This window comes from Streptomyces parvus, assembly GCF_014648875.1.
In the GTDB taxonomy this organism is placed as follows: Bacteria; Actinomycetota; Actinomycetes; order Streptomycetales; family Streptomycetaceae; genus Streptomyces; species Streptomyces parvus.
Genome location: NZ_BMRY01000011.1, coordinates 1 through 115343, shown reverse-complemented (window position 1 = coordinate 115343; position 115343 = coordinate 1). Strand labels below are relative to the sequence as shown.

Below are 115343 nucleotides of genomic sequence, written 5' to 3'. Positions count from 1 at the left end.
AGTCCGGCCGTCAGCTGCGGGGTGTCCATGCCGACCAGGAGGGCCGGCCCGGTACACCCGCCGAAGGCCGCCGCGAGACGTTCGTCCAGACCGCCCGCGCTCTGCGGCACCACCTCGAACCCCGGGGACGTCCAGGGGCCCGGCAGCCCGTCGAGGACCAGGACCCGCCGTCGGGCGGGAAGGGTGAGCAGGGTCTCCAGGGTGTCCGTGAGCGCCGCGGTCGCCAGTTCGGCGGCCTCGACGGGGGAGAAGGGCGGGCAGAGCCGGGTCTTGACCCGTCCGGCCACCGGCTCCTTCGCGATGACCAGCAGCTCCGTAGGCCCCGTCGGCATCGGCCCGTACGTGCTCATCGCAGGGCCCCCGCCCCCGCGTGGGCGGCCCGGCCGGGCGCGGCGTCCGCCGGTGGCTCGCGCAGGACGCCCCGCATGTCGCGCACCGCGTGCCAGGTCCCGCGCCAGGTGCCGGTCACCTTCGACTTCCCGGTCCGCGGCCGGTAGGGGACGTCGCTCTCGGCGACCCGCAGCCCGGCGTCCGAGGCCCGGACCACCATCTGGAGCGGGTAGCCGCTGCGCCGGTCGGTGAGGTCCAGGGACAGCAGATCGGTGCGGCGGGCCGCCCGCAGCGGCCCGAGGTCGTGCAGGCGCAGGCCGGTGCGGCGGCGCAGCATCCGGGCCAGCGCCAGATTGCCGGCGCGCGCGTGCGGCGGCCAGGCGCCCCGGCCCTCGGGACGGCGGCGGCCGAGCAGCAGATCGCACTCACCGTCCGCGATCCGCCGCACGAAGCCGGTCAGCAGGGCGGGATCCAGCGAGCCGTCGCAGTCGCAGAAGCAGACGTACTCGGCCCCGGCGGCCAGCAGCCCGGCGTGAGCGGCCGCGCCGAACCCCCGCCGGTCCTCCGTGACGACCTTCGCGCCGAGGGACCGGGCGAGCTCGGCCGAACCGTCGGTCGAGCCGTTGTCGACCACGATCGCCCGCCAGCCGTCGGGGATGCGATCGAGCACCCAGGGCAGGGCGGCGGCCTCGTCGAGGCACGGCAGGACGATGTCGGCCTTGGGGAGACCCGTGAGCGGGGCGGGCGGGCACGGAGGGGAGGCAGAAGAATCAGTCACCCGCCTCACCCTACGGAGACAACTCCGGCATTCAGGGCATCAGGTTCTTACGAAACATGGACATCGACCGGATGGGGGGCGGCCGGGCCCCGGTGCGCCGGGAGCGGGGTGCCACAGTGGAGCCCATGGAGAACAACCCGTCCACCCACGCTCCGGCGCCCGTCCCCCAGAGGCCGCGTGGCCGGGTTCTCGTCGTCGACGACGACCCGACCGTCGCCGAAGTCGTCGTCGGCTATCTGCACCGCGCCGGCTACGCCGTCGAGCAGGCCGATGACGGGCCCGCCGCACTGGGACGGTTCGCGGAGTGCCGGCCCGACCTCGTCGTCCTGGACCTCATGCTTCCCGCCATGGACGGGTTCGAGGTCTGCCGCCGCATGCGGGAGCACGGGCCGGTCCCCGTCATCATGCTCACCGCCCGCGGTGACGAGGAGGACCGCATCCTCGGCCTGGAGACCGGCGCCGACGACTACGTCACCAAGCCCTTCAGCCCGCGCGAACTGGTCCTGCGGGTCGACTCCGTGCTGCGCCGTGCCCGGGCCGTCGTACCGGTGGACGACGCCGGTCCGCTGTCCGGCGGCGGGCTGGACCTCGATCCCGTGGCCCGGCGGGCCCACCGTGACGGGCGTCCACTCGCCCTGACGCTGCGCGAGTTCGACCTGCTCGCCTTTCTCCTCAGACACCCCGGAAAGGTGTTCGGCAGGGAGGAGCTGATGCGGGAGGTCTGGGGCTGGGACTTCGGCGACCTCTCCACGGTCACCGTCCATATCCGCAGGCTGCGCGGCAAGGTCGAGCAGGACCCGGCCCGCCCCAGGCTGATCCGCACCGTGTGGGGCGTGGGTTACCGCCTGGACCCGGAGGCGGAGGGCCCGCGAACCGATGCGGGGGCGGGCCCGGACGAGGGCCGGGAGAGGGGCCGGGTGCTGTGACCGACGTCCTGCTCATCGCGCTCTTCGCCTTCCTGGGGGCGGCTGCCGCGGGGCTTCTCGGCGCAGGGGTCCTGCGCCTGCTGCGGCACCGTTCGCTGGTCGTCTCGCTCAGCGTCGTCGCCGGGGTGGCCGTCGCGGCGATGCTCGCCGGGACGCTGACGGTCTGCTGGGCGATGTTCCTCTCCCCCCACGACCTCTACGTCGTCACGACCGTCGTCGCGATGGCCGCTCTCATCTCCCTGGCCACCGCGATCCTGCTGGGCCGCTGGGTGGCCGCGCGGAGCCGTGAACTGACGCTCGCCGCGCGGTCGTTCGGTGACGGCGGCACCTTCGCCGTGCCCGCCGGACAGCCCACGGCGGAGCTGGCCGCGCTCGCCCGTGAACTGGCCGCCACCAGCGCGAAACTGGACAGCTCGCGGGAGCGGGAACGTGCGCTGGAGACCTCGCGGCGCGAACTCGTCGCGTGGATCTCGCATGATCTGCGTACTCCGCTCGCCGGCCTCCGGGCGATGGCCGAGGCGCTGGAGGACGGCATGGCGGCCGACTCCGGGCGCTATCTGCGGCAGATACGGACCGAGGTGGAGCGGATGAACTCCATGGTCGGCGACCTCTTCGAACTCTCCCGGATCCAGGCCGGTTCGCTCACCCTGGCGCCTGCCCGGATCTCCCTCGACGAACTGGTCGGCGATGCGCTGGCCGGAGCCGACCCGCTCGCCCGGGAGCACGGGGTGCGGCTGGTCGGCGACCGGATCGACGAGGTGCCGGTGGAGGTCGACGGCAAGGAGATGAACAGGGTCCTGGGTAACCTCCTCGTCAACGCCATCCGCCGCACCCCGCCCGACGGCACCGTGGCCGTCGCCGCGCACCGCTCGGACGGAGGAGTCGTGGTGTCGGTGACCGACGGGTGCGGCGGCATCCCGGAGGAGGACCTGCCCAGGGTCTTCGACATGGGATGGCGCGGCAGCCACGCCCGTACCCCGCCGGCCGGGGCGGGCCTCGGGCTCGCCATCGTGCGCGGCATCGTCGAGGCCCACGCCGGACGGGCCGAGGTCCGCAACGTCCGGGGCGGCTGCTGCTTCTCGGTCACGCTCCCGACAGCGTGACGGCTCCCTCCTCCCGGCGACCCCGGCTCTCCCGGCGGCCCCGCGCATCGCGCAGCGGGGCCGCCGCGAAGTCCCTCATGCCCTCCGCGAAGGAGACCCGGGGCCGCCAGCCCAGCTCCTCGCGCAGCGCCCGCGAGTCCGCCGTGACATGACGTACGTCGCCGAGGCGGTACTCCCCGGTCACCACCGGATCCGGCCCGCCGTGCGCGCCGGCCAGCACGGTGGCCATCTCGCCGATGGTGTGCGGCTCGCCGCTGCCGGTGTTGTACGCGGCGAAGGACGCGGGCCGCCGCTCCCGCACCGCCTCCAGAGCCGTCGCGTTCGCCGCCGCCACATCGTGGACGTGGACGAAGTCGCGCCGTTGGCCGCCGTCCTCGTAGACCCGGGGGGCCTCGCCGCGCGCCAGGGCGGAGCGGAAGAACGAGGCGACACCGGCGTACGGGGTGTCGCGTGGCATGCCCGGCCCGTACACGTTGTGGTAGCGCAGGGACACCGCCCGGCCGCCGGTGGCCCGCGCCCAGGCGGCGGCCAGGTGCTCCTGGGCCAGCTTGGTCGACGCGTACACGTTGCGCGGATCCGCCGGCGCGTCCTCGGCCACCAGCCCGGGCGTCAGTTCCGCCCCGCAGTCCGGGCAGCGCGGCTCGAAGCGCCCCGCCCGCAGGTCGGCCTCCGCGCGCGGACCGGGGCGGACCGTGCCGTGCCGGGGGCAGTCGTAGCGCCCTTCCCCGTAGACCACCATGGATCCGGCCAGCACCAGGTCCCGGACCCCGGCCGACGCCATCTCCGCCAGCAGCACCGCCGTACCGAGGTCGTTGCACCCCACGTACAGCGGGGCGTCCGCGAAGTCCTTGCCGAGGCCGACCATGGCGGCCTGGTGGCATACGGCGTCCACCCCGGCCAGCGCGTCCGCCACCGCCTCCCGGTCCCGGACGTCCCCGACGACCACCCGGTCGCCCGGCAGCCCCGAGGGCGCTCCCTCCGGATGGGCCGAGGGCAGCAGTGCGTCCAGCACCACGCTCTCGTACCCGGCCGCGGCGAGGGAGGCGACGACATGTGCTCCGATGAACCCGGCTCCGCCGGTGACCAGTACGCGCATGACCGCCAGGCTAGGGCCCGGCGCCCCGCCGGCCGGGGTCCGGCGCGCGTACGTCAGAGGACGGTAAGGACCTCCGGTCGGCGGTCATGGGGCTGGGCGCCGCCAAGATTCGGCCGTACTCCGGCCCTGGCCGGTCCCGGGTGCGCGGGCCGCTGCGGGGCGGGGGCCGTGAGGTGTCGCGCATGGCTCGGTAACACCACTTATTTTGAGCCAATATTGACGGAACGTCAGTCAGTTGTCGCCCCATGTGCCCTATCGACAAGGCTGGTTGCGAAGCTTAGGCTCCCCTAAGTTCCAGTGGGCGGCCCCGTCGGCGTGCCCACTTCCCGAACCCTTCCCCTCACGCCTGACAGGCGACTTCCCGGACGATGGGAGTGACATGTCTCAGGGTCTTCCTGGCGACACACCACTGGTCCACGACCTCATCGGCATCGGCTTCGGCCCGTCCAATGTGGCCATGGCGATCGCGCTCAGCGAGCACAACCACAAAGTCGGCAGGCAGGATTCGGTCACCGCCCACTTTTTCGAGCGGCAGGCGAGCTTCGGCTGGCACCGCGGCATGCTCATCGACGACGCCACCATGCAGGTCTCCTTCCTCAAGGACCTGGTGACGCTCCGGAACCCGGCGAGCGAATTCAGCTTCCTGTGCTACTTGCAGAGCCAGGGCCGGCTGATCGACTTCATCAACCACAAGAACCTCTTCCCGCTGCGGGTGGAGTTCCACGACTATTTCGAGTGGGCCGCGGCCAAGGTCGACGACATGGTCTCCTACGGACACGAAGTCGTCGCGGTCACGCCGTACCTCCACGACGGGACCGTGGAGTACCTGGACGTGACCGTCCGGTCCGCCGAGGGGCTCTCGGTCCACCGGGCCCGCAACCTCGTCATCGGGACCGGCCTGCGCCCCCTCATGCCGGAAGGCGTGGAACGCGGCGACCGTGTCTGGCACAACTCCGATCTGCTGCGCAAGGTCGAAGGGCTGGAAGGCGACTCGCCCTCCCGGTTCGTCGTCGTCGGCGCCGGACAGAGCGCCGCCGAGAACGTCGCCTACCTGCACCGCAGGTTCCCCGACGCCGAGGTCTGCGCGGTCTTCTCCCGCTACGGCTACAGCCCCGCCGACGACAGCAGCTTCGCCAACCGGATCTTCGACCCCGGCGCGGTCGACGACTTCTTCGCCGCCCCCGAAGAAGTCAAGAACCGGCTGATGGCCTACCACGGCAACACCAACTACTCCGTGGTGGACATCGACCTGATCGACGACCTCTACCGGCAGATGTACCGGGAGAAGGTCCTCGGCACCGAACGGCTGCGCTTCCTCAACGTCTCCCGGGTCACCGGGGTGGTGGAGAAGACCGACAGCGTCCACGCCAGCGTGAGGTCCCTGGTCACCGACGAGGAGTCGGAACTCGAAGCCGACGTCGTGGTGTTCGCGACCGGCTACAGCCCCGCCGATCCGCTCGCCCTCCTCGGCCCGGTCGGCGAGCACTGCCTGCGCGACGAGGCCGGCCGCGTACGGGTGCGGCGCGACTACCGGATCTCGACCGATCCCGCCCTGCGCTGCGGCATCTACCTCCAGGGCGGTACGGAGCACACGCACGGCATCACCACCTCGCTGCTCTCCAACACCGCGATACGGGTCGGCGAGATCCTCGACTCGCTGCTCGACCGGCGGGCCATGCCCACCTCCGAAGAACCCCGGCCGGTCGTCGAGGCCGTCGAGGGCGCGGGTAACTAGACGCGCCCCCAGTAGCCGCTGCAACACCGCGAGTTCGGTGCCCGGCCCGCCCGTCGACCCGTCGGGCGGGCCGGGCGTGTCCGGTCCGATCAAAGGGATATCGTTCGTCGTCATGTTGACCACCGCAGTGGAGCGCCCCGCGCCGGAGGGGGCGACGGACACCCGCCGGCGCCGGGTCGCCGGGCTGGTCGTCCTCACGGTGACCCTGCTGGTCGCGGCGACGGTGTCGCTGGCCGTCGGGGCGCGCGCGTTGAGCCCCGCCGAGGTGTGGCACGGGTTGTTCGCGGAGCCCGAGCCCGACCAGAAGCTCACCGAGATCCGGCTCATCGTCCAGACCGTGCGCGTGCCCCGGACGGTTCTCGCGATCGTGGCGGGCCTGGCCCTGGGGGTCGGCGGGGCGCTGATCCAGGGGTACACCCGTAACCCCATCGCCGACACCGGACTGCTGGGGGTGAACGCCGGGGCCTCCTTCGCGGTGGTGTCGGTCATCGCCGTGTTCGGGTTCACCGACCCGTTCCAGTACGTCTGGTTCGCCTTCGTCGGGGCGGGGCTCGCCGGTGTCGTCGTCTTCGGCCTGGCGAGCATCGGCAGGGGTGCGGGCAACCCGCTGACCCTCGCCCTGGCCGGTCAGGGCGTCACCGTGTTCCTCGCGGCGATGACCGCGGCCGTGGCGCTCTCCGACAAGGAGTCGCTGAACGCGCTGCGGTTCTGGAACGCGGGCTCCGTCGCCGGGGTCCGCTTCGACGTCATCTGGCCCGTGGCCGGGTTCATCGCCGTCGGACTGGTCCTGGCGCTGGTCACCCTGCCCGCCCTCAACCTGCTCAACCTGGGCGACGACGTGGCGCGGGCGCTGGGGGTGAACATCGCGGCGAGCCGGACCCTCGGCATCGTCGCCGTCACCCTGCTGGCCGGGGCCGCCACCGCCGCCTGCGGCCCCATCGCCTTCCTCGGGCTCATGGTGGCTCATGTGGCCCGCTACCTGACCGGCCCCGACTACCGCTGGCTGGTGCCGTACGCCGGTCTCCTCGGGTCCGGTGTCCTGCTGGTCTGCGACATCGTGGGCCGGGTGGTCGTACGGCCGGGCGAGCTGGAGGCGGGTGTCGTGGTCGCCCTTCTCGGGGCCCCCTTCTTCGCGGTCCTGGTGTGGCGGGGGAAGTTCAAGAGCGCATGAGGAAAGTTCGGGAGCGGATGAACGGGGCCGAAGTGGCCGGTGGGATCAGTGGGGTCGACGCGGCTGAGGCGAAGGCCCCGATGCCGCCAGGGGTGCGGTTCGGCCCGGTGTCGTTCGTCTGGCGGCCCTGGCTCGTGCTGGTCACCCTGGTCCTCGCGGCGGCGGCCTTCCTGATCTTCTGCCTCTCCATCAGCGTCGGCGACTTCCCCATCGGCCTCTCCCGGGTGATCGCCACCATCCTCGGCCGGGGCGAACAGGTCGACGAGTTCGTCGTGATGGACCTCCGCATGCCGCGGGCCCTGGCCGGCCTCGTCGTGGGCATCGCCCTGGGCGTCTCCGGGGCGATCACCCAGTCCGTGGCGCGCAACCCGCTCGCCAGCCCGGACATCCTCGGGATCACCGCCGGAGCCGGCGCCGTCGCGGTGTTCCTGGTGACGGCGACGGGCGGCACCGCCGCGGCGGTCACCGGCTCGGTCGGGCTGCCCGCCGCCGCCCTGTTCGGCGGTCTCGGCACGGGGCTGCTGGTCTACTTCCTGGCCTGGCGGCGCGGCGTCGACGGCTTCCGGCTCATCCTCATCGGCATCTCGGTGACCGCCGTGATGCAGGCGATCACGACCTGGCTGCTGGTCTCGGCCGACATCCGGGACGTGGCGCGCGCCCAGGTATGGCTGGTCGGCTCGCTGGACAACCGGTCCTGGGACGAGGCAGGGGTGGCGTTCTGGGCCACGCTCGTCCTGCTGGCCGTCGTGGCCACCGTGGCCTTCCCGTTCAAGCCGATGCACCTCGGCGACGACGTCGCCGCCGGGCTGGGCGTCCGGTTCGGCCGGGTGCGGGCCGTTCTGCTGCTCTGTGCGGTCCTGCTGGCCGCCGTGGGGGTGAGCGCGGCGGGGCCGGTCCCGTTCGTCGCGCTGGTGGCCCCGCAGGTGGCGATGCGTCTGGCGCGCTGGCCCACGCCGCCGTTGATCGCCTCCGGCCTGGTGGGTGCGCTGCTGCTGACCGGCTCCGATCTGATCGCCCGCGCGGCGCTGCCGATCGGTCTGCCGGTGGGCGTGGTCACCGCCGTGATCGGCGGCCCGTTCCTCGTCTACCTGTTGGTGCGGGCGAACCTCCGGTAGATGGTAGAAGTAAGGCTGACCTCAACAAGGGGGGCTCGTGGCCGCTCAGTTCACCGCGCGGACCGACACCGGCGTCAAGGACGTCCCACGGCTGGCAGCCCGGGACATCACCGTCGGCTACGGCGACCGGACGGTCATCGACCAGCTCGACGTGGCCATCCCGTCCGGGGTGATCACCACGATCATCGGCCCCAACGGCTGCGGCAAGTCCACCCTGTTGCGCACCCTGACCCGGCTGCTCAAACCGACCGGCGGCACCGTCGTCCTGGACGGCGAGGACATCGGCACGCTCCGGACCAAGGACGTGGCGAAGAAGCTCGGTCTGCTGCCGCAGGCGCCGGTCGCCCCGGAAGGGCTCACCGTCGCCGACCTCGTCGCGCGGGGACGCCACCCGCACCAGAGCTGGCTGCGGCAGTGGTCCTCGGACGACGCCGACGTGGTGCGGCGCGCCCTGGTCATGACCGGGGTGGCGGACCTCGCCGACCGGACGGTGGACTCCCTGTCCGGCGGCCAGCGCCAGCGCGTATGGATATCGATGACCCTCGCCCAGGGCACCGATCTGCTGCTGCTGGACGAGCCGACCACCTATCTGGACCTGGCCCACGCCATCGACGTACTCGACCTGGTCGACGATCTGCACGAGTCGGGCTGCACCGTCGTCATGGTGCTGCACGATCTCAACCTGGCCGCGCGCTACAGCGACAACCTCGTCGTCATGCGCGGGGGAGCCGTGCTGGCCCAGGGGCACCCCCGGGACGTGATCACCGCGGAGCTGCTGCACGAGGCGTTCGGGCTGCGGGCCAAGGTGATCGACGACCCGGTGGGCGACCGGCCGCTGATCGTTCCGATCGGCCGGGCCCATGTGCGAACCGAACTCTAGCCCGGGAGTCGAACAGAGACTCTATCGAAGGACCTTGACGATATGGCAGGTACAACTCGTCCTGACCAGTGGAAAGTTGACCGGTAAGGCTAGGCTAGCCTGACTTGCTCGGGGTACAGTCTGGCTGCCCTCATACCGGGGCGCAGTGGACAGCGCGAAAGCAAGGGACTTGACGATGCTTCTCCATCGAACGACCTCCCGAAAGCCGTGGCGGAGACTGGCCGCGGTGGTGTCCGCTGCCACCCTCGGCGTCGGCCTCCTCGCGGGATGCGGCAACGACTCGGCCGACGGGGAGGAGAACGACGACACCCCGGCGGCGGCCGAAGGCGCGTTCCCGGTCACCGTGGAGCACGCGTTCGGGTCCACCGAGGTCAAGAAGGCCCCCCAGCGGGTCGTCACCGTCGGCTACACCGACGACCAGGCCGTCCTGGCGTTCGGCATCAAGCCGGTCGGCATGGTCGACCAGTACCCGAACCCGGCCGGTCAGACCCCCGACATCAACACCCAGTGGCCCTGGGTGAAGGACAAGTGGGGCGACACCCGGCCCGAGGTCGTCATGAAGAACGGGGACGCCGGCCCCAACTTCGAGAAGATCGCCTCGCTGCGCCCCGACCTGATCATCGCGGTCTACTCCGAGGTCGACGAGGCGGCCTACGAGAAGCTCTCCAAGATCGCCCCGACCGTCGGCCGCACCAAGGGCGAGAAGGAACTCTTCAGCGCCCCCTGGCAGGACAACGCGGCGCACATCGCCAAGGCGCTCGGCAAGGAGAAGGAGGGCGCCGAACTGATCAAGGGCATCCAGACCCAGCTGGACGCCGCCAAGAAGGCCAACCCCGGCTTCGGCGGGCAGAAGGCCGTCGCCCTGTCCTGGTACAAGGACTCCATCTCGGCCTTCACCTCCACCGACGTACGCGGCCGGCTCGTCACGGGCACCGGATTCACCTACCAGACCGAGATCGACAAGATCGCCGACGGCGGCTTCTCCGTCGAGCTCTCGCCCGAGCGCATCGACCTGATCGACGTCGACCGCATCTTCGTCGTCAACGACAAGGCCGACACGGAGGCGCTCAAGAAGTTCGAGCTGTTCGCCAACCTGCCGGCCGTCAAGAACGACAAGGTCTCCTACCTCCTGGACAGCGAAGGCCCCGCGGTCGGCGCCGCGATGTCCCAGGGCACCCTGCTCTCCCTGCCGTACGCGATCGACGAACTCGTCGAGTCGGCCAAGTAGCCATGACGACCCGACGGCCCGTCCCCCGGCGAGAATCGGTCCCCGTGTGACTGCCACCAACACCCCCGTCGCCCCCACGACCCTGCGCACGGCGACCGGGGGCGAAGCCGCCGGCTGGGTGGCCCGCCACTGCCGGCAGGCCCCCTGGCTGACGGCCTCCACCGTCCTCACCACGGTGGCCGGGGCCGCACTCCAGGTGCTCCCCGTACTCCTGCTCGGCCGGGTCGTCGACGGGGTCGTCGGGGGCGAGTCACGCTCGATACTCCTCACCGTCGGCATCCTGATGGTGGCCGCCGCCCTGCTCGGCGCGGCGGCCACCGCGGCCTCCACCTTCCTGATCGGGAAGCTCGGAGCCGAACTGCTCGCCCGGCTCCGCGAGGAAGCCGTACGCGCCGTGCTCGGCATGCCCAGCGCCCGCGTCGAGGAGGTCGGCCGGGGCGACGTGCTCTCCCGCGTCGGCGACGACGTGGCCGTCATCTCCAAGGGCATCCGGACAGCCGTCCCCACCGTGTTCTCGGCGGGCGTCCTGGTCGCCATCGCGACGATCGGCATGTTCGGCCTCGATTGGCGGCTCGGCCTGGCCGGAGCCTGCGCCCTGCCCGCGTACGCACTGGCACTGCGCTGGTACCTGCCCCGCTCAGCGCCCCTCTACCGCAAGCAGCGGACGGCCCAGGCCGACCGCGCCCAGGCCCTGATCAGCGGACTCAACGGCATCGACACGGTCCGGGCCTACCGCATGGAGGACGCCGTACGCGAGAAGGTCACGGACGAGTCCTGGCGGGTGCGCAACCTCGGCATCGAGGTGTTCCGCTTCTTCGGCCGGTTCGTCGGCCGCGAGAACCGGGCCGAGTTCATCGGACTCGTACTGATCCTGGTCGTCGGATACGCCCTGCTGGAGGCGGACGCCGCCACCCTCGGCGAGGTGTCGGCGGCACCGCTGATGTTCCACCGCCTGTTCACCCCGCTGGGCGCCATCATGTTCACCTTCGACGAGGCCCAGAAGTCCGGCGCGAGCCTCACCCGCCTGGTCGGCGTCTTCTCGGAGCCCTCCGAGGAGCGCCTGGTGGGCGACGCCTCGGTCGCCACCGCCGCCGTCGCGCCCTGCCCGGTCACGGTCCGGGACCTGACGTTCACCTACCCCGGGGCCGAGGACCCCGTGCTGCGGGACGTGTCCCTGTCCATCCCGGCCGGCGGCTCCCTCGCCCTCGTCGGGGCGACCGGCGCGGGCAAGTCGACCCTGGCCGCACTCATCGCCGGCATCGGCAGACCGCAGGCCGGGTCGGTGCGCATCGGGGCGCACGACCTCGCGGGCATGGACGAGGCCGGGGCCCGCGCCCTGGTGAGCATCCTGACCCAGGAGACCCACGTGTTCTCCGGCCCGCTCGCCGACGACCTGCGGCTCGCCGCACCCCTCGCGAGCGACGACGACCTGATGGACGCACTGCGCACGGTCGGCGCGGGGGAATGGGCCGCATCCCTCCCCGACGGCCTCGACACCCCGGTCGGCGAGGGAGGCGAGCGCCTCGACGTCACCAAGGTCGCCCAACTGGCTCTGGCCAGGCTGGTGCTCGGCCGGGCACCGGTGGTCGTGCTCGACGAGTCGACCGCCGAGGCGGGCAGCGAGGGCGCCGCCGAACTGGAACGCGCCGTGCTGGCCGCCTGCTCCGGCCGGACCACTCTGTTCGTGGCCCACCGGCTGACCCAGGCGATGGCCGCGGACCGGATCGCCGTGCTCTCCGCAGGGCGCGTGGTGGAGGAGGGAACACACGGCGAACTGGTCGAACGGGGAGGCCAGTACGCCCGGCTGTGGCGCGCCTGGCGCGAGGGAAGTTAGCGGAGAACCAGGTCAACGGTCGTTCAACTCGCAAGCCTCGAAAGGATGCTGAGACTTCGATGTCGGAACCGGGCGCTTCTCGCATACAGCTTTCCCCCACTCGGCTGGCCGCGTTGCGTCGGCGGATCGGCGACTACGGCGAACGGACCGTCGTCGAGGCGTGCGCCGTCTCACTCGCGTACTGGGCGACCGGCGCAGGACCCGACGGCATGGACCTCACCCCCGCCACCCCCTTCCCCGACCTCCTCGGCCGGCTCGACAACGGCACCAGCGGCGCCGGGGGGTGGGAGACCGACGCACCGGCCCTCGGCATCACCGTGCCGCCCGGCGTCGACCGGTCCGAAGCGCAGCGGGCCCTGGACGACCTGGCCGACTTCCCGCACCGGCCCCTCGGCACCATCGGCCCCTCCGACCCCCGGACACGTGCCGAGGAACTGGCCCGGTGGAACGACACCCGGACCGACCGGGCCCGCCCGACCGTCATGGAACTGTTCGCCGAACAGGCCCGGCTGCGGCCGGACGCCGTCGCGATCGTCGACGAGCACCGCTCACTGACGTACCGCGAAACGGACCGGCTGTCCGCCCAGCTGGCCCACCACCTGATCGAGCGCGGCCTCGGCCCCGAACAGATCGTCGGCATCTCGCTCGGCCGTTCCGCCGAGATGGTCGTCGGCCTCCTCGCCGTCCTCCGGGCCGGGGGCGCGTTCGTCCCCCTCGACCCCCGATGGCCCGCAGCCCGCCGGTCCGTCGTCGCCGAGGACGCCCGGATCGCCCTCCAGCTCAACGCCACGGGAGAGGCCGACGCCGGAGAACCGGACGCCGTCGCCGTCGACCTCGGCGACTGGAAGTACGGCGACCGTCCGGCGGACGCGCCCGACGCGACCGCCCCCGGCGACTCGCTGGCCTACGTCATCTTCACGTCCGGCTCGACCGGACGGCCCAAGGGCGCCATGATCCGGCACGAGGCGATCAGCGAGCGCCTGCTCTGGCAGTCCCGCGAGATCCTCCGTTTCGGCCACGACGACGCCTCGCTCTTCAAGGCCCCGCTCTCCTTCGACATCTCCGTCAACGAGATCTTCCTGCCGCTCACCACCGGCGGCCGGCTCGTCGTCCTGCGGCCCGGCGGCGAACGCGACCCGCACCACCTCCTCGGCGTCATCGCCGAACAGCGCGTCACCTTCACCTACCTGGTGTCGTCCATGCTGGACGTCCTCCTGGAGATCGTGGGCGACTCCGGCCGCCTCGACAGCCTGCGCCACGTCTGGTGCGGCGGCGAGGTCCTCACCCCGGAGCTGTACGAACGCTTCCGCACCCGCCTCGACATCCCGCTGTACCACGGCTACGGCCCCGCCGAGACGACCATCGGTGTCTCCCACGTCATCTACCGGGGAGCCGCGACACGGCTGTCCACCTCGATCGGCAGGGCCAACCCCAACACCCAGCTCTACGTCCTCGACGACGAACTGCGCCCCGTCCCGGTCGGCGTCGGCGGCGAACTGTACATCGGAGGGCTCCTGCTGGGACGCGGTTACGTCGGTGCGTCCGGCCTCACCGCCTCCCGCTTCGTCGCCAACCCCTTCGCCGCCGACGGCTCCCGGCTCTACCGCACCGGCGACCTGGCGCGGTACGCCCCCGACGGATCCCTGGACTTCCTGGGCCGAGCCGACAACCAGATCAAGATCCGGGGCATGCGGCTGGAGATCGAGGACGTCGAGGCCTCTCTCGCCGAGCACCCCCGCGTACGGCACACCTGCGTCGTCGCGAAGAAGAACACGGCGGGCGGCACCTACCTGGTCGGCTACGTCATCCCCGCGGGCGGACACAAGGACCTGAGCGCCGACGACGTCAAGGCATGGGCCACGGCCGCCATGGTCGAGTACATGGTGCCCACCCACGTCGTCGTCCTGCCGGAGTTCCCGCTCACCGCCAACGGCAAGGTCGACCGGAACGCGCTGCCCGAGCCCACCACGGACACCGGCGCCCTCCAGGCGCCCACCACCGAGAACGAACGGCTGGTGTGCGAGGCCGTCGCCGCGGTGCTGCGCCTGGACGCCGTCGGCACGGACCAGGACTTCTTCCAACTCGGCGGCGACAGCATCCTGGCGATCTCCCTGCTCAGCGCCCTGCGCGAGGCCGGGCTCCACGTCAGCGCACGCCAGATCTTCACCCACACCGTCGTCGGAGCGCTGGCGGCGGTGGCGAGCCGGGAATCCGTCGCCGCCGTGGACCACGGCGACGTCGCCACCGGCACCGTCGTCGGATCACCCATCGTGCAGTGGCTCGGCGAGACCACCGACGCCATCGACGGCTTCGTGCAGTCGGTCGTCCTCACCGCCCCGGCCGAGCTGACCCCCGGCGCCCTCGACGACCTCCTCACCGCCGTGCTCACCCGGCACGACATGCTCCGCGCCCGGCTGGTGCGCGGCGAGCGCTGGGGCTTCGACATCCCCGAGGCCGGTGCGACCGCCCGCTGCTGGGAACAGAGCGACGCCCCGGTCGAGGACTGCGTCGCCCTCGCGACCGCCGCGCTCGACCCGGACCACGGCGTCATGCTGCGCGCCGTCTGGCGCCGCGCGGCACGCCAACTCGTCCTGGTAGCCCACCACGTGGTCATCGACGGCGTGTCCTGGCGCATCCTGATGGGCGACCTCGCCACCGCCTGGCGGCAGCGCTCCTCGGGCGGAGCCGTCGAACTGCTGCCGGTGGGAACGTCGTTCAGGCGGTGGACCCAGCTCCTGGGCCGTACCCCGTTCGACGCGGACCGTACGCACCACGCGGCCGCGCTGCCCGCCGCCGACGCGCCGATCGGCAGGCGGGCCCTCACTGCGGCCGACACCGTGGCCCGCGAACGGACCCGGACCGTCCCGGTCGACCCCGTCACCACGGCGGCGCTGCTCGGCGAGATCCCCGCCAAGTTCCACGCGGGCGTCAACGACGTCCTGCTGACTGCCCTCGCCGTCGCCCTCGCCCGGTGGCGACGCGACCGGGGCCAGGACCAGACCTTCGCCCACATCGAACTGGAAGGGCACGGCCGTGAAAGCCGGTTCGTCAAGGCCGCGACCGGATTCGAACCCGAACTGTCGCGTACGGTCGGCTGGTTCACCACTCTCTTCCCGGTCACTGTGGACCCCGGCACGGCGAGCGACCTCACCGCGCCCGACTACCTCACGGCCGCCCTCAAGGCGGTCAAGGAGGACCTCGCCCGTGTACCGGCGGGCGGGCTGTCCTACGGGGCCCTGCGCTACCTGACCGGCGACGCACCGGCCGGCGGCCCCGCACCCCAGGTGCTCTTCAACTACCTCGGCCGTTTCGACGCGGGCGGCACCGGCGACTGGCAGCTCGCGGGCACGACCGGGCAGCTGGGCGAGAAACGTGACCCCCGTATGCGGCTGCCCCGCGCCCTGGAGTTCAACGCGATCGCCGAACCCGACGCGAACGGCGCCTACGAACTGGTCACCACCATCTCCTGGCCCGAAGGCGTGTTCACCGAGGACGACATCACCACCCTCGGCGACTACCTCCGCTCGGCCCTCACCGCACTCGCCGCGCTCGAAGACGGCGGCCACACGCCCAGCGACTTCCCGCTCGCGCCGCTGACCCAGGCCGACGTCGACGCCCTGGACGGCCCGGCGCTGCATGACATCCTCCCGCTGACCCCGCTCCAGGAGGGCCTCTACTTCCACTCCGTCTTCGACGACGACGCCACGGGCAGCTACGTCGAGCAGCAGGTGATGACGCTGGACGGCGACGTGGACGCCGACCGGCTGGCGGCGGCGGCCACCCGGCTGCTCACCCTCTACCCCAACCTGGCCGCCCGCTTCACGGCCCTCACGGACGGCCGGGTCGTCTCCGTCGTCGAGAACGGCAGGCGCGCACCCTTCACCACGCTGGACGGCCCCGCCCGCACCGACGAGGAGATCCGCGAACTGGCCGAGCAGGACCGGCGGGCCGGTTTCGACCTCGCCACCGGGCCCCTGATGCGCTACACCCTCATCCGCTCCGACGCGGGCCACCCGGTCCTCGTCCAGACCGTGCACCACATCATCGCGGACGGCTGGTCGGTGCCGCCGATGCTCCGCACCCTGCTGGCCGAGTACCACACGCCCGGCTCGGTGTACGCGCTCGGCGGCTACCGCGACTACGTGGACTGGCTCGCCGCCCGCGACCAGCGCGAGAGCGACCGGGTATGGCGCGAGGAGCTCGCCGGACTGCCCGGGCCCTCCCTGGTCGCCGAGGGCCACACCCCCTCCGAACGCTTCGCCGATGTCACGGTGGAGCCCGCCGAGGACATCGACGTCGCCGCCCGCACCGCCGGGGTCTCCCTGAGCGTGGCCGTGCACAGCGCGTGGGCGGCGACCCTGGGCGGGCTCCTGCACAGCAGGGACGTCGTCTTCGGCTCCACCGTCTCCGGACGCGACGCCGACGTCCCCGGCATCCGCGACATGGTGGGACTCTTCATCAACACCATTCCGGTGCGCGCCCGTTGGTCCGCCACCGACACGGCGTACGACCTGCTGGACGCCGTGAAGCGGCACCAGGGAGCGGTCCTGCCGCATCAGCACGTCTCCCTGGCCCGGACCGGGCGGCAGAGCGGCACGGGCACCCTCTTCGACACCCTGGTCGTCTTCGACGTCGCCACCGACGTGACCGCCCTGCGCGGCCCCGACGACACCCTCGTCATCACCGACATCGTCAACGAGGGGGCACCGCACTACCCGTTGACGCTCGTCGTCGAGCGCACACCAGGCGGCCGGGTCCGCTTCAACCTCATCCACGACGGTGAACTCCTGCGCCCCGCAGGCGCCGAAGCGATCCTCACCACGTTCACCCGGACCCTCACCGAACTGCTCGGCCGCCCGGACGCGCCGGTCGACGCACTGCTCCCCGCGCCGGGCGGGACCCCGGCCGAGGAGGCCCGGGCCACCCTGGGCGAGCTGTTCGACGCCGCCGCGCACTGCGACCCTGCGGCAACCGCCGTCACCCAGTGCGCGCTGGACGGCACCACCCGTTCCCTCACCTACGGTGAACTGGCTTCCGAGAAGGACGCGTTGGCCTCCGCCCTGCGCGCGGCCGGGGTCCGCCCCGGGCAGCGGGTCGCCGTCGCCGTCCCGCGCTCCCCGGAACAGGTCGTCGCTCTGGTCGCCGTCGTCACCGCCGGGGGCGCGTACGTACCGCTGGACCTGGCCTACCCGGACGAGCGGTTGGCGTACATCCTCGCCGACGCCGCCCCCCAAGTCGTTCTCGTGGACCGGGAACAGCAGGATCGCTTCACCGGTCTGCTGGAGCGGGCCGGAGTGGCGGCCCGCGTGCTCGTCCAGGGGGAGGACCTTCCGCAGGCCGGCGGACCCGCCGCGCCCGACGTCCGCCCGGGGGACCCGGCGTACGTCATCTACACCTCGGGCTCGACCGGTCGGCCCAAGGGCGTCGTCGTCCCGCACTCCGCGGTGACGACGCTCCTCGCCAACACCCGGCCGGACATGGACTTCGGCCCCGACGACGTCTGGGTCCAGTTCCACTCCTTCTCCTTCGACTTCGCCGTCTGGGAGCTGTGGGGCGCCCTCGCCCACGGAGGCGAACTGCTCGTCCCCGACTACGCCCTGACCCGCTCGCCGGTCGACTTCCACCGGCTGGTCCGCGAACGCGGCGTGACCGTCCTCAACCAGACCCCGTCTGCCTTCCAGCAGTTCATCGAGGCCGATCTGCACGCGGAGGAACCCGTCACGGCACTGCGCCGCATCGTCTTCGGCGGTGAGGCTCTCGACCTCGGGCGGCTGCGCGGCTGGGTCGAGCGGCACGGCACCCGCACGCCCGAGCTGGTCAACATGTACGGCATCACCGAAACCACCGTCCATGTCACCCACCGGGTCCTGACGGACGAGGACTTCGACCGTGGCGGCGACGCCAGCCCCATCGGCGGGCCGATCCCCGGGCTGACCATCCATCTGCTCGACGACCGGCTGCGGCCGGTGCCGCCGGGGCGGGTGGGCGCGATCCACGTCGCGGGCGACCAGGTGTCCCTCGGCTACCTCGGCCGCCCCGGGCTCACCGCCGGGCGCTTCGTGGCGAACCCGTTCGCCGCCGACGGCTCCCGGATGTACCACACGGGCGACCTCGCCCGCCGGACGCTCGACGGCGAGCTGGAGTTCGCGGGCCGAGCCGACGACCAGGTGCAGCTCAAGGGCTTCCGTGTCGAACTGGGGGAAGTGGAGTCCGCGGTACGTGAGGTGGAGGGTGTCGTCGACGCGGCCGTCACCGTGGCGGACAGCGGAGACCACCTCGTCGCCCATGTCGTCGGGGAGCCGCCCACTGATCTCTCCGCCCTGCTCGCCGCCAAGCTCCCCGCGCACATGGTGCCGGGCCGGGTCCTGCCGATCGACGCGCTGCCGCTGACGGTCAACGGAAAGCTGGACCGCACGGCGCTGACCGAGCGGGCGGCACAGCAGGACGACACCCGGCCCGTGACCTCGCAGCGCCCGGACGACTCCCCGCTCACCGCACTGACCGGCGACTCCCCACTCACCGCACTCACCGGCGATTCCGCGCTCAACGCCCTGACCGGCATCTTCGCCGAGACCTTGCCCGGCGCCACCGTCGACGCCGACACCGACTTCTTCGGCGCCGGGGGCGACAGCATCGTCGCCATCGCCGTGATCAACCGTGCCCGAGCACTCGGCCTGCCGATCGCGCCCCGCGACGTGTTCCTGTTCAAGACGCCGCGCGCCCTCGCCGGCCACCTCGCGACGCGCGCCCCGGCTGCCGCGCCGTCAACGCCCTCCCGCCGCGAGGACGGCCCCCTGCCCCTCACCCCGATCATCCTGCGCCAGCGCGAACTGGGCGGCTCGCTCGCCCGGTTCGCCCAGGCCAGGGCCCTCACCGTCCCCGCGAGCACTGGCCTCTCGGACATCCGGCGCGCCGCCGACGCCGTCGTGGCCGCACACCCGGCCCTGCGGCTGCGGCTGCACATCGAGCACGGCGTCTGGTCCCTGCGCACCGAACCCGCCCGTGAAGCCACCGTCGTCACCGAGCACACCACCGACGCGACCACCGCCGCCAACGAGGCGGCCGGACGGCTCGACCCCACCACCGGGGACGTCATCGCGTTCTCCTGGCTCCCGGCGAGCCGCACCCTGGTCGTCACCGTCCACCACATCGCCGTGGACGCGGTGTCCTGGCTCGTCCTCCTCGACGACCTGACCACCGTCCTGAGCGGCCGTCCCGCCCTGCCGCCGCCGACCACCTCCTACGCCGCGTACGCCGAGGCGCTGGCCCTGCGGTCCGCCGAGGCGGCCGACGGACTCGGTCACTGGATCACCACCCTGGAGGCCCCGGCGCTGGTGCCCGCGGTCCGGGGAGCCCGGGAGACCACCGTCGTCCTGCCGCCCGGCGCGAGCGACCGGGTGACCCGCGACGCGCCCGGCGCGCTCGGTCCCGGACTCACCGAGCTGCTCTGCGGAGCCCTGCGCACCGCGCTGACCCGGATCCAGACCGAGCCCACCGACCTCGCCGTCGACCTGGAGCGGCACGGCCGCGTCCCGGCCCGGGACGACCACGACTACTCCCGTACCGTCGGCTGGTTCACCTCCATCGCCCCCGTACGCCTGACCGCCCACACCGACCCCGTCGCCGCGGCCCGCGAGCTCGACGCACGCCGGCCGGACGAGGACGGGCACATCGCCTACGGCCGGCTCCGCTACCTCAACCCGCAGACGGCCCCGCTGCTGACCGCCCGGCCGCAGATCCTGTTCAACTACCTCGGCCGGGGCGGCGAATCGGAGGCCCTGCGCATCACCGGCGCCGACCAGGGAGACAGCCCCTACGCCGTCGAGGTCAACGCCTGGACCGACGAGAGCACCGGCTCCCTCCACGCGGCCTTCACCCTCGCCGACTCCGTCCCCGACGCGATCACCGACCACTGGCTGACCGCCCTGGAGCGGATCGCGGACGCGTCCGCGACGGCCGAGCGCACCGCACCCGTCACCCCGCTCCAGCGCGGCCTGTACTTCCAGGCCCAGCTGACGGGGACGGACACGGTGACGAGGGCGGCGGGCACGGAAGGGGGGAGCACGGCCGGGCACTATGTCGCGCAGAGCTGGTTCGCCTTCGACCGCCGCCTGGACCCCGACGCGCTGTCCGAGGCGACGGCGTACGTCATCGGGCGCCATCCCGTCGTCGGCGCGGGCTTCACCACCGACCCGGACGGAAACCCGGTCCAGGCCCTGAAGGCAGGCCGCCGGGTCCCCGTCCGCACGCTCGACCTGGCCACCGACGCCGAGGTCGAAGCACTGCGCACCCGGGACCGCGAGCAGGGCTTCGACCCGGGGGAGCCGCCGCTCGTCCGGCTGACCGTGGTCCGGCGGCCCGACGGCCGCGACGGGCTGCTGCTCAGCTACCACCTGCTGCTCTGGGACGGCTGGTCCCGCGAGATCCTGCTGCGCGACCTGTTCGACGCGTACGAGGCCGTCGTCGCCGGCGAACCGTGGGACGCGACGCCCGCCGTGCCCGGGTTCGAGGAGTACGCCCGTGAGCTCGCCGCCAAGGACCCGGCCGCGGCGGAGGGCTTCTGGGCGGAGCACCTGGCAGGTCTGGCAGGACCGACGCTGCTCGCCGGACCGGCCCCGGCCCTGGCCGACGCGCTGCCGCAGCCGCTCGTGCACACCCTCTCCGCCGAGCTGTCGCAGTTGCTCCGCGAAGCCGCCCGGGCTCGGGGCGTCACGCTGAACTCGGTGCTGACCGGCGCCTTCGGCCTCCTCCTCGGAGCCCGTACCGGCCGGAGCGACGCCGTGTTCGGCGTCACCGTCTCGGGGCGCGAGGGCGAAGGGCACGGCGACATCGTCGGCGTCCTGCTCAACACCGTCCCCCTGTGGACGCGGGCCAGGCCGGACGACTCGGTCGACGCCTACCTGTCCTCCGTACAGGCGGCGCGGGTGGCGGCGATGGACCACGAGCATCTGGGACTCGGCGAGATCCAGCGGGCCGCCGGACACGACACCCTGTTCGACAACCTGTTCGTGCTCCAGAACTTCCTGGACCTGGACGCGTTCGCCGAGATGAACGCCCGCCACGGCATCACCGAGGTCCAGGCCGACGACTCCACCCACTACCCCTACACCTGGGTCGTGACGCCCGGCGACCGGCTCACGGTCAAGCTGGAGCACCGCCACGGCGACACCGAGAGCGCCCGACGCCTTCTCGGCGACTACGTGCGCGTCCTGAAGGATCTCGCCAGGGCCACCACCGGCCCGATGGGCGCGCTGCCCGGACTCGGCCCGGATCCCGTACCCGCCGCGCGCACCGAGGTCGGCACCGACACCGTCGTCGACCGCTTCGACCTCGCGGCCGACCGCGACCCGGACCGGACCGCCCTCGTCGCCGACGGTGCGACCCTGACCTTCGCCGAACTCCGGGAGCGCAGCAGGGCCGTGGCGGGCGTCCTCGCCGCACGCGGCATCGGGCCCGAGACGACGGTGGGCCTGGCGATTCCGCGCTCCCTCGACTGGATCGCCGCCCTGTTCGCGGTGTTGCGCGTCGGGGCCGCGTACGTACCGCTGGAGCTGGACCACCCCGACGAGCGGATCGCCGCGATCGTCGAGGACGCCCGGCCCGAGGTGATCCTCACCGTCAGCGCGGTGTCGCCCCGGCTGACCGGCGAACTCATCGAACTGGACCTCCCGTTGCCGCAGGCCGAGCCGTACACGACGTTCGCACCCGACGACCCGGACCGGCTGCGCCACCCCGCGTACACCATCTACACCTCGGGATCGACCGGTAAGCCCAAGGGAGTGGTGACCGAATACGCCGGTCTCACCAACATGCTGATCAACCATCAGCGCCGCATCTTCGAACCGGTCCTCGCCGAGCACGGGCACCGGACCTTCCGCATCGCGCACACCGTGTCGTTCGCGTTCGACATGTCGTGGGAGGAGCTGCTGTGGCTCGCCGACGGCCATGAAGTCCACATCTGTGACGAGGAGTTGCGCCGCGACGCACCCCGGCTTGTCGAGTACTGCGCAGAGCACGGAATCGACGTCATCAATGTGACTCCGACCTACGCACAGCAGTTGGTGGCCGAAGGGCTGCTGGGGAACCCCGAGCGGCGTCCCGCGCTCGTCCTGCTGGGCGGCGAGGCCGTCACCCCGACCCTGTGGCAGCGCCTCGCCGAGACCGAGGGGACCGTCGGCTACAACCTGTACGGGCCCACCGAGTACACCATCAACACCCTCGGCGTCGGCACCTTCGAGTGCCAGGACCCGGTGGTCGGCGTGGCCATCGACAACACCGAGGTGTACGTCCTGGACCCCTGGCTGCGACCGCTGCCCGACGGCGTTCCCGGCGAGCTGTACGTGTCCGGCATCGGCATCGCCCGCGGCTACCTGGGCCGCAGCGCCCAGACCGCGCACCGCTTCGTCGCCTGCCCCTTCGGCGTACCCGGGGAGCGCATGTACCGCACCGGGGACCTGGTGGTCCGCCGGCCCGACGGGAACATCGCCTACCTCGGCCGCACCGACCAGCAGGTCAAGATCCGCGGTCACCGGGTCGAACTCGGCGAGGTCGAAGCCGTGTTCGCCGCACACCCGGCGGTGCGCTTCGTCGCCGCCGTCGCCCAGCCCGACCCGGGGGTCGACGGCGCGTACCGGCTGGCCGCCTATCTCGTTCTCACGGGCCCCGCCGACCTCGCGCAGATCGCGCACGAGGTGGGCGCCGGGCTGCCGGACTTCCTGCGCCCGACGCACTACGCCCAGGTCGACGCCATCCCGCTGACCGTGAACGGGAAGGCCGACACCAAGGCGCTCCCCGAGGCCCGGCCGCTGGGCGCCCTCACCACGGCGGGGGAGCGCGGGCCGGAGACCGAGACGGAGAGCGTCGTCTGCGAGTTCTACGCCGAGGCGCTCGACCTCGACGACGACGAGGTCAGCGCGGTCAGCGACTTCGTGTCGCTCGGCGGGCACTCCATGCTGGCGGTGCGGCTGATCGGACTGCTCCGCCGCGAGTACGGTCCTGTCATCACCATCCGCGACCTGTTCACCCTGCGAACCCCCGAAGCGATCGCCCGCCACCTCGACGAGAACTCCTGACCCTGATGAAGACTCCTGAGACCGCGCGGCCCCGCCCGGGTGCCGCGATCCTGCGGACGGCACTGCGCCGCAACATCGGCGCCATGATCGCGGGCACCGTCCTGATGGGCCTGTACCAGGCGGCGGAGACCGCGTTCCCCATCGCGCTCGGCCTCATCGTCGAGCACACGATGCAGGACCGCAGCCTCGGCTCGCTCGGCGTCTCGATCGGCTCGCTGGCCGTGATCATCACGACGGTGTCCCTGTCGTGGCGGTTCGGCATGCGCGTGCTGCAGAAGGCCAACACGACCGAGGCGCACCGCTGGCGGGTCCAGGTGGCGGCCTGCGGGCTCCAGCCGGTGGCCAGGGACGTGGACCTCAAGTCGGGCGAGATCCTGACCGTCGCCACCGAGGACGCCGACCAGACCGCCGACATCATCGAGGTGGTGCCGTTGCTGATCAGCTCCCTGGTCGCCATCGTGGTCGCGGCTCTCGCGCTGAGCCTCGCCGACCTCCGGCTCGGCCTGCTGGTGATGGCGGGCACCGTCGCGATCCTGTCGGTCCTCGCCGTGATGTCGAAGCGGATCGGGGCCAGCACGCAGGAACAGCAGGCCCGGGTGGCCCGGGCGGGCGCCAAGGTCGCCGACCTGATCATCGGGCTGCGCCCGCTGCACGGCTTCGGCGGCAACCACGCCGCCTTCGGGGCCTACCGCAAGGTCAGCACGGACGCGAAGCGCCAGGCGATCACCGTCGCCCGGGTGAACGGCACCTACGCCGGCACCGCGCTGGCCCTCAACGCGGCCCTCGCCACGGCCGTCTCGCTGACCGCCGGCTGGTTGGCGTTCGAGGGCCGGATCACCATCGGCGAACTCGTCATGGCCGTGGGGCTCGCGCAGTTCATCATGGAACCGCTCAAGATGTTCTCCGAGATGCCCAAGTACGTGATGATGGCCCGCGCCTCGGCCGAGCGCATGGCCCTCGTCCTGAACGCCCCCCCGGTGGCGACGCCGGGGCCCGAACGCCCCGAGCCGGGCGGGGCGCTGGAGATCGACGCCGTCCACCACGGCACGCTCCGAGGGGTCACGTTCACCGTGGCGGCCGGGGAGTTCGTGGCGATCGCCGCCTACCAGCCGCGTGCGGCGGCCGAGCTCGCCGCCGTCCTCGCGGTGAACGTCGCCCCGCAGGCGTACGGGGGAGTGGTCCGGGTCGGCGGCCGGGAGATCGGCGACCTGTCCGTCGAGGCGGTCCGCGAACACCTGCTGGTGAACCCGTACGACGGGGAGATCTTCGCCGGCACCCTCCGGACGAACATCGACCCGTCGGGCAGCGGGCGGGAGATCGCGGATGCCGTCGAGGCGTCCATGCTCACCGACGTCGTCGCCCTCCACCGCGAGGGGCTCGACCACGTGGTACGCGACCGGGGGGCGAACCTCTCGGGCGGTCAGCGCCAACGGCTTTCCCTGGCGCGCGCGTTGGCAGCCGACACCGACGTGCTCGTCCTGCACGACCCCACCACGGCCGTGGACGCGGTCACCGAACAGCTCATCGCGCGCAACGTCGCGAAGCTGCGCCGGGGCCGCACCACGCTCGTGCTGACCAGCAGCCCGGCGCTCCTGGACGCGGCGGACCGGGTGCTCGTCCTGGACGGGGGCGTCATCACCGCCGAGGACACCCACCGCAACCTCCTCGCCGGGGACGAGGCGTACTGCCTGGCGGTGGCCCGGTAGCCACCGGCAGGGGCTGAGCCGCCGGTGGGGCGGGGGCTTCAGTCACCCGCCACCCGCCCTGCCCTGCTCGTGGCTCAGCTCAGGGCCCAGGCGACATCCCTGAGCAGGGCGTGCCGCCAGCCGGCCCGGTCGTGGTCCGAGGCGGACCGCGATACCCGCACGGTCGCACCGGCCCGCTCGGTGAGCGACTCGGTCAGCTCGCAGTGGGGCAGCATCCGCGTCTCGTGCTCCCCGACGTCGAACGCGCACCGCAGCCGCGACAGGTCGGCCCCCCGGCGCAGCCGCTCGGCGACGGCACCGCCGACCGTCCCGCCCAGCGGATCCGGCAGGTCCCCGGCTCCCGGCGCCCACCAGAAGGACCCCGACTGGCAGGCGACCCGCGAAACCAGCTCCGGGAACTCCAGCGCCGCGTACAGCGCGCTCAGCCCGCCCAGGCTCTGCCCGGCCACCACCAGCCGGTCCGGTTCGGCCGGCACCCCGCAGTCGCCCACCAACGGCAGCAGTTCGTCCCGGACCGCCTCCCACAGCTCCGGACGGCAGAGAAACTCGGCCTCCCGGTCCTTGGCCGGCAGGAACACCAGGGTCACCGGAGGCAGGTCGCCCGCCGCGAAAGCCGCGTCGAAGGCGGTCGCGGCCGGGTGCAGATACAGCCAGTCGTCCCCGTCGAGCAGCAGCACCACCGGACCGCCCCCGCCCACCGGGTGAACCCGCACCGTACGCCGCCCGCCGAGCCGCTCGCTGTTCCAGCGGATCCGGGTCCGGGGGAGGGGCGGCACATCGTCCGGGCCGAGGGCGGGCCAGTGCGGCTGGGACGGGGCGTCCGGCGTCGCGGCGACGGAACGATCGGCCCCCGCGCCGACCGGATTGAACGGATCGGCATGGGCCTCGCCCGCCACGAGGACGCGGTAGGTCACCCGCAGCCGCGCGGGCATGGACACCTCCGCGTACCAGCAGTCGGTGTCCTTCCAGCGCCGCAGCGGCACGGGCGGCGACCAGCTCTCGAAGTCGAGCAGGGAGTCGGAGCCGCGCCACAGGAAGAGGGTCCGCCAGCCGTCGCCGGAGGGCACCGCTGCGGGCGTGCGCGCCGCCGACCAGAACGCGTCGGTGCCGGGGCGGCCCGGCAGACCGAAGACGGCGAAGGGGCTCTCGGCGTCCACCGGAGGCATCAACGTCTCCTTGTGCGAAGGGAAGAGCGGAGAGGCAGGCCGAGACAGGCTCCGCCCGTTGTAAGGCGAGCCTAACCCAGGGGCCCTGAAAGGCTGTTGGGGATGTGAAGCGGAAAAGCGGCCGGGCTCAGTACGCGGCGAGCCGCTCCATCAGGGCCACGCTGTGCGTGAGCTGCCGCTGCTCCTCGGCGGTGAGTTCGAGGTCGATGGCCCGGGCCAGCCAGTCGGCCCGCCGGTCGCGCTCCGCTTTCAGCGCCGCCCGGCCCACCTCGGAGAGATCGACGAGCGACTTGCGGCCGTCCGTCGGGTGCGCCCGGCGGACCACGAGGCCCTGCTCCATCAGCAGGCCGACCGCCCGGGCCATCGACTGGGGCCGTACACGCTGGTCCGCGGCGAGGTCGCTGGTGGTCATCGCCCCGTCCCGGTCGAGGACGCCCAGCACGGCGACCTGGCCGTGCGGAATCCGGTCCTCCTGCTTCACCCGCCGTGCGAGTTTGCCCATGGCGGTGCGCAGATCGGCGGCGACGGTGGCGGGTTCCGGGGTGGGCATAGGGCACTTTAACCCGCGGTTGCGGGCACGTCCGCCCAGGTGGTCGGCCCAGGAGGCCCCCGGTGAAACTCGACAGCACAACTGCACAGCCAAACTAAACAGCGCATCTGAACAGCATTGCTGTAGAGTTTTGCCGTCGCGGCTCGCGCCGGCGCTGTCGCACCAGTGCCGCGACACGTGACTACCGGAAGGACCTCGCATGTCCCGCACGACAGCTGAGCCCACCGCCATCCAGTCCGTCGTCGCCCGCCGGATCATCGACAGCCGGGGCAACCCCACCGTCGAGGTCGACGTCCGCCTCGCCGACGGATCCCTCGGGCGCGCCGCCGTCCCCTCCGGGGCCTCCACCGGTGCGCGGGAGGCCGTGGAACTGCGCGACGGGGACGCAGGGCAGTGGCACGGCAAGGGGGTCGACCGGGCGGTCGGCCACGTCAACGGGGAGATCGCGGCCGCGGTCGTGGGCCGCGACGCGGACGACCAGGCGGGCCTGGACGCCGCGCTCGTCGCGCTCGACGGCGCCCCCGGAAAGTCCCGGCTCGGGGCGAACGCCGTCCTCGGCGTCTCGCTCGCCGCCGCGAAGGCCGCGGCGGCGGCCCACCGCCAGCCGCTCTACCGCTATCTCGGCGGCGCCGACGCCCGCCTGCTCCCGCTGCCGATGATGAACATCATCAACGGCGGGGCACACGCCGACAATCCGCTGGACTTCCAGGAGTTCATGATCGCGCCGGTGGGGGCGAAGACCTTCGCGGAAGCCGTCCGTATGGGCTCCGAGATCTTCCACACCCTGCGCCGCGACCTGCTCGCCGCCGGCCACTCCACCGGCGTCGGCGACGAAGGCGGGTTCGCCCCCGCTCTGCGGACCGCCGAGGAGGCCCTCGACTTCGTCCTGAGCGCCGTCGAACGCACCGGATACCGTCCCGGCGAGGACATCGGCCTCATCATGGACCCGGCGTCGTCGGAGTTCTTCCACGACGGCCGTTACGTGTACACGGGCGAGGGCGTCCGCCGTACGTCCTCCGAGCAGGCGGACTACCTGGCCGAACTGATCGACGCGTACCCGATCGTCTCCATCGAGGACCCGATGGCCGAGGACGACCTGGACGGCTGGCGCGAGCTGACCGCCCGCGTCGGCCACCGCTGCCAGCTCACCGGCGACGACGTCTTCTGCACCGACGAGGCGCAGGTCCGTGAGGGCATCCGTACCGGCGTCGGCAACTCGGTCCTGGTCAAGGTCAACCAGATCGGCACCCTGACCGAAGCCCTCGCCACGGTCGCCACCGCGCGTCGGGCCGGCTGGAGCGCCGTGATCTCCCACCGCTCCGGCGAGACGGAGGACACGACGATCGCGGACCTGGCTGTGGCGACGGGCTGCGGCCAGATCAAGACCGGCTCGCTGTCCCGCTCCGACCGCACGGCCAAGTACAACCAGCTGATCCGGATCGAGGAGGAGTTGGGCGATTCGGCGCAGTACGCGGGCGGAGCGCTGCTGTCCCGCTCCTGACGGGCCCTCGGGCCGGGGCGGGCACGCCGCCTCCGGTGCCGCCCGGCCCCACAACGCGGAACGGGCGGCCCCCGGCGGACGGTTACGTCCACCGGAGGCCGCCCTCCGTTCGCGGCGGGCCGGTCCGGGCCGCCGGGCACCGGACCGGCCCACCGCTCCCGGGTCACCGGGTCCGGGCCGAAGAAGGCTGGGGCTAGGGGAAGTTGGTGACGGTCGAAGGGATCGTCGACGTTCCCGATGTCGGCGACCCGATGTTGTTGATGACGTGCTGGTACTGGCCGTTGCCGCCGAGCGAGACGACCAGCAGGTTGTGGAACTTCACGCCGGGCTTCACCGGGGCCTTGAAGCCGTGCTCCTGCACGATGGTCGGGTCGACGTTGTAGTAGCAGTAGCTGCCCATGCCCCAGCCCTCGTGCTGCTCGACCGAGTCGTCGACCCGGTAGGCCGCGTAGCCCTTCGTGTTCCCGTTCTGAATGGCGGCCTGGTTGGGTGCGTCGTACGCCTTCTCGTTCTGGAAGAAGATCGTGCGGCCGCGCTCGCCGTACCACTCCACGTCGTATTTGTTGAAGTGCTCCACGAACAGCCCGGTCGCCAGGACGTCGTCACCGTTCACCCGGACCCCGTAGTCGGCCCGGTTGGTCTCCCAGCCCCAGCCCTCACCGTGGTCCGCCCGCCACACCCAGGTGTGGTCGATGATCGTGTCGTCGCTGTTGACGACGATGCTCGTGGTCGCCTTGCCGGGGCCCGCGCCACCGATCCGCACGAACACGTCCTGGAGCGAGGTCGGATTCGCCGAGTGGTCGGCGGACGCGCCCTGCGGTCCGACCTCCAGCAGAGTCTCCGAGTTGACCGGGCCCGCGTCGATGAGGAAGCCCGCCAGCTTCACCCCGTCGACATCGGCGACCTTCATCGCCGTCACCCCGTTGTCCGGGATGATCGTGGCCAGGCCGAGGCCCAGGACGACGGTGTTCGCCCGGTTCACCTCGATCGTCCGGTCGATGTGGTACACCCCGGGCGTGAACAGCAGGTTGAGGCCCTGCGCCAGCGCGGCGTTGATCGTCGGGGCCGTGGCGCCCTGCTTGACGACGTAGAACCGGTCCAGCGGGATGGACTCGCCCGGCTGGGTTCCGCCGTCCCACGAGACACCGCGCGCGTTGACGCGCTTCGCGGGGACGAAGACCTTGTACTCGTTCCCGTCGAGGTAGAGGAACGGCTTCTCGCGCGAGATCGGCGTGGTCTCCAGCGTGGTGTAGGGCGGGGTCGGGTAGCTCGCCGCGGGGGCACCCTGGACGCCGGAGAACGTCATGTTCCACACGGCGTTGGTCCAGCCGCCGACGGAGCTGTCGCGGGTGTACCACTGCTGCTGCGAGTACGGGCCGACCGTGCCGTCGATCTTGGAGTCGGCGATGTAGCCGCCGCTGGCCCAGCCGTAACCGTCGGGGGCGAGGTTCAGCCCGCCCTTGACGTGCATCCGGCGGAAGGGCGCCGCCTGGGAGACCGCCCAGCGGTTGGTCCCGCTGACCGGGTTGAGCGTCAGGTTCTCCGCCGAACGCCAGAAGTTCTGCGTCGCGTTCCCGTTGAACCAGCCCGCGTCGACGGTCACATCACCGTTGAACGTGGTGTCGTTCGGGTTGAGGCCGAGACCCGCGATCTGGGTGTAGAAGCCGATCTGCGCGTTGATGTCGTCGTACGTGCCCGGCTTGAAGAGGAGCGCGTGCCGGCCGCTGCCGAACTGGGCTTCCTCCTGCCGCTGGAAGATCTCGTCGACCTTGCCCTGGATGTCCGGCGTCGACGGGTCGAAGACATGGACGTTCGGGCCGAGGTCGCCGCCGCCCGGAATCTCCGGACCGCCGCCGCCGTCCCGCGTACCGAAGACCTTGAACTCCCAGAGCGAGTAGCCGTATCCGGTGGCCCGCTCGGTGCCGGTCAGACGTACGTAACGGGCGTCGCCGGAGATGTTCAGGGTCTCGTCGCCGCCCGCCGATGTGGTGGTGCTGTAGGCGGTCGTCCAGTCGTCGCCGTCGGTCGAGAGCTCGATGCGGTAGCTCTTGGCGTGCGCGGCCTCCCAGGCGAGTTCGACCCGGCTCAGAGCGGCCGGGGAACCGAGGTCGATCCGGATCCACTGAGGGTCGGCGAACGCGCTGGACCAGCGGGTCCCGCCGTCCCCGTCGACGGCGTTGCCCGCCGCGGTGCCGCCGTTCTCCTGGGTGGAGGCGGTCACCGTGCTGCCCTGGGAGAGCAGGACCGGCGCGGCCTGCGCCGGAGCCGCCTGCACGGCCGCGAGCAGCGTCGCGACCAGGGTGGTGATGACCGCGAGGGCCAGCGTGCGCCGTCGACGGGATGCGGCCACGGGAGGCCGCGAGGGTCTGACAAGGGCAACGGGCATGCGTGATCTCCTGAAACGTCAGGTGGGCGGGGGTGGTTCAGCTGCGGGCGCATACTCCCCGCAAGGGAGAGAGCGCTCTCTCGGTAGCCGAATGATTCTCCCGCGTTTCCGTCACGTCAAGAGTTGTGCACAGGATTGACGGCTCTGCCCCTCCGGTGGAGCGGATGTTTCATCTCCTGAAAGCCCAGGTGCAGTTGACTGGGCATCAGCGTGACAAGTCGGACTCCATCCCTGTGGCATCTGGAATCAACTCGGCCGAAACCCTTGACGGTTCACTCCGCTCCGGCCACGCTCCCCTCTGCGGGGGAGCGCTCTCTCGGCCTCATCCCCTCACAGAGCAAGGAGTTCGCATGGAAGCCCGTGGAACACCACGGTTGCGCGGTGCCCTGGCGGTCATGGCCGCCGTGGCCCTCCTGTTCACCCTCTCGGTGGCCGTGACCCCGGAACGGGCCGCCGCCGCGGCCGTTCTCGTCTCCCAGGGAAAGCCGGCCACCGCCTCCAGCACCGAAGCGCCCTTCACGGCCCCGTCCGCCGTCGACGGCGACACCTCCACCCGCTGGTCCAGCGGCTTCACCGACGACGAGTGGATCCGTATCGACCTCGGTGCGAGCACCTCGATCGGACAGGTCGTCCTCAACTGGGAGGCCGCGTACGCCAAGGGCTACCGCCTGGAGGTCTCCGGCAACGGGGCCGACTGGACGACGATCCACGAGACGACCACCGGCTCCGGAGGCGTCGAGACCCTGACGGTCTCCGGGACCGGCCGCTACGTCCGGATGCACGGCACCGAGCGCGCCACCCCCTGGGGCTACTCCCTCCACGAGTTCCAGGTCTACTCCACCCCCGGCGGCACCGCCCCCGGCGACGACGTCCTGCTCTCCTACGGGAAGACCGGTTCCGCGTCGACCTCCCAGCACGACGGCACCTGCTGGGAGTGCTCCCCGGACAAGGCGTTCGACCGCGACCCCGCCAGCCGGTGGGCCACCAGCCCCGAGGGCGGCTGGACCGACCCGGGCTGGATCGCCGTCGATCTCGGCGCCCGCGCGGAGATCAGCCGGGTGGTCCTCCAGTGGGACCCGGCGTACGCCAGGGCCTACCGCATCGAGGTCTCCGACAACGGGACCGACTGGACGACGATTTACGAGACCACCACCGGCACCGGCTTCAAGGAGACGCTGGACGTCAGCGGCACCGGTCGGCACGTACGCCTGTACGCCACCCAGCGCAGCGGCGAGTACGGCTACTCGCTCTGGGAGTTCCAGGTCTGGGGCACCGGCGGAGCCCCGATTCCCGCACCGCCGCTGCCCGCCGACCCCACGTACGACCGGCTGGTGTTCAGCGACGAGTTCAACGGCCCCGCCGGCGCGGCGCCCGACCCGGCCAAGTGGGTCCCGGAGACGGGCACCGGCCCCAACAACGAGCTGGAGTACTACACGAACAACAAGAACGCGGCCCAGGACGGCAACGGCAGCCTCGTCCTGGAGGCCCGCCGCGAGGAGACCCCCGGTTCCGCCTGCCCGCCCGACCCGCTGAGCGGCAGCACCACGTGCCAGTACACCTCGGCGCGGCTCAACACCTACGGGAAGTTCCAGTTCACCTACGGCCGGGTCGAGGCCCGCATCAAGGTCTCCGGTACGCAGGGGCTCTGGCCCGCGTTCTGGATGCTGGGCGCGGACTACTTCGACAAGGGGCGCCCGTGGCCCTACACCGGTGAGATCGACATCATGGAGCACGTCGGCAAGGAGCCGAACACCACGTACTCCACCCTGCACGCACCCGCGTACAACGGCGCGGCCGGCTACGGAGCCCCGTACTCCCTGCCGGGCGGCGCGGACTTCGCAGACGACTTCCACACCTTCGCGGTGGACTGGAACAGCGAGGGCATGACGTTCAGGGTCGACGGCAACGTCACGCACACGGTCGACAAGGAGGAGCTGGAGAGCACCCGCGGACCCTGGGTGTTCGACCACGACTTCTTCCTCATCCTCAACAACGCGGTCGGCGGTGACTGGCCCGGCCCGCCCGACGCCACCACCCGCTTCCCGCAGAAGATGAGCATCGACTACATCAAGGTCTGGCAGTAGGGAACCCGCCGGCCACGGCGTCCGGACGGTGCGGTTCGCCGACCGTCCGGACCGCCCATTCGCGCGCTTCAGCCGCGGGGCGCGTACAGGATCCACAGCGGTCCCTCGGCGAGGTCGACGCGCCGCCCGTCGGATGTGCTGAGCACCGTGTCCGCGTCGGCGGAACTCCGGGACCACCGGGCCTCGTACGCCCGGCCGTTCCGCAGGACGACCGCGTCCCCCGACCCCACGGTCTCGGTGAACGGCGTGTTGTTCCCCGACCGGTCGCGGAAGTCCGACTCCCGTACGTCCACGTCCTGGACGACGACCGTGCCGGCCCCGATCCGCTCGCCCTCGGCCGTACGGGCGGGGGCGCCGTCCAGGGAGACGAGCCACCGCTCGCTCCCCGCTGACCAGGAGAACGTCACCGACGCGGACGGGTAGCGGACCGTACGGCTGTCCTCCGGCTCCCCGCCGGGCGGCGGCGCGCCGACCCGGAGCCCGAGCTCCGCGACCGCATCCACCCCGGAGGCCGTGAACGGGATCCGTTCCGGCCGCAGATACAGGTTGTGCGGCGCGGGCCGGTCCGGCCCGCGGAAATAGGCCCGGGGCGCCTTCGAGGGCGGTACGGCATCGATCGGCGCGCGGTCGATGACCGGCAGCAGCCTGCTCTGGGCCCCCGAGAAGGCGAGCGTCGGCCGGTCGAACTGGCGCAGCAGCTCCAGATCGGTCTCCCGCGCGCTGCGCACGGGGCCGATGACCGGCGGCAGGTCGGAGGAGTACACGGCGAGGATCCTGCTCAGACCCGCCTCCACCTGCTCGACGTAGACGATGTCGGCCTGCTCCAGCCCGGTGTGGGGGCGTGCGGGCGCCACATTGTCGATCTTCACGGCGAGTACGTCGGCGGCCTCGCCCGCACGGGAGGAGGTGCTGGGCGAGGGCGAGGAGCCCTCCCCGCCCGTGCACGCGGCGGTCACGGCCAGCACGAGCACGGCGAACAGCGCCGCGACCCGGTTCCTCACTCCGCGCTTCACTCCGGCTGCGGACATGGCGACCGCCCTTCCGGGGCGCCGGCCGGTGACGTCTGCGGAACCTCGCCGTGTCGCTGCCCCTCGTCCATCATCCACCATCACGGGTCCGGCGCGCCCGTGCTCGCGCGGGAGGGCCGCGCCGGGCCCGGAGGCTTCCGACATGGCTGGAACTGCTCTGCGCCGCGCCCCCGATTCGCCTTCCGAAGGCGGTGTTCGCTCTCTACGGTTGCATCAGCGACGGTTCACGTGCCCGTACGCTGCGACAAAGTGAGGCAGAGGAGGTTCGGTGGAAGCCGAGTTGACGACACTGACGGCACTGGCGGCATCGGGTGCGACGACCTTCGTGGGGCTGATGGCGACGGAGGCGTGGACGCAGGTGCGCGGGCGGCTGGTCCGCTTCCTGGGCCGGGGCGAGAACGACGAGGTGATCGACGCCGAACTGGAGGAGTCCCGCGAGGCGCTGATCGCCGCCCGCCGGGACGGCGACGAGGACGGTGCCCGGGACGTCGCGGCCGAGTGGCGGATCAGGATCCGCCAGGCCCTGCGCGACAACCCCGAGGCCGAGCAGGAGCTGCGCGCCATCCTCGACGAGCTGGTGCCCCAGCAGCCCAGCGGTCCCACCGTGGCGATCAACCACAACACGATCAGCGGCGGCCACTACAACGCCCCGGTGATCATGGCGCAGTGGGTCAACGACGGCGCGCCCTCCACGCCCCGGCGGGGGCCGGGCACCGCGTGACGACCCCGAGTTCCGGCGACGGGCCCCGGCACACCGACTCGCGGAACGACTTCTCCGGCACGAGCCACGGCCCGGTCGTGCAGGCCGCCGCGATCCACGGCGGCATCACCTTCCACGTGCAGCCGGCAGCGCCCGTCGGGGAGTGGGCCGTGCCCGACGAGATCCCGCCCCTGACCGTGCGGTTCCGCAACCGGGACCGGATGCTCGATCTGCTCGACGGTTCGTTCGTCCGCGACCCCGACAGGGCGAGCGTCGGCTTCGCGGCGATGTACGGGCTGCCGGGCGTCGGCAAGACCACCCTGGCCTCGCGCTGGGCGGAAGAGGGGCGCGAGCGGTTCCCCGACGGGCAGATCTACGTGGACTTCGCCGCCCTGCGGGGCGGGACGGCGGGCGCCGACGTCTCGGAGGCCGCATGGTGCTGCCTGAAGTCCCTGGGGGGTCGACGCGGCGTACATCCCCACCGCGCTCGCGGACCGCACCAGACTCCTGCGCACCAGGACAGCGGGCAAACGGCTGCTGGTCTTCCTGGACAACATCACCGACCCCTCGCACGCGGTCGCGCTCCTGCCGAAGGGCAGGGGCAGCGTGCTGCTGGTGGCGAGCGGCTTGCGGCTCGGAGAACTCGCCCTGGACGGCGCGCTGATGATGCACGTGGAGCCGCTCGACCGCGAGAGCGGACTGGAGGTGCTCGCCGACCGCTGCGGCGCCGGGACCGTCGCGGCGGACCCGGACGCGGCGGACGAGGTGGTGCGGCTCTGCGGCGGGCTGCCGGTGGCGCTGCACGTGGCCGCCGCCCGGCTGGCGACCGAGTCACGTCTCACCCTGGCGGGACTCGCGGCGGAGCTGGCCGACGAACCGCGCCGGCTGGCAGGAATGTCCCTCGGAAAGGACCGGTCCGTGGCCGCAGCGTTCGACCTCGCCTACCGTGAACTCACCCCGGAAGCAGCCCGGTTCTACCGCCTGATGGGCTGGTACCCGGGGACTGCCTTCGACGCCGGAGTCGCCGCGGTGGCGACGGGCCTGGACCCGGAACGTACCGCGGACGCGCTGGATGCCCTGACCGCGGCCTGCCTGCTGGAGGAGACGCCGGACGGGCGGTTCCGCTTCCACGACCTCGTACGGCTGCACGCCGCCGAACGCGCCGCGGAGGAAGAGGCACCGGCCGAGCGGCCCGCCCTCGTGCGACGGGTGACGCTGCACTACCTGGCCCTCACCGCGCTCGCCGACCGGGCCGTCCGGCTGGACCGGCTTCGGATCGCCGACCTCGGACAGCTTCTCGCCGACGTGCCCGACCCCTTCACGGTCCCGGACGGACCGGCGCCGCTGGCCTGGCTGGAGGCGGAGCACCGCAACATCCTCGGTGTCCTGCGGGCCGCCGCACGCGAGGAGGAGCTGCACACGGAGGTGTGGCAGCTCGCGGAGGCCTTCACGGTCCTCTTCTTCCACCACCGGCACCTCGGCGACTGGCGGGAATCACTCGAACTCGGAGCGGCGGCAGCGGCCGAGGCACTGGTGCCCGCGGCCGAGGCCCGCCTGCGCAGCCTCCTGTCGCGCCCGCTGATGGACCTGGGCGAGTACGAGGCCGCCCGGCGCGAGCTGGACACCGCCGAGGCCTGCGCCGAGGTCGCGGACCATCTGGTCGTCCGCGCCTCCGTGCAGGAGTTCTCCGGGCGCTACTGGGACCGCACCGACCCCGCCCGGGCCATGGAGGCCTACCGGAGGGCCCTCGACCTCAGCACAGCGGCCGGCGAACTCCGCGGTGCCGCCATAGCGTCCTACTTCCTCGGCTGTGCCCAGGACGCGGCCGGGGACCACCGGGCGGCCCTGGACACCCTGCGCGACGCCCACCAACAGCTCACCGCGCGCGAGGACCCGCGGATGGCGGCCCGCGTCCGTATCGCCATCGGCATCGCGCACGGCAACCTCGGCGAGTCGCGGGACGCGATCGCGGAGCTGAGCGCGGCCGCCGAGATCCTCCGGGCCGAGAAGGCGACCCACTACTTGGCGCAGGCGCTCGTGGCGCTGGCGGACATCCTGGAGAGCTCGGGCAGTGACCCTCACGACGTGCGCCCCCATCTGGAGCACGCTCTGAAGATCTACGAGGCCGGCGGCAGCCCTCGGGCGGAGGAGCTTCGGGAGCGCCTGGAGGAGGAATCGGGGGCCGGCTGACGGACGGATGCCGGGTGGCGCCCCGTCAGCCCGGGGCGACGCCCGTTGACGGGGCCCGCAGCCGGATCGTCACGTCCTCCTCGCGCCCCCCGACCCGCAGGGACACCAGGGCGTCCTCGAGCGGGGCGCCGGCCCGCAGCAGCGCGTAGACGACCGCGGTGGGCAGCCCCGGGTGGGCCGTCGGGCCCGTCACGGTCGCCTCCAGGATCCGGCCGTCGCGCAGCCCCGCCACGTATCCGCCCCCGCGCAGAGCGGCAGCGGCGAGACGGCACCCCGGCAGCCGCTCCAGCGTCTGGCCGACCCACCGGAGCGCGGCCGACGCCGAAGGGGCGGGGCCCCCGCGCAGCAGCACCGAAGCGCTCTCCACCAACCGTCGTTCCGGCTCCCGTTCGTCGCAGGCTAGATGGCGGAAGCGGGTGGCGGTCTCGTCCTCGTCCACGCCCGGCACCGCCGCCGGCCGTCTGCGCACCGTGACGGCGGGCGGACCTTCGTCCAGGGCGACGGTGGTGGTGACCGTCCACGAGGTGACCTCCGCCCCGGCCGCCGCGGGCTCCGCGAGACAGCGCTCCGGTGGGGGAGCGGGCAGGGGCTCCGTGAGGTCCAGCAGGTGGTACAGCACGGTCCGCAGCCGCGCCAGCGACTGCCCCGGCCGGTCGAACGCCCCCTCGGCGACCGCGGCGAACCGGTCCGGAGCCTGCCCGGCCAGGGCGGACGCGATCTGTGCGTGGACGTCCCCCAGGGTGTCGAGACGGGGCGCGGCCCGCCCGAGCGCGGCCGCCGCGGTGCCTTCGACGGCCTCGCTGCCGAACGCCCCCAGCAGGACGGGCTTGCCGAGCGCCGCCCCGTACAGGGTCACCGAGCCGTGGTCGCCGACGACGACATCCGCCGCGACCAGAGCGGACCGCCAGGCGTGGACGTGCGGGATCAGCATCAGGCCGGCTTCCAGCGCCGGCGCGAGCAGGGTGCGGATCTGCCAGGATCCGTGCCCCGCCCAGACGTTGGGGTGAACGATCGCCGCCACCCGGAACTCGTCGTACGGGAGGGCCGCCAGCACCCGGGCCGCCAGCCCCGGATCCCGCCCGATCAGTGAGGTGCCGCCCCACGTGGAGCTGAGCACCACGAGCCGGTGCCCGCCGGGAACACCGAGCGCCCGCCGGTACGCGCCCGCCCGGCCGGCGCTCACGAGCAGTTCGTCGTAGCACGGGTCGCCCACGAGCAGCGTGCGCCCGGCCGCCTTCGGATGGGAGGCCAGCAACTGCTCCTCCTGGCTGGGATGCGAGATGGCCAGCCAGGCACGCCCGGACTCCAGCAGGCTGTCCGGCACGACCCCCGACAGCCGCTCGCCTGCGGCGCGGGCGTCCGGCACCTGCTTCTGGAAGCCGATGCCGTGCGGCAGGACGAGGACGGGGCAGTGCCCCTCGGGGACGTCGATGTTCTCGCTGGCGGTGAGGATCAGATCGGGTTCGGCACGGCTCACCTGCTCCCAGGGGATGACCCGGCAGCCCGCGTCGTGCAGCAGATCCAGCACCCCGTCGTTGAAGGCGGAGGTGGGGTCGTGGGCGAAGACGACGGTTACGCGCCCGTCCCCGCGCAGGAGGGCGGGCAGGCATTCGAGGACCCGCACGGTCGAGGTCACCGTACGGGCCGCTACGACCAGGGTCTTCTCACCGTGGAAGGTGCTCCATCGCACGGCGTCGCTGCCGACGGGGACGCGGAGGGGCTGGCTAGCGTGCATGGCCACCCCGAAAGGCTACGGGGCAGACCGCCTCAGCGCGGCTCGCGGCTCGCGGCTCGCGGCTCGCGGCTCGCGGCTCGCGGCTATTGTCGGCGTATCGCATCTCAAGCGGTGCTGCAACCATTCCGGGGGCGAACTGGAGTCCAGGGCGGTCATATCGTACGGGAACCATCGCCGGCCGGCCGTGCGGTGGGCACGTCACCCCCCGGCTCCCGCCCGGCGAACCGCACCGGCGCCCGGAACCGCGCCTTGCGCGCGGCCCGGCGGAACGTGGTGAGGACAGCGGGGCCCGCCAGCATCACGCAGACGAAGTTGGTGACGGCCCGTCCGGTGTCCCAGCCGAGGGACGTGGCCACGTCGAACGCCAGGTAGCGCTGCCACTGTTCGGTGAAGGGCAGACCGGGAAGGTAGGCGATCGAGCTGTTCGGGTCCAGCGAGAACGGCCAGAACGACAGGTTCAGCAGAAAGCCGAAGAGATAACCCGAGAGCGATCCGTAGACGGCGAGCATCACGACCTCCCGGCGCCCCGTGGCCCGCGGCAGCAGGCCCGCGAGCATGCCGACGAACGCGCAGCCGAACATCTGGTACGGCATCCACGGGCCGACCCCGCCGGTGATCAGCGCGGACGCGAACAGCGATGTGCAGCCCAGGGTGAAGCCGAAGCCGGGGCCGTAGACCCGGCCCGCCAGGACGAGGACGAAGAACACCGTCTCGATGCCCGCCGTCCCCGCCCCGAGCGGGCGCAGCGCCGCGTTGACGGCGGAGAGCACACCCAGCATCGCCAGCGCCTTGGAGTTGATCCCGCCCTCGGCGATCTCGGAGATCACGACGCACAGGACGAGCACCAGCAGTACGCCGAAGATCAGGGGCGGCGCGTAGGCCGCACCCAGCTTGCCCGGGGCGACGACGAAGGGCCAGAAGAAGGCGACCAGGCCGAGGAAGGCCGCCATGGTGATCACGATTCCGGCGCGCGGGGTGATACGGATGGCGCCGGCGGAGCGCTCGGTGAGGCCGCCCGCGTCCTGGAGACCGTCGGGGTTCTTCACGCGTCCGCCTCCCCGTCCGGCAGCACCGCGGTCACCTGGTCGACCGTCAGGTACGGCAGAGGCGTGAGGATCTTCGCCACCTGCGGGGCGAAGACCGGCGAGGCGACGATCACCTCCGTGGTCGGTCCGTCCGCGACGATGTCGCCCTCGGCCAGCACCACGACCCGGTCCGCCGCGCGCGCCGCGAACTCGACGTCGTGCGTGGATACCACCACCGACCGTCCCTCGGCGGCCAGTTCGTCGACCATCGCGATCAGCTGTGTCTTCGCCCGGTAGTCGAGGCCACGCGTCGGTTCGTCCAGCAGCAGCACCCGGGGGGCCGCCACCAGCTGGATCGCGAGAACCAGCGCCAGCTTCTGGCCCTCGGAGAGGTCGCGGGGATGCGTCGCACCGTCGATGCCCGGAGCCAGCCGGTCCAGGATCGCCCGCGCGGACGGCCCCCTCGCCCCGGCCGCCATCCCGGCCCCGTCCGCCATCCCGGCCCCGGCCCCGGCCCCGGACTCGGTGTCCGCCTGGTCGAGTTCCTGCTTGACGCTCTCCAGATAGAGCAGGTCCGTCGGGGTCTGCGGAACCAGTCCGACCAGCCGCCGGGCCTCGGCCGCCGACAGCTTCTTCGGGTCGCCGCCCTTCTTTCGGTCCGCCGCCCCCGGCTCGCCCCGGGCCACCCGGACCGTCCCGGCCGTACGGGGCCCCGAACCCTGGAGCGCCCACAGCAGTGACGACTTGCCCGAGCCGTTGCGGCCCATCAGCGCCGTGACCTCCCCGGCCCGCAGGTCGAGGTCCACCTCGCGCACCGCCGGGACGCCCCGGTAGGCGACGGTGATCCCCCGGGCCCCGAGCAGGGTCGCGCCCGGTGTGTCCGGCACCGCGCGCACCGGCGGGGGAGCCGCGCCCTCCAGCACCGTGCGCAGCGGTCGGGCGGCCCTGCGGGCATCGCGTACCGACAGGGGCAGGGGCGACCAGCCCGCGGCCCTGCCCAGCTCGACGATGGGCGGGGCGATCGACGACGTCGTGAAGATCTCCGACGGCGGGCCCGACACCACCCGGCCGTTCCCCGGCAGATGGATGACCCGGTCGGCGTACTGCACCACCCTCTCCAGCCGGTGCTCGGCCAGCAGCACCGTCACCCCCAGGTCGTGGACCAGCCGGGTCACCGCGGCCAGCACCTCTTCCGCCGCCGTCGGGTCGAGCGCGGACGTCGGCTCGTCCAGCACCAGGACGCGCGGGTGGGCGGTGAGCACGGAACCGATCGCGACGCGCTGCTGCTGACCGCCGGACAGCTCGTACAGCGCCCGATGGCGCAGATCCGCGAGCCCGAGCAGATCGAGGGTCTCCTCGACCCGCTTGCGCATCACCGTCGGCGGGATCGCCAACTGCTCCATCGCGTAGGCCAGTTCCTCCTCGACCGTGTCCGTGACGAAGCCGTCCAGCGGATCCTGGCCCACCACGCCCACGACATCGGCGAGTTCGCGCGGCGGGTGGTCGGCGGTGTCGCGGCCGCCGACCGTCACCGTGCCGTACAGCGTGCCACCGGTGAAGTGCGGGACCAGCCCGTTGACCGCCCCCAGCAGGGTCGACTTGCCGACCCCCGTATGGCCCACCACGAGGCACAGTTCTCCCTCGTCGACCGAGAGGTTCACGTCCCGCAGGACCGGCTCGTCGGCGCCGTCGTACACGACGGACACCTGGTCGAAGGTGATCATGCGGATTCCTCGGTGCGCGGTGCGGTGATGTGCGGGGTGGGCGGGGCGGGAGGGGCCGGCGGGGCCGGCGGCGGGGCCAGGAATCCGGCCGCCCCCGCGAGCAGGATCGCGGCGGCCGGGACGAGCGGCAGCGTCGGCCAGCTCAGCGGATAGATGGACGGGTTCAACTCGGCCGGGTCGTAGCCGACGTTGACGAACAGCAGCACGGCGGAGAGCACCCCGCAGGACGCCACCGCCCACTCCGCGAACCGCCATGGATCCGGGCGGTACGTCGTCCGCGTCACCCGCCGCCCGCCGAGCCGCAGCCCGGCCAGACAGAGCACCGAACCGGCCGCCAGCGCGGGCAGCCCCAGCAGTTTGGGCGCCGACGCGTCGAGGAGACCGTACGCCCCGGCGCACAGTCCGCACATGCCCAGCAGCATCAGCGCCCCGGTCAAACGGCGTGAGCGTCGGGTCGCCGAGCCGGCCCGCCCGTAGCCCCGCGAGTCCATCGCCGCCGCCAGCCGCAACGACCGCTCCAGCGCGTCCTCCAGCACGGGCACGACGATGCCCCGCAGCGCCTTGAGCCCCTTGTTGCGCCCGGCCCGCAGCCGCCGGGCCCGGGCCACCCGCTGGACACTCTGCACCAGTTGGGGGGCGACGCTGATCGACACGGTGACGGCGACGCCGAGTTCGTACAGCGCACCGGGCAGCACCCGCAGCGCCCGCTTCGGGTTGGCGAGGGTGTTCGCCGCACCGATGCAGCACAGCATGCAGGCGAGGCGCAGCCCGTCTGTCGCGGCCGACAGCAGCGCCTCCAGTGAGACGGGGCCGCCCAGTTGGATGCCCGCGTACCAGTCCGGCGTCGGGATGTGCGGGAGCGAGAAGAGGTAGTGGTCGTCGGGGGTCATGCCGGTCGCGAACACCGCCCGGAACACCACCCGGATCGCGACGACCGTCAGCGCCAGGTACAGGTAGTACTTGAACCCGCGCGCCCACGGCGCCTCGGTGCGCCGCACGGTGATGACGTAACCGAGCACCGCGAGAACCAGGAAGAGCAGCAGCGGATTGTTGGTCCGGCTCACCGCCGTCGCCAGCGCGAGCGCCCAGATCCACCAGGCGACCGGATGCAGCGTGCGCGGCAGCCGCCGCCCGCCGGTGTCCGGCGCGGCGGCGGTGCCCTCCTCGGCCGTCCGGGCCGTGTACGGACTACTGCTCACGGCGGCGGCGCTTCGCGGCGAACACGGCCGCGCCGCCGATGACCACCACGAGACCGGCTGTCGCCGCCACCGGCACGATCGACCCGGAGTCGTGCTCCGCGTCCGCCGCCGGGGCGGCGTCCACCACCTTCGCCCCCTTCTCCGGCGTGGCCACCGCCGCCCCCGTCGTCACCGAGGCGGACGGGCTGGGGGAGGGTGTGGCGGAAGCGGACGGCGACGCCGACTTCGAGGGCTTCTCCGAAGGTTTCTCGGACGGCTTCTCGGAGGGCGGTGGAGCCTGGTCGCCGTCCGCCGGCCGCTGCGAGGTCCGTACGGGGTCGGGCTTCGGCTCGGGCTTCGGCGCCGGATCGCCGCCGACAGGGCGGGAGTTGTGGGCGCGCAGCTGATCCGGGGTGACGGTGGGGCGGCCCTTCGTGCCCTCGATGTTCGTCCCGCCGAAGATCCACAGATCCACGCTGCCCGGCCGGGGCCGGTAGCTCATCGCGCCGAGCTGGCTGTACTCCCAGGTGTTCTCGCCGGGGTCCGCGTGCCAGTACGACCAGTAGGCGGACGCGGGCGGGGTGAGCACGCAGTCCTCCTGCTGCGAGGTCGGGTACTGCTTGCCGCCCTGGTATCCGCTGTAGCCGATCCGGCAGATGAACGCCGGGCCGTCGTGCCCGGTGCCGGTGGTCCGCCAGCCGCCCTGGTTGAGCAGCTCGTAGCCGGTCGTCGGCGTCGTACCGCAGGAGCGGTAGACGGGACCGCCCCAGTGGCTGAAGTCGACCGCCAGCACCACGCCCGAGGAGGTGGTGCACCGGCCGATCGGCTGCGGGGCCGCCGAGGCCGGGCCGGTGGGCGCGAGGACCGCCGCGCCGGCCAGACCGAGGACGGCCAGGGCCCGGCCGACGGTACGGAGCAGGCGCGGGTTCACCGTTCACCGCCGGCCGCGGCCTCACGCCGGTTGCGGGCGGCCACGACCGTGCGCCAGCCGGCCAGGACCAGCACCGCGGCTGCCGCCGCGAGGCCGAGCGCCTGCGCACCGGTCGACGCGAGGCCGCCCCCGCCGGCCCCCGGGCCGTCGGCGTCCACGATGCCCCCGGTGCCGCCCGCGTCCCCGGGGGTGATGATCGGCGGGGTGGAGGAGGACGGCACCGGGTTCGGTGTGGTGCCCTCCAGGCTCCGCGTCAGAGTGCCGAAGGAGATGCCCGTGGCCCCGCCGACGGCCTGCGCCGAGGCGCGGATGTCCGAGCCCCGCTGCCCCTCCTTCGCGACGTTGAAGCCGCCGTCCTTGTTCTGCTGCGAGGCGAGGAACTTCAGCGCCTTCGTGATCTGCCGGTCGTACTTCTCCGCGTCCAGGGACAGGCCCTGCACGGCGAGCCCCGCCGAGTTGACCGAGTTGCCGGACGCCCCGGGGAACCCGCCGTCCGCCAGCTGCTGCGAGGCCAGCCAGGACAGCGCCTTGTCCACGGCGCCCGCGTGCGCGTCGCCCGGCACCAGGTCCAGCGTCATCGCGGCCATCGCCGTCGAGTCCACCTCCGAGTCGCCCGTCGCGGGGATCAGACTCGGCCAGGCCCCGGAACTGTGCTGGAGGCCCGCCAGATAGGCGATCGGGGCCTTCGCCGCCTTCTCCTCGCCCGCGCGCACCTGCGCGATGATCCCGAGGGAGTGGGCGAAGACCGACGGGGCGTAGGTGTAGGCGCCCGCGGCCGGGCAGCTGCGGTCCGGGGCGGTGCTCGGCTTCTCGCAGACCGCGTCGGCCAGCCCCGCGATCAGGTCCTGGCCGCCGAAGTCCCGCGGATCGCGTTCGACGGCCTGGGCGAGGACGGCCGCCTTGCCCATCGAGCCGCCGAGCGCGTACTTGCCGCCCACACCGGTCCAGTCGTGCAGGCTCCGGCCCTCGCCGTCCTTGCCGCCCTGCTCCAGGAAGTCCACGATCGTGCGCAGGGCGTTGTCGTCGTGGCCGGTCGCCGCCAGCGCGAACGCGCCGTCGATGGTGAGGCCGAAGTCGCCGCGCCCCGTCTTCTCGTTGTCCCGGTAATAGCGGCCCTGGTGGAGGTTGGCCGGGCTGGTGAGGAACGCGATGCCCTTCTTCAGGTCCGGTCCCACACCCGGCGGACGCGTCGGCGGCTGCGTTGTCGGGTGCGTCGTCGGGCCGCCGGTCGCCGGGGGAGTGGTCGGCGGGACGGTGGGCTCAGGGGCCTTCGCGACCAGCCTCACCAGGTCCGTGCCCGCTCCCGCCAGCACGGAGGGGGCCGTCGCGTACATCGCGGCGTCGGCGGCGCCCTCGTCGAACCCGAACCCGCCGTCGTCCAGTTGCTCCCGGGAGAGCCAGGCGACCCCCGCGGCGGCGGCGTCGCCGTCACCGAGTGCCCGCAGCGCCTGCGCCGCGTACGCGGTGGCCGCGACGGAGCCGGTGGGCGACCCGTTGTACGCGGGGAACGCACCCGACGTCAGCTGGGCCTTCTTCAGATACGCACGCATCTCGGCGACGGCCTTCTCATGACCGCCCGCCTCGTCCAGCACCAGCGCGACCAGCCCGGTGGTCGCCGGGTCGCCGTCGCAGTACTCCCCGGGGCTCAGCAGGATGCTGGTCACCGAGCCGTCCTGGCAGATCAGTTGGGTCAGCCGCTCCTCGGATCCGGCGGGCGGCTCGACGCCGCCGCGCAGCAAGGCCAGCACGGCCAGCGCCTGACCGTCGGCATAGGTTGCGCCGTGGAAATCGCCCTTGGCCGTGCAGCCGGGCGTGGGGCTGCCGGACTCCGGTCCGGCCGGGCAGACGTTCTCCACGAGATCGCCGAGCAGATCGTGCCCGCCGAAGTCGCGCGGGTCGCCCTCGGTGACCGCCGCGAGCAGCGCCAGCCGGGCCGCCGCCGGGGCGGCGGGCGGCTCGGCCGCACCGGCCGGGTAGGCGTACGCGTCGGTGCGGCCGGCGAGATGGGCCGCCACCCTGTCCAGGGCGGGACTCTTCCCGTTCGCCGCCGCGAGCGCGTACGCGGCCTCCGTGGTCAGGAAGTCGTTGGACGTGTCGGACCCTTCGTCCACCACGTGCGTGCCCTCGCGCAGTTGACCGCTCACCCAGCGGGCGGCGGCCGGTACGTCGATCTCCCCGGCGGGCACCGTCGGCCCGCCGGTCGGGTTCCCGGTGGGGCCGGGCGTCGCGCCCCCGCCGGCCCTGACCTCGTCGGGGGTGAACGTGGGGCGGCCGGTGGAGCCGCCGACGTCGGTGCCGCCGAACACCCAGGCGTCCACGTCGCCCGCCTGCGGCTTGCGGCTCATCGCGCCGAGCGGGCTGTAGGACCAGGTGTCCTGGCCGGGCGAGGCGATCCAGTACGACCAGTAGGCGGTGGCCTGCGGGGTCAGCACGCAGTCCTCGGTGGCCGGAGTCGGGTACTGCGTGCCCGAGTCGAAGGAACCAGTACCGATCCGGCAGATGAAGCCGTCACCGTCGTGCTGGGTGCCCTCGGTGGTGAACCCGCCCTCGTGGAGGAGTTCGTAGCCGGTGGTCGGCGTGGTGTCGCAGCCGCGCACCACATCGCCGCCGAACGGCCCGAAGTCCACCGCGACGATCGCACCCTTCGTGGCCGTGCACTCCTCGACCGGGTCGGCGGCCGCCGGGCCCGCGCCGGTGACGAACGCCACGCTCGCGGCGAACGTCACGGCGGCCGCCGTGAGCAGCGACAGAAGTCTCTTCTTCCCGACGTGCCGGTCCTGTTGCTGTGCGGTCCCCACCACGGCCCCTCGTGTCGTCCGGGCGGGCCATGCGTGGCAGAGAGCACCCGGCGAGGGGCGGCCACGAAGGGGCCGCCCGTACGGGGCTGTTCGAACCACGCCGTAGTCCGCGACGGCGCTTCTCGCTGTGATTCCTGGTCCCAGGCAGTCCGGCTCGCCCGCGCGATGCGGGCCCACGGTTGCGGGTCAGCGCCGGATTTCGACCGGCTTCCCCTGGGGCTGAGTGCGTATCAGGCGGATTGGAACACGCTCTCGAAGAGGCCGTCAAGGTGTCCTGTGTCTCCCTCGCCCGCGCTCCGGCGCACGCCCGGCGGTCCCTGGCGCGCCCGTGCCGCCTCGGGTAGCGTCCTGGCCTGCCGTAGGGGGGAACCCGGTGCGAATCCGGGGCTGACGCGCAGCGGTGTGGGACGGCAGGGGGCCGTTCCCGAGCCCGAATGCCCAGACGGCGGTTGTCCCAGGAGAAGCCGTACCCACGCGTCCGGGCGTCGGCCACCCCCAGCCTGCCCCGACCCGCCGCGCGCGGCCCGGGAGGCGGCGCGGTGCCGTGCGCCCCTCACCCCAGGAGCAGGCACATGCCGCGTTCTGTCCCCTTCCGTACGTCCCCGATCCTCCACGCCTCCCATACCTCGCGCGCCTCCCGTACGCGGCGGCGCCTCGCCGTCGTGGCGCCCGCCGTCCTCGGGGCGTTCGCCCTCACGGCGCTTCCCGCCGCCGCGACCTCGACCCCCGCCCAGATCGCCACCTCGAAGACCAACGGTGTGGCGTACGTCAAGTCCCTCCAGGCGGCGGACGGTTCGTACGCCGGATCCGGGCTCTCCAACGAATGGGCGTTCAGCGCGTTCGCCGCCGCCGGAACGGCCGCCGTGGACGTCACCCCGGGCGGCGACGCCACCAAGAACGCCCGCACCGTCTACCGCAACCTCCTGGCCACCCCCGGCTGGCCCTCCGCCACCCCCGTCGTCACCGACTACCAGCGCGGCACGCTCAACGCGTACGCCGCCGGGATCGACCCCGCCCGGGTCTCCGCCTCGCGCAACCTGATCGCCGACATCTACGGCTACTGGCAGAACGCGGAGGCCGGCTACTTCGGCCCCTCCGCCAACTACAACGGCACCGTCTTCGCCGCCCTCGCCCTGGGCGGCGCGAGAACGCAGGCGGGCGGCCAGCGGGTCCCGCAGGCACTCGTCGACAAGATCGTCACCCGCCTCCGGGCCAACCAGCACAACGACGGCGGCTGGACCTACGCCAAGGCCGAGGGCAACGCCACCGAGCTGGCCAAGCCGGGCGACATCGACATGACCGGGGCCTCCATGGCCGCGCTCTGCGCCTCCGGCGTCCCCAACACCGACCCCGACATCCTCCAGGCCAAGGCGTTCCTCAAGAGCAAGCTGATCAACACCTCCGGCGCGTTCAACGCCATGTACGGCATCAACACCAGCTCCAACGGCTGGGCCGTCTCCGGGCTCAACGCCTGCGGCATCAACCCGCAGACCGGCGACTTCCTCACCCCGGCGGGCCGGACCCCCTTCGACTTCCTGATCGCCCAGCAGTACAACCCGGGCGGCGGATTCAAGTACCAGCCGTCCGACACCTCCCCGTCGGCCTACTCCTCCCTCGACGCCCTGCGCGCCGTCGCGGGCGGCGGCTTCACGGCCGCCCCGCCCACCCCGGTGACCCCGGGCGCGCCCAAGTGGGTCGCGGCGAGCGGATTCACGGCCGGCACGGCGACGAAGCTGGCGCTCACCGTGGACGACGGCACCGGCGCCCTGAAGGTCTGCTCGGTCGCGTTCACCCCGACCGGCACGACCACCACCCTCGGCGCCGTCCTGAGCGCCGCGACGAGCGCCGCCACCCCGGCGGGCTGCGTCACCTCCGTGGTCCCCGCCTCCGGCACCGGAACGATCACCTCCGTCAACGGCAAGGCAAACGCCGGATCGGCGACCTGGAAGGTGTCCGTCGACGGCTCGGCCTTCGCCGGGGCGGCCCGCAACAAGGTGATCGGGGTCGGCGACACGATCGCCCTGCGCTACTCCTGACCCGTGACGCCCGGTGCGGGGGACCCCTACGCGGGCGTCCCCTTCACCGGGTACGGCACGAACGTGCTGCTGTTCTCGTCGATCGCCAGCGGCTGCCCCAGCGGCGGGACCGCCCGCTGCGGGCAGTCCAGGCGCTCGCAGATCCGGCAGCCCATCCCGATCGGCGTCGCGGCCGACGCGTTGTCCAGATCGAGGCCGTCGGAGTAGACCAGCCTCCCGGCGTGCCGGATCTCGCAGCCGAGACCGATCGCGAACGTCTTGCCCGGTTCGCCCCAGCCGCCCCGGTGCCGGGTCACCGCCCGCGCGGTCCAGAGGTAGCGCTGCCCGTCGGGCATGGACGCGATCTGGACGTGGATGCGACCGGGCGCGGCGAACGCCTCGTACACGTTCCACAGGGGGCAGGTGCCGCCCGCGCGGGAGAAGTGGAAGCCGGTCGCGGACTGCCGCTTCGACATGTTCCCGGCCCGGTCGACCCGGACGAAGGAGAACGGCACCCCGCGCAGCCGGGGCCGCTGGAGCGTGGACAGCCGGTGGCAGACCGTCTCGTAGCCGAGCCCGAACCGGTCGGTGAGGCGCTCGATGTCGTACCGCACCTCCTCGGCCGCGGTATGGAAGGCCCGGTACGGCAGGATCAGCGCGCCCGCGAAGTAGTTGGCGACCCCGATCCGGGCCAGCGGCCAGGTCGCCGAGCCCTCGTCGTAGTCCTCCGACGCCAGCCGGTCGATCTCCGGGCCGTATTCGAGCAGGGCCAGTTGCGTCGCCATCCGGAACGCCTGCTGCCCGGGCCGGAGGCGGCCGGACAGATACAGCACCCTGGCCTCCCGGTCGTAGTGGTGCAGCCGCCCGGCGTCCGCCGCACGCCCTTCCCCCTCCGGCCGCCGGTCCGGGCGCCCCCGGGGTGCGCCGGGTCCGGGCCCGCCCGGCCGTTCCGAGGCGGTCGCCAGCCGGATGCCGTGCCGCTCGGTGAGGTGGGCCGAGAGCGCCCGGACGACCTCGCCGGGCCGCACCCCGATCTCCGCCGCCAGCTCCTCCGCCGCCAGGTCCGCCTCGTGCAGATAGTTCTGGCGGCGGTAGAAGAACTCGCGGATCTCCTCGTGCGGGGAGCGCGGCAGGTCCGTCCCGCCGCCGCCCCGCAGCTCGGCGGCCTCCGCCAGCCGCCCGGCCAGCGCCTGGTTGCGCCGCCCGAGGTCGAGCAGCACGTTCGCCACTCCCGGCAGCCGGGAGGCCAGCTCGGACAACTCGGCGGCCGAGACCCGTGCCGCGCCGACCTCGTCCGCCAGCGCCTCCCGCAGATCCGCCAGCACCCGGGCGGTGTCCCGCTCGGAGAAGAAGCCCGGATCCACCCCGAAGGCCTCGGTGAGACGGAGCAGCACCGGCACCGTCAGCGGGCGCGAGTCGTGCTCCATCTGGTTCAGATAGCTCGGCGAGATCGCCAGCATCCGGGCCAGCTCCGCCTGGCTCAGCCCGCGCTCCTCACGCAGCCGGCGCAGCCGCGCTCCCGCGTAGGTCTTGCTCACATCGGGGCCTTTCCCGCCGTCATCGACATGTCGGCAACCTTAGCCGTCGTAGCACGTGCCCGACCCTTCGCAACCTTGGCAAAGTGCGCCGAAAGATTCGCAGAACTTGGCATGCGTACCCCGTTGTTGGCACTCAGTGCCACTGCCAGAGTTCTCAATGCGGCCCACCGGACACCGGCTCCGGGCCGAGGTACCGAGCACGATTTCATGCCCTGACGTCGTTCTCCTCGGGATCTCGGCCCGATCCGCCGGGCGCATTGCTTACCGTTCCACCTCGGAGGTCCGGTGGGCCGCACTCGCAAGCCGCGTCACCCAGTGACGCGGACTTAGCACCCTTCACACGATCGACCCACACGACTTCGGGAGACACGCCATGGCGCAGGCAAGGACGACGGCGGAAGAGCTGGCGCGGCGGTGGGCGAGCGACCCCCGCTGGAAGGGCATCGAGCGCACCTACAGCGCCGAGGACGTGGTCCGGCTCTCCGGCAGCGTCCGCGAGGAGCACACCCTCGCCCGGCGCGGCGCCGAGCGGCTGTGGCGCCAGCTGCACGAGCAGGACTACATCCACGCGCTCGGCGCGCTGACCGGCGGTCAGGCCGTCCAGCAGGTCAAGGCCGGCCTCCAGGCCATCTACCTCTCCGGCTGGCAGGTCGCCGCCGACGCCAACCTGGCCGGCCACACCTACCCCGACCAGAGCCTCTACCCGGCCAACTCGGTCCCAAGCGTGGTCCGCAGGATCAACAACGCCCTGCTGCGCGCCGACCAGATCGCCACCGCCGAGGACGCGGGCGACACCACCGACTACCTGGCCCCGATCGTCGCCGACGCGGAGGCCGGCTTCGGCGGACCGCTCAACGCCTTCGAGCTCACCAAGGCGATGATCGAGGCGGGCGCGGCCGGTATCCACTACGAGGACCAGCTCGCCTCCGAGAAGAAGTGCGGCCACCTCGGCGGCAAGGTCCTCGTCCCCACCGCCCAGCACGTGCGCACCCTCAACGCGGCCCGTCTCGCCGCCGACATCGCGGACGTCCCGACCCTGATCGTGGCCCGCACCGACGCGCTCGCCGCCAACCTCATCACCAGCGACGTCGACGAGCGCGACGCGCGGTTCATCACGGGCGACCGGACCGCCGAAGGCTTCTACCGCGTCCAGAACGGCATGGCGCCGGTCATCTCGCGCGGCCTCGCCTATGCCCCGTACGCCGACCTCATCTGGGTCGAGACCGGCACCCCGGACCTGGCGCAGGCCCGCGAGTTCGCCGAGGCGATCCACGCCGAGCACCCGGACCAGATGCTCGCGTACAACTGCTCGCCGTCCTTCAACTGGCGGGCCGCCCTGGACGACGACCAGATCGCCAAGTTCCAGCGGGAGCTGGGCGCGATGGGCTACCGCTTCCAGTTCATCACCCTGGCCGGCTTCCACTCCCTCAACCACGCCATGTTCGACCTGGCCCGCGGCTACGCCGAGCAGGGCATGACCGCCTACGTCGACCTCCAGGAGCGCGAGTTCGCCGCCCAGGCGCAGGGCTTCACCGCCGTCAAGCACCAGCGCGAGGTCGGCACCGGCTACTTCGACCAGGTCTCCACCGCCATCAACCCCGCCTCCTCCACCACGGCCCTCACCGGCTCCACGGAGGAAGAGCAGTTCCACTAGGTCCTGTCCGGTCGCGGGCGCTCCGAGCCCCCGCGACCGGGGCCGCCGTCCCCGATCACACCCCGCTGAGGAGAACCGCATGACCACCCTTGCCACGACCGGCCGCGTCCAGGTCCTCGGCGCACCGGGGGACCGGCACGAGGAGGTCCTCACCCCCGAGGCCCTCGACTTCATCGGCCGCCTCGACGCGGCCTTCGCCGCCCGCCGCTTCGACCTGCTGACCGAGCGCCGCCGCCGCTCCGCGCTGCTGCGCGGCGGCACCCCGCTCGACTTCTCCCGGGCCACCAAGCCGATCCGCAACGACCCCGACTGGCAGGTCGCCCGCCCCGCCCCCGGCCTCACCGACCGGCGGGTGGAGATCACCGGCTCGCCCGAGCGGTCCATGGCCGTGAACGCGCTCAACTCCGGCGCCCAGGTGTGGATGGCCGACTTCGAGGACGCCACGTCGCCCACCTGGGAGAACATCGTCCGGGGCCAGCTGACCCTGATCGACGCCATCGACCGCCGCATCGACTTCACCACCACGAGCGGCAAGGAGTACCGGCTCACCGACCGGCCCGCCACCATCATGGTCCGGCCGCGCGGCTGGCACCTCACCGAGAAGCACCTCGTCATCGACGACCGTCCCGTGGCCGCCGCACTCGTCGACTTCGGCCTCTACTTCTTCCACTGCGCCCGGCGCCAGATCGACGCGGGCAGCGGACCGTACTTCTACCTCCCCAAGCTGGAGAACCGGTACGAGGCCCGGCTCTGGAACGACGTCTTCCTCCTCGCCCAGGACCTGCTGGACATCCCCCGGGGAACGATCAGGGCCACCGTCCTGATCGAGACGATCACCGCCGCGTTCGAGATGGAGGAGATCCTCTACGAACTGCGCGAGCACAGCGCCGGCCTCAACGCGGGCCGCTGGGACTACCTCTTCAGCCTGATCAAGAACTTCGCGCACCGCCCCGACTTCGTCCTCCCCGACCGGGCGACCGTCACCATGACCGCCCCGTTCATGCGGGCGTACACCGAACTCCTCGTCCGCACCTGTCACAAGCGAGGCGCGCACGCCATCGGCGGGATGGCCGCCCAGATCCCCGGCAAGGATCCCGAGGCCAGGGATGCCGCCCTGGCGAAGGTCCGGCTCGACAAGGAACGGGAGGCGGAGGACGGCTTCGACGGTTCCTGGGTGGCCCACCCCGGGCTCGTCCCGGTCTGCCGGACCGTCTTCGACGGAGTGCTCGGCGACCGGCCGCACCAGCTGGAGCGCACCCGCGACGACGTCCACATCACCGCCGAGCACCTCGTCGCCGTCCGCCGCACTGCGGGGCGCCCGACCCAGGAGGGTGTCCGCGACAACATCGCCGTCGCCCTGCGCTACTACGACGCCTGGCTGCGCGGACAGGGGGCCGTCGCCCTGAACGGGCTGATGGAGGACGCGGCCACCGCCGAGATCGCCCGGGTCCAGATCTGGCAGTGGCTCAAGCACCGGGCGGTCGACCGCGAGACGCTGCTCGGGCTCCTCGACGAGGAGCTGGCCTCGCTCGGCGCCACGTACCCCTGGGCCCAGCTCGACCAGGTCCGCGACCTGTTCGAACGCACCGCGCTCGGCAAGGAGCTGCCCGCCTTCTTCACCACCGAGGCGTACGCCCGCCACCTCGTCGGCCGTCCGGCGGTGCGGGCATGAGCGCCCCCATCGCCCGGGTGGGCGTCGTCGGCGGCGGCCAGATGGGGGCCGGGATCGCCGAGGTCTGCGCCCGCGCCGGACTGGACACCATCGTCTGCGAGGCCGACCGCGCCGCCGCCGACCGGGCCCGCGAACGCGTGGCCGTGTCCCTGGAACGGGCTGTCCAGCGCGGCAAGCTGGACCGCCTGAGCGCCGAGGACGCCCTCGGCCGGCTGACCTTCACCGGCAGCCTGGACGACCTGGCCGACCGCCGGCTCGTGATCGAGGCCGTCGTCGAGGACGCCGCCGCCAAGACGGAGATCTTCACCGCCCTCGACAAGATCGTCGAGGACCCGGAGGCGATCCTGGCGACCAACACCTCCGCCATCCCCGTCATGCGCCTCGGCATGGCCACCCAGCGCGCCGACCGTGTCCTCGGACTGCACTTCTTCAACCCCGTGCCGGTCCTCCCGCTCGTCGAGGTGGTCACCTCGCTGCACACCTCCTCCGAGACGCTGACCGCCGCCGAGGAGTTCGCCACCACGGCGCTCGGCAAGACGGTGGTCCGCTCCCAGGACCGGGCCGGGTTCGTCGTCAACGCGCTCCTGATCCCCTATCTGCTCTCCGCGATCCGGATGGCCGAGTCGGGGTTCGCCACCGCCGCCGACGTGGACGCCGGGATGGAGCTGGGCTGCGCCCACCCGATGGGGCCGCTCAAGCTGGCCGACCTGATCGGCCTGGACTCGGTGGCCTCCATCGCCGCGTCGCTGTACGACGAGTTCAAGGAACCCCTCTACGCCCCGCCGCCGCTGCTCCAGCGGATGGTGGAGGCGGGGCTGCTCGGCCGGAAGACCGGGCGCGGGTTCCACATCCACGACCGGGGCTGAGGGGCCCGGGTTCCGGGTCGCGGCTGAGGGGCCGCGACCACTGACCGGACGGGGTGGGAAGCGGTTGACTGTGCCGCTGCCCACCCCGCCGCGGTGTCCGCCGCACGGCTCGTGACCGGCGCCCTGGTCCAGACCTCTTGACCGAAGGTCTGGACCATTCTACGTTTTGACGGGGTCACGACACAGGGCGGGTCGGGCGAACCTTTCGTGCGGCGGCGGTGGACCCGGGCAGGAAGGACAACCGGATCATGGGGCGTACATCACGACTGCTGGGCCTCGGCCTGGCCGCGGCGCTCGTCGTACCGATGCTGGTCGCAGCCGCGCCGCCGAAGACCACGGAGAGCACCGGGACGGCCGCCGAGACCTGTGCGGTCAAGTCGAAGCCCGCGGGCAAGGTGCTCCAGGGGTACTGGGAAAACTGGGACGGCGCGGCCAACGGCGTGCACCCGCCGCTCGGCTGGATCCCGATCACCGACTCCCGCATCACCCAGCACGGCTACAACGTCGTCAACGCGGCCTTCCCCGTCATCCGCTCCGACGGCACCGTCCTCTGGGAGGACGGCATGGACAGCACCGTCAAGGTCGCCACCCCCGCCGAGATGTGCCAGGCCAAGGACTCCGGCCTGACCCTCCTCATGTCGATCGGCGGAGCCACGGCCGGGATCGACCTCAGCTCCAGCACGGTGGCCGACCGGTTCGTCGAGACGATCGTCCCGATCCTGAAGAGGTACAACTTCGACGGCATCGACATCGACATCGAGACCGGCCTCGTCGGCAGCGGCAACATCAACCAGCTGTCCCCCTCGCAGACCAACCTCATCCGCATCATCGACGGCGTCCTCGCCGCCATGCCGTCGAACTTCGGCCTCACCATGGCCCCCGAGACGGCGTACGTCACCGGCGGTAGCGTCGTCTACGGATCGATCTGGGGCGCGTACCTCCCGGTCATCAAGAAGTACGCCGACAACGGCCGCCTGTGGTGGCTGAACATGCAGTACTACAACGGCAGCATGTACGGCTGCTCCGGCGACTCCTACTCCGCCGGCACCGTCGCGGGCTTCACCGCCCAGACCGACTGCCTGAACAAGGGGCTCGTCATCCAGGGCACCACCATCAAGGTGCCCTACGACAAGCAGGTCCCCGGCCTGCCCGCGCAGCCCGGCGCGGGTGGCGGCCACATGTCCACCGGACTCGTCGCACAGGCCTGGAACCACTACAACGGGGGGCTGAAGGGGCTGATGACCTGGTCGCTGAACTGGGACGGCTCGAAGGGCTGGACCTTCGGCGACAACGTGAAGGCCCTCCAGGGCCGTTGAGCTCCTGCCGTACGGCTCCCGCGCACACCCCTCCCGCACAATTTCCGCGCCCCCGGTCCGCCGATGACCGGGGGCGCGGTGCCGCTCCGGCCGGGGGCGACACGAGGAAGGCGTGAACCGGTCGCACACCTGGGCGGTCGAGAGAGCAGAATCGGGTACGGACCGGAGTGATCGTTTCCCGGTGCGACGGGCCCGTCTCCCCGCGGGCCGGCCGAAGACGAAGACGTACGAGGAGACCCGATGGTGCACGAACGGGCCGGTCACCCGGCGCAGTCCGCAGACCTGGTCGACGTGGCACGGCTGGTGACGGCCTATTACGCCCTCCACCCCGACCCGGCCGACCCCGCCCAGCGCGTCGCCTTCGGCACCTCCGGCCACCGGGGCTCCGCGTTCGCCGCCGCGTTCAACGAGGACCACATCGCCGCCACCACCCAGGCGATCTGCGACTACCGCACCCGCCAGGGCACCGACGGCCCCCTGTTCCTCGGCGCGGACACCCACGCGCTCTCCGAACCCGCCCGGGTCACCGCCCTGGAGGTGCTCGCCGCCAACGGGGCCACCGTCCTCATCGACAGCGAGGACGGCTACACCCCGACCCCCGCCGTCTCGCACGCCATCCTCACGTACAACCAGGGGCGCACCGAGCACCTGGCCGACGGCATCGTGGTCACCCCGTCGCACAACCCGCCCGCCGACGGGGGCTTCAAGTACAACCCGCCCAACGGCGGACCGGCGGCCTCCGACGCCACCTCCTGGATCCAGGACCGGGCGAACGCCCTGATCGAGGCCGGACTCGGGGAGGTCCGCCGGATCCCGTACGCCCGCGCCCTGGCCGCCGACACCACCCGCCGCCACGACTTCCTGACCGCGTACGTCGACGACCTGCCCTCCGTCCTCGACCTCGACGCCGTGCGGGACGCGGGCATCCGGATCGGCGCGGACCCGCTCGGCGGCGCGTCCGTCGCCTACTGGGGGCGGATCGCCGAGCGCCACCGGATCGACCTGACCGTCGTCAACCCGCTGGCCGACCCGACCTGGCGGTTCATGACGCTGGACTGGGACGGCAGGATCCGCATGGACTGCTCGTCGCCGCACGCCATGGCCTCGCTCATCGAGCAGCGCGACGCGTACGCCATCGCCACCGGCAACGACGCGGACGCCGACCGGCACGGCATCGTCACCCCCGACGGCGGGCTGATGAACCCCAACCACTACCTCGCCGTCGCCATCGACTACCTCTACACCCACCGCGAGAACTGGGCCGCCGGGACCGGCATCGGCAAGACCCTCGTCTCCTCCTCGATGATCGACCGGGTCGCCCAAGACCTCGGCCGGACCCTGGTGGAGGTCCCGGTCGGCTTCAAGTGGTTCGTCGACGGCCTCCACGACGGCAGCCTGGGCTTCGGCGGAGAGGAGTCCGCCGGGGCCTCCTTCCTGCGCCGTGACGGCCGGGTCTGGACGACGGACAAGGACGGCATCCTGCTGGCCCTCCTCGCCTCCGAGATCACCGCCGTCACCGGTTCCACCCCCTCCGAGCACTACGCCCGCCTCACCGGCCGCTTCGGCGACCCGGCGTACGCCCGTATCGACGCCCCCGCCACCCGCGAGGAGAAGGCCGTCCTCGCGAAGCTCTCTCCGCAGCAGGTCAAGGCCGACACCCTGGCAGGCGAGCCCGTCACCGCCGTCCTCACCGAGGCCCCCGGCAACAGGGCCCCGATCGGCGGCCTCAAGGTCTGCACCGACAGCGCCTGGTTCGCCGCCCGCCCCTCGGGCACCGAGGACGTCTACAAGGTGTACGCGGAGAGCTTCCAGGGCCCCGGCCACCTCGCCCGGGTCCAGGAGGAGGCCCGGGCCCTGGTGTCCGAAGCGCTGGGCGGAGCCTAGGAGGTGACGCGGGTGGCCGGCGGGCTGAGCCGTGGATGAGCCGGGGAAGAGTCCGTCCTCCTCCTTCGAGATATGCGTGTACAGCTTCTCGACGGCCCGCACGAACGCGCCGCGCTGTGCGGCCGATTCGAGGTGGAGGGCGTCGAGGAAGGCGGCCGGCTCCCGGGGCGGTGCGGTGCGGGCCCGTCACCGCCCGGCCCGCACCGCCCTCGGGCGTACCGCTCGTCGCCGTCCGCTCAGCCGGTGACACCCAGCAGCGGGGCCCAGGCCTCCAGTGCCGGCTTCTCGGCGAGGTCGGCGAAGGCCACCTCGATCCCGTGGTCGCGGCGCCAGGCGGCGGCCAGCGACATCAGGCGGACGGAGTCGAGGCCGTAGTCGACGAGGTTCTCGTCGGCGGGGATCTCCTCGGGGTCCTCGCCGAGGATGTCGGCGACATCGGCACGGAGCTGTTCGAGCGTGAGCGCCACGGCGGTCACTTCCCTTCGAAGACGGTCCGGGCGGTGGTGACGACGGCGCACTTGCCCGCGGCCCACCGCAGCGCCATCGCATGGTCCTCCGCCGAGAAGTCCGCCACCGCGTCGGCCACCACGAACGCCTGGATGTCCTGCATCCAGGCGTCGCACGCGGTCATCAGCACGCCGATGTGGGCGTAGACGCCGGTGATGACGATCTGGTCGCGGCCCTGCTCGCGCAGGCGCTCCAGCAGATCCGTGCGGACGAAGCCGCTGTACTTCCACTTGGTGAGGACGGTGTCGTCCGCGTCGGGCGCGACCTCGTCCGCGATGGCCGCGAGCTGCTCGTCGGCCGGGAGGCCCGGGCCCCAGAAGTCCTGCTGGAGACCGCGTTCCTCCGCGCTCTGGCCGCCGGGCTGCGCGGTGTAGAGCACCGGGACGCCGAGCCGTGCCGCGTCCTTCTTCAACTCGGTTACATGGGACAGGAGTTCGGGAACGGGCGAGGCCTCGCGGTCGTACGCCGACAGGAAGTAGTTCTGCAGATCGTGGACGAGGAGCACCGCACGCGCCGGGTCGACGGTCCAGTCGACCCGGTTGGCGGGCAACTCGTCGGCGGACGGCATGGGGTAGGGGACGATGGCGGGCAGAGCCATGGTGGAGAGGGTTCCGTTCGGGGAGTCGTTCAGCGGGACGGTGAGGAAGAAGTGGTGCGGGCGGCGGCGTTGCGGAGGTCCTTCTTGGACACCTTGCCCACGCCGGTCTGCGGGAACGCGTCGACGAACTCGACCCGGTCCGGCACCTTGTAGGCGGCCAGGCCCCGTTCACGGACGAACCGCTTCACGGCCACCGCCTTGAGCGGGCCCGCGCCGGAGCGCAGGATCACGTACGCGCAGGTGCGTTCACCCAGATACGGGTCCGGCTCGGCCACCACGTTGGCGTCGTGCACGGCCGGGTGGGCGAGGATGTGGTTCTCGACCTCCTCGGCGGCGATCTTCTCGCCGCCCCGGTTGATCTGGTCCTTGGCACGCCCCTCGACGACGATGTGCCCGGTCGCGGTGACCCGCACGATGTCGCCGGTACGGTAGAAGCCGTCCTCGGTGAAGGAACGGGCGTTGTGGTCGGGGGCGTTCCAGTAGCCCCGGATGGTGTATGGGCCGCGGGTCAGCAGGTGACCCGTCTCGCCCGTGGCCACCTCCCGGTCCTCGTCGTCGACGACGAGGATCTCGTCGTCGGGCGAGATGGGCCGGCCCTGGGTGGTGACGATCGTCTCGACCGGATCGTCGAGACGGGTGTAGTTGACCAGCCCCTCGGCCATGCCGAACACCTGCTGGAGCGTGCAGCCGAGCGCGGGCCGCACCCGGCGGGCCGCCTCCTCGCTGAACTTGGCACCGCCCACCAGCAGGACGTCCAGGCTGCTGAGGTCGTGCGCGGTGCCGGGCGCGGCCTCGGTCCAGAGCAGGGCCAGCGGCGGCACGAGCCCGGTGATGGTGACGCCCTCACGCTCGATGAGGGGGAACGCCACCTCCGGCGACGGCCCCGGGCACAGCACCACACGGCCCCCGGCGTACAGCGTGCCGAGCGAACCGGGCGAGGAGAGCGGGAAGTTGTGGGCGGCGGGCAGGACGCACAGGTAGACGCTATTCTCGTCGACCGCGCAGATCTCGTTGGACCCCCACAGCGAGTAGATGTAGTCGTCGTGGGTGCGCGGGATCAGTTTCGGGACGCCGGTGCTGCCACCGGACAGCTGGAGGAAGGCCAGGTCGTCGGGGCGGGGCCCGCCGTAGCCGACGGGCTCCTCGGCGACCTCGGACAACGCCTCGAACTCGCCGGGATCTCCCTGGGCGACGAACACATGGCGCAGCGTGCTCACATTGGCGTGGGTCTTCGTCGCCAGCTCACGGTAGTCGTAGCCGCCGTGCTCGGCCGCGATGACGTACGCCACCGCCCCGGTGAACTCGCAGAAGTAGGTGATCTCACTCTCGCGGTGCGCGGGCAGCGCGAAGACGGGCAGCGCGCCGATCCGGAACAGCGCGAAGATCACCTCGAAGAACTCGGCGATGTTGGGGAGTTGCACCACCACCTTGTCGCCCTTGACGATGCCCCGGGAGAGGAAGCCCGCCGCCAGCCGGTCGGCGCGCCGGTCGAGATCGGCGTACGTCCACCGGCTGCCCGCCACCGGGTCGACGATCGCGACCCGGTCCGGGTGCTCCTCGGCGCGCTGCCGCAGCATCTCGCCGAAGGTCTCCCCGCGCCACCAGCCGGCCGCCCGGTACCTCTCGGCGAACTCGGCGGGCCAGGTGGGCGCCGCTTCCGTACTCACAGCTCGGCTCCCACGGCGCTCAGGAAGGTGCGGAACTTGGCCGCGGTCTCGGCGGTCTCCGCCTCGGGCTCGGAGGCGGCGACGACGCCCGCTCCCGCGTAGAGCCGCAGCATGCGCTCCTCGGCCTCGGCGCAGCGGATCGTGACGACCCAGTCGCCGTCGCCCTCGGCGTCGCCCCAGCCGATCACGCCGGTGAAGAAGCCCCGGTCGAACGGTTCGGTCTCCGCGATCACCTCACGGGCCGTCTGCGTCGGCGTCCCGCACACGGCGGGCGTCGGGTGCAGCGCGAGGGCCAGCTCCAGCGCCGAGGCGTCGGGGGAGCGCAGGGTGCCGGTGACCGTGGTGGAGAGGTGCCACATGGTGGCGGTCCGGATCAGCGTGGGCCGGGCCGGCACGGTCAGTTCCGTGCAGTGCGGCGCGAGCGCCTGGTGGACGGCGTCGACGACGACGGCGTGCTCGTGGAGGTCCTTGGCGGACTCCAGCAGCGTCGCCGCACGGCGCACGTCCTCGGCCAGGTCGGCGCTGCGCGGGGTCGAGCCGGCCAGCGGGTTGGCGACGACCTGTCGGCCGTGGCGGGAGACGAGCAGCTCGGGGCTGGCGCCGATGAGCGTGCGCCCGGGGCCGGTCGGCAGGGCGAACGTGTAACCGGCGGGGTCGCGGCGGGCGAGGCGCTGGAGCATCGCGGGCAGGTCGAGCGGGGCCTCGGAGGTGAGTTCGAGGGTGCGGGCCAGGACGACCTTGCTGAACTCGCCGCGCCACATGCGTTCCACGGCGGAGGCGACGCCCTTGCCGTAGATCTCCGGCTCGGGCACCTGGCGTATCTCCCACGCCCCGGCGGCCGGCGTGGCGGCGGGCAGGGCGATCAGCGGGTCGGAGGCGAGCGGCGGAGCGGTGCGCACGGACTCCGGGACGCTCAGGGCGGCCGGAGCGGTGTGGTCGAAGGGGATGGCGCCGATGACCACCGGCGATTCCTGGCCGGCGGCGACCGCCGCGGCGAGTGTCTCGTCGACGCGCGCGGTCAACGGTCTCTCGTCGTGCGGGACATGGCGTCCCGGACCCCGTGCGTGCAGGGTGCGTCCGGGAGTGGCGAGAAAGTGGTCGCCCGTTGCGTAGGCGTCCAGAAGCGAGGTGGCCGCTCCTACGGCCGGGTGGGCCGGATCGGCCGGGGCGGTGTGCGTGGCGACCTGGGATGCCGTCGACACGGGGGACTCCATTCTCGATGGTCCCGTCAGCGGGTGCGGGGGGCTGGATGGGAGGTGAAGGCAGGTGAAGGAAAGGACGGAGTGGCGGCCGGGCGGTCAGCGCAGGGTCGCGCCGCCGTCGACGTACAGCTCCTGCATGGTGATGTGGCGGGCGCGGTCCGAGGCGAGGAACGCCACAGTCTCCGCGATGTCCCCGGGGTCGGCGATCCGGCCCAGCGGAATGCCGGTGCGGTACGAGGAGAGGTCCCCGTCGATGACGCGCTGTTCGGCGTCCGGGTCGGTCCACAGCGCGCGTTGCATCGGCGTGTCGGTGGAGCCGGGCGCGACGACGTTGCAGCGGACGCCGCTGCGGGCGAGTTCGAGCCCCAGACATTTGGTGAACATGGCGGCGGCCGCCTTGGAGGCGGCGTAGGCGGCCATGCCGGAGCGCGGAATCCCGGCGGCGTTGGAGCCGACGGTGACGACCGCGCCGGATCCGCGGGCCGCCATGAGCGGGGCGACGGCCTGGGAGACGTGGAAGACGCCGGTGGCGTTCACCGCGAAGGTGTCCGCCCAGTCCTGCGCGGAGAGTACGGCCGCGGGGCCGGTGCGCAGGATGCCCGCCACGTTCACCAGGACGTCGACCGGACCGAGTTGGCGCTCGACGCGGGCCACGGTGCTCTCCACCGAACTCCGGTCGGTGACGTCCATCACATACGGGTCCAGACTGCCCGCCGAACGCTCGTCCGCGGACAGTTTCTCCTGCGTCCGGGCCCACTCGGCGGCGGACGCCTCGATGCCGGGAAGCGCTCGGTCGGTGGCGGCCACGCGGGCGCCGAGGGTGGCGAGCAGGTCGGCGACTGCCGCGCCGATGCCTTGTGCGGCACCGGTGACCAGAGCAGTGCGGCCGATGAACTCGCCGCTTCTGCCCGGTATGTGCTCAGGCATGAGCAACCTCCTCCGGGTGTTAGGTAAGGGTAACCTAAATTAGGACGACCGCCCAGAAGGTGTCGAGCCGTCGATATCTACTTAGGCTAGCCTCACCTTATGCAAACGCCGCGCACGGGGACCACGGCCTCGGCTCCCGAACATGACTCCTCGACCCTTCAGTTGGACGGGGGCGAAGCCGACCGGCCGACCGTCGCCGCGGAGGTGCCCGCGACACCCGCCGCCACCCCCGGCGACCCCCGCTCCACGGTCGACCCGCGGAGCCGGACCGTGGCGGTGGCCGTCGCCGGACTGGCCCTCGCCGTCCTGTTGTTGACGGCCCTCTCCCTCTCGATCGGCGCGGGCGAGGTCGGAGCAGGCGGCGTACTGGACTACCTGCTCGGCCGGGACGGCGCGCGCGAGAACGCCCGGCTCTCCCTCGTCGTCGGCGACCTGCGCCTGCCCCGCACCCTCACCGCGCTGCTCGTCGGAGCCGCCCTCGGCGTCGCCGGGTGCCTCCTCCAGGCGGTCACCCGCAACCCCCTGGCCGAAACCGGGCTGCTCGGCGTCAACGCGGGGGCCTCGCTCGGCGTCGTCGCGGGCATCGCGCTCCTCGGCTTCGATTCCGGTTACGCCTATCTCGTCTGCGCGTTCGTCGGCGCGGTGGTTGCCAGCGGTCTCGTCCTCCTCATATCCGGAAGACGCGGCGGCGGCTCTCCCATGCGCCTGGTCCTCGCCGGTGCGGCGCTCGGCGCGACCTTCGGCGGGCTCACCAGCGTCATCGTCGTCAACTCCGCCGAGACCTACGACCGATTCCGCTTCTGGGTCCTCGGCTCCCTCGCCGGGGTCGAGGGCTTCGGCGAACTCGGCCGACTCGCCCCCGTCCTCGCCCTCGGCTTCGTCGTCGCCCTTCTGGTCGCCCGCCCGCTCTCCGCCCTCGCCCTCGGCGACGACCTGGCCCGCAGCCTCGGCCACCGGCCCCCCGTGATCCGTACGGTCGTCGCCATCGGCGTCACCCTGCTGACCGCGGCCGCCGTCGCGCTCGCCGGGCCCATCTCCTTCCTCGGCCTGCTCGCCGGCTTCCTCGCCCGCGCCCTCGCCGGCACCCGGCTCGCCGCCCGCATCCTGCTCGCCGGACTCATCGGCGCCTGCGTCCTCACCGTCTCCGACATCGCCGCCCGCGTGGTCTCCCGGCCCTTCGAAGCGCCCGTCTCCGTCATCGTCGCCCTCATCGGAGCACCCGTCCTCATCGCCATCGTCCGCTCCAAGCAGCTGGCCGCGATGGGCATGACGGAACCGGCCTCCGAGGAACGCGCCCCCGACCGCCCCCGCCGCTTCCGGATCGCCCTGCCCCGCCCGGCCCGCCGCACCCCGAAGGCCAAGACGCTGCGGGTCCGCCCGGCCGACACCCTCGTCCTGCGCCGGGGCCCGCTGTCCCTCCTCGTCACCCGGCGCGCCGCCCTCGCCGCCCTCGCCCTCGCCGGGGCCCTCCTGCTCGCCGTCGTCCTCTCCGCCTACGCGGGCCAGAGCGACATGGGCGTGGGCCGCACCTTCCGCGCGGTGTTCGGCCAGGGCGACCGGTTCGACGTACTGCTCGTCCAGAAGTTCCGCCTCGGCCGCATCGTCGCCGGCCTCACCGCGGGCGCCGCCCTCGGCCTCGCGGGCTGCCTCACCCAGACCCTGGCCCGCAACCGCCTGGCCACCCCCGAACTCCTCGGCGTCAACGACGGGGCCACCGCCGCCGTCCTGCTCTCCGTCACCCTCAGCGCCACCGGAACGTTCGGCGCCTGGTGGGCCGGGCCGATCGGCGCCCTGGTCGCCGTCATCGTCGTCACCACCGTCTCCGGCGGCCTCGGCCAGCGCGGCTACCGCGTCCTCGTCGTCGGCCTCGCCATGTCCGCCCTGGCCTCCGCCATCACCCAGGTCGTCCTCTCCCGCCGGTCCCTCTCCTCCGCCAGTTCGCTGTACGTGTGGACCTCGGGCAGCCTCAACGGGCGCAGCTACTCCGTCGCCGTCCCGGTCCTCATCGGCCTCGCGGTGCTCGTCCCCATCAGCCTCGCCGTCGCCCGCCACCTGGGCGTCCTGCGCTTCGACGACGCGACCGCCTCCTCGCTCGGCTCCGCCCCCGGCCGGGTCCGCGCCCTCGCCCTGCTCCTCGCCGTCGCCCTCGCGGGCCTCGCGGTCGGCATCTGCGGACCCGTCGGCTTCGTCGCACTCGCCTCCCCGGTCATCGCCTCCCGGCTCGCCGGACCCCTGCGCGTGCCGCTCGTCGGCTCGATGCTCACCGGAGCCGTCCTCGTCGTCGCCGCCGACACCCTCGGCCGTATCGTCCTCGACGGCGTCGAACTCCCCGTCGGCATCGTCACCACCGTCCTCGGCGGCCCCTTCCTGCTCTGGGTGCTGCTCGGCCGCTCGGCCGCCACCCGCGTATGAAAGGCGAGGCGACCGTGACCTATCCGCCGCGCAAGAACCCGCCAGCCCCTCCCGTAACCGCGGGACCGACCGAATCCGAGGCGACCGCCGTGCGAAGCCCCCTGTTGCGTACGCTCCTTACGGACGTCCGCGCCGGCAAGCCCGACGCCGAGGAGGCGTTCTGGCGGTACGCGGCCGCCACCGGCACCCCCCTCGTCGAACCCGACCCCGAGGGCGACCCGGACCACCGGCTCGTCACCTTCGTCCGCCGCGAGGACCCCGCGCACCCAGCCACCCATGTCCTCGCCCTCGTCCACACGGTCACCGACAAGGACCGGCACGCGGGCGACCTCGCCCCGCATCTGATGCAGCGGGTCGACGGCACCGGCGTCTGGGCGATCAGCCACCGGCTGCGCGCCGACCACCGCGCCTCGTACCAGTTCCACGCCACCGACGGCACCCGCGAGGACGCCCTGCGCGCCGACCGGGCCTCCTGGCTCCGGGTCCTCGACCACGCCGAACCCGACCCGCTCAACGACCGTGCCCCGCTGCCCTCCCGGGACGGCCGCAACCCCGCCTCCGTACTCGAACTCCCCGAGGCCCCGCCGCAGTCACGTGTCCGGCGGCGCGACGGCGTGGACCGGGGGCACACGCTCGACACCGAGGTCGACGGCCGCTCCGTCACCGTCCATCTGCCGCCGGGCCACCGTCCCGACGGCGGCCCGTACGCGCTCGCCGTGCTCCTCGACGGCGAGATGTGGGGGCCGGTCCTCGGCGTCGGCGACATCCTGGACAACCTGCACGCCGACGGAGACCTCCCGCCCACCGTGGCGGTCCTGGTCGACACCATGGGCCGGCGCATGCAGGACCTCGCGTGCAGCGCCCCGTTCGTCGACTGGCTCGCCGACACGCTGCTGCCCTGGGCCGAGCGGGAGTACGGGGCCGGGGCCGACGCCGCACGGACCGTCGTCGCCGGACAGAGCGCGGGCGGCCTCACCGCCGCGTTCGCGGCCTTCCGGCGCCCCGACCGCTTCGGCCTCGCGCTCTCCCAGTCGGGATCCTTCTGGTGGCCCGACGACGAACGCGGCAGCGAATGGCTCACCGGGCAGTACGCCTGGGCGGGGCGCAGGCCGGTGACCCTCCATCTGGAGGTCGGCCTCCAGGAGTGGATGCTCCTCCAGGAGAACCGCAGGCTCCGCAATGTGCTGCGCGCCCGTGGATACGACGTCCGCTACCGGGAGTTCAACGGCGGCCACGACTACGCCTGCTGGCGCGGCGGCCTCGCGGACGGGCTGGCCGCCCTGCTCGGCGAGGGCTGAGCCCCCTTCCGCAGCCCCGCGTCCCGGCGATGACATGAGTGAGGGGCGGGTGGCATCCCCCCCTCCGGATGCCACCCGCCCCTCACTCGTGTGCCCGCTCAGCCCTTGACGACCGGGGCCTCCTCGGCCGCCAGGCCCTCACCGGGCGGCTCAGGGGCGTCCTCGTCGTCGAACGGCGGCGGCTGCGGGGCCTCGCGCGGCAGCCGCAGCGCGATCAGCGCGCCCACCGCGACGAGCCCCGCCGTCACCCAGACCGCCGTACGGTACGGGCCCGGGTCGGCGGAGGCCTCCGTCACGTGGCCGCCGCCGATCACCGCCGCACAGGCGGCGATGCCCAACGCGCCGCCCAGCGTGCGGACGATCTGGAACAGACCCATCGCCTGCCCCATGTCCGGGGGCGCGATCGACTCGAAGCCGGAGATCTGCACGGTCAGCACCGCCGTCCCCAGCACCAGGCCGATCAGGAACATCAGCCCGCGCACGCTCCACGCGTTCTCCGCCACTCCGGGCACGGCCAGCGCACCGAAGACCGCCGCCGCGACCAGCAGCGCCGGCACGGTCAGCAGTCGGGGGCCGAGCCGCGGCAGCAGCCGGTCCACCACCTGCGAGGCCAGCATCAGCCCCACCGCCTCCGGGAACACGCTCAGCCCGGCGTCCAGCGCCGAAGCGCCCAGGCTCGCCTGGTAGAGCAGGGGGAAGACGAACAGCACGCCCATCAGCCCCGCCGCGGTCACCCCGGCGAGCGCCGAGGCCGACCCGTACACCCGGTCGGCGAGCAGCCGCAGCTTCAGCAACGGCGTCTTCGCCCGCACCTGGTGCAGCACCGCCGCCACCAGCAGAACGGACCCCAGCACCGCGCTCACGGCGACGGTGGGCTCCGTCCAGCCCCGCGAGGGGCCGAAGCCCAGCGCGTACGTCAGCAGACCCAGCGCCGGGGTCGCCAGCCAGAAGCCGACCGTGTCGAACTTCCCCTCGGGGCCCTCGACATGCTCCTGCAGACCGAAGACGCCCAGCACGACGGCCGCCGCCCCGATCGGCACGTTCACGAAGAACAGCCAGTGCCAGGAGAGGTGTTCGGTCAGCAGCCCGCCCAGCGGCGGACCGAGCGCGGGCATCAGAGCCGTCGGCACGATCAGCACCTTCGCCAGCTTCATCCGCTCGTGCGGCGGGAACGCCCGGAACAGCAGCGTCATCCCGACCGGCGTCAACAAGCCGCCCGCCAGGCCCTGTACGGCCCGGGCCACCACCAGCGTGTTCAGGTCCGGAGCCAGGCCGCAGACCGCCGAGGCGACAGTGAAGGCGGCCAGCGCACCGAGGAACACCCGCTTCGTCCCGAACCGGTCGCCCAGCCACCCCGCCACCGGCAGCCCCACCGCGAGCGCGACCAGGAAGGCCGTCTCCACCGTGTTGGCGGCCGACAGCGGACGGCCGAAGTCGCCCGCGATCGTGTAGAGCGCCGGGTTCACGATCGTCGAGTCCAGGCCGTTCATGCACATCGCGGCCGTGTAGACGAGGACGACCGCGACCCGGGGACGTATCCGGGGCCGGATCAGCAGCCCGCTCACCGCGCGGCGGAGGCGACGGGGGCGGACGTGGGACCGGCCCAGTGCGCGGTGATCCAGTCCAGCGCGTCCTGCCGGGCGCACGGGCCGTGCGCAGTCGACCAGCCCTCGGGCACCGCGGCGAACAGCGGCCACAGCGAGTGCTGACCCTCCCCGTTGGTCAGCACGAGGAACTCCCCGTCCGCGTCGAAGGGGTTGGCGGATGCGTCGCTCATCGGTGTCACTTCTCCAGCTCGGTCAGTCGGTCGGCGACCACGCGCGCGATGTGCGCGATCGGCTCGGGCAGGGTCATGTCCTTGTGCGAGCAGGCGACATTCGTGTTGTCGATGCGCCCGCTCACGTACGGGGTCCACGTCTCGGGCGTCAGGGTGTCGTCGATGGTGTCCACCGTGGCCCGGAAGAACAGCACATCGCCCTGGAACACCCGGTGGTCGTAGGCCCGTACGAGGTCGTTGGTGTTGAGGTACACCTCGCCGAGCGCCTCGATCTTCGCGGCGGACAGCGCGGCCAGCGGGGACCCCTCGCGGCGCAGCACCTCCACCACGTTCGCCGTGTTCAGCTCCTTGTCCCCGAGGCTCTCGGGGCCGTAACCGCCCATCGTGAGCAGCGATTCGAGGGCTTCGGCCTGATCGGGCACCGGCAGGTCGCGGAAGCCCTCGGCGGGGTACGCGTCCAGGATCGCCAGCAACTCGACCTCCTGGCCCGCCTCCTGCAGCACCGCCGCGATCGCGTGCGCGATGATGCCGCCGGTCGACCAGCCGAGCAGCCGGTAGGGCCCCTCCGGCTGGACCTCCCGGATCCGGGACGCGTAGTGCGCGGCCAGCTCCTCCAGCGTCGTGGGCAGCGGCTCGTCCGCCGTCGCCTCACCGACGCCCTGGGCCTGGAGCCCGTAGATCGGCACATCGGCCGGCAGATGACGGATGAGGCCGGCGTAGCACCAGCTGAGACCGCCCGCCGGGTGCACGCAGTGAACCGGGGCCCGGTCGCCGGGGCGGGCGGGCCGCAGCGGCAGCAGCACATCCAGCGGGTCCTCCTCGCGAGAGACGTCCAGCGCCGCGTCCAGCGCGGCGGGCGTCGGCGCCTGGAACACCGTGCCGATCGACACCTCGATGCCGAACGCCGACCTGATCCGCCCGGCCAGGCGCACCGCGAGCAGCGAATGCCCGCCCAGATCGAAGAAGTTGTCCTCCACCCCGGCGGACGGCAGCCCCAGCACCTCCGCGAAGATCGAGCAGAGCTGCTCCTCGCGGACCGTGCGCGGCGCGCGGCCACCGGCGGTCACCGGAACGCCCGGGGCGGGCAGCGCCTTGCGGTCCAGCTTGCCGTTGCCCGTCAGCGGCAGCCTCTCCAGCACCACCACCGCCGAGGGCACCATGTGCACCGGCAGCGTGGCGGCTCCGTGCTCGCGCAGCGCCGCCGGGACCGGGTCCGTGCCGGGCGTGGGGACGACGTATCCGACCAGCCGCTTGTCGCCGGGCTGGTCCTCGCGGACCACGACCGCCACATCGGCGACCTCCGGGTGCGCGGCCAGCACCGCCTCGATCTCGCCCGGTTCGATGCGGAACCCGCGGATCTTGACCTGCTGGTCGCCCCGGCCGAAGTACTCCAGCGTGCCGTCGACGCGCCGCCGGGCGAGGTCGCCCGAGCGGTACATCCGCCGCCCGCTCTCCCCGAAGAGATGCGCGAACGGGTCGGCGACGAAACGCCCCGCCGTCAGGTCCGGGCGGCCCAGATAGCCGAGCGCCACACCCTCACCGGCGACGTACATCTCGCCGGTCACCCCGGGCGGCACCGGCTGGAGCCGGTCGTCCAGGACGTAGACGCGCAGGTCGGGGATGTTCACCCCGATCGTGCTGGAGACCGCGGACGCGGCGGTCGCCCGGTCCAGCGCCAGATACGAGACATGGACGGTCGTCTCGGTGATGCCGTACATGTTGACCAGCGTCGGCGCGTTCTCCCGGTGGCGGGTGTACCAGTCGGCGAGCCGCCCCAGCTCCAGCGCCTCCCCGCCGAACACCACGTACCGCAGGGCCAGTTCGTGACCGGGGGCCTCCCGGTCGGCGGCGGCCAGCTGGTAGAAGGCGGAGGGCGTCTGGTTGAGGACGGTCACCCGTTCCTCGGCCAGCAGCCGGAGGAAGGCCTGCGGGTCACGGCTGGTCACATGCGGCACGACGACGACCCGGCCGCCGTACAGCAGCGCGCCCCACAGCTCCCACACGGAGAAGTCGAAGGCGTAGGAGTGGAACAGCGTCCACACGTCGTCCGGCCCGAACGAGAACCAGTGCTCGGTCGCCGTCAGCAGCCGCGTCACATTGTGCTGGGTGACGACGACTCCCTTGGGCCGCCCGGTGGAGCCCGAGGTGTAGATGACGTACGCCGGGTCCTGCGGGGTCAGCGGCCGGGTACGGTCCGCCTGGGTGACCGGCCCGTCCGGGAATCCGGCCGCCTCGTCCACCGTGATCAGCGGCAGGTCGTGCGCGGGCAGCCGTCCGGCCGTCGCCGCGTCCGTGATCAGCGCCGCCGGGCGGGCGTCGTCCAGCATGTACGCGAGCCGGTCGGCCGGGTAGTCCGGGTCCATCGGCAGATACGCGGCCCCCGCCAGCGACACCGCGAGCAGCCCGGCCACCAGGTCCAGGGAGCGCGGCAGCGCGAGCGCCACGATCGAACCGGGGCCGATGTTCCGGTCCGCCAGCAGCCGGGCCAGCGACTGGGCCCGGGAGGACAGTTCGGCGTACGTGAGCGAGTCGCCCTCGCAGCTGACCGCCACCCGCTCCGGGTGACGGCGCGCGGCGGCCCCGTACACCTCGGCCAGGCTGAGCGGCGCGGGCCGGTCGCCCGACGGCACGCCGTTGGCCTCGACCAGGGCGCGGTGCACCTCGTCCTCACCCAGCACGGGCAGCAGACCGACGGGCGTCTCCGGCCGTTCGGCGGCGGCCGTCAGCAGCCGGGACAGCCGGTCCGCCAGGGCCTGGGCGGTCGACCGGTCGAAGAGGTCGGTGCGGAACTCCAGGAAACCGCCGATCCCGCCGCCGGGCAGCTCGCCCGCGTTCAGGGTCAGATCGAACTTCGCGGTGCCCGACGGCACGGCGGTCAGCCGCGCGGTGGTGTCCGGGCCGAGGGCGACGGGCGCGTCCGCGATCGACTGCCAGGCCAGCATCACCTGGAACAGCGGGTGCCGGGACAGCGAGCGCGGCGGGTTCAGCGCCTCGACGAGGTGGTCGAACGGCAGCGCGTCGTGCTCGTACGCGGCGAGCGTGGTCGCCCGCACCCGGTCCAGGAGGTCACCGAAGGCCGGATCGCCGGAGGTGTCGGTGCGCAGGACCACGGTGTTGGTGAAGAAGCCGACGAGCCCGGCCGTGGCGTCGTCGTCGCGGCCCGCCACGGGGGTGCCGAGGGGGATGTCGGTGCCGCAGCCGTGCCGGGTCAGCAGCGCGGCGAGCCCGGCCTGCACGGTCATGAACACGGTCGCCCCGTGCGCCCGGGCGAGCCGGCGCAGCGCCTCGTGCGCCGTGGCGTCCAGCGCGAAGGGCACGGTGTCGCCCGCCGAGGTGGCCACCGGCGGCCGGGGCCGGTCTGCGGGCAGCTCCAGCTGGTCCGGCAGCCCGGCGAGCGCCTCGCGCCAGTGGGCGAGCTGGGCCTCGGCGAGCGCGGTCGGCTCGGCCGGGGAGCCCAGCAGCAGCTGGAGCCGGGCCGCGTGGTCCACGTACTGGCCGGCCAGGGGCGTGAACTCCGGGGCGCGGCCCGCCAGGCGCGCGGTGTAGGCGGTGGCGAGGTCGCGGGCCAGGGGAGTGGTGGAGGCGCCGTCGCCCGCGATGTGGTGGAGCAGCAGGAGCAGGGTGTGGTGGTCGGGCCCGTCGCCGAAGAGGACGGTGCGCAGCGGCGGCTCGGTGGCGAGGTCGAAGCAGTGGCGGACGGCCTCGGTGAGATCGCTGCCCGGCTCCGCGAGGTGCAGCACCGGCCGGGCCGCCTCATGACCCGGAGGAAGAATCAGCTGGTGGGGGGTGTCGTCCCCGTCGGCTCCGGGGCCGTTTCCGGACGCGTTGTCAGTGGGCGGATATACCGTTCTCAGTGTCTCGTGACGGTCCACCAGATCGTGCAGGGCGAGCTGGAGTGCGTCCCGGTCCAGGGGGCCGTTGACGTTGAGCACGAGCGGGATGTTGTAGGTGGGGCTGGGGCCTTCGAGGCGGTGGAGGAACCACAGCCGCTGCTGGGCCGGGGAGAGAGGGAGGGGACCGGTGCGGGGCACGGGGGAGAGCGGTACGGAAGCGGTGCCCGCGCCGCTGCGGGTGCGGACCTGCGCGGCGAGCGCCGCCGGGGTGGAGTTGTGGAAGACGTCGGCGATGGAGAACGGGACGGCGAAGTGCTCGCGGACGCGGGCGGCCAGCCGGGCGGCGAGCAGGGAGTGCCCGCCGAGGTCCAGGAAGCCCGCCTCGGCGGCCGGGGGCTCCGCGATACCGAGCACGTCGGCGTAGAGACCCCGCACGATCTCCGTGTGCGGGTTGCTCTCGCCGGCGGTCTCCGCCCCGGCGGCGGGGGAGAGCGGTTCGGGATCGGGCAGTGCCCGGTGGTCCAGCTTGTCGTTGGCGGTACGGGGGAGGGCGTCCAGCAGCGTCACGGTCGCGGGGACCATGTGCTCGGGCAGTGCGGCGGCCAGATGGTCGCGCAGCTCGCCCGGTGCGGGCGGCGTGGCGGCGTCCTTCGACGGCACGGCGTAGGCGAGGAGTCGCTTGCCCCGGCCGGTGTCGCGGGCGATGACGGCGGCTGCCACGACCTGCGGGTGGGCGGTCAGCCGGGCCTGGATCTCACCGAGTTCGATCCGGAATCCGCGGATCTTCACCTGGTCGTCGCTGCGGCCCAGGAACTCCAGCGTGTGGTCGGCGCGCCGGCGCACCAGGTCGCCCGTGCGGTACATGCGGCTCCCGGGCTCGCCGTGCAGCGCACCGAACGGGTCCGCGACGAACCGCTCGGCGCTCAGGTCGGGGCGGCCCAGATAGCCGAGGGCCAGACAGGCCCCCGCGACATACAGCTCACCCGTGACACCGGCGGGCACGGGACGGAGGGAGGAGTCCAGGACGTAGACGCGTGAGCCGCGCACGGGGCGGCCGTCGGGACGGGAGGCGGTCTCTCCCGGCACCCAGTAGTAGGCGTCGACGGTCGTCTCGGTCGGCCCGTAGAGGTTGACCGGGTGCACGGCGGACGCCTCGGTCAGCCGCTCCCACAGGGCCGGGGGGACGGTCTCCCCGCCGACGACGATGTGGGCCGGGTGGTGGCGGCCCTCGTCCAGCAGGCCTTCGGCGAGCAGCGCTTCGGCGTAGGAGGGGGTGACATCGAGATAGTCGACCAGGTGCGCGTCGACGTACGCGGTGAGGGCCGCCGGGTCCCGGTAGGCGGCGTCGTCCAGCAGATGCAGCTCGTGCCCGTGGACCATCCACAGCAGCGGGTCCCACGACGCGTCGAAGGCGAACGAGGCGCTGTGCGCGACCCGCAGGCGCTCCCGGCCGGTCCGTGCCACGGCCGGGGCGATGTGGTCCGTGCCGTGCCCGGCGCAGAGGTTGGCGAGCGACGCGTGGCTGACGAGGACGCCCTTGGGGCGGCCCGTGGAACCGGAGGTGTGGATGAGATAGGCGGGGTCACCGAGCGCGGGCCCGGCGGGCAGCGGCCCGTCGGGGCCGGCGGCGAGGGCGGCGGCCGTGGCGGGGGCGTCGAGCGCGATCGTCGGCAGCCCGTGTTCGGGCAGCGCGGCGAGCGTCTCCGCCGTGCCGATCACGCACAGCGGGCGCGCGTCCTCCAGAACGGCCAGCGTGCGGGCGGCGGGGTGGCCGAGGTCGAGCGGCTGGCAGACCAGGCCCGCCTTGAGCACGGCCAGCAGCGCGACGACCATGTCGGCGGTCCGGGGCAGCGCCAGTGCCACGGTGCCGCCGGCACCTCCCGTGCTTCCCGCGTTCTCGGTGCCGCCGGATCCGCCCGGCAGACCGGAGGCGGACGTGCCGATTCCGTGCAGCAGGTGGGCCAGGCGGTCGGAGGCGGCGTCCAGTTCGGCGAAGGTGAGGTGAGCCCCGGGCGCGGCGGCTGCCTCGGCGGCGCCCGCTCCCGGCTCCGTGCGCGGGCGCGCTCCGGCGTCCGCCCCGGCATCCACCCCGGAGTTTGTCTCCGCGGTCGCGCCCCGGAAGGTGCCCGCCACGGTGGAGCGCACGGCGACGGCGTCGGGCGTCCGGGCCGCCTGCGCGCTGAACGACCGGGGAAGGGGGAGGGCGGCGGCGGGTTCGGTGCGGCCGGACGTGACGTCGCGCACCTGGTCGCCGGTGAGCAGGTCCAGGGTGCCGATCGGCCGCGTCGGGTCGGTCAGCAGCAGCTCGGCCAGCCCGTCCAGATAGCGCAGCCAGGTGGCCTCGTGGGCGGCGAGGTCCGCGGGGCCGTACGCGGCGGGGTCGGCGTCCAGGGTGAGCCGGAGGCCGCCGTCCGGGCCGGGGGCCGCGCCGACCGCGAGCCCTTCCACGGGGCCGGCGGCGAGATTGCGCACGGTGCCGGTGGTCCCGGCGAAGTCCAGGGCGCCGTCGAACGGCTTGACGTTGACCAGCGGGCCGGTCAGCGGGGTCTCGGCCGACTCCAGGGCGAGATCGCGGCGCAGGTCCGCCTGCGGATAACGCTGGTGGCGGCGGACCTCACGGATCTCCAGCACCACCCGGCGCAGCAGCTCGGCCCCGGTGTCCCCGGGGCGCACGGCGATCCGCAGAGGCAGCACGTTCACGGTCATGGCCGGGGTGCGCAGGGCCGCGGGCCCCCGCCGGTTGGTCAGCGGCAGGCCCAGCACCACGTCCTCGGTGCCGGTGAGCCGGTGCAGATGACCGGCGGTCGCGGCCACCACCAGCTCCGCCCAGGTCGCCTTCGCCGCACGGGCCGCCGAGGACAGCCGCTCCAGGGTCTCGGCGGGAAGGTCGGTGGTGCGGTGGGGGCGACCGCCGTCCGGTGCCTCTCCCGCAGGGGCGGCGAGCGGGGAGCGGTCGGGCACGGCCACGGAGGAGCCCGCCATCCGGGCCGACCAGAACGCCCGGTCCGCCGCGTACTCCTCACCGACCAGATACGAGCCCTCCTGCTCGGTCAGCTCGCTCAGCGGGGCGAACCGGCTCTCGGGCAGCGGCTCTTCGGCCACCAGCGCCCGGTAGAGCTCGGCGACCCGCTGCCCGACGAGGGAGAGGGCGTAGGCGTCGACGGCTATGTGGTGCACACGCTGGTACCACCGGTGACGCCCCTCGCCGATCCGGATCAGCGCCTGCGTCATCAGCGAACCGTCGGCGGTGAGGTCCACCGGCCGGGCCAGGTCCTCCCGCATCCACGCCTCGGCCTCGGCCTCGGTCATCTCCAGCCGGTGCACCACGGGTTCGGTGGCGGGCACGATCCGCTGCATCGGCACGCCGTCGGTCTCCGACACACGCAGGGCGAGGGTCTCCGCCTCACCCACCGCCCGTCTCAGCGCCTCCACGAACAGTCCGGCGTCGAGCGGCCCGTCGATCTCCACGCAGTCCGCCGTGTTGAACTCGGTGCCGAGGGGTGCCAGCTGGTGCGCGTAGTAGATGCCCGACTGGGCCGACAGAAGGGGGAGTCCGGGGGAGAGTGCGCCGCCAAGGTGCGCTGCCGAAGTGCTGGTCGGGCGGTTCGGACGCTCATGCATGTGTGTGACGACTCCCCTGAAGACAACGGACACCGGGCCAACGGGCACGGTGCACACTTAGGTAAGGCTAAGTTAACCTATTTCCGACAGTGCAGGCGACCGCCCCGGGGCGGTCCCGAACGCCAGGAGAGCCCATGACCGTCCCCGCAGCCCCACACCCCGAGACGCGGGCCGACGACGTTGCCGGCAAAGGGGTCGGCGAAGGGGCCGACGAGCGGGTCCGGGCACTCCGGGCCGCCGTGCGGGAGGCGGTCGCCGTCCACGCCCCGGCCCTGCTGGACCTGAGCAGGCGCCTGCACGCCGAGCCCGAGACCGCCTTCGAGGAGCACAAGTCCGCCGCGCTCTGCGCCGAACTCCTCGCCGCGCACGGCTTCGAGGTCACCGCACCCGCCCACGGCCTGGACACGGCGTTCCGCGCCACGATCGGCTCCGGACCCGTCACCGTGGCCATCGCCTGCGAGTACGACGCGCTGCCCGGCCTCGGCCACGCCTGCGGGCACAACCTCATCGCCGCCGCCGGAGTCGGCGCGGCCCTCGGCCTCGCCCCGTACGCGGACGAACTCGGCCTGACCGTACGGGTCATCGGCACCCCCGCCGAGGAGCGCGGAGCCGGCAAGGCGCTGCTGCTGGACGCCGGGGCGTTCGACGGGGTCGACGCCGCGATGATGGTGCACCCCTGCCCCTTCGAGATGGCCGACTTCCGGTCCTTCGCGCTCGGCACCCTCGACGTCACCTACACCGGCCGCGCCGCGCACCCCAGCCTCAACCCGCACGAGGGCCGCAACGCCGCCGACGCCCTGACCGTCGCCCAGGTCGCCCTGGGGCTCCTGCGACAGCAACTGCCCCCGCAGTGGCGGGTGCACGGCATCACCACCGCCGCCGGAACCGCACCCAACGCGATCCCCGACCGGGCCACCGCCACCTACGAGATACGGGCGCTGGCCGCCGAGGACCTGCGGGAGCTGCGGCAGCGGGTCGAGGACTGCTTCCGCGCCGGGGCGCTCGCCACCGGCTGCGACGTGACCCTGGAGCGCCCCGAGCCCGACTACCTGGACTTCCGGGGCGACCCGGAGCTGATCCGGCTCTGGACCGCCAACGCCCGCGAGCTGGGCCGCGCCGAACCGGTCGAGCGCCCGCCGTTCGCCTGCACCGACATGGGCAACGTCTCGCACGTGGTGCCGTCCATCCACCCGGTGCTCGACATCAGCGGGGGAGCCTGCGGCCCGCACGAGGCCGCCTTCGCCGAGGCGGCGATCTCCCCGGCGGCCGAACAGGCCCTCCTGGACGGGGCGGTGGGCATGGCGTGGACGGCCGCCGACTTCGCCGCCGCCAGGACCTGAGAGGCGGGACCGACGCCGTGCGGCCCGGACCGGGGGATCCCGGTCCGGGCCGCACGGCGTCGCCGTCACCCGAAGGTCACTTGGCGGAGAGCGCCTTGACGTAGTCGCCCAGGACGACGTCCGCCGCGAGCGGGCCGCCACGCGTGGACCAGACCGAGCCGTCGACGGTCACGGCCTGGCCGTTCTTGACGGCGCCCAGCTCCTTGTAGGCGGGCTTGGACTGGACGTCCTTGAGCGCCTTCTCGCCGTCCGAGGTCAGCGTCGAGAGGAACAGCCAGTCGCCGTCGATCTCGTTGATCTTCTCCAGGCTCAGCGACGGCGTGTGCGCGTTGCCGTCCTTGTCCTGGGACTTGGGCCGCTTCAGCCCCATCTCCAGCGCGACGCCGCTGGCGAACTGCTTGTTCTCCATCCAGCTGGGGCCGTCCGGGTTCCAGCGGACGATGGAGACCTCGGCGCCCTTGTTCTTCCCGAGCTTCTCCCCGGCGGCCTTGGCGGCGGCCTCGTGGTCGGTGATGAACTTGTTGGCCGCGTCGAGCTTGTTGACGGCGTTGCCGACACCCCGGAAGAACAGCTTCCAGTCATCGGCCGGCGCCATCGTCACCAGCGTGGCCGGGGTGATCTCGCGGAGCTGCTTGAGCACCTGCTCGTCCTGCATGTCACCGGCGAGGATCAGGTCGGGCTTCGCGGCGACGACCTTGTCCATGACCGGCTGGAGGAGGTTGCCGACGACGTTGATGCCCTCGACCTTGTCCGCCAGGTAGGCCGGCGGCTTGTCCAGGCCCTGCCCGTTGGTGATGCCGACCGGCTTGATGTCCAGCGCCAGGACCGCGTCCAGGTCCTCCTGGGTCAGCGTGACGATGCGCTTGGGCTCGGCCGGAATCTCCACGGCCTTGCCCGTGGCGTCCTTGACCGTACGGGTCTGGGAGGAGGCGGTGTCCGCCTTGCCGGCCTTGTCCCCGGAGGACTTGCCCGAGTCGGAGTCCGAGCCGCAGGCCGTCAGGAGCAGGGTGGCGGCTCCGAGTGCGGCGACGGCTTGCGCCGCTCTTCGGGCGGCGGTGCGGGCGGGACGGCTGTGCAGGGTCATCAAGAGCTCCGGGTTCAACGGGACATGAAGCGTCGACGATCGAACGGTCGCGCGGATGCGGCCGTCGGCTCGTGAGCGAGCTAAGGTTAGCCTTACTTTAGCGTCATCGGGCAAAATGCTGTCCAAGTCCTTCGGAAAGGCCGGTCTCCGTGGAAATCCGTGTCGAACAGCTCACCGCTGGATACGCCGGTCATACCGCCGTGGATCAGGTCGACCTGACGGTTCCCTCCGGTCAGGTCGTGGCGATCGTCGGCCCCAACGGCTGCGGCAAATCGACCCTCCTGCGCTCCATGGCCCGCCTCCATCAGCCGCGCTCCGGCGCGGTGTTCGTCGGCGACGCCGACATCTGGCAGCTGCGCCAGCGCGACGCCGCCCACCGCATCGCCCTGCTGCCCCAGGCCCCGCAGGCTCCCGAAGCGGTCACCGTGGCCGGACTCGTACGGTACGGACGCCATCCGCACCAGGGGCTGTTCCGGCAGTGGTCGACGCAGGACGAGGAAGCCGTCACGCGCGCCCTGGAGGCCACCGGCACCGCCGCTCTGGCCGGACGCCGCCTCGACCAGCTCTCCGGCGGCCAGCGTCAGCGCTGCTGGCTCGCCATGGCCCTCGCCCAGGAGACCCCCGTCGTCCTGCTCGACGAGCCCACCAGCGCCCTCGACATCGGGCACGCTGTGGAGGTCCTGGACCTGGTTCGCGAGGTCGCCGCCGAGGGCCGCACCATCGTCATGGTCGTCCACGACCTGGCGGCCGCCGCGCGCTACGCCGACACCCTGGTCGCCATGCGCGACGGCAGGATCGTCGCCTCGGGGCCGCCCCGCGAGACCGTGGACGCCGCGCTCGTCCAGAAGCTCTACGGCATCGAGGCGGAGATCCTCACCGCCACCTCCGACGGCGCACCCGTCGTCGTACCGAGGGTGAGCGTGCCCACGGCCGCCGTCTGACGCCCCGCCCGCCCCACCCCCGCGTCCGTCACGGGCGCCCGCGAACGCCGAGGGGCCCCTCCGTCCGGGGGCCCCTCGGTCCACTTCCTCTTCCGCACCTGCGCCGACGCGTTCAGGCGGACGTGCCCGATCCGCCGCGGAACGCGCCGAGGATCTCCTCGGCGGCCAGCGTCGCCGTCAACGTCCCCTCCCGGACCCGCTGTTCGAGCTCCGGCGCGAGCTTCCGCACCGCCGGGTGGCTGTACAGACTGTCCAGCAGCTCGTCCCGGACCATGGCCCAGGTCCAGTCCACCTGCTGGTCGCGGCGCTTGGCCGCCAGCCGGCCGGTGGACTCCAGAACCGTACGGTGCTGCTCCAGCCGGTCCCACAGCGTGTCGAGCCCGGTGGACTCGCGTGCGCTGCACGTGAGCACCGGCGGAGTCCAGGCCGCGTCCGCCGGATGCATCAGCCTCAGCGCGCCCGCCAGTTCGCGGGCCGCCGAGCGGGCGTCGCGCTCGTGCGGGCCGTCCGCCTTGTTCACCGCGATGGCGTCGGCCAGCTCCAGAACGCCCTTCTTGATGCCCTGCAACTGGTCGCCGGTACGGGCCAGGGTCAGCAGCAGGAACGTGTCGACCATGTTGGCCACCGCCGTCTCCGACTGCCCGACGCCCACCGTCTCCACCAGCACCACGTCGTACCCCGCCGCCTCCATCACCACGATGGACTCCCGGGTCGCCTTGGCCACCCCGCCCAGCGTGCCCGCCGTGGGGGAGGGGCGCACGAACGCGGCCGGGTCCACCGCCAGGCGCTCCATCCGGGTCTTGTCGCCCAGGATGGAGCCGCCCGTACGGCTGGAGGACGGGTCGACCGCCAGCACCGCCACCCGGTGGCCGAGCCCGGTGAGCATCGTGCCGAGGGCGTCGATGAACGTGGACTTGCCCACGCCCGGCACCCCGCTGATCCCGATCCGCCGGGCCGCACCCGCGTGCGGCAGCAGCCGGCTCAGCAACTGCTGGGCCAGCACCCGGTGTTCGGCCCGTGTCGACTCGACGAGCGTGATCGCGCGCGCCACGAACGCCCGCTTCCCGTCGAGCACTCCCTGCACATAACCGTCGATGTCGATCTTCGCAGCCATCCGGTCAGCGGCTCACAGCTCGTGGCCGAGCGCGGCACCGAGCCGCGTCACCAGGTCGTGGGCCGCGTCCGGGATCACCGTCCCCGGCGGGAAGACCGAGGCGGCGCCCGCCTCGTGCAGGGCCTCGACGTCCTGCGGCGGAATGACCCCGCCCACCACGATCATGATGTCCTCGCGCCCCTCGGCGGCCAACTCCTCGCGCAGCGCCGGCACCAGCGTCAGGTGACCCGCCGCCAGCGAGGAGACGCCCACGATGTGCACGTCGGCCTCGACGGCCTGCCGCGCCACCTCGCCCGGCGTCTGGAACAGCGGGCCGACGTCCACGTCGAAGCCCAGGTCGGCGAAGGCCGTGGCGATCACCTTCTGACCCCGGTCGTGGCCGTCCTGGCCCATCTTGGCGACCAGGATGCGCGGCCGACGGCCCTCCGCCTCCTCGAACGCGTCGACCAGCGCACGGGTCCGGTCCACGGAAGGGGACTCTCCTGCCTCTTTGCGGTACACACCGGAGATCGTACGGATCTGCCCCGCGTGCCTGCCGTACACCTTCTCCAGCGCGTCCGAGATCTCGCCGACCGTGGCCATCGCGCGCGCCGCGTCGACCGCGAGTGCCAGCAGATTGCCCTCAAGACCCGGACCGGGGTCGCTCTCGGCGGCGGCCGTCAGCGCCCGCAGCGCCTCCTGGCACGCCACCTCGTCGCGCTCCTCGCGCAGCCGGCGCAGCTTCTCGATCTGCTGCGTGCGCACCGAGGAGTTGTCGACCTTGAGCACGTCGATCTGCTCGTCGGTCTCCACCCGGTACTTGTTCACGCCGATCACCGGCTGCCGACCCGAGTCGATCCGCGCCTGCGTCCGTGCGGCCGCCTCCTCCACCCGGAGCTTGGGGATGCCCGCGTCGATGGCCTTCGCCATCCCGCCGGCCGCCTCGACCTCCTCGATGTGCTGCCAGGCCCGCTCCGCGAGGTCCCGCGTCAGCTTCTCCACGTACGCGCTGCCGCCCCACGGGTCGATGACCCGGCAGGTGCCGGACTCCTGCTGGAGCAGGAGCTGCGTGTTACGGGCGATCCGCGCCGAGAAGTCGGTGGGCAGCGCCAGCGCCTCGTCGAGCGCGTTGGTGTGCAGCGACTGGGTGTGCCCCTGCGTCGCGGCCATCGCCTCCACGCACGTACGCGTCACATTGTTGAACACGTCCTGGGCGGTCAGCGACCACCCCGAGGTCTGCGAATGGGTGCGCAGCGAAAGCGACTTGGGGTTCTTCGGGTCGAACTGCTTGACCAGGCGCGCCCACAGGAGCCGGGCCGCCCGCAACTTGGCGACCTCCATGAAGAAGTTCATCCCGATCGCCCAGAAGAACGACAGGCGCGGCGCGAACGCGTCGACGTCCAGGCCCGCTTCCTGTCCGGCACGCAGATACTCCACGCCGTCGGCGAGCGTGTACGCCAGCTCCAGATCGGCCGTCGCCCCGGCCTCCTGGATGTGATAGCCGGAGATCGAGATGGAGTTGTACCGGGGCATCTTCTGCGAGGTGAACGCGAAGATGTCGGAGATGATCCGCATCGAGGGCGACGGCGGATAGATGTAGGTGTTGCGGACCATGAACTCCTTGAGAATGTCGTTCTGAATGGTCCCGGCCAGCTTCTCGGGCGGTACGCCCTGTTCCTCGGCGGCCACGATGTACAGCGCCAGCACGGGAAGCACCGCGCCGTTCATCGTCATCGACACCGACATCCGGTCCAGCGGAATACCGTCGAACAACTGGCGCATGTCGTAGATGGAGTCGATCGCCACCCCGGCCATGCCGACGTCCCCCGTCACCCGGGGATGGTCGCTGTCGTAGCCCCGGTGGGTCGGCAGGTCGAAGGCGACTGACAGACCCTTCTGCCCGGCCGCGAGGTTGCGCCGGTAGAAGGCGTTGGACTCCTCGGCCGTGGAGAAACCGGCGTACTGGCGGATCGTCCAGGGCTGGTTGACGTACATCGTCGGGTAGGGGCCGCGCAGGTACGGGGCGATGCCCGGGTAGCTGTGCAGCGCGTCCAGGCCCTCCAGGTCCTCACCGGTGTAGAGCGGCTTGACCGTGATGCCCTCGGGCGTCTCCCAGAGCGGGGCCTCGGCACGGTCGGCCGCCTTGGTCACCGTCGCCTGCCACTCCCCGGCCGAAACGGCCGAAACGGCCGAAGCGGGGGAACCGGCGGACGCGGGAGGCGTGAGCGGCACGTCGGAGAAGTCGGGAACGGAGGATGTGCGGTCCGTGGGCGAGGTCGGCATCACGCCACTCCCATGCGGTCGAGAACGGAGGTGAGAACGGCGACCGCGTCGCAGCCCGCGAAGACATAGGAGTCGACATCGGCGTACTCGCCGGGGCGCCCCGCGAGGAACACCTGCGCCGCACCCGCCGACTTCAGCGCACCGGCCACCGGCTCCGCCTGCTCGGCGTAGAGCGCGTCCGACGAACAGAGCACCGCGACCGACGCCCCGGAGGCGGCCAGCGCACCGGCGGCGGTGACCGCGTCCACGGAGACCGGGTCGTGCACCGCCTCGATCCCGCCCGCCCCGAAGAGGTTGACGGCGAAGGAGACCCGCGCGGTGTGCGCGGCGGCCGGACCGAGCGCCGCGACGAACACCTTCGGGCGGCTTCCCGTCGCCGCGAGGTGCGCGTCCGACCGGGCGCGCAGCGCCTCGAACGCCTCGTCGCGGCGGACCCGGGGCAGACCGCCCGGAGTACCGGCGTAGGCGTCGGGGGCGGGCTCGCGCTCCACCGGGCGCTCACCGGGCATCGGGAACTCGCTGACCCCGGTGATCGGTTCCCTGCGACGCGCCAGCTTCGCGCTCCGAGCCGCCCAGGTGGCGGCCAGGCGCTCCGCGACCGTCCCCGAACGCAGGGCGGCGGGCAGACCGCCCGCCCGCTCGGTCTCCTGGAAGAACGCCCAGGCGGCCGCGGCGAGTTCGTCGGTCAGCCGCTCCACGTACCAGGAGCCGCCCGCCGGGTCGATGACCCGCGCCAGATGCGACTCCTCCATCAGGATCGTCGAGGTGTTACGGGCGATCCGCCGCGCGAACGCGTCCGGCAGGCCCAGTGCGTGATCGAACGGCAGCACGGTCACGGAGTCCGCGCCGCCCACCCCCGCGCCCAGCGTGGCGAGCGTGGTGCGCAGCATGTTCACCCACGGGTCGCGGCGCGTCATCATCACCGGCGAGGTGACGGCGTGCTGCCGCTGCGCCCCGGCGGCGGGAGCGCCCGACGCCTCGGCGACCCGCGCCCACAGCCGGCGCGCGGCGCGCAGCTTGGCGATGGTCAGGAACTGGTCGGCGGTGGCCGCGTAACGGAACTCCAACTGCCCGCAGGCCGCCTCCACGCTCATCCCGGCAGCGGTCAGGGCCCGCAGATAGGCGACACCGGTGGCCAGGGAGAGCCCCAGCTCCTCACCGGCCGAACCGCCCGCCTCGTGGTACGGCAACGCGTCCGCGACGATCGCCCGCAGCCCCGGGTACTCCGCTTCGCACCGCTGGGCCCAGCGCACGGCGGGGGCGAGGTCCGCCTCGACGCCGGTCCGGGCCTCATGGCCGAGCGGATCGGCGCCCAGCGTGCCCCGCGCCTCGCTCTTCGCCACGCCGCGCTCCTCATACAGGTGCAGCAGCTCCGTCGCGGCGGCGTCCAGGTCGGCCGGGGCGTCGAGCGAAAGGGGTGCGAGATCGAGGTACACGCCCTCCAGCGCCCGCGCGAGCCCGTCGACAGGGACGCCCGCGGGGCCGCCCACCGTGAACCAGAGCGAGGTGACCCCGTTCTCCAGATCGCCGAGCAGCGCCTCGTTGAGCCGGGACGGGTCGGTCAGGGCATGGCGCTGGCGCACGTCCCAGCCGCCCGCCGCGTTCCCCTCGGGCCTGCTGCCCCGGGTGAAGGGGGCGAAGCCGGGGAAGCCGGTGTCCGGCGACTCGTCGCTCGCGGTGTAGAGGGGGCGGGTGGTGAGCCCGTCCTCCAGTGTGGTGGACAGCGCTTCCTCGGCGGCCGAGCCCGTGACTTCCTTGCCCGACTTGCGCAGTACGCCTTCGACGAGGCTCTGCCACTGGTCATGGGAAGGGTCGGGGAACGCGGCGGCCGGAGAGAGCCCGTCAGCAGGCTGGACCGTCATGCTCAGATGCTAGGGCAGCGCGCCGAAGGAGCAGCAGGGGCACGTGCTGTGACCTTGCCCTCTCGGGCATGTACTTGATCCTTTACATACGGTCGCGTAACCGGCTCGACGGACGGACGAGGGCAACACGACGATTCTCGACATCAGATGAATTCGGGCACTGATGCATATTATGTGCGAAGTTTCCTGTTTTCTTATGCCATCCCTGGAATGCCGTATCCACCCCGGCGCCCCCGCGGCCGCCGGGATACGGAGAGGACGCGACCGTGGCCGTCGGACCTGTGGAACACCTCGTCATCGCCTTCCCCGGCGGTCGCTTCTCCCGGGCGGTCGCCCCCGCTCTCGCCGAAGCCGTGTCGTCCGGTGCCGTACGCGCCGGTGACCTGGCTTTCGTCCGGCGGGCCGAAGGCGGAGCACCGGCCCCCGTGGAACTGCGGGAGCTGGACCCCGAGGGGGTGATTCCCGCCGATACGGCCGAGGGCGGGGCGGCGGCGGTGCTGAGCTCGGAGGACATCGACCGGCTCGACCGGGGCGTACCGGCGGGCGATGTCGTCGCGATCGTCGTCAGGGAGGACCTGTGGACCACGGAACTCGCCCGGACGGCCCGGGAGGCGGGCGGCGCGTTCGTGGCGCACGAGCGCCTCGGGACCCCCGGGGCGGAGGCGGACGAGGCCGCGGGCGACGACATCATCGACCGGCTGGAGCGGCTCACCGGACTGTGGAAGCGCGAGATCCTCACCGACGCCGAGTTCGTGGAGCAGAAGACCAGGCTTCTGTCGGACTGACGCGCACGACGTTGTTCCTGGTCATGGGGAATTCCTGGAATTCATCGGGGAAAGAGGCAGTTCATCGTGCAGACCGCCCGGACCGTTCCGGCCGCCACCGTCGTCAATCTGCGCGACCTGGGAGGCATCGCCCTCGGGCGTGACCGCCGGGTGCGGCAGGGCGTCCTGTTCCGCTCGGGGCAACTGAGCGAGCTCGACCCGGCACGCGACCGCGCGGTGGCGGCGCTCGGCATCCGCACCGTCGTGGACCTGCGCACCGCCGACGAGCGCCAGTGGGCCCCGGACCGGCTGCCGGACCGGGCCCGGCTCTTCGTCGCCGACGTGCTGGGCGACCATCCGGGCGTGGCGCCCGCCCGGCTGCGCTCCCTGCTCGCGGACCCGGTCGAGGCCGAGCGGACACTCGGGGGCGGCCGGGCCGAGGAACTCTTCGCCGAGACCTACCGCAAGATGGTCCTCTCACCGGGCGCCGCGGCCGCCTGTCGGGCCTTCCTGGAGACAGCGGCCGATCCGGCGGCCCGACCGCTGCTGTTCCACTGCACGGCGGGCAAGGACCGTACCGGCTGGGCGGCGGCTGTCCTGCTCATGATCCTGGGGGCGCCCCGCGTGACGGTGCGCGCCGACTTCCTCGCGGTCAACCCCGCCCTGCGGACCGCCTTCGCCCCGCAGGTGACGAAGTTCCTGGACGGCGGCGGCGACCCCGGCGTCGCCGCGGCGATCATCGAGGTCCGCCCGCGCTATCTCGATGTGGCGCTCGATGCCATGGACGAGCGGTGGGGCGGCCTCGACGGCTACGTCCGCAACGGCCTGCGCGTGCCCGACGCCGTACTGGAACGGCTGCGCGAGGGGCTGGTGGTCCGCGGCTGAGGCGGACGACCGAGGCGCCGCCACGTGCGAAGGGGCCGGTCCGGCCGAGAAGCCCTCGGCCGGACCGGCCCCTTCACACGGCTCGTACGAGGCCCCGTCACAGGCGTACGAGACGCTCCGTGAGGTCGCGGTAGTGCTGAAGGGCGATCCGCAGATCCTCGGTGTCCGCCCCGGAGTCCGCACCGCTCCCGTCCTTCCCGGACCGCAGCAGCCGCCCGCGTTCCGCCAGCGCGGCTCCGAGGTCTGCGACGACCTCCTCGAACGTGGCGTCGGCGTCCCGCACCGCCCGGTGAGGGTCCTCCACGAACCCGGTCACCGCCTGCTGGATCCGGGCGGCGAAGGCCTCCTGCTCGGCGGGGGCGAACAAGGGCTTACCCAGTCCCGGGCCGTCCCCGGAGGGCCGCCCCACGGAGTCGGAACCGGCCTCGGGGCCCGTTTCGCCGGGCGCCGTGCGCGGTTCCGGGGGCCTGACGGCTGCGGGGTCCGGGGTGTGCGGGGTGCCGCCGACGGAGGTCTCCTGGGCCCCCTCGGCATGCCCTGCGGAGCCCGGGGCCGTCGTGGGCGGCCGGACCGGATCGGTCTCTTTGCCCGTGACCGTCCTCGTGGCCGGGTCGGGCGTGCCCGGTCGCCTGACAGGCGTACCCGTGTCGATGGGCCCGGCGCCCTTCGGGAGTCCGGTCCCGGCGACAGCGTCCGTCCCGTCGTTCGGTGTGCGCGTCATGACGTACCCCGTCCCTTCACAAGATTCCGGTTGCCGTGTTCACGCCCCGACGGGCCGCCCGCGAGCAGGTCGTCGAAGAGCTTGCGGGCCTCGATGAGGGCCTCGCGCCTGTCCTCGGTGCTCGCGTCCCCGTTCCGCGCGGTGTGCACCCGGCGGTATCCGTCGACATGGGCGGCGTGGTGCACGGAGAGGGCGTCCGTACGGTCCTCGAAGTTCTCGCCGTCCGGAAAGCCACGCTCGCGCGACAGATCGGCCAGCAGCGCGTCGGCCTCGGTGAGCGAGCGCTCCGGCGATTCGACGAACAGTTCCTGGGCGCCCGCCCAGCGGGCGGCGTAGCGGGCGCGGGCCTCCTCGGTCAGCGGGCGCTCCTCGATGGCCCCGTGCCGCTTCACCCGGTCACCGAGCTCCCGCTCGGCCGCCTCGGTGTCGCCGCCGTGCCGGGCGACCACCCGGTCGTACTCCGGCCCGAAGCGGCTGCGCAGCCCCCGGCCACCGGTGAGACGTCCACGGAGGAGGAGGAACGCGGCGATGGCCGCCACGGCGACCACGGCGATGATGATGATCGCTGTCGTCACGGCTACCGCCCCCAACGTTCATCGGCCGGTACGTAGCTCTGCTGTCGCACAGTGGTCAACCCCTCTCGGTCCGGGCCCGGCGGCAATCGCCGGACGGCGTGCAGGAGTTCGTGTACCCCCGGATCCCCGTTCGAGGCGGCCTCCCGCGCCGGAAGGCTCCGCGCGCCGCCCTGTGTAGGGTGAAAAGCGTCGGATCGACGGCAGGCCGGAGGGACACGCGATGACGGAGCGCAAACCACCTGGGGTCAGCTTCGAGTCCTGGGTCGACCGACAGATCCACGAGGCGCAGGAGCGCGGCGACTTCTCACGGCTCCCCGGCTTCGGCAAACCGATCGCCGGCCTGGAACGCCCGTACGACGAGGCCTGGTGGATCAAGCAGAAGATGCAGCGGGAGGGCGTGTCGATGCTGCCGCCCGCACTGGCCCTGCGCAGAGAGGTGGAGGACGTCCCCGCCGCGGTGGCCGCGGCCCGCACCGAGCCCGAGGTACGGCGCATCCTGACCGAGGTGAACGAGAAGATCGAGCGGGCCGTCAGGATGCCCCCCGAGGGCCCGCCGCTGCACCTGAAGCCCTTCGACGTCGAGGCGGCCGTCCGCCGCTGGCGCGAGGAGCGCCGCACCGCCTGAGACCCGCCGCCGCAGAGCGGTGCCTGATAATCGCCATATGGAAGCGAGCAGCGCAGGACGACGGAGCGGGCGCGCCCCGCACCGTGCCGACGTGGTGATCCGCCGGGCCGTGGCGCGCGACGCCGCCCGGCTGACCCGCCTGGTCCGCACGTCACGCGCCTACGAGGGGCCGTACGCCCCGATGGTCGCGGGCTACCGGGTCGGACCGGACTACATCGAGGCACACCGGGTCTTCATCGCCGCGGACGAGGCCACAGGCCAGGTCCTCGGTTTCTACGCGCTGCTCCTCGACCCGCCCGAACTGGATCTGATGTTCGTCGCCGACGCCGCCCAGGGGCTCGGCATCGGCCGGCTGCTCGCCGCCCATCTGCGGGAAGAGGCCCGGAGCGCCGGGCTCACAGGCGTCCGGATCGTTTCCCACCCGCCCGCCGAGGGCTTCTACCGGAGCATCGGCGCCGAACCCGTCGGCACGGTCCGGGCGCGCCCGCCGGCGGTGATGTGGGACCGCCCCGAACTCCTGCTCCCGGTCAGCCGCCGTACGGGCGGGTGATCAGCTCCAGCCAATGACCGCCGGGATCGGGGAAGTACACGCCCCGCCCGCCGTCATTGTGGTTGATCTCGCCGGGGTGCTTCTTGTGGGGATCGGCGTAGAACTCGATTCCCCGCGCCTGGATCTTCGCGAACGCGGAGTCGAACTCCGCCTCCGAGATGAGGAAGGCGTAGTGCTGCGGGGTGATCGAAGCGGCGGGAATCGTCGCGAAATCCAGCGTGACGCTGTTCGCGAGAACGACCGGAATGAACGGGCCCCACTCCTCGCCGACCGTCAGATCCAGCAGATCCGCGAAGAATTCGGCGGACTCGCGGTTGTCCTTGCAATGGACGATGGTGTGGTTCAACTCGACTGACACGGTGGAATGCCTCCAACGGGCATCTCACGGGCTACCTCCACGCCTCACCCGGCCGGTGACCGACGCGCGATGCCGTGTGGCGATCTTAGACGCGCCGCACAGCTGGGTCGAGTGCGTTCGGGCATGGCCCCGCGCCGCCGGGGCACCTGTAGTCCCGAATCGAACGTCTGTATAAGCGCCCCGGTCGGGTCGAGACGAGGAGAACACCGATGACGGAGACCCATGGCAGAGGCCGGGAGGAGACCCAGGAGGAGCGGGCGGACCGGCAGTGGTCCGAACTCCTCCAGGAACTGCGTGTCGCGCAGACCGGGGTGCAGATCCTCTTCGGCTTCATGCTCGCGGTGGTCTTCCAGGAGCGGTTCACGGACCTGGTGGAGGTCGACCGGAACATCTACGTGGTGACCGTGATGCTGGGCGCGGCGACCGCGGCGACGCTCATCGGCCCCGTCTCGTACCACCGGCTGCTCACGGGCCGCCGGATGAAGCCCCAGACGGTGATCTGGGCCTCGCGCATGACCGTCCTCGGCCTGGTCCTGCTGTTCTGCACCATGTGCTCGACGCTGCTGCTGATCCTGCGTGTCGCCCTGCACAACCAACTGGCCCTCTGGCTGGTCGGCGCCATGGCACTGTGGTTCCTGCTCTGCTGGTTCGGCTTCCCGCTGTGGGCCGTCGCCAAGGGGCGCTCCGGTCCGCGCGTGGACGACACGGACGATGGGGACGACCGGGGGAGCGACCGGGCCTGAGGGCCGGTCAGGCGGGGCTGCGCACATCCGTCACCGCGAACAGCGCGCCGTCCGGATCGCGCAGCGTGACCTCGGTGCCCTCGAAGCCGGTGCGGTCCTCGACCAGGGTGCCGCCGTGCCGCTCGGCCGCGGCGACCGTCTCCGCGAGGTCTTCCACGGGGAACTGGACCTGCCAGTGCGGGCGCACCAGCGGGTCGGCCGCGGCCTCCACGGCCCCGGAACTGATCCGGGCCAGCGGATGGCCCTCGCAGCGCACGATGACCTCCTCGCCCTCGTACGCGACATCGCAGCTCCCCGGACGCCCGCTCGCCCAGTCGAGCACCTCGCCGTAGAAGATCGCCGCGTCGAAGGCGTTCCTGGTCCGCAGCCGCAGCCAGGAGTGCGCGTGGTCGGCGGGGGCCGCCGGCGACGTGGAGGGTTCGGTGCGCTCCCACAGGCCGAAGGACGCCCCGTCCCGGTCCGAGGCCAGCACCCCGCGCCCCTTGCCGAGCGTCAGCGGGCCCACCGCCACGGTCCCGCTGCGCTCGCGGATCCGGGCGGCGGCCACGTTCGCGTCCTCCACCGCGAAGTACGGCGTCCAGGCGACCGCGACCTGGAACGCCGAGGAGACGGCGAAGAGGCCGGCCACCGGGACCTGGCCGCGGTAGGCGACCGAGAAGTCCGACCCGAGCCGCCCGGGCCGCAACGACCAGCCGAGGACCTGGGAGTAGAACCGCTCGGCGGTCTCCCGGTGCCGCGTCATGAGGGTGACCCAGCACGGTGCGGCCGGCCCCGTCAGGGGCGCTGCCGAGGAGGCCGTACGGGGATCGCTTCCGGTCATGGTCCACTGCCTTCTTCGGGGAGCGGCGTCCTGCCCGGCCGCTGCGGTCCAGCAACCAGCCTTGACCGGCCCGCCCGGTCCCGCAACGCGGGCCGCGACCGCCCGGGGTCACAGCCCGGTGCGCGGCGGGGCGTTCGTGATGTCGAGGAAGACCTGGTCGGCCTGCGGCCACCGGTCGGCCATCGCCTCCCTGATACGCATCGAGACCTCCTCGACGCGCTCGCTGTCGATACCGGGGGCGAGGTCGATCCGGGCGGCCACCAGGACCGAGTCCATGCCGAGACGCATCGTGAGCAGCTCGGCGACGTTGTCGATCTCTCCCTGGCGCATCAGGAAGCCCACCAGATCGCGGCGCAGCTCCGGATCGACGGCCTCGCCGATCAGCTGGTCGCGGGCGTCCCGTCCGAGCCGGAAGGCCACGTACACGAGCAGCAGCCCGATCCCCAGCGAGGCCGCAGCCTCCCACACCACACTGCCGGTGGCCAGATGCAGCCCCATCCCCGCCATCGCCAGGGTCACGCCGAGGACCGCCGTGCTGTCCTCCGCGATGACGGTACGCAGCGCCGGGTCCAGCGAACCGCGCTTCTCGCCACGCGCCTGGTGCAGGGCGCGGGTGAGGGAGGTGGCCTCGGCGACGAAGGCGACGCCCAGAACGATCAGCCCCGCCGTGTACCCCTCGGGCGACTCCTGCTCGTCCCGGCGCAGCGCGGAGAGCCCCTGGTAGAACGAGAAACAACCGCCCATCACGAAGATACCGACAGCGGCCAGCAGCGCCCAGAAGAAGCGCTCCTTGCCGTATCCGAACGGATGACGGGCGTCGGCGGGACGGCGGCTGCGCCGGAGCGCGGCGAGGAGGAACACCTCGTTCAGGCTGTCGGCGACCGAGTGGGCGGCCTCGGACAGCAGGGCGGGGGAGCCGGAGGCCAGTCCGCCCACGGTCTTGGCCGCCGCGATCACGAGGTTGGCCGCGAGCGCGACCAGGACCGTGAGACGCGTACGTCGGTCGGCGGCCGAGCCGGCCATCACTACCTCCTGGACAGAGGGGGCCGGCGTGACGCGCCCCCCTGGGGACGGGCGGGTCAGTTGCGAGGCTGTTCTTCGTCGGGCGGCATCGGGTGGTTGCCGTGGTCCTTGAGCTCGTACGGCGACAGGGCGTGGCCGTCCTCGGGGAAGCGGTCGGAGGAATGCGGGTCGGTCTGCTCGATGTGCGTACGCCGCTCGGGCTTCTCCGGCTGCTCATGGGGCTGGGGCGGCGGCGGCTCGGCGTCGTGCTTGCGCTTGCTGAGGAGGAAGCCGCCGATCAGCAGGGCCACGACGGCCACTGCCACGACGCCCATGAAAATCCCCAGAGCCCCCGTGCCGTCCGCGAGCGTGGTCCCGTCGGGCGCATCGGCCGCATTGACTGCCATCAGAACATCCATGTCATCGGCATACCCCGAGAGAAGGGCATCAGTCAGCTATTCACAGCAATTCATGTTTTATGGGTATCTCAGAGGAAACGGGTTTCACCACTGCGAGTCAGGACAGCCCTCCTGCCCGCACTCCGGAAGTTCAGGCATCTCGGAAGGAACCACGGTGAACAGCACTCCCGAGCAGAGCGGCGGCGAGGAGCACCCGGCAGGCCGGGAGGTGGTGGTCTCGCTCAGCCGCTGCGACACCGAGGACGCCCGAACCGTGTTCGACGTGCTCGCCACCGGCTTCGCCTCCGACCACCCGATGGGCGAGACCCCCGAGCAGACCTCCGGCCCCCGTCCGACCGTCTGGGTCACCACCGTCGACGTGTCCGAGCCGAAGGCCGACGCCACCCCCGCCCACCTCACCGCACCGGTCACGGTGGACGCCCAGGGCGGCTACTGGGCCGTCGACCGGCTGCGTACGCATCTCACCGGGGCCTTCGCGGTGAGCGTCGTCGGCACGGCCGCCGGCGACCAGGAGCAGGAGGTCCGGCTGCGGCTGCAGAGCCGCTGACCGGCCGGAAGACACCCGAGCACGACCGGGGCGGGACCTGCCCCGTGGCGAAGCGAAAGGCGCGCGCATGGATTCCCTCGCTCTCGGAGCGGACCTCGAACCGGAACCGGTCGTCGACGAACACTCCACCGTGACCCTCTTCGTCAACGGCGAGGAGACGACGCTGACCGTCGACCACCGCGCCACGGTCCTGGAGACGCTCCGCGAGAGTTTCGGCCTCACCGGAGCCAAGAAGGGCTGCGACCACGGCCAGTGCGGAGCCTGCACGGTGCTCGTCGACGAGCGGCGGGTCAACAGCTGCCTGCTGCTCACCGTCACCCAGGACGGCGCCGTGATCACCACGGTGGAGGGGCTCGCCGACGGCGAGAGCCTGCACCCGGTGCAGCAGGCGTTCGTCGAGCGGGACGCCCTCCAGTGCGGCTTCTGCACCCCCGGCCAGATCTGCTCGGCCGTGGGCATGCTCCGCGAGGCCGCCGACGGGCACCCCTCGCACGTCACCGGGCCGGACGACGCGACCGGGCCGGTCGCACTCGACGCCGCCGAGATCCGGGAACGCATGAGCGGCAACCTGTGCCGGTGCGGGGCCTATCCCCGGATCGTCGAAGCCATCGAGGACGTGATCGAGTGAAACCTTTCGGCTATGCGCGCCCCGCCTCCACCGACGAGGCCGTCCGGCTCTGCGCGGCCGGTCCCGGCGCCCGCTTCCTGGGCGGCGGCACCAATCTGGTGGACCTGATGAAGCTCGGTGTGGAGACACCCCGGGTCCTCATCGACGTCTCGGGGCTGCCCCTGCACCGGGTGACCCGGACGGCGGAAGGCGGTCTGAGCATCGGAGCCACCGTGCGCAACAGCGACCTCGCCGCTCACCCCGACGCGACGGAGCACTACCCGGCCCTGTCCCAGGCGCTGCTGGCCGGGGCCTCCGGCCAGCTCCGCAACGCGGCCACCACCGGCGGCAACCTGCTCCAGCGCACCCGGTGCCGCTACTTCCAGGACGTCTCCAAGCCCTGCAACAAACGGCTTCCCGGCTCCGGCTGCCCCGCGCGCGAGGGAACCCACCGCGACCTGGCGATCCTCGGGCACTCGCCGGAGTGCGTGGCCACCAACCCGTCCGACATGGCCGTGGCGCTCGCCGCGCTGGACGCGACCGTGCACCTCCTGGGGCCCGAGGGGGAACGGTCCGTGCCGCTCACCGAATTCCACCGCCTCCCGGAGGAGAACCCCGACCAGGACACCGTGATCAGGCCCGGCGAGCTGATCACCGAGGTGGTGCTCCCGCCGCCGGTGCCCGGGGCGGTCTCCCGCTACCGCAAGGCCCGCGACCGGGCAAGCTTCGCCTTCGCGCTGGTCTCCGTCGCCGCGACGCTCCGGGTGGCGGCGGGCCGGGTCGAGCACGCCACGCTCGCGTTCGGCGGCGTCGCCCACCGGCCATGGCGGGCCCGCAGGGCCGAGGCCGAACTGCGTGACGCCCCGGCCACCCCCGCCGCCTTCCAGCACGCCCTGATCGCCGAACTGGCCGAGGCGCGTCCGCTCCGCGACAACGCGTTCAAGGTGGACCTCGCCCGCCGCCTCGCCCTGGACGTACTCGGCGAACTCACGGAGCGGCAGCCGGCCCGGACCGGCTGATCCGCCGTCCCGGCCGAACCCGCCGGACCGGGCCGAGCGCCCGCGTCCCGGCTCAGCCCGCCGGACCGGTCGCCCTCCCGCACCACCGACCCCCGAGGATCCCCGCCATGACCACGCAAGCCCCGCAGTTCCCCGGTGCGCCCGTCGTCCGCAGAGAGGCCCGGGACAAGGTCACCGGCACCGCCCGGTACGCGGCCGACCGCATCCCCGCCGGCTGCCTGTACGCCTGGACCGTCCCGGCCACCGTCGCCGCCGGACGCGTCACCGCCGTACGGGCCGTCGACGCCCTCGCCGTACCCGGCGTCCACTCCGTCCTCACCCACGACAACGCGCCCCGGCTCCAGGAGCCCGACGACCCGATCCTCGCCGTGCTCCAGGACGAGCGCGTCCCGCACCACGGCATGCCGGTCGCCCTCGTGATCGCGGATTCGCTCGAAGCCGCCCGGACCGGGGCCGGGGAGCTCCACATCGAGTACGAACGCGACCCTCACGACGTCACCCTCACCGAGGACCACCCCGGCCTGTACACGCCCGAGGAGGCCAACGGCGGGTTCCCCGCCGTCCGCAACCGGGGCGACGTGGAGAAGGCCCTGGCCGCATCGCCCGTCCAGGTCGACGCGACGTACCGGATGGACGCGCTGCACAACCACCCCATGGAGCCGCACGCTGCCACCGCCGAGTGGTCCGACGGCCACCTCACCGTCCACGACTCCAGCCAGGGCTCCGACAAGGTCCGCGGCAGCCTCGCCCAGGCGTTCGGAATGAGCCCCGACCACATCACCGTGGTCTCCGAGCACGTCGGCGGCGGCTTCGGCTCGAAGGGCACCACCCGACCCCAGGGAGTCCTGGCCGCGATGGCCGCCCGGCACACCGGGCGCCCCGTCAAACTCGTCTTCCCCCGGGCCCAGCTCGCCGAGGTCGTCGGTCACCGGGCCCCCACGATCCAGCGGGTCCGGCTCGGCGCGGACCTCGACGGCGTGCTCACCGCCGTCAGCCACGAGGTGGTCACCCAGACCTCCACCGTGAAGGAGTTCGTCGAGCAGGCCGCCGTGCCCGCCCGCGTCATGTACGCCTCGCCGAACAGCCGCACCGGGCACCGGGTGGTCGCCCTCGACGTGCCCAGCCCCTCCTGGATGCGCGCCCCGGGGGAGGCCTCGGGGATGTACGCCCTGGAGTCCGCCATGGACGAACTCGCCTCCGCGCTCGGCCTGGACCCGGTGGAGCTGCGGCTGCGCAACGAACCCGCGACCGAACCGGACAGCGGCCGCCCCTTCAGCAGCCGCGGCCTCGCCGCCTGCCTGCGCGACGGCGCCGCACGGTTCGGTTGGCACGACCGCGACCCCCGCCCCGCCGCCCGGCAGGAGGGCCGGTGGCTCATCGGTACGGGCGTCGCCTCCGCGACGTACCCCGTCCTCGTCTCCCGGTCCACCGCGAGCGCCCACGCCGCCCCCGACGGCTCCCTGACCATCCGGGTCAACGCCACCGACATCGGCACCGGGGCCCGCACCGTGCTGGCCCAGATCGCCGCCGACGCGCTGGGCACCGACCCCGCGGCCGTCCACGTCGACATCGGCTCCACCGACCTGCCCACCGCCCCGCTGGCCGGCGGTTCCTCCGGCACCGCCTCCTGGGGCTGGGCCGTCCACAAGGCCGCCGCCGACCTCGCCGCCCGCCTCGCCGGGCACTCCGGGCCGCTCCCCGCCGAGGGGATCACCACCACCGCCGACACCGAGCAGGAGACCGCCGACGAGTCCCCGTACGCCCGGCACGCCTTCGGCGCCCACTTCGCCGAGACGGCCGTCGACGCCGTCACCGGCGAGGTGCGCGTCCGCCGGCTCCTCGGGGTGTACGCCGCCGGGCGGATCCTCAACGCGCGCACCGCCCGTTCCCAGTTCACCGGTGGCATGGTGATGGGCATCGGCATGGCCCTCACCGAGGGCTGCGGCATCGACCCGGTCTTCGGGGACTTCACCGCCAAGGACCTCGCCTCCTACCACGTGCCCGTCTGCGCCGACACCGCCGACATCCAGGCCCACTGGATCGAGGAGGACGACCGCCACCTCAACCCCATGGGCAGCAAGGGCATCGGCGAGATCGGAATCGTCGGCACCGCCGCCGCCATCGGCAACGCGGTCCGCCACGCCACCGGCGCCCGGCTGCGCGAACTGCCCCTCACCCCGGACACCTTGCTGCCCTACCTGCTGTGACCGGGCACCGGCCCCCACCAGCACGGACGGCCCAGCTGTTGCGTGTCCGGCGTACCGGCCTCACCCTGAGGAATGACCCAGAAGTGATAAGTGCTCACGCTTCGTGATCGGGGGTCGTTCGTACGACGGGGTGAAGTACGACGTGGTGAAGCACGTGGGCCTCGTGGTGAGGAGCCTCGACGATGACCGTTCCACTCGACCGGCACTACTCGGTCGAACTGCAGGTGTCGGCAGAGCGCGTGTCCCAGCTGCGGCGGATCGCCGCCGCACACCTCCGTCACTGGAGTCTCGATCTGCACGTCCGGCCGGTGTGCCGGGCCCTGGACGAGCTCCTGACCAACGTCCACCGGCATGTCGGCGACGGCAACACCTGCGTCCTCGAACTCCGCTGGACCGGACGGCACGTGACCGTGTCCGTCGCCAACAACAGTGCCCGGATGCCCCGGCTCCTGCCGGCCGGCGGCGGGCTGAGCCGGGTCATGGCCCTCAGCGACAGCTGGGGCACCTGCCGGACCACGGACGGCAAAGTGGTCTGGTTCACCCGCTACGCCGAGGCGCCGAAGACCGCGGGACTGCTCCCGTACGCCCCGCTGCCCGGCGTCCGCACCGCCCGCGACATCCCGGCGGCGGCGCTCGTGTAGACCGCCCGAGCAGGGCGGCCCGCACACCGGCCGACGCGGATCGTGCCCCCGGGCACGCATGATCCGCGTCGGCCGGGTACGTGCGGGGGAGGGGAGGGCCGCGTTGCGCGGACCGGTGCGGCGCGGCACGGTCGGACTACCGATGCAAGGAGGTCACTGCCATGCCCATCGCGACGGTCAACCCCGCGAACGGCGAACTGATCAGGTCATTCGAAGCCCTCGGCGAGGACGAGACCGAACGCCGGATCACCGCCGCCGCGGAGACCTTCCGCCAGTACCGCACCACCCCCTTCGAGCAGCGCGCGGCCTGGCTGAACCGGGCCGCCGACCTCCTCGACGAGGACCGCGACACCATCGCCCGCACGATGACCCTGGAGATGGGCAAGCCCGTCACCGCGGCCCGCGCGGAGGCGGCCAAGTGCGCGAAGGCGATGCGCTGGTACGCCGACCGCGCCGAGGGGCTGCTCGCCGACGAGCACCCGGACCCCGCCGACGTGGCGGACTCCGGGGCCTCCCGCGCGCTGGTCCGCTACCGGCCGCTCGGTGTGGTCCTCGCCGTGATGCCGTGGAACTTCCCGCTCTGGCAGGTGGTGCGCTTCGCCGCACCCGCCCTCATGGCGGGCAACGTCGGGCTCCTCAAACACGCGTCGAACGTCCCGCAGACCGCCCTCTACCTGGAGGACCTCTTCCACCGGGCCGGATTCCCTGCAGGCTGCTTCCGTACGCTGCTGATCGGCTCCGGCGCCGTCGAGGCCGTCCTGCGCGACCCGCGCGTCGTCGCCGCCACGCTCACCGGCAGCGAACCCGCCGGCCGAGCCGTCGCCGCCACCGCCGGCGACGAGGTCAAGAAGACCGTGCTGGAACTCGGCGGCAGCGACCCCTACCTCGTCCTGCCCTCCGCGGACGTGGAGAAGGCCGCCGCCACCGCCGTCACCGCGCGCGTCCAGAACAACGGCCAGTCCTGCATCGCCGCCAAGCGCTTCATCGTCCACGCCGACGTGTACGACGCGTTCGCCGAAGCCTTCTCCGCGGGCATGCGGGCCCTGACCGTCGGCGACCCGCTGGAGGAAGCGACCGACGTCGGGCCGCTCTCCACCGAGCAGGGCCGCACCGACCTGGAGGAACTCGTCGACGACGCCGTCGGGCGAGGTGCCGAGGCGCTGTGCGGCGGACGCCGCCCCGACAAGCTCGGCGGCGGCCTGGAGAACGGCTGGTTCTACGAGCCCACCGTCCTCGCCGGCATCACCTCCGCCATGCGCATCCACCGCGAGGAGACCTTCGGCCCGGTCGCCACCCTCTACCGGGTCGCCGACCTCGACGAGGCGATCCACCTGGCCAACGACACCCCCTTCGGCCTCAGTTCCAACGTCTGGACCCGCGACCAGGGCGAACAGGAACGCTGCGCCCGCGACCTGGAGGCCGGCGGCGTCTTCTTCAACGGGATGACCGCCTCGCACCCCGCCCTGCCCTTCGGCGGGATCAAACGCTCCGGTTACGGCCGTGAGCTGGCCGGGCACGGCATCCGCGAGTTCTGCAACACCACCACCCTCTGGTACGGGCCCGAGGCCTCCTGACACCCTCCCGAGCCGGGGCCTCTGCCGGCCCGGCCGGGGCGATGCGCGATCATGGACGGCGACCCCTGCCCGGCCGGAGAGAGGCTGCCATGAAGCTGCGCTGCGCCGTCATCGAGGACTTCCAGTCCGTGGCCACCACCGTCGTCGACTGGTCGCCCGTCACCGACGACGTCGAGATCGTGACGTTCACCGAGCACCTCGCGACGGTGGACGAGGCGGCCACCGCCCTCGACGGCTTCGACATCGTGGTGACCCTGCGCGAGCGGGTGCCCTTCCCCGCCGAGCTGTTCGCCCGGCTGCCCCGGCTGCGGCTGCTCGTCGCCTCCGGTATGCGCAACTCCGTCATCGACTTCGACGCCGCGCGGCGGCACGGTGTCGAGGTCTGCGGCACCGCCAGCTCCTCCACCCCGCCCGTCGAACTCACCTGGGCCCTGCTGCTGGGCCTGGCCCGCGGGATCGTCCCCGAGGCGACGGCGCTCCGCACGGGCGGGCCCTGGCAGTCGACCCTCGGGGCCGATCTGCACGGGCGGACGCTCGGTCTGCTGGGGCTCGGGAAGATCGGCGCCCGGGTGGCGCAGGTGGGCCTGGCCTTCGGCATGGACGTGGTGGCCTGGAGCCGGAACCTCACGAAGGAACGTACCGACGAGGTCGGTGCGACCCTGGCCGCCTCCAAGGACGAGCTGCTGGCCGGCAGCGACTTCGTCTCCGTCCACCTGGCGCTCGGCGAGCGGACCCGGGGGCTGATCGGCGCGGCCGAACTCGCCCGGATGCGCCCGACCGCGTATCTGATCAACACCTCCAGGGCGGCCATCGTCGACACGGACGCCCTGCTCGCCGCCCTGGACGCGGGCACCATCGCGGGGGCCGCGACCGATGTGTTCGACGTCGAGCCGCTGCCGGCCGACGACCCGGTGCGGAGCACGCCGCGCCTGCTGGCCACCCCGCACCTGGGCTATGTCTCACGCGCCAACTACGAGACGTACTACGGCCAGGCGGTGGAGGACATCAGGGCGTTCCTCGACGGACAGCCGGTCCGCCGCCTGGGCTGACGGCGCAGCGGCCTCTCCTGAGGGGTGTTCAGTAGCGCAGGGCCGCCGCGATCCGGCCGTGCTCCGCCAGCGAGTCGTCCTCCACGAACACGACGTCGGCGCCGCTGTCCAGCGCCGCTTCGACCAGTTCGTCGACGATGTCCTCGCGGACCGCGCCGTCCGCGCTCTGCGCCGTCCCCTCGGGCACCGGCTCCAGATGCTCGTCGGCCACGCGAACGGTCGCCTGGAAGTGTTCCTCCACCGCGACCAGACCCGCCCGGCCCTCGCGGACGGCGGCCCACACCTCGTCGAGCCCGCCGGCGAAGGTGTGGGCGCTGCGGGCGTTGTCCAGCCGGGTCTCCACCTCGGCCGCCGCCTGATGCGCCCCCTCCTCCAGGGCGGGGCGCAGCTCCCGGAGGACCTCTGCGGGCGGCAGGTCGGCCGGCGCACCCTTGGCGACCCGGCCGATCGCGGACCGCGAGCTCTCGCCGACCTCGTCCAGCAGGGCGAGAGCGGGGGCCAGACCCATCAGATACAGCGGCCGCGGGTCGTCGGCGAGCACCGCGCGCAGCTTCTCGTCGACCTCGCGGAAGAAGTTCCGGGTCTCCTCGTCGGTGAACGTGCTCGGGGTGTCCCCGATCCGCTCCTCGCGCTGCGGGTTCGGCGGCTCCTTCGGCGCGGCCAGCGGGAAGCCGCCGGCCTTCTCCGGCCGGATGCCGTCCCCGGTCCCGATCCACAGTGTGGCGTGGTCGGCGGCGACGGTCACCGCCCGGAACGGCCGCGTCTGGGCCTTGGCCGCGACGAGGTTGCGGGTGAGGAAGGTGTCGCTGAGCACCACCCGTTCGGGTGCGGTACGCGGCAGCCGCCAGATCCGGTAGTCGTCGGTGGTGACCAGCAGCACCAGGGAGTCCAGTGCCCCGCGCGGGTCCACCTCCTCCGCCGCCCGCTCCAGCTGGGCCCGCAGAGCGGCCGCGACCTCACGGCTGACCTCCGGGTCGGCGTCCAGCCGGTGCCCGGCCTCCGCCACCAGGTTCCGCAGCCGGACGGGGTCCTGGGCGTTGTCGGGGGCCTTGCGGTGGGTCGGCATGGTCAGGGACAGCGCCGGATAGGGCCGGGTCGCCCGCAGCTCCCGCAACACGTCGGCGGTCAGGGCGTCCGTATCCATCGTTCCCTCCCAGGGCTCGACCCGCTCCCGTATGAAGCGGATGCTTCGACGAGTCAATTCATACCTTTTGATCCTAATATGGGCGAGTTGTTGCTCGGGAGTGCAGGAGCGGGAGTGCAGGAGGGCGCGCGATGTCCACGCTCACGGTGTGGAAGTTCCGGACGGCCGACGGCGCGGAGAACGTCGAGGAGGCCCTGAAATCCCTTCAGAAGGAAGGGCTGATCAAGATCCTCGACGCGGCCGTGGTCAGCTGGCCCGCCGACCGGGCCAAGCCCCGTACCAGGCAGCTGCTCAACCTCGTCGGCGCCGGAGCCCTCAGCGGCACCTTCTGGGGCATGCTCTTCGGGCTGATCTTCCTCATGCCGCTGCTGGGTGCGGCCATCGGAGCGGCAGCCGGGGCGCTCGGCGGGAAGCTCGCGGACGTCGGCATCGACGACGACTTCATCGCCGAGGTCAAGGAGAAGGTGACCCCCGGAACCTCGGCGCTGTTCCTGCTGACCATGAACGAGGTGCCCGAGCGGATCGGCGCGCAACTGCCGGGTGACGGCGCCGAACTCCTCCACAGCAATCTCGACACCGAGCGCGAGGCGAAGCTCCGCGACATCTTCGGTGACGAGGCGGCCTGACTTCCGCACACCCCACTCCTGGATTGGACGGACCGTCCGTGAAAGCGAACCTCTCCGCGCGCCGGGCTCGTGCCGCGCGCGCCCTGGCCCCCGTCGCGGCCGCGGCCCTGCTGCTCGCCGGTACGGCGGCCTGCGACTCCGACACCACCAGTGAAGGGACCGACCGGGGCGTGCACACCCTCACGCCCGAGCCGGAGGAGTCGCCGAGCGAGTCCCCGAGCCCGCGCACCCAGGAGAGCTTCGCCGCCTCGGTGTCCGCCGAGTCCGAACGCGTACGGCAGGAGGCGACGAAACGCCTCGACGAGGTGGAGGGTCGGGGCAACGCCGTCGCCGACGTCTCGGTCACCGGGCTGCCGCTCAGCGGGTCCGAGGAGGTCCGCAGCGCGCGCGTCCGGGTCACCAACCCCACCGACGAGGCCGCGTTCTACGCCGTGAAGGTGGAGTTCGTCGACGCCGAGGACAAGGTCCTGGACACCGTCGTCGTCGGCATCGAGGACGCGCCGCCGGACCGTACGGTCGACGCCCAGGCCAACAGCCGCAAGGCCGCCGGGGTGAAGACCTTCCCCCGGGTCGCCCAGGCCGAGCGCGGCTGAGGGGCGCCGTCGTGAGCGCAGCAGACGCGGTGACGGACTCGCTGGAGAACCTGCGTGAGCGGTTCATCGGCGTACGGGACGGGAAGCCGGCCGACTACATCCCCCAACTGGCCCTGGCCGACCCGGACGCCTTCGGTCTCGCGCTGGTCAGCATGGACGGACACCGCTACAGCGCGGGCGAGGCGGACATCCCCTTCACCCTCCAGTCCGTCTCGAAACCGTTCATCTACGCCCTCGCGCTCTCCGTCCTCGGCCTCGACGAGGTGAGCCGCTGGGTGGGCGCCGAGCCGAGCGGCGAGGCGTTCAACGCCATCAGCCTCGAACCCGACACCGGGCGGCCCGCCAACGCCATGGTCAACGCCGGCGCGATCGTCACCACCGCCCTGATCCCCGACACCCCCGACGAGCCCGCCTTCGACCGGATCCTGCGCTGCCTCGGCCGGTTCGCCGGACGGGAACTGGACGTCGACGAGGAGGTGTTCAGCTCCGAGTCGGTGACCGGGGACCGCAACCGGGCGCTGGCCTACCTGATCCGCTCCACCGGCACCATGCCCGTCGACCCGGTCCTCGCGGTCGACCGCTACTTCCGCCAGTGCGCGATCCGCGTCACCGCGGTCGACCTCGCCACGATGGCCGCGACGCTCGCCTACGGCGGCGTCAACCCGGTCACCGGCGAGCAGGTCGTCTCCGCCGAGGTCGCCGCCCAGGTCCTCGCCGTCATGGCGACCTGCGGCATGTACGACGGCTCCGGCGACTGGCTGCTGCGCGTCGGGCTGCCCGCCAAGAGCGGGGTGTCCGGCGGTCTCATCGCGGTGGGCCCCGCCCGCTTCGGGGTCGCCACCTACAGCCCGCCGCTGGACGCGACCGGCGGTTCGGTACGCGGCCACGCCGCGCTGGAGACGATGTCGCAGCGCTACGGGCTCCACCTCATGCTCAACCCCGCGCTGCCGGGGTCCACCGTCACCCTCGTCACGACCGCGGACGATCTGCCGTCGGCCCCCTCCGCCGAGCACGAACGGGTCCTCCACGAACAGGTCGGCGTCGTCGTCGCCCAGGGGTCCATCGACTTCACGGCCGCCGAACGCGTGCTGTACGCCCTGGACGAGTCGGGGCCGAACGGCGGCTCCGTCGTGCTCGACCTGCACGACGTCACCGCCGTCGACTCCGTGGCCCTGGCCATGCTGCACACCGGCCTCGCGCGGCTCCTGTCCGACGGGCGGCGCGCGGCCGTCGTCGACCCACGGGGTCTGCTGGGCCCGTCCGATGTCGTCCGGGAAGGGACCGGCCACGACCTGCCGCGCCACGCCACCCGTGAGGAGGCCGTCGAAGGGTGCGCGCGGGCCCTGGCCGGGGAGGGATGAGCCGGGACTACCAGATGGCGCCGACCCACTCGGGGTGGTCGATGAACGGGTTCCGGTTGTGCTGGAACTGCTCGAATATGACGTCGTTGCGGCGCTTCTCGAAGGTGTCCGGCGGGTCCTCCTGGCTCCACTGCTTCAGGACGGACAGCTTGCCCATCTTCGGTGCGGAACCGTTGTTCACCTGGTCGTTGGGTTCGAGGTCGGCGAAGGAGTCGTCGCCCTCGTAGCGCACGGCCATGTAGAGGATCATCCGGGCGACGTCGCCCTTCACCTCGTCGCGCGGCTCGAAGGAATCGCTGTCGGTGAAGTTGCCGGGCGCGGAGCCGAGTTCGCTCCCGCCGTTGTCGAAGTCCTTTTTGCCCCGGGTCGAGTTGACCTGGACGTCCGTGGGCCGCAGGTGGTGGATGTCGGTCCCCGGGCCCGTCGACGTACCGAAGTCGCCGTGCGACTTGGCCCAGACGTGCTCCCGGTTCCACTGGCCCGAGTTGCCGCCGTTGTCGTTCTTGGACTGGGAGCGCCCGGTGTACAGCAGGACGACGTTGGAGGAGTTGGCGGGATCCTCGTCGGTCGCCTTGAGGGCGTCCCACACCTGGCTGTAGGAGAGCTTGGTCTGGTCGCTGATGATCGTGTGCAGGGCGGCTTTCAGCTCGGCGCCGGTCTTGCCGACGGCGTCCTGGTAGTAGGTGTCGTCGAGGGCGGGGGCGGTGGCGGTGTACCGGCCGGGCGAGGCGTCCGCGGGGGCCGCGGCCGCGGTGCCGGCGAGCACGGTGACGGTGGCGGCCGCGGTCAGCAGTGGACGCGCGTAGAACGAGTGACGACGGGACATGTGGGGTGTCCTCTCCGGAACGCGGGCGCCGCGGCGGGACCCTGGGTGGGGGTGCTCGCGCGGCGGCCGTTCGGTAGGTGGTCAGCCGGGAGCCTTCCACACGCACCGTGGCCCAGGTGTGAACACTCTGTACCTATCATGTGCAGGTCAAGAGTCGCTTTGTCGTCGCCCCTCGCGGACGGCCGTCCGCGAGGGGTTGTGCCTCGGTGCTATCCGGCCGCCCAGTCGCGCAGGGCCCGCACCGAGGCGAAGTCGGCCACGTTCCGGTCGAGCGGATCGTCGGTGTACTGGTGGATGCGCCAGTCCGCCTCGATGCGGGGCTTGCCCGCGGCGACGTAATCGGCGATCCACAGCCCGTCGCCCGCGTAGCTCGTGGTGTCGTGGTTGAGCCAGAACGAACGGTTGCAGTACAGCAGGACCCGGTGACCGGGCCGCTCCCGCTTCACCGAGCGGATGAACCGGTCCTTGTCCGCGTTGCTCGCCCGCGTCCCGCCGCCGGTCTCTTCCCAGTCGACCGCGAGCAGATCGCCCGCCTTCTCGGGGGTCCTGCTCAGGAAGTAGTCGACCTGGTCCGCCACGTTCCCCGGCCAGAGGAAGTGGTAGAAGCCGACGACGCACTCGGCGTCCCTGGCGCGCTTCACCTGCGCGTCCATACGCGGATTGACATAGCTGCGGCCTTCGGTGGACTTGATGAGGACGAAGTCGAGACCGTCCGTGTCGTAGGAGGGCTGATAGGCGCTGACGTCGACACCGTGGAGCATGGGCACCCGCCTCGGGAGTTCTGGGGCAACGATCTCCCTCTTCTGCCCACTCCCCGGGCCCGCCAAGGGCTGATTCACCCTTCCGGGTAAGGGGCGCGCGCTCATCGGATGCGGCTGGGTCCGCAGGGGGTGAGAATTGCCGCAAGGACGAGGAGGCGGCATGAGCGAAGAGTCCGAATCCGTATCCGAGGCCCTGGCCGGGCCGGGCGGCATCACGCCCGACCGGCTCCTGCACACGGGCGCGAGCGACCGGCCGAGCCCGGAGGACCTGGTGCTGGCCTCCGGGCGGGACCTGACGCCGGAGACCCTGGAATGGGCGCGGCGCAAGCTGGCCGCCGAGGGGCGGTCGGCCATCGACAAACAACTGCCATGACACACCCCGCCCGGGCCCGCAGGGGCACCCGCCGGGCGGGTGTTCGGAGCCGTACGCCGCTCCGTACACCGAGGTGAACGCGGCCGAGGGGCCGGGGAGCGTGTGGGGCGCCCCCGGCTCCCTCGGCTAGCCTGAGTCACCTATGAACCGCTTGACGATCCCCCAGGGCACGTTCGATCTCGCCCGCTTCCCCGAGCACCCGCGCGACCCCTTCCGGGCGTGGGACGCCGCCGACGAATATCTGCTCCGGCAGCTGACGGACCCCGAGGCGGGCCCGGTCGACCTCTCGGGGACGGTCGCCGTCGTGGGGGACCGGTGGGGAGCGCTCGCCACCGCGCTGGCCGCGCACCGGCCCGTGCAGATCAGCGACTCCTACCTGGCCCGGCGCGCCACCCTCGCCAACCTGGCCCGCAACGGCATCGACGAGGACGCCGTACGGCTGCTGTCCTCGCGCGACACCCCGCCGGACCGGGTCGACGTCCTGATCGTCCGGGTGCCCAAGTCCCTGGCGTTCCTGGAGGACCAGCTCCACCGGATCGCGCCCGCCGTCCACGCCGGCACCGTGATCATCGGCACCGGCATGGTCAAGGAGATCCACACCTCCACGCTGAAGCTCCTCGAGCGGATCATCGGCCCGACCCGCACCTCCCTCGCCGTGCGCAAGGCGCGGCTGATCTTCTGCACCCCGGACCCCGAGCTGCCGCGTACGCCGAGCCCCTGGCCGTACCGCTACGAGCTGCCCGCCGACGTGGGCCCCGTCTCGGGCCTGACCACCGTCAACCACGCCGGGATCTTCTGCGCCGACCGCCTCGACATCGGCACCCGCTTCTTCCTGAAGCACCTGCCCACCCGCGGCGGGGCCGTCCGGGTCGTCGACCTGGGCTGCGGCAACGGCGTCGTCGGGCTCTCCGCCGCCGTCGCCAACCCCGAAGCGCACGTCACCTTCGTCGACGAGTCCTACGGGGCGGTCGCCTCCGCCGAGGAGACCTTCCGGGCCGGGGCCCCGGCCGGCGCGAAGGCCGACTTCCTGGTCGGCGACGGACTCGCCGGCCTCGACCCGGGCAGCGTCGACCTGGTGCTGAACAACCCGCCGTTCCACTCCCACATGGCGACCACCGACGCCACGGCCCGAGCGATGTTCGCCGGCGCGCGGACCGCGCTGCGGCAGGGCGGCGAGCTGTGGGTCGTCGGCAACCGGCACCTCTCGTACCACACGCACCTGCGCCGGATCTTCGGCAACTGCACCACGGTCGCGGGCGATCCGAAGTTCGTCGTCCTGCGCGCCGTCAAGCGCTGACGGCGAACCCCACGCCCCGGCCCTTCCAGATTCTTGCAACAGGTTCTACTGTGTGCGCCGCCGCACACGGACGACGCCGACGCGAGACTCTGGAGGGGCCGTGCACCTCGAATACACGCCTGAGCAGCAGCGGTTGCGTACCGAACTGCGGACCTACTTCGCTGCCCTGGTACCCGACAACGCCTACGCGCGCTACGCGGAGCCCGCCGCCCAGAAACGCTTCTACCGCGACACGGTCCGCAGGCTCGGCGCCGACGGCTGGCTGGGCGTCGGCTGGCCGAAGGAGTACGGCGGCCGGGGCCTGACCCCGATGGAACAGTTCATCTTCTTCGACGAGGCCGCCCAGGCCGGCGTACCGCTGCCCCTGATGGCCCTGAACACCGTCGGCCCCACGATCATGCAGTACGGCACCGACGAACAGAAGGCCCACTTCCTGCCCGGAATCCTGGCCGGGGAGATCGACTTCGCGATCGGCTACAGCGAACCGGACGCGGGCACCGACCTCGCCGCCCTCAAAACGCGGGCGGTCCGCGAGGGTGACACCTACCTCGTCAACGGCCAGAAGATCTGGACCACCAACGGAGACACCGCCGACTGGGTCTGGCTCGCGGTGCGCACCGACCCCGACGCCCCGCCGCACAAGGGCATCACCATGCTCCTCGTCCCCACGAGCGACCCCGGCTACTCCTGCACCCTGATCAACACCCTCGCCTCGCACGACACGACCGCCAGCTACTACGAGAACATCCGGGTCCCCGTCTCCCGCCGAGTCGGCGAGGAGAACAAGGGCTGGCGGCTCATCACCAACCAGCTCAACCACGAACGCGTCACCCTCGCCGCCCACGGCACGATGGCGGTCCGCGCCCTGCACAACGTCCAGCGCTGGGCCGCCGACACCAAGCTCGCCGACGGCCGCCGGGTCATCGACCTCGGCTGGGTCCGCACCCTGCTCGCCCGTACCCACACCCGCCTCGACGCGATGAAACTCCTCAACTGGCAGATGGTCGCCGCCCTCCAGGACAGCACCCTCACCCCGCAGGACGCCTCGGCGGTCAAGGTCTACGGCTCCGAGGCCCGCCGGGACGCGTACGCCTGGCTGATGGAGATCGTCGGCTCCGCGGGCGCGCTGAAGGAGGGCTCGGCCGGCGCGGTGCTCCACGGCGAACTGGAACGCGGCTACCGCTCGGCCGTGATCTTCACCTTCGGCGGCGGCAACAACGAGATCCAGCGCGAGATCATCTCGTGGGTCGGGCTGGGGATGCCGCGCGTGCGGCGGTGATGCCGTGTCGTACGGCCTCGTGGCGGGGAAAGCCCTGTCGGGACGGCCGGACGGCCGGGATCAGCTTTCCGGTCCGTCGGGACTCCAGACGTGGACGACGTCACGGGACGGGGACAGCGTCGACCAGCAACCGCCGCCCAGCGCGGTCGGTTCGCAGGAGACCGGTGAGGGGTAGTCGACCGGCACGAAGTGCCGTGCCGCCGTGGTGTCGACCAGCCAGTGCCGGTACTGCCCGCAGTCCTCGTCGCTCTCGGTGGTCGACGCGATCAGGGTCGTCTCGTCGAGGAAGCCGCCGGCCCAGTCCCAGCAGACGGGCAGTTCGTCCTCCTCGGTGTCGGCGGGAGCTTCCGGGTGCCGGGGTATCGCCGCGCCGGCGTCCCAGTCCAGCGCCTCGACGACGGCGCCACGGGAGTCCCGTACCGCGAGGGAGTCCTGGTCGTGGGAGACGGTCATGAGCCGGTCGCCCGACGGGCTCAGGCTCAGCAGACACAGGTCGCCGTCCAGGGTCAGCTCCTTCCCGTCCCACCGGCCCCAGCGCAGCGGCGCGCCGTCCTGGCCCTCGCCGATACTCAGCCCCATCTGCGCGGGATCCGTCGGATGGGGCAGGTGAGCGCTGCCGGCCGCCGCCGCTTCGGCGTCCGCCCGCGCGAGCACGCGACCGTCCCCGGCGTCGATGACCAGCCACTCATCCGCCGTGTCGGGGCTCAGCTCACCCCCGGGCAACGGGCCGCGTACGTGCGCCCAGACGAGCCTGCCGTCCGCCGAGAAGCCGACCGAGCCGCTCTCGGGGTACCGGTGGTCCCGCCGGTCCGCGTAGGACTCGTACGACTCGTGGATCTCGTCGCAGCGGCCGGACCAGCACCCGTGGCGGACCTCCCAGCGCGTCGCCCCCGACGGATCTACCGCGCGCACGGCATGGACCCCGGCGAAGACGGCCAGGGTCGCGTCCGGCGCCACCTCCCACGTGCCACGGTGCCGCGGCCACGGCGCGGGGAAACGGACGGTCGCTCCGGTGCGGGCGGCGAAGGCGTCGTCCAGAGGCTGGGCCACGATCGCGTCGTCGCTCCGCTGGACGAGCAGTCGGCGCCCCTGCGGCCCAGTGATCTCCGGGGGACCGGCCTCGGGCGAGGGCAGCGGAGCGGGCACGGTGGCACGGAGCCGAGCACGGACGGACAAGCGAATCTCCCCGGGGCAGGTGAACTCGGGGAAGGGTACGACGGGCCTCCGCGCTGCGACCGCTCGCGGTCCTGGTTAGCGTGAGCCGGGGGGACGCACGTCGACAGTGAAGGAGCCCCGCGATGCCCTCAGCACCGCAGTCGGCCGGCGGCGACCTGGGCCGGCGCATCTCGGCACGCCGTCTGCAGCTCGGCCTGTCCCGGCAGGACGTAGCTCTGCGGGCGGGCGCCGCGCCCGGCTACATCGAGTACGTCGAGGAGCAGTCCGCGACCCCGGGTGTCGGCTTCCTGCTCCGGCTCGCCGACGCGCTGGAGACCACGGTCCTGGAGCTGACGGGCGGGGCGGTCGAGTTGCCGCGCGGCGCGGGCCGGGGCGCCCGGCGCGCCCGGATGGCTGAACTCGACGAAGCGATGTGCTGGACGCTGCTGGGTGACCACGGGGTGGGGCGGGTGGCCCTGACCCTCGGCGACGGGCCGGTCGTCCTGCCGGTGAACTACCAGGTGAGCGACGGCGAGGTGGTGTTCAGCACGGCGGAGGACTCCCCGCTGGCCACCGCCGACGACACCGAGATCGCCCTCGAGGCCGACCACATCGACGACGCCTTCAGCAAGGGCTGGAGCGTCCTGCTCGTCGGAACCGTGCACGCCGTCACGGACGAGGAGGCCGCGCGGCAGCTGAGGGAGGCCGCGTACTCGACCCCGTGGGCGGGCGCCGAGCGCGAGCACGTCATGGTCCTCGCGCCCCGGCGGATCACCGGGCGCAAGATCGTCGTCCCCGACGCCCCGGGCGAGGCCGGCTGACGGCGCGGAGCACATCCGCTTCCTCCGGCAGACGGGACGAGCCCGTCTCACGTGACCTCAAGGACCTCCGAGACCGGCCGCCGGGGCGTGGCAGGGCCCCCGGGCCCGTAGCCGAAGCGGAACACCATCTGCACGAAGCCGGTCCGGGAACGCGGATCACGCGCGAGGTCCCTGAGCTCGGGCCATTCGAGAGGCTGCGAGATCAAGGAGGTCGCGAGCCCGTCGAGCGTGGCCTGCAGCAGCACGCGCTCCATTCCCTGGCCCGCCCGCAGCCAGTCCACGGGCAGATCCGCCGCGGTACCCAGCAGGGCCGTCTGCGGCCGTTCCTCGAACACGGCGGCCGCTCGGGCGGGAGAGCTGTGCGGTACGTCGAAGTCCCGTACCGGGGCCGTCGTCCCGTGCTGGCGGGGGCCGAACGCGTACGACGGGACACCCTCGGTGGCCGGGCCCTCCCCGGCCCGGCCCGTGCGGGTCCAGGTGATGATCTCGGCGCGCATCGCGTCGTTGGCCGACTCCAGGAGCTCCGCGTCGTGCACGAGGTCCACGACGGCGTCGGCGTGCCAGGTTCCCGGCACGATCAGCCGGACCCCTTCCAGCAGCGCCGCCGCGCTCAGCTCGTCCCAGATCTCCGGCGGGATCCGCTCGTCCGAGAACGGGAGCCGACTGGTGCGCCGACGCCGCACGGCGGGTTGCAGATCAGCCAGCCGGAGGTCGGTGGCCCCCGGGCTCTCCTCCAGCAGGACGTCGGCGAGATGCCAGGGATCGTGGGGATCGGGCAGCAGCTCGGTGACAGCCGTCCAGCCGCGGTGCGCGGCGGCCACCCGCAGATTCATCAGCGCCGCCCCGCATCCGATGTGCAGGGCGCGCTGGTCCGGGTCGCCGACCGGCAGTGTTCGGTCCGGATCGCCGTACAGGGAGAGGCGGCGGCTGCCGGAGCGGTGGGTGAACTTCCACGGCTGAGCGTTGTGCATGGAGGGCGCGGCCACGGCCTCCTCGACGAGCGAGGGGACGATCGCGGTGGCGCGCTGTTCGGTGGGGATCATGGTCCTCGCGTCTCCTGTCGTCCGGAAGGTCTCCCGATCGCCCGTGCGGCCATTGTCCCAGGAGCGTCCGGGCACGCGCATGCGGTGGACCGCCCCGCCGCGTACACACTCCGCGGACCGGCAGCCATACTGGAGGGCCGGGGAGGGCACAGCACAGCGGTTGGGAACACGGGAACAACGGGGGCGGGAAACGGCAGATGGCGGACACCAGGCTGATCCAGAGCCGGTACCGGCTGCTCGAACTGATCGGGCGCGGCGGCATGGGCGAGGTGTGGCGCGCCCTCGACGAGTCGCTGGGCCGTCAGGTCGCCGTGAAATGCCTCAAACCCATGGGCCCCCAGCACGACCAGGCGTTCACCCGTGTCCTGCGCGAGCGCTTCCGGCGCGAGGCCCGGGTGGCCGCCTCCCTCCAGCACCGGGGCGTCACCGTCGTGCACGACTTCGGTGAGTACGAGGGCGTGCTCTACCTCGTCATGGAACTGCTCGACGGGCAGAACCTGAGCCAGCTGCTGGAGGAGAACCAGCAGCACCCGCTGCCCGTCGAGCATGTCGTCGACATCGCGGAACAGGTCGCCGACGCCCTCGGCTACACCCACCAGCAGGGCATCGTCCACCGTGACCTCAAGCCCGCCAACATCATGCGGCTGACCGACGGCACGGTGAAGATCTGCGACTTCGGCATAGCGCGCCTCGGCCACGACATCGGCATGACCTCCCGGCTCACCACCACCGGCCTCGCCATGGGCACCCCGCACTACATGTCGCCGGAGCAGATCAGCGGCAAGGAGGTCGACCACCGCAGCGACCTCTACTCGCTGGGCTGCGTCCTGTACGAAATCGCCACCGGTGTACCGCCGTTCGACCAGGAGGACGCCTGGGCCGTGCTCGTCGGCCACCGCGACACCCCGCCGGAACCGCTGCGCACCCACCGCGCCGAACTGCCCGGCTTCTTCGACCGGGTCGTCCTCGACCTGCTCGCCAAGGCCCCCGAGGAGCGGCCCGTGGACGCGGGCGACCTGCGCCGCCGCATCGTCCTCGGCCGGACCGGCGAACAGCCCGCGCTCGGACCGGGCCCCCTCGCGCGGCCCGGCGCCGGGCTGCCGCCGGCCCCGCGCGAAAGGGCGCTGCCCGCCTGGACCCGGTCCATGACCGCCGGGCACCGGGCCACCGGAGCGGCCGGCCCGCACGCCGAACGCCCCGACCCGGCCGCCGGGCTGACGGGGCAGTGGACCACCGCGCGCGCCACCGCCCCGCACACCGGTTCCTTCGTCTCCGTGTCGGCCGCGCCCCCCGCCCCGGACCTCCTCGCCGGTCTTGAGGGCCGCCACAGCACGGGCATCGACCTCGGCCGCCTCGGCCGCTGGGAGGAGGCGGGTGAGGTGCACCGCGAGGTCGCCGCCCAGCGCGGCCGCGTCCTCGGCCCGGACCACCCCGACACCCTCGCCAGCCACTACGAGATCGGCCTCACCCTCAGCCGTACGGGCCGGGCCGAGGAGGCGCTGCACGAATTCGCCCGGGTCGCCGAGGGCCGCGAACGCGCCCTGGGCACCGACCATCCCCAGACGCTCGCCGCCCGGCAGGCGACCGCCCACGCCCTGGGCCGGCTCGGCCGGCACGCCGAGGCCCACCAGCTGTACGAGACGGTCCTCGCCGTCCGCGAACGCGTCATGGGCCCGGACCACCCCGACACCCTCCGCTGCCGGCACAACCTGGCCTTCACCCTCTGCCGGCTGGGGCGGCCCGAGGATTCCTGGCGGCTGGCCCGGGAAGTCGCCGACGCCCGCGCCCGCGTGCTCGGCCCGACACACCCCGACACCCTCGCGACCCGTTACGAAGTGGCGTACACCCTGGGCAGGCTGGGCCGCTGGGCGGAGGCACTGGCGACCTACCAGGACGTCGCCCGGTCCCGTGCCGACGTCCTCGGCGCCGACCACCCCGACACCTTCGCCGCCCGCTACGAGGCCGGCATCAGCCTCGGCCGGCTCGGCCGCGACACGGAGGCCCTGGAGCTGTACCGCTCCCTGGTCGCCGACCGTACCCGGACCGCCGGAGCGGCCGACCCCGAGACACTGCGAGCCCGCCACGGCCTCGGGGTCAACCTCGGGCGGCTGGGGCGCTGGGAGGAGGCGCTCGCCGAGGCGCGCGACGTCTGCGCCCTCCGGGAACGCGCCCTGGGCCCCGACCACCCCGACACGGTCGTCAGCCGCCGGGAGGTCGCCGCCGGGCTCGGCTGGCTCGGCCGGTGGAGCGAGGCCCTCGTCGCCTACCGCCAGGTCGCCGAGGCGCGCACCCGGACGCTGGGCCCCGACCACCCCCAGACGCTCGCGGCCCGCGACGACGAGGCGCACTGCCTGGAGCGGCTCGCGCAGGCATAGAGGGCGTCCGGGGAGAGCCGCCGCTCTGGTGGGGACGGCGGGCGCCGTGTTACGAAGGTGCATGCCCGCACCTCAGAGCCCCGCATCCCGAACATCCGCAGGTCAGCCCGGACCCCGGGATGCCTCCGGGCCCGGCGCGCCCGCCCGGGACCGCTACGACGCCGTGATCGTCGGGGGCGGCCACAACGGCCTGGTCGCCGCCGCCTACCTCGCGCGCGCCGGACAGTCCGTCCTCGTCCTGGAACGGCTCGGCACCACCGGGGGAGCGGCGATCTCGACCCGCCCCTTCGCCGGGTTCGACGCCCGGCTCTCGCGCTACTCGTACCTCGTCTCCCTGCTGCCCGACAAGATCGTCCGCGACCTCGGCCTCGACTTCGCCGTACGCAAGCGGACCGTCTCCTCCTACACCCCCGCCGTACGCGACGGCCGCCCCACCGGGTTGCTCGTCGCGGGCGAGGGCACCCGGGACTCCTTCGCCGCGCTCACCGGCGGTGAACGCGAATACGCGGCCTGGCAGCGCTTCTACGGGATGACCCAGCGGGTCGCCGAGCGCGTCTTCCCCACGCTCACCGAACCGCTGCCCGGCCGCGACGCGCTGCGTGAGCGGATCGACGACGCGGATGCCTGGCGGATGCTCTTCGAGGAACCGCTCGGCGTGGCCGTCGAGGAGAACTTCACGGACGACCTGGTGCGCGGGGTCGTCCTCACCGACGCCCTGATCGGCACCTTCGCCGACGCCCACGACACCTCGCTCCTGCAGAACCGGTGCTTCCTCTACCACGTGATCGGCGGGGGCACCGGCGACTGGGACGTCCCTGTCGGCGGCATGGGCGCGCTCACCGACGCCCTGGCCGGGGCGGCCCGGGCGGCGGGCGCCGAGATCCGCGTACGGCACGAGGCGACCCGTATCGAGACCGACGGGAGCGCCGCCGAGGTCACCGTCCGCACCCCGGACGGCGAGCACGTCGTCGCCGCGGGCCGCGTGCTCGTCAACGCCTCCCCGCAGGCTCTTGCCGCCCTGCTCGGCGACGCCCCGCCCCCGCCCGCCGAGGGCGCCCAGCTCAAGGTGAACATGCTGCTCACCCGGCTGCCGCGGCTCCGCGACCGGTCCGTCGACCCCCGCCAGGCCTTCGCGGGCACGTTCCACATCGCCGAGGGGTACGGGCAGCTCGCCGACGCCTACCGGGACGCGGCGGCCGGCCGGCTGCCCACCGCCCCGCCCTCCGAGATCTACTGCCACTCGCTGACCGACCCGACGATCCTCGGCCCCGAACTCGCAGCCCGCGGCTACCAGACCCTCACCCTCTTCGGTCTGCACGCCCCGGCCCGGCTGTTCACCGCCGGCAACGACGCCGCCCGCGCCGCCCTGCTCAAGGCGACGCTCTCCGAACTGGACGCACACCTGGAGGAGCCGATCACCGACTGCCTGGCCCTCGACGCCGACGGTGAACCGTGCATCGAGGCCAAGACCCCGCTCGACCTGGAGCGCGATCTGCGGCTGCCCGGTGGCCACATCTTCCACCGCGACCTCTCCTTCCCGTACGCGGACGAGGGCACCGGGCGCTGGGGAGTGGAGACCGCGCACGCCAATGTGCTGCTCTGCGGGGCGGGCGCGGTACGTGGCGGCGGGGTCAGCGGGGTCCCCGGCCACAACGCGGCCATGGCCGCGCTGGGGGAGTGAGGGGCGCCCGTTAGGGCCTGTCGTCAAATTCCCGCCTGCCGGGCGACGCCTGGCACGCCCGCTCGCGGCGTTGCCGAAATGCCCTAGTAGCTCCGCTACGAGACCATTCCGGCGCCTTGCGATCGCACGCACCATGCGCCGCCCGGCCGCCCTGCGGGCGACGACGGGAATTTGACGACAGGCCCTAACGCAGGTGCCGGGGGTCCACGGCGGCGGCGATCGCCGTGTGACCCTCGGTGCCCGGGTGCAGCCCGTCGCCGCTGTCGTACGCGGGCAGCAGCCGCGACGGGCGGTCAGGGTCGCGCAGCGCCGCGTCGAAGTCGGCGACGGCGTCGAAGACCCGCCCGGTGCGCAGGGACTCGTTGACCTCCCGCCGTACCGCGTCGGCCTCCGGCGTCCAGCGGGTCCACCCCTCGAACGGGGTGATGGTGGCGCCCACCACCCGCAGACCGGCGGACCGTGCGCGCAGGGCGAGTTGGCGGTAGGCGGCAACCATCCGCGCCGGGTCGCGCTCGACCGGCAGATGGTGGAGGTCGTTGACGCCCAGGTGCACCAGGACCGTCCGCAGCCCCGGCAGCGACAGCACGTCCCGGTCGAAGCGGGCCTGGGCGCTCGGCCCGAAGCGCTCGCTGTCGAGCAGCAGCCGGTTGCCGCTGATGCCGAGGTTGGCGACGGCGGAGCCGGACAGCCTGCGGGCCAGCTGGTCGGGCCAGCGGAGGTCCGCGTCGTCGGGCGTGCCGGAGCCCTCCGCGATGGAGTCGCCCAGCACGGCGAGGACCGGGCCGCGCGCCCCGGTCGTCTCGACCCCGGTCAGGAGGAACACGGACCGGGTCCGCACCCCGTCGACGGTGTGCCAGGCATGGGTGTTGCGGTGGAAGGACAAGGGGCCGGTGGGGCCCGGGAGCCGCGTGCCGACGGTCAGCAGGGAGCCGTCCGCCACCCGGAGTCCCGCCACCGGGTCGCTGGTGAGGGAGGCGCCCGCCGCCAGCCACGCCTGCGCCCGCCCGCCGAAGGTGACCGGTCGCCCGTCGGCGGTCACCGGGCCCACCAGCACCTGCGCGGTCCCGAAGGCGTGCGCGTACCGCAGGCGGACCTGGCCGCCCGCCGAGAGCCGCAGCCGGGTCGTGCAGAGGCCGTCCGTGAGACCGGCCGACGCGAGGGGGTCGTCCGCAGTGGGCGCGGTCTGCGCGGTGGCCCACGAGGTGGTCCAGGGTGCGCCCGCGCGCGGGAGACCGGGCGCGGGGCGCGGGGCCGCCGACGCGTGCGGGGCCGCGGTGAAGGCCGCCGTGATCCCGGCCGCCGCCGCGTACAGCAGACTTCGTCTGGCCGGCGCGGGAACCCGGCCGGTCACCGGGAGAGCACCGGGGTGAAGAGGGCGGGGCGCCGAACGCTGCTCATGGTGTGCCTCCTGGAGTCGACCACGGGGAGTGGGTGGGCCGAGCGGCTGGCATGCGGCTCGTGACATCCAACGAGCCCCGGATGAACCAGTGGTGACGTCGGTACACACCGGACGCGACGTCATTGTGGCGGGGCGTCGGGGGG

Annotated in this window: 83 protein-coding genes and 1 riboswitch (1 of these 84 running past the window's edge); of the genes, 45 read left to right on the top strand and 38 right to left on the bottom strand. The window is 72.7% G+C overall.

What is annotated here, in order from left to right; genetic code table 11:
• Together IE140_RS28940 and IE140_RS28935 are read right to left on the bottom strand one after the other, a co-directional pair.
• On the bottom strand, window positions 1–332 hold the 5' portion of the coding sequence (locus IE140_RS28940; RefSeq protein WP_167533422.1) for a TIGR04282 family arsenosugar biosynthesis glycosyltransferase. It extends 313 nt beyond the left edge of the window; the window shows 332 of its 645 coding nt (coding positions 1–332); it begins with the start codon at window positions 330–332; the stop codon falls past the left edge of the window.
• A 14-nt stretch (window positions 333–346) separates the two neighbouring features.
• Entirely contained in the window at window positions 347–1108 is a 762-nt protein-coding gene (locus tag IE140_RS28935; RefSeq protein ID WP_150193209.1) for a glycosyltransferase family 2 protein, read from the bottom strand.
• A 125-nt stretch (window positions 1109–1233) separates the two neighbouring features.
• Between IE140_RS28935 and IE140_RS28930 the strand changes: the two genes are divergently transcribed.
• Window positions 1234–2034: a response regulator transcription factor gene (locus IE140_RS28930; protein ID WP_229826936.1), complete on the top strand. Its 801-nt coding sequence runs from the start codon at window positions 1234–1236 to the stop codon at window positions 2032–2034.
• Window positions 2031–3137, top strand: coding sequence for a sensor histidine kinase (locus IE140_RS28925; RefSeq protein WP_150193210.1), 1107 nt, complete (start codon window positions 2031–2033; stop codon window positions 3135–3137). Before IE140_RS28930 ends, IE140_RS28925 begins: the two co-directional genes overlap by 4 nt.
• On the opposite strand, the gene IE140_RS28920 is transcribed toward IE140_RS28925, so the two are convergent.
• Window positions 3118–4233, bottom strand: a complete 1116-nt coding sequence (locus IE140_RS28920; protein ID WP_150193211.1) for an NAD-dependent epimerase/dehydratase family protein — start codon at window positions 4231–4233, stop codon at window positions 3118–3120. The genes IE140_RS28925 and IE140_RS28920 overlap by 20 nt on opposite strands.
• 379 nt (window positions 4234–4612) lie before the next feature.
• On the opposite strand from IE140_RS28920, the gene IE140_RS28915 reads away from it, so the two are divergent.
• The 8 genes from IE140_RS28915 to IE140_RS28880 all read left to right on the top strand — a co-directional run bounded on the left by IE140_RS28915 (window position 4613) and on the right by IE140_RS28880 (window position 24974).
• Window positions 4613–5968, top strand: coding sequence for a lysine N(6)-hydroxylase/L-ornithine N(5)-oxygenase family protein (locus IE140_RS28915; protein ID WP_150193212.1), 1356 nt, complete (start codon window positions 4613–4615; stop codon window positions 5966–5968).
• Between the two features lie 112 nt (window positions 5969–6080).
• A complete protein-coding gene (locus tag IE140_RS28910; protein ID WP_093445456.1) occupies window positions 6081–7139 on the top strand; it encodes a FecCD family ABC transporter permease in 1059 nt (352 codons plus the stop codon).
• Between the two features lie 17 nt (window positions 7140–7156).
• Window positions 7157–8254, top strand: coding sequence for a FecCD family ABC transporter permease (locus IE140_RS28905; RefSeq protein ID WP_150193213.1), 1098 nt, complete (start codon window positions 7157–7159; stop codon window positions 8252–8254).
• A gap of 37 nt (window positions 8255–8291) precedes the next feature.
• Window positions 8292–9134 carry an ABC transporter ATP-binding protein gene (locus IE140_RS28900; RefSeq protein WP_150193214.1) on the top strand — a complete coding sequence of 281 codons (843 nt, stop codon included), beginning with the start codon at window positions 8292–8294 and terminating at the stop codon, window positions 9132–9134.
• 175 nt (window positions 9135–9309) lie between these two features.
• Window positions 9310–10362 carry an iron-siderophore ABC transporter substrate-binding protein gene (locus IE140_RS28895; RefSeq protein WP_150193215.1) on the top strand — a complete coding sequence of 351 codons (1053 nt, stop codon included), beginning with the start codon at window positions 9310–9312 and terminating at the stop codon, window positions 10360–10362.
• A 46-nt stretch (window positions 10363–10408) separates the two neighbouring features.
• On the top strand, window positions 10409–12196 hold the full coding sequence (locus IE140_RS28890; RefSeq protein WP_150193216.1) for an ABC transporter ATP-binding protein: 1788 nt from the start codon (window positions 10409–10411) through the stop codon (window positions 12194–12196).
• Between the two features lie 59 nt (window positions 12197–12255).
• Window positions 12256–23268 carry a non-ribosomal peptide synthetase gene (locus IE140_RS28885; RefSeq protein ID WP_150193217.1) on the top strand — a complete coding sequence of 3671 codons (11013 nt, stop codon included), beginning with the start codon at window positions 12256–12258 and terminating at the stop codon, window positions 23266–23268.
• A 5-nt stretch (window positions 23269–23273) separates the two neighbouring features.
• Window positions 23274–24974: an ABC transporter ATP-binding protein gene (locus IE140_RS28880; protein WP_150193218.1), complete on the top strand. Its 1701-nt coding sequence runs from the start codon at window positions 23274–23276 to the stop codon at window positions 24972–24974.
• Window positions 24975–25048: 74 nt separating this feature from the next.
• Here IE140_RS28880 and IE140_RS28875 read toward each other — a convergent pair whose 3' ends face one another.
• Together IE140_RS28875 and IE140_RS28870 are read right to left on the bottom strand one after the other, a co-directional pair.
• Window positions 25049–26140, bottom strand: a complete 1092-nt coding sequence (locus IE140_RS28875; protein ID WP_150193219.1) for an alpha/beta hydrolase-fold protein — start codon at window positions 26138–26140, stop codon at window positions 25049–25051.
• A 127-nt stretch (window positions 26141–26267) separates the two neighbouring features.
• Window positions 26268–26690, bottom strand: a complete 423-nt coding sequence (locus tag IE140_RS28870; protein WP_032765974.1) for a MarR family winged helix-turn-helix transcriptional regulator — start codon at window positions 26688–26690, stop codon at window positions 26268–26270.
• A gap of 199 nt (window positions 26691–26889) precedes the next feature.
• Between IE140_RS28870 and eno the strand changes: the two genes are divergently transcribed.
• Window positions 26890–28191: a phosphopyruvate hydratase gene (gene eno / locus IE140_RS28865; protein WP_150193220.1), complete on the top strand. Its 1302-nt coding sequence runs from the start codon at window positions 26890–26892 to the stop codon at window positions 28189–28191.
• A 193-nt stretch (window positions 28192–28384) separates the two neighbouring features.
• Here eno and IE140_RS28860 read toward each other — a convergent pair whose 3' ends face one another.
• Window positions 28385–30577 carry a discoidin domain-containing protein gene (locus tag IE140_RS28860; protein ID WP_150193221.1) on the bottom strand — a complete coding sequence of 731 codons (2193 nt, stop codon included), beginning with the start codon at window positions 30575–30577 and terminating at the stop codon, window positions 28385–28387.
• Window positions 30578–30927: 350 nt separating this feature from the next.
• Here IE140_RS28860 and IE140_RS28855 point away from each other — a divergent pair, with 350 nt between their 5' ends.
• Entirely contained in the window at window positions 30928–32661 is a 1734-nt protein-coding gene (locus IE140_RS28855) for a discoidin domain-containing protein (RefSeq protein WP_150193222.1), read from the top strand.
• Between the two features lie 68 nt (window positions 32662–32729).
• Here IE140_RS28855 and IE140_RS28850 read toward each other — a convergent pair whose 3' ends face one another.
• Window positions 32730–33689, bottom strand: coding sequence for a DUF3048 domain-containing protein (locus tag IE140_RS28850; protein WP_150193223.1), 960 nt, complete (start codon window positions 33687–33689; stop codon window positions 32730–32732).
• A 268-nt stretch (window positions 33690–33957) separates the two neighbouring features.
• On the opposite strand from IE140_RS28850, the gene IE140_RS28845 reads away from it, so the two are divergent.
• On the top strand, window positions 33958–34410 hold the full coding sequence (locus tag IE140_RS28845) for a hypothetical protein (protein WP_150193224.1): 453 nt from the start codon (window positions 33958–33960) through the stop codon (window positions 34408–34410).
• Window positions 34411–35004: 594 nt separating this feature from the next.
• Complete coding sequence (locus IE140_RS28840) at window positions 35005–36579, top strand: hypothetical protein (RefSeq protein ID WP_229826935.1); 1575 nt, start codon at window positions 35005–35007, stop codon at window positions 36577–36579.
• Between the two features lie 25 nt (window positions 36580–36604).
• Here the strand turns inward: IE140_RS28840 and IE140_RS28835 are convergent, their stop codons facing one another.
• The 6 genes from IE140_RS28835 to IE140_RS28810 all read right to left on the bottom strand — a co-directional run bounded on the left by IE140_RS28835 (window position 36605) and on the right by IE140_RS28810 (window position 45970).
• Window positions 36605–38314, bottom strand: coding sequence for a hypothetical protein (locus IE140_RS28835; RefSeq protein ID WP_189460850.1), 1710 nt, complete (start codon window positions 38312–38314; stop codon window positions 36605–36607).
• A gap of 152 nt (window positions 38315–38466) precedes the next feature.
• The gene (locus tag IE140_RS28830) at window positions 38467–39264 is read right to left on the bottom strand and encodes an ECF transporter S component (protein WP_150193229.1); all 798 of its coding nucleotides are present in this window, start codon (window positions 39262–39264) and stop codon (window positions 38467–38469) included.
• A 92-nt stretch (window positions 39265–39356) separates the two neighbouring features.
• On the bottom strand, window positions 39357–41063 hold the full coding sequence (locus IE140_RS28825; protein ID WP_189460831.1) for an ABC transporter ATP-binding protein: 1707 nt from the start codon (window positions 41061–41063) through the stop codon (window positions 39357–39359).
• The gene (locus IE140_RS28820) at window positions 41060–42262 is read right to left on the bottom strand and encodes an energy-coupling factor transporter transmembrane component T (RefSeq protein ID WP_189460829.1); all 1203 of its coding nucleotides are present in this window, start codon (window positions 42260–42262) and stop codon (window positions 41060–41062) included. The genes IE140_RS28825 and IE140_RS28820 overlap by 4 nt, the downstream gene beginning before the upstream one ends.
• Complete coding sequence (locus IE140_RS28815; protein WP_150196435.1) at window positions 42252–43172, bottom strand: hypothetical protein; 921 nt, start codon at window positions 43170–43172, stop codon at window positions 42252–42254. Before IE140_RS28815 ends, IE140_RS28820 begins: the two co-directional genes overlap by 11 nt.
• Entirely contained in the window at window positions 43169–45970 is a 2802-nt protein-coding gene (locus IE140_RS28810) for a prenyltransferase/squalene oxidase repeat-containing protein (protein WP_150196434.1), read from the bottom strand. Before IE140_RS28810 ends, IE140_RS28815 begins: the two co-directional genes overlap by 4 nt.
• Window positions 45971–46333: 363 nt before the next feature.
• Window positions 46334–46410, top strand: a riboswitch (cobalamin riboswitch).
• A 132-nt stretch (window positions 46411–46542) separates the two neighbouring features.
• Between IE140_RS28810 and IE140_RS28805 the strand changes: the two genes are divergently transcribed.
• A complete protein-coding gene (locus IE140_RS28805) occupies window positions 46543–48006 on the top strand; it encodes a prenyltransferase/squalene oxidase repeat-containing protein (protein WP_150196433.1) in 1464 nt (487 codons plus the stop codon).
• A gap of 26 nt (window positions 48007–48032) precedes the next feature.
• Here IE140_RS28805 and IE140_RS28800 read toward each other — a convergent pair whose 3' ends face one another.
• Entirely contained in the window at window positions 48033–49523 is a 1491-nt protein-coding gene (locus tag IE140_RS28800) for a short-chain fatty acyl-CoA regulator family protein (RefSeq protein ID WP_093445438.1), read from the bottom strand.
• A 373-nt stretch (window positions 49524–49896) separates the two neighbouring features.
• On the opposite strand from IE140_RS28800, the gene aceA reads away from it, so the two are divergent.
• The 5 genes from aceA (at window position 49897) to pgm (ending at window position 56915) form a co-directional block, all read left to right on the top strand.
• Window positions 49897–51177 carry an isocitrate lyase gene (gene aceA, locus IE140_RS28795; protein WP_032765958.1) on the top strand — a complete coding sequence of 427 codons (1281 nt, stop codon included), beginning with the start codon at window positions 49897–49899 and terminating at the stop codon, window positions 51175–51177.
• A 79-nt stretch (window positions 51178–51256) separates the two neighbouring features.
• The gene (gene aceB / locus IE140_RS28790; RefSeq protein WP_150196432.1) at window positions 51257–52849 is read left to right on the top strand and encodes a malate synthase A; all 1593 of its coding nucleotides are present in this window, start codon (window positions 51257–51259) and stop codon (window positions 52847–52849) included.
• Window positions 52846–53715, top strand: a complete 870-nt coding sequence (locus tag IE140_RS28785; protein ID WP_150196431.1) for a 3-hydroxybutyryl-CoA dehydrogenase — start codon at window positions 52846–52848, stop codon at window positions 53713–53715. The genes aceB and IE140_RS28785 overlap by 4 nt, the downstream gene beginning before the upstream one ends.
• A gap of 248 nt (window positions 53716–53963) precedes the next feature.
• Complete coding sequence (locus tag IE140_RS28780; RefSeq protein WP_167533527.1) at window positions 53964–55031, top strand: chitinase; 1068 nt, start codon at window positions 53964–53966, stop codon at window positions 55029–55031.
• Window positions 55032–55271: 240 nt separating this feature from the next.
• Entirely contained in the window at window positions 55272–56915 is a 1644-nt protein-coding gene (gene pgm / locus IE140_RS28775) for a phosphoglucomutase (alpha-D-glucose-1,6-bisphosphate-dependent) (RefSeq protein ID WP_150196430.1), read from the top strand.
• 236 nt (window positions 56916–57151) lie between these two features.
• On the opposite strand, the gene IE140_RS28770 is transcribed toward pgm, so the two are convergent.
• From IE140_RS28770 to IE140_RS28750, 5 genes are all read right to left on the bottom strand, one after another.
• Complete coding sequence (locus IE140_RS28770) at window positions 57152–57391, bottom strand: phosphopantetheine-binding protein (RefSeq protein WP_150196429.1); 240 nt, start codon at window positions 57389–57391, stop codon at window positions 57152–57154.
• Window positions 57388–58020 (bottom strand): isochorismatase family protein, encoded by a 633-nt coding sequence (locus tag IE140_RS28765; RefSeq protein ID WP_150196428.1) that lies wholly within the window; start codon window positions 58018–58020, stop codon window positions 57388–57390. The genes IE140_RS28770 and IE140_RS28765 overlap by 4 nt, the downstream gene beginning before the upstream one ends.
• Window positions 58021–58049: 29 nt before the next feature.
• The gene (locus IE140_RS28760) at window positions 58050–59687 is read right to left on the bottom strand and encodes a (2,3-dihydroxybenzoyl)adenylate synthase (RefSeq protein ID WP_150196427.1); all 1638 of its coding nucleotides are present in this window, start codon (window positions 59685–59687) and stop codon (window positions 58050–58052) included.
• Complete coding sequence (dhbC, locus tag IE140_RS28755; protein ID WP_150196426.1) at window positions 59684–60889, bottom strand: isochorismate synthase DhbC; 1206 nt, start codon at window positions 60887–60889, stop codon at window positions 59684–59686. The genes IE140_RS28760 and dhbC overlap by 4 nt, the downstream gene beginning before the upstream one ends.
• A gap of 96 nt (window positions 60890–60985) precedes the next feature.
• The gene (locus IE140_RS28750) at window positions 60986–61816 is read right to left on the bottom strand and encodes a 2,3-dihydro-2,3-dihydroxybenzoate dehydrogenase (RefSeq protein WP_150196425.1); all 831 of its coding nucleotides are present in this window, start codon (window positions 61814–61816) and stop codon (window positions 60986–60988) included.
• Between the two features lie 99 nt (window positions 61817–61915).
• Between IE140_RS28750 and fhuB the strand changes: the two genes are divergently transcribed.
• Window positions 61916–64228 carry a Fe(3+)-hydroxamate ABC transporter permease FhuB gene (gene fhuB, locus IE140_RS28745; RefSeq protein WP_189460827.1) on the top strand — a complete coding sequence of 771 codons (2313 nt, stop codon included), beginning with the start codon at window positions 61916–61918 and terminating at the stop codon, window positions 64226–64228.
• Window positions 64225–65526, top strand: a complete 1302-nt coding sequence (gene fes, locus IE140_RS28740) for an enterochelin esterase (protein ID WP_150197280.1) — start codon at window positions 64225–64227, stop codon at window positions 65524–65526. Before fhuB ends, fes begins: the two co-directional genes overlap by 4 nt.
• A 98-nt stretch (window positions 65527–65624) precedes the next feature.
• Here fes and IE140_RS28735 read toward each other — a convergent pair whose 3' ends face one another.
• Genes IE140_RS28735 through IE140_RS28725 form a run of 3 tightly spaced genes read right to left on the bottom strand, consistent with a single transcriptional unit; the run spans window position 65625 to window position 74757 of the window.
• Window positions 65625–67091: a DHA2 family efflux MFS transporter permease subunit gene (locus IE140_RS28735; protein WP_150197278.1), complete on the bottom strand. Its 1467-nt coding sequence runs from the start codon at window positions 67089–67091 to the stop codon at window positions 65625–65627.
• Window positions 67088–67303 (bottom strand): MbtH family protein, encoded by a 216-nt coding sequence (locus tag IE140_RS28730; RefSeq protein ID WP_088576062.1) that lies wholly within the window; start codon window positions 67301–67303, stop codon window positions 67088–67090. The genes IE140_RS28735 and IE140_RS28730 overlap by 4 nt, the downstream gene beginning before the upstream one ends.
• Window positions 67304–67308: 5 nt before the next feature.
• Window positions 67309–74757: a non-ribosomal peptide synthetase gene (locus IE140_RS28725; protein ID WP_150197276.1), complete on the bottom strand. Its 7449-nt coding sequence runs from the start codon at window positions 74755–74757 to the stop codon at window positions 67309–67311.
• 134 nt (window positions 74758–74891) lie between these two features.
• Here IE140_RS28725 and IE140_RS28720 point away from each other — a divergent pair, with 134 nt between their 5' ends.
• Window positions 74892–76097: an amidohydrolase gene (locus IE140_RS28720; RefSeq protein WP_150197274.1), complete on the top strand. Its 1206-nt coding sequence runs from the start codon at window positions 74892–74894 to the stop codon at window positions 76095–76097.
• Window positions 76098–76173: 76 nt separating this feature from the next.
• On the opposite strand, the gene IE140_RS28715 is transcribed toward IE140_RS28720, so the two are convergent.
• Window positions 76174–77181: an ABC transporter substrate-binding protein gene (locus tag IE140_RS28715; protein ID WP_093445425.1), complete on the bottom strand. Its 1008-nt coding sequence runs from the start codon at window positions 77179–77181 to the stop codon at window positions 76174–76176.
• A 149-nt stretch (window positions 77182–77330) separates the two neighbouring features.
• Between IE140_RS28715 and IE140_RS28710 the strand changes: the two genes are divergently transcribed.
• On the top strand, window positions 77331–78122 hold the full coding sequence (locus tag IE140_RS28710) for an ABC transporter ATP-binding protein (protein ID WP_150197272.1): 792 nt from the start codon (window positions 77331–77333) through the stop codon (window positions 78120–78122).
• Between the two features lie 112 nt (window positions 78123–78234).
• Here the strand turns inward: IE140_RS28710 and meaB are convergent, their stop codons facing one another.
• The 3 genes from meaB to IE140_RS28695 are packed head-to-tail and all read right to left on the bottom strand — an operon-like array spanning window position 78235 to window position 83360.
• Window positions 78235–79236 (bottom strand): methylmalonyl Co-A mutase-associated GTPase MeaB, encoded by a 1002-nt coding sequence (meaB, locus tag IE140_RS28705; protein ID WP_150194846.1) that lies wholly within the window; start codon window positions 79234–79236, stop codon window positions 78235–78237.
• A gap of 12 nt (window positions 79237–79248) precedes the next feature.
• Complete coding sequence (gene scpA / locus IE140_RS28700; protein WP_150194848.1) at window positions 79249–81498, bottom strand: methylmalonyl-CoA mutase; 2250 nt, start codon at window positions 81496–81498, stop codon at window positions 79249–79251.
• Entirely contained in the window at window positions 81498–83360 is a 1863-nt protein-coding gene (locus IE140_RS28695; RefSeq protein WP_150194849.1) for a methylmalonyl-CoA mutase family protein, read from the bottom strand. Before IE140_RS28695 ends, scpA begins: the two co-directional genes overlap by 1 nt.
• A gap of 266 nt (window positions 83361–83626) precedes the next feature.
• On the opposite strand from IE140_RS28695, the gene IE140_RS28690 reads away from it, so the two are divergent.
• Together IE140_RS28690 and IE140_RS28685 are read left to right on the top strand one after the other, a co-directional pair.
• On the top strand, window positions 83627–84145 hold the full coding sequence (locus tag IE140_RS28690) for a DUF6325 family protein (RefSeq protein WP_150194850.1): 519 nt from the start codon (window positions 83627–83629) through the stop codon (window positions 84143–84145).
• Between the two features lie 66 nt (window positions 84146–84211).
• Window positions 84212–85009, top strand: a complete 798-nt coding sequence (locus IE140_RS28685) for a tyrosine-protein phosphatase (RefSeq protein WP_093445419.1) — start codon at window positions 84212–84214, stop codon at window positions 85007–85009.
• Window positions 85010–85106: 97 nt separating this feature from the next.
• Here the strand turns inward: IE140_RS28685 and IE140_RS28680 are convergent, their stop codons facing one another.
• Window positions 85107–85730 (bottom strand): hypothetical protein, encoded by a 624-nt coding sequence (locus IE140_RS28680; protein ID WP_150194851.1) that lies wholly within the window; start codon window positions 85728–85730, stop codon window positions 85107–85109.
• On the bottom strand, window positions 85727–86305 hold the full coding sequence (locus tag IE140_RS28675) for a hypothetical protein (RefSeq protein WP_150194852.1): 579 nt from the start codon (window positions 86303–86305) through the stop codon (window positions 85727–85729). Before IE140_RS28675 ends, IE140_RS28680 begins: the two co-directional genes overlap by 4 nt.
• 220 nt (window positions 86306–86525) lie before the next feature.
• Between IE140_RS28675 and IE140_RS28670 the strand changes: the two genes are divergently transcribed.
• Window positions 86526–86930: a DnaJ family domain-containing protein gene (locus IE140_RS28670; RefSeq protein WP_150194854.1), complete on the top strand. Its 405-nt coding sequence runs from the start codon at window positions 86526–86528 to the stop codon at window positions 86928–86930.
• 37 nt (window positions 86931–86967) lie between these two features.
• A complete protein-coding gene (locus IE140_RS28665) occupies window positions 86968–87480 on the top strand; it encodes a GNAT family N-acetyltransferase (protein ID WP_032765922.1) in 513 nt (170 codons plus the stop codon).
• On the opposite strand, the gene IE140_RS28660 is transcribed toward IE140_RS28665, so the two are convergent.
• Window positions 87458–87838 (bottom strand): VOC family protein, encoded by a 381-nt coding sequence (locus tag IE140_RS28660; protein WP_093445414.1) that lies wholly within the window; start codon window positions 87836–87838, stop codon window positions 87458–87460. The genes IE140_RS28665 and IE140_RS28660 overlap by 23 nt on opposite strands.
• 209 nt (window positions 87839–88047) lie before the next feature.
• Between IE140_RS28660 and IE140_RS28655 the strand changes: the two genes are divergently transcribed.
• Window positions 88048–88581: a DUF6328 family protein gene (locus tag IE140_RS28655; protein WP_109177392.1), complete on the top strand. Its 534-nt coding sequence runs from the start codon at window positions 88048–88050 to the stop codon at window positions 88579–88581.
• A gap of 7 nt (window positions 88582–88588) precedes the next feature.
• Here the strand turns inward: IE140_RS28655 and IE140_RS28650 are convergent, their stop codons facing one another.
• The 3 genes from IE140_RS28650 to IE140_RS28640 form a co-directional block, all read right to left on the bottom strand.
• Window positions 88589–89401, bottom strand: coding sequence for a VOC family protein (locus IE140_RS28650; RefSeq protein WP_150194856.1), 813 nt, complete (start codon window positions 89399–89401; stop codon window positions 88589–88591).
• A 108-nt stretch (window positions 89402–89509) separates the two neighbouring features.
• Window positions 89510–90424 (bottom strand): cation diffusion facilitator family transporter, encoded by a 915-nt coding sequence (locus tag IE140_RS28645; protein ID WP_093445411.1) that lies wholly within the window; start codon window positions 90422–90424, stop codon window positions 89510–89512.
• Between the two features lie 56 nt (window positions 90425–90480).
• Window positions 90481–90822 carry a DUF6479 family protein gene (locus IE140_RS28640; RefSeq protein ID WP_150194858.1) on the bottom strand — a complete coding sequence of 114 codons (342 nt, stop codon included), beginning with the start codon at window positions 90820–90822 and terminating at the stop codon, window positions 90481–90483.
• Between the two features lie 154 nt (window positions 90823–90976).
• On the opposite strand from IE140_RS28640, the gene IE140_RS28635 reads away from it, so the two are divergent.
• From IE140_RS28635 to IE140_RS28605, 7 genes are all read left to right on the top strand, one after another.
• On the top strand, window positions 90977–91369 hold the full coding sequence (locus IE140_RS28635) for a hypothetical protein (RefSeq protein ID WP_093445409.1): 393 nt from the start codon (window positions 90977–90979) through the stop codon (window positions 91367–91369).
• A 67-nt stretch (window positions 91370–91436) separates the two neighbouring features.
• Window positions 91437–91997, top strand: a complete 561-nt coding sequence (locus IE140_RS28630) for a 2Fe-2S iron-sulfur cluster-binding protein (RefSeq protein ID WP_150194860.1) — start codon at window positions 91437–91439, stop codon at window positions 91995–91997.
• On the top strand, window positions 91994–92995 hold the full coding sequence (locus IE140_RS28625) for an FAD binding domain-containing protein (RefSeq protein WP_150194862.1): 1002 nt from the start codon (window positions 91994–91996) through the stop codon (window positions 92993–92995). Before IE140_RS28630 ends, IE140_RS28625 begins: the two co-directional genes overlap by 4 nt.
• A 107-nt stretch (window positions 92996–93102) precedes the next feature.
• Window positions 93103–95202: a xanthine dehydrogenase family protein molybdopterin-binding subunit gene (locus IE140_RS28620; RefSeq protein WP_150194864.1), complete on the top strand. Its 2100-nt coding sequence runs from the start codon at window positions 93103–93105 to the stop codon at window positions 95200–95202.
• A gap of 182 nt (window positions 95203–95384) precedes the next feature.
• Entirely contained in the window at window positions 95385–95843 is a 459-nt protein-coding gene (locus IE140_RS28615; protein WP_150194866.1) for an ATP-binding protein, read from the top strand.
• Between the two features lie 161 nt (window positions 95844–96004).
• Complete coding sequence (locus IE140_RS28610) at window positions 96005–97417, top strand: NADP-dependent succinic semialdehyde dehydrogenase (RefSeq protein WP_150194868.1); 1413 nt, start codon at window positions 96005–96007, stop codon at window positions 97415–97417.
• Between the two features lie 89 nt (window positions 97418–97506).
• Window positions 97507–98466, top strand: coding sequence for a D-2-hydroxyacid dehydrogenase family protein (locus IE140_RS28605; protein WP_150194871.1), 960 nt, complete (start codon window positions 97507–97509; stop codon window positions 98464–98466).
• A 28-nt stretch (window positions 98467–98494) separates the two neighbouring features.
• Here the strand turns inward: IE140_RS28605 and IE140_RS28600 are convergent, their stop codons facing one another.
• Window positions 98495–99610, bottom strand: a complete 1116-nt coding sequence (locus tag IE140_RS28600) for a baeRF3 domain-containing protein (RefSeq protein ID WP_109177382.1) — start codon at window positions 99608–99610, stop codon at window positions 98495–98497.
• A gap of 131 nt (window positions 99611–99741) precedes the next feature.
• On the opposite strand from IE140_RS28600, the gene IE140_RS28595 reads away from it, so the two are divergent.
• Genes IE140_RS28595 through glsA form a run of 3 tightly spaced genes read left to right on the top strand, consistent with a single transcriptional unit; the run spans window position 99742 to window position 102190 of the window.
• On the top strand, window positions 99742–100236 hold the full coding sequence (locus IE140_RS28595; protein ID WP_109177381.1) for a DUF1269 domain-containing protein: 495 nt from the start codon (window positions 99742–99744) through the stop codon (window positions 100234–100236).
• Between the two features lie 38 nt (window positions 100237–100274).
• The gene (locus tag IE140_RS28590) at window positions 100275–100829 is read left to right on the top strand and encodes a hypothetical protein (protein WP_150194873.1); all 555 of its coding nucleotides are present in this window, start codon (window positions 100275–100277) and stop codon (window positions 100827–100829) included.
• An 11-nt stretch (window positions 100830–100840) separates the two neighbouring features.
• Window positions 100841–102190 (top strand): glutaminase A, encoded by a 1350-nt coding sequence (glsA, locus tag IE140_RS28585; RefSeq protein WP_093445398.1) that lies wholly within the window; start codon window positions 100841–100843, stop codon window positions 102188–102190.
• A gap of 7 nt (window positions 102191–102197) precedes the next feature.
• Here the strand turns inward: glsA and IE140_RS28580 are convergent, their stop codons facing one another.
• Complete coding sequence (locus IE140_RS28580; RefSeq protein ID WP_150194875.1) at window positions 102198–103016, bottom strand: endonuclease I family protein; 819 nt, start codon at window positions 103014–103016, stop codon at window positions 102198–102200.
• 209 nt (window positions 103017–103225) lie between these two features.
• Window positions 103226–103777: a GH25 family lysozyme gene (locus IE140_RS28575; protein WP_093445396.1), complete on the bottom strand. Its 552-nt coding sequence runs from the start codon at window positions 103775–103777 to the stop codon at window positions 103226–103228.
• A gap of 160 nt (window positions 103778–103937) precedes the next feature.
• Here IE140_RS28575 and IE140_RS28570 point away from each other — a divergent pair, with 160 nt between their 5' ends.
• The 3 genes from IE140_RS28570 to IE140_RS28560 all read left to right on the top strand — a co-directional run bounded on the left by IE140_RS28570 (window position 103938) and on the right by IE140_RS28560 (window position 106726).
• Window positions 103938–104150: a hypothetical protein gene (locus IE140_RS28570; protein WP_030721010.1), complete on the top strand. Its 213-nt coding sequence runs from the start codon at window positions 103938–103940 to the stop codon at window positions 104148–104150.
• Between the two features lie 142 nt (window positions 104151–104292).
• Entirely contained in the window at window positions 104293–105447 is a 1155-nt protein-coding gene (locus IE140_RS28565) for a methyltransferase (protein ID WP_150194877.1), read from the top strand.
• Window positions 105448–105547: 100 nt separating this feature from the next.
• Window positions 105548–106726, top strand: a complete 1179-nt coding sequence (locus IE140_RS28560; RefSeq protein WP_093445394.1) for an acyl-CoA dehydrogenase family protein — start codon at window positions 105548–105550, stop codon at window positions 106724–106726.
• Between the two features lie 60 nt (window positions 106727–106786).
• Here IE140_RS28560 and IE140_RS28555 read toward each other — a convergent pair whose 3' ends face one another.
• A complete protein-coding gene (locus tag IE140_RS28555) occupies window positions 106787–107902 on the bottom strand; it encodes a hypothetical protein (RefSeq protein WP_150194879.1) in 1116 nt (371 codons plus the stop codon).
• Window positions 107903–108024: 122 nt separating this feature from the next.
• On the opposite strand from IE140_RS28555, the gene IE140_RS28550 reads away from it, so the two are divergent.
• The gene (locus IE140_RS28550) at window positions 108025–108702 is read left to right on the top strand and encodes a helix-turn-helix domain-containing protein (RefSeq protein WP_150194881.1); all 678 of its coding nucleotides are present in this window, start codon (window positions 108025–108027) and stop codon (window positions 108700–108702) included.
• 47 nt (window positions 108703–108749) lie between these two features.
• On the opposite strand, the gene IE140_RS28545 is transcribed toward IE140_RS28550, so the two are convergent.
• Window positions 108750–109745: an Acg family FMN-binding oxidoreductase gene (locus tag IE140_RS28545; protein WP_150194883.1), complete on the bottom strand. Its 996-nt coding sequence runs from the start codon at window positions 109743–109745 to the stop codon at window positions 108750–108752.
• A gap of 197 nt (window positions 109746–109942) precedes the next feature.
• Between IE140_RS28545 and IE140_RS28540 the strand changes: the two genes are divergently transcribed.
• Both IE140_RS28540 and IE140_RS28535 read left to right on the top strand, forming a co-directional pair.
• Window positions 109943–112120, top strand: coding sequence for a serine/threonine-protein kinase (locus IE140_RS28540; protein WP_150194885.1), 2178 nt, complete (start codon window positions 109943–109945; stop codon window positions 112118–112120).
• Between the two features lie 61 nt (window positions 112121–112181).
• Complete coding sequence (locus IE140_RS28535; protein WP_229826934.1) at window positions 112182–113801, top strand: phytoene desaturase family protein; 1620 nt, start codon at window positions 112182–112184, stop codon at window positions 113799–113801.
• A 184-nt stretch (window positions 113802–113985) separates the two neighbouring features.
• Here IE140_RS28535 and IE140_RS28530 read toward each other — a convergent pair whose 3' ends face one another.
• Window positions 113986–115152, bottom strand: coding sequence for an SGNH/GDSL hydrolase family protein (locus tag IE140_RS28530; RefSeq protein WP_093444646.1), 1167 nt, complete (start codon window positions 115150–115152; stop codon window positions 113986–113988).
• Window positions 115153–115343 lie beyond the last annotated feature (191 nt).

What these genes read in the sequence shown, in the direction of transcription:
- IE140_RS28930 (WP_229826936.1), top strand. Translation starts at nt 1,234, where the DNA reads ATGGAGAACAACCCGTCCACCCACGCTCCGGCGCCCGTCCCCCAGAGG.
- IE140_RS28920 (WP_150193211.1), bottom strand. Translation starts at nt 4,233, where the DNA reads ATGCGCGTACTGGTCACCGGCGGAGCCGGGTTCATCGGAGCACATGTC.
- IE140_RS28915 (WP_150193212.1), top strand. Translation starts at nt 4,613, where the DNA reads ATGTCTCAGGGTCTTCCTGGCGACACACCACTGGTCCACGACCTCATC.
- IE140_RS28910 (WP_093445456.1), top strand. Translation starts at nt 6,081, where the DNA reads ATGTTGACCACCGCAGTGGAGCGCCCCGCGCCGGAGGGGGCGACGGAC.
- IE140_RS28905 (WP_150193213.1), top strand. Translation starts at nt 7,157, where the DNA reads ATGAACGGGGCCGAAGTGGCCGGTGGGATCAGTGGGGTCGACGCGGCT.
- IE140_RS28895 (WP_150193215.1), top strand. Translation starts at nt 9,310, where the DNA reads ATGCTTCTCCATCGAACGACCTCCCGAAAGCCGTGGCGGAGACTGGCC.
- IE140_RS28885 (WP_150193217.1), top strand. Translation starts at nt 12,256, where the DNA reads ATGTCGGAACCGGGCGCTTCTCGCATACAGCTTTCCCCCACTCGGCTG.
- IE140_RS28880 (WP_150193218.1), top strand. Translation starts at nt 23,274, where the DNA reads ATGAAGACTCCTGAGACCGCGCGGCCCCGCCCGGGTGCCGCGATCCTG.
- IE140_RS28875 (WP_150193219.1), bottom strand. Translation starts at nt 26,140, where the DNA reads ATGCCTCCGGTGGACGCCGAGAGCCCCTTCGCCGTCTTCGGTCTGCCG.
- IE140_RS28870 (WP_032765974.1), bottom strand. Translation starts at nt 26,690, where the DNA reads ATGCCCACCCCGGAACCCGCCACCGTCGCCGCCGATCTGCGCACCGCC.
- eno (WP_150193220.1), top strand. Translation starts at nt 26,890, where the DNA reads ATGTCCCGCACGACAGCTGAGCCCACCGCCATCCAGTCCGTCGTCGCC.
- IE140_RS28860 (WP_150193221.1), bottom strand. Translation starts at nt 30,577, where the DNA reads ATGCCCGTTGCCCTTGTCAGACCCTCGCGGCCTCCCGTGGCCGCATCC.
- IE140_RS28855 (WP_150193222.1), top strand. Translation starts at nt 30,928, where the DNA reads ATGGAAGCCCGTGGAACACCACGGTTGCGCGGTGCCCTGGCGGTCATG.
- IE140_RS28850 (WP_150193223.1), bottom strand. Translation starts at nt 33,689, where the DNA reads ATGTCCGCAGCCGGAGTGAAGCGCGGAGTGAGGAACCGGGTCGCGGCG.
- IE140_RS28835 (WP_189460850.1), bottom strand. Translation starts at nt 38,314, where the DNA reads ATGCACGCTAGCCAGCCCCTCCGCGTCCCCGTCGGCAGCGACGCCGTG.
- IE140_RS28830 (WP_150193229.1), bottom strand. Translation starts at nt 39,264, where the DNA reads ATGGCGGCCTTCCTCGGCCTGGTCGCCTTCTTCTGGCCCTTCGTCGTC.
- IE140_RS28825 (WP_189460831.1), bottom strand. Translation starts at nt 41,063, where the DNA reads ATGATCACCTTCGACCAGGTGTCCGTCGTGTACGACGGCGCCGACGAG.
- IE140_RS28805 (WP_150196433.1), top strand. Translation starts at nt 46,543, where the DNA reads ATGCCGCGTTCTGTCCCCTTCCGTACGTCCCCGATCCTCCACGCCTCC.
- aceA (WP_032765958.1), top strand. Translation starts at nt 49,897, where the DNA reads ATGGCGCAGGCAAGGACGACGGCGGAAGAGCTGGCGCGGCGGTGGGCG.
- aceB (WP_150196432.1), top strand. Translation starts at nt 51,257, where the DNA reads ATGACCACCCTTGCCACGACCGGCCGCGTCCAGGTCCTCGGCGCACCG.
- IE140_RS28785 (WP_150196431.1), top strand. Translation starts at nt 52,846, where the DNA reads ATGAGCGCCCCCATCGCCCGGGTGGGCGTCGTCGGCGGCGGCCAGATG.
- IE140_RS28780 (WP_167533527.1), top strand. Translation starts at nt 53,964, where the DNA reads ATGGGGCGTACATCACGACTGCTGGGCCTCGGCCTGGCCGCGGCGCTC.
- pgm (WP_150196430.1), top strand. Translation starts at nt 55,272, where the DNA reads ATGGTGCACGAACGGGCCGGTCACCCGGCGCAGTCCGCAGACCTGGTC.
- IE140_RS28765 (WP_150196428.1), bottom strand. Translation starts at nt 58,020, where the DNA reads ATGGCTCTGCCCGCCATCGTCCCCTACCCCATGCCGTCCGCCGACGAG.
- IE140_RS28750 (WP_150196425.1), bottom strand. Translation starts at nt 61,816, where the DNA reads ATGCCTGAGCACATACCGGGCAGAAGCGGCGAGTTCATCGGCCGCACT.
- fhuB (WP_189460827.1), top strand. Translation starts at nt 61,916, where the DNA reads ATGCAAACGCCGCGCACGGGGACCACGGCCTCGGCTCCCGAACATGAC.
- fes (WP_150197280.1), top strand. Translation starts at nt 64,225, where the DNA reads ATGAAAGGCGAGGCGACCGTGACCTATCCGCCGCGCAAGAACCCGCCA.
- IE140_RS28730 (WP_088576062.1), bottom strand. Translation starts at nt 67,303, where the DNA reads ATGAGCGACGCATCCGCCAACCCCTTCGACGCGGACGGGGAGTTCCTC.
- IE140_RS28725 (WP_150197276.1), bottom strand. Translation starts at nt 74,757, where the DNA reads ATGCATGAGCGTCCGAACCGCCCGACCAGCACTTCGGCAGCGCACCTT.
- IE140_RS28720 (WP_150197274.1), top strand. Translation starts at nt 74,892, where the DNA reads ATGACCGTCCCCGCAGCCCCACACCCCGAGACGCGGGCCGACGACGTT.
- IE140_RS28715 (WP_093445425.1), bottom strand. Translation starts at nt 77,181, where the DNA reads ATGACCCTGCACAGCCGTCCCGCCCGCACCGCCGCCCGAAGAGCGGCG.
- meaB (WP_150194846.1), bottom strand. Translation starts at nt 79,236, where the DNA reads ATGGCTGCGAAGATCGACATCGACGGTTATGTGCAGGGAGTGCTCGAC.
- scpA (WP_150194848.1), bottom strand. Translation starts at nt 81,498, where the DNA reads ATGCCGACCTCGCCCACGGACCGCACATCCTCCGTTCCCGACTTCTCC.
- IE140_RS28695 (WP_150194849.1), bottom strand. Translation starts at nt 83,360, where the DNA reads ATGACGGTCCAGCCTGCTGACGGGCTCTCTCCGGCCGCCGCGTTCCCC.
- IE140_RS28680 (WP_150194851.1), bottom strand. Translation starts at nt 85,730, where the DNA reads ATGACGCGCACACCGAACGACGGGACGGACGCTGTCGCCGGGACCGGA.
- IE140_RS28670 (WP_150194854.1), top strand. Translation starts at nt 86,526, where the DNA reads ATGACGGAGCGCAAACCACCTGGGGTCAGCTTCGAGTCCTGGGTCGAC.
- IE140_RS28665 (WP_032765922.1), top strand. Translation starts at nt 86,968, where the DNA reads ATGGAAGCGAGCAGCGCAGGACGACGGAGCGGGCGCGCCCCGCACCGT.
- IE140_RS28655 (WP_109177392.1), top strand. Translation starts at nt 88,048, where the DNA reads ATGACGGAGACCCATGGCAGAGGCCGGGAGGAGACCCAGGAGGAGCGG.
- IE140_RS28650 (WP_150194856.1), bottom strand. Translation starts at nt 89,401, where the DNA reads ATGACCGGAAGCGATCCCCGTACGGCCTCCTCGGCAGCGCCCCTGACG.
- IE140_RS28645 (WP_093445411.1), bottom strand. Translation starts at nt 90,424, where the DNA reads ATGGCCGGCTCGGCCGCCGACCGACGTACGCGTCTCACGGTCCTGGTC.
- IE140_RS28640 (WP_150194858.1), bottom strand. Translation starts at nt 90,822, where the DNA reads ATGGATGTTCTGATGGCAGTCAATGCGGCCGATGCGCCCGACGGGACC.
- IE140_RS28630 (WP_150194860.1), top strand. Translation starts at nt 91,437, where the DNA reads ATGGATTCCCTCGCTCTCGGAGCGGACCTCGAACCGGAACCGGTCGTC.
- IE140_RS28620 (WP_150194864.1), top strand. Translation starts at nt 93,103, where the DNA reads ATGACCACGCAAGCCCCGCAGTTCCCCGGTGCGCCCGTCGTCCGCAGA.
- IE140_RS28615 (WP_150194866.1), top strand. Translation starts at nt 95,385, where the DNA reads ATGACCGTTCCACTCGACCGGCACTACTCGGTCGAACTGCAGGTGTCG.
- IE140_RS28610 (WP_150194868.1), top strand. Translation starts at nt 96,005, where the DNA reads ATGCCCATCGCGACGGTCAACCCCGCGAACGGCGAACTGATCAGGTCA.
- IE140_RS28605 (WP_150194871.1), top strand. Translation starts at nt 97,507, where the DNA reads ATGAAGCTGCGCTGCGCCGTCATCGAGGACTTCCAGTCCGTGGCCACC.
- IE140_RS28600 (WP_109177382.1), bottom strand. Translation starts at nt 99,610, where the DNA reads ATGGATACGGACGCCCTGACCGCCGACGTGTTGCGGGAGCTGCGGGCG.
- IE140_RS28595 (WP_109177381.1), top strand. Translation starts at nt 99,742, where the DNA reads ATGTCCACGCTCACGGTGTGGAAGTTCCGGACGGCCGACGGCGCGGAG.
- IE140_RS28580 (WP_150194875.1), bottom strand. Translation starts at nt 103,016, where the DNA reads ATGTCCCGTCGTCACTCGTTCTACGCGCGTCCACTGCTGACCGCGGCC.
- IE140_RS28575 (WP_093445396.1), bottom strand. Translation starts at nt 103,777, where the DNA reads ATGCTCCACGGTGTCGACGTCAGCGCCTATCAGCCCTCCTACGACACG.
- IE140_RS28570 (WP_030721010.1), top strand. Translation starts at nt 103,938, where the DNA reads ATGAGCGAAGAGTCCGAATCCGTATCCGAGGCCCTGGCCGGGCCGGGC.
- IE140_RS28565 (WP_150194877.1), top strand. Translation starts at nt 104,293, where the DNA reads ATGAACCGCTTGACGATCCCCCAGGGCACGTTCGATCTCGCCCGCTTC.
- IE140_RS28550 (WP_150194881.1), top strand. Translation starts at nt 108,025, where the DNA reads ATGCCCTCAGCACCGCAGTCGGCCGGCGGCGACCTGGGCCGGCGCATC.
- IE140_RS28545 (WP_150194883.1), bottom strand. Translation starts at nt 109,745, where the DNA reads ATGATCCCCACCGAACAGCGCGCCACCGCGATCGTCCCCTCGCTCGTC.
- IE140_RS28540 (WP_150194885.1), top strand. Translation starts at nt 109,943, where the DNA reads ATGGCGGACACCAGGCTGATCCAGAGCCGGTACCGGCTGCTCGAACTG.
- IE140_RS28535 (WP_229826934.1), top strand. Translation starts at nt 112,182, where the DNA reads ATGCCCGCACCTCAGAGCCCCGCATCCCGAACATCCGCAGGTCAGCCC.